Here is a 115343-nt window from a genome sequence, read left to right on the forward strand (position 1 = left end):
CACTATTCGCCAGCAAGGCATTTTAAAATTAAAGGCGGAAGGGCTGTCCGTCTCTGCCCATCGAGGCCTGTGTAAGACCGGTCACGCACCGGCTGCGGCCTAAGACGTGGGAAGCCTCACCCGTGGTTGCGTAGCGACGTAGGGTGGGGAGCAGTCACTTTTCAGGTTCAGAGTGGTGTGGGGCGTGGGAGGCTAGGCGCTCTAGTGCTTTCTTGAGCGCCGGGTTGTCGGTATCTTTAGCGCACTCAGCCAAGGTTTTTCCGGCGTTGCTAGAAAGCGATCTAGTATAGCGTTTGGGGCTCTCCACTGGTCGTACAGGGCGCACTTTTAAAGTAAAAGCGCTGACGCTTTCAAACCCAGGTAACTGGTGGAGCAGGGTAAGTAGATGGCGTTGCTCGTAGCGAAGCCACGTTAGCCAGCTGGCTTGGCCGCTAATCAGCGTTAAGCGCCCATCACGAAACCCGCCTACGAAAATATGCTCACGCATTTCTTCGGGTAGGTGAGCGCGTAAGTGCCGCTGTGCTTGGTCAATTAAGCGAGACTGACGCATTAGTTGCCCAACATCGCCTGACTTAGACAGCAGTTGGGTGATGGGCTGTGCGTGAGATCGCTTAACCTTTATACTCATACGCTTAATTCCCGTGATCTCTTAATCTAAACCGTTGGCAGCCCATAGTGGGCGACCATTAATAGTCTACTCGATCGAGCGCCGATCAGAAGAGCCTAACACGCCCAGGAGCTAGCCCACAGCATGTCGTTAACGCCAGATATCTTAACCGCTTCGCCACGGCGGCAGCGCCGACATGGCCTAGCGCGCTGGTGGTTGGCTGGGCTTCTGGTAAGCTGCTTGTTGCCTGCAAGTTTACACTCGGCAGATGCGTTTCGTGGCAGTGAGCGTAGCGTCAGTATCTGCTTTTGGGTGCCAGCTATTTTACGCGCACAGTCTAGGTGGATTGCCAAAAAGCGTCGCGCGCTGCGCTACTGGGCTAGCACCCTTACTCGCCAGTTAACACGACTACCTGCGCGCACTCGTTTATTACCGGTGGTGAAGCGCCGCCTAGTGGCGGCTAAAGATGTGCTTACCCAGCGCGGCCCTCCTTTTTACTCCTTCCTACGTTAGAACTAATTTATTTGCCTTATATAAAAAGGGCGCCTGGGTGTAGGGCGCTCATGATGATTTGGAACTTTCATGATTAATAATTTGTTACGTAAAGTAGTCGGCTCTAAAAACGATCGCGAAGTAAAGCGCATGCAGAAAAATGTGCTTAATGTGAATAAGTTAGAACCGGAGTTGGAAGGATTAAGCGATGCCGATCTGCAAGGTAAAACAGCGCATCTACGCCAACGGCTAAGCGATGGTGAAACGCTCGACAGCCTGTTGCCCGAGGCCTTTGCGGTAGTGCGTGAAGCGAGTAAGCGAGTAATGGGCATGCGTCATTTTGATGTGCAAATGGTCGGTGGTTTGACACTGCACCGCGGGCGCATTGCGGAAATGAAAACTGGCGAGGGTAAAACGCTGGTAGCGACCCTGGCGGTTTATTTAAACGCGCTACCTGAGAAGGGTGTGCACGTTGTTACCGTGAATGATTACCTGGCGCGCCGGGATGCTGAGTGGATGCGTCCGTTGTATGAGTTTTTGGGCCTCTCCATCGGCGTGATTTTTGCTGGTCAAAGTGGTGAAGAGAAGCGTCATGCCTACCAGTGTGACATCACCTACGGCACCAACAACGAGTTTGGTTTTGATTACCTGCGCGACAACATGGCGTTCGCGCTTGAGGATAAAGTGCAGCGCGGCCTGCATTACGCCATTGTCGACGAGGTTGACTCAATCCTCATTGATGAGGCGCGTACACCGCTGATCATTTCTGGCGCGGTCGATGAAAATACCGACCTTTATGGCATCGTAAACCGTCTTGCCCAGCAGTTGGAAAAAGGCGAGGTGTTAGAAGATGAAGAGGCCACTGTAACCGGCGATTTCCTGCTGGATGAGAAGCAAAAACAGGTTGAACTCACCGAACAGGGCCATAACAAAGTAGAAGCCTTGATGCGTGCAGAGGGGCTACTGGGTGAAGAGGACTCACTCTACGCTGCGCAAAATCTTAATCTTTTACAGCACATGCACTCCGCCCTAAGGGCCCGCCACCTTTATCACTCCGACGTTGATTATATTGTCGCTGAAGACCAAGTCGTTATTGTTGATGAGCATACCGGTCGTACTATGCCGGGTCGCCGCTGGTCTGAGGGGCTTCACCAGGCCGTTGAAGCCAAAGAGGGCGTTACCGTTCAGCGCGAAAGCCAAACGCTTGCATCCACTACCTTCCAGAACTATTTCCGCCTTTATGAAAAATTGGCGGGTATGACGGGTACGGCTGATACAGAAGCCTTTGAATTCCGTCAGATCTATGGCCTAGACGTGATAGTGATTCCGACTAATCGTGTGCTAGCTCGGAAAGATCTGAATGATTTGGTCTTCCTTAGTGCGGAAGAGAAGTACGAAGCCATTATTAAGGATGTTAAAGCCGAAACAGAAGCCGGTCGGCCTGTACTGGTAGGTACCGCTTCAATTGAAACCTCTGAGTTTCTTGCCCGCTTAATGCGCGAGGCGGGGCTGAAATTTAATGTCTTGAACGCCAAGCAGCACCAGAGCGAAGCGGAAATTATTGCCCAGGCAGGGCGTCCAGGGGCGATTACCATTGCCACCAACATGGCCGGGCGCGGTACCGATATTATGCTGGGGGGTAACTGGGAAGCAGAGGCGGCGAAGCTGCAAAACCCCACCCAGGAACAAGTTGACGCATTAAAAGCTGAGTGGCAAAAGCGCCATGATGGCGTCTTACAAGCGGGCGGTTTGCACGTAGTAGGTTCCGAGCGTCACGAATCACGCCGCATTGACAATCAGCTGCGTGGCCGCGCCGGTCGTCAGGGTGACCCTGGCTCCACACGTTTCTTCCTCTCCTTGGAAGATAGCCTGATGCGGCTGTTTGGCTCTGATCGCGTTAAGAGGTTGATGCAGGCGCTGGGCTTAGAACGAGGTGAAGCCATTGAGCATAAAATGGTTTCCAACGCCGTTGAGCGCGCTCAGAAAAAGGTGGAAGGGCGTAACTTCGACATTCGTAAGCAGCTGCTTGAATACGATGATGTGGCCAACGACCAGCGTCGTGTCATATATGATCAGCGTAATGAAGTTCTGGCGTCTGATGATATCTCTGATGCAGTGCTGGGTATTCGTGAAGAGGTCATGGAAGAAGCGATCAGCGATTTTGTGCCGCCGCAAAGTTTGGTGGAGCAGTGGGATCTGCCGGGTTTAGAAGCGTACCTGAAGACAGAGTTTAACCTTGACGCACCTGTGGTGCAGTGGTCAGCAGAAGATGAGCGACTCAGCGAAGAGATTCTCCGTGAACGCCTGCAAGCTATGCACCGCGAAGCTTATGAAGCCAAAGTTGAGGCAGCAGGCGCTGCGTTGATTCGTCGCTTTGAGAAGCAGGTGATGCTGCAGGTGCTGGATACTCGCTGGAAAGAGCATCTTCAGTCGATGGATCACTTGCGCCGCGGTATCCACCTGCGCGGCTACGCTCAGAAGAATCCCAAGCAGGAGTACAAACGTGAATCGTTTGAGCTGTTCCAAAACCTGCTAACCAACATAAAAGCAGACGTCACGCGCATTCTAAGCCATGTACAGGTGCGCCAGCCTGAAGAGGTTGATGCCCTAGAACAGAAGCGCCGTGAAGAGTTAGCCCGTGAAAAAGCGACCGCAGATAGCCGACACGACGAACCCGCTGCGCAAAATAGCGAGAGCGCTCAGGAGCTACCTGGTGCTGACGGCCGCCCGCTGCGTCGGGAAGGGCCCAAAGTGGGTCGCAACGACCCATGTAGCTGTGGTTCAGGCAAAAAATATAAGCAGTGCTGCGGTAAGTTAAGCTAATCGCTCAGCGCTCTTGAGCTAATGTGAAGGAGAAAAGTATGGCGGTGGGAAACGTTCCCTTTCCTGAGCTACCCCCTATAAAGGGGGTACGCCTAGGCACTGCAATGGCGGGTATTAAGAAACCTGATCGCCGTGACACGGTGGTAATTGAGCTGCCTGAGTCCGCCACTGTTGCTGGGGTTTTTACTCGAAATGCATTTTGTGCAGCACCTGTATCGGTGGCTAAAGCACATATAGCGCGCTGTTTAAGTGAAGGTATCGCGCCACGTTACTGGCTAATTAATACTGGTAACGCCAATGCTGGAACGGGTGAAACGGGCTTGCAGGATGCCTATGCAAGCTGCGCCGCTTTAGCATCCCAGCTGGGTGTGGCAGAAAGCCAGGTACTGCCTTTCTCAACAGGGGTGATTGGTGAGCCGCTGCCCATGGAGCGTTTGTTGGCAGGTCTGCCAACTGCTGTCAGTTCACTGGCTAACTCCAGCCTCGCATGGCAGCACGCAGGGGAAGGGATACTAACCACGGACACCCGTGCGAAAGGTGCTACGGTAACGGTGGCCATTGGTCAGCAGCAGGTCACGATTAACGGCATTACCAAAGGTTCCGGCATGATTAAGCCCAATATGGCTACCATGCTGGGCTTTGTGGTTACCGATGCCGCTATAGAGCAAACGCTTCTCGAAACACTGCTGCGCGAAACTGTTGATCGTTCGTTTAACTGTATTACCGTTGATAGCGATACGTCGACCAATGATGCCTGCATGCTAGCGGCGACAGGCAGCGGTGCGCGTATCGAAAGCGATGAGCAGATTGCGGTATTTCGTAACGCGCTACAGCGTGTGATGACTGAGCTTGCCCAGGCAATTATTCGTGATGGGGAAGGGGCGACAAAGCTCATCACACTTCAGGTTAACGATGCTGCGACCCGTCAAGAAGCACTGAACGTGGCGTTTACCGTTGCGCACTCACCATTGGTCAAAACCGCGTTGTATGCCTCGGATGCTAACTGGGGGCGTATTTTGGCCGCAGTAGGCCGGGCTCCCATAGACGCGTTTGATGTTAACCGTGTTGTAATTGACCTTGATGATGTGCGGCTTGTTGAGAGCGGCGGTCGTGCGGCCAGCTACACAGAGGCAGCAGGTAGTGCGGTGATGGCGCAGGATGAAATTACTATCCGGATTAACTTAGGGCGGGGAGCAGAGAGTGCCACTGTATGGACCTCGGATCTTTCTCATGAGTATGTGACCATCAACGCAGATTACCGCAGCTAGCCTCAGTAGTAGGGTGCTAATGCAGTGATAAAGCGCCGTCTTTAATGAGGGCGGCGCGTACAAAGTGGATAAGACGTAATGAGTGTAATGGTAAAACGACGAGTTCATGTCGCGGCGGCTGCAATGATTAGCGCCGATCAAAAGCAAGTGTTAATAGCGCGTCGGCCTTCAAACGTCGATCACGGCGGCCTGTGGGAATTTCCCGGCGGCAAGCTGGCGCCCTATGAAACTGGGCTGGAAGGGCTTAAGCGTGAGTTACATGAAGAGCTAGGCGTTGAAATTGTACGCGCTCGGCCGCTGATTCGTATTCACCACGAGTACCCTGATAAGCATATCCTGCTGGATGTTTGGCAAGTTCAGGAGTTTGCCGGCGAACCCTTTGGGCGCGAAGGTCAGGCGGTGCGCTGGGTACCCATGGAGGAGTTGGCAAACTATCCCTTCCCTGCGGCTAATCTGCCGATTTTACGGGCAGTCATGCTGCCCACTGACTATTTAATTACCGGTGAAGAGGCAGATGAAGAGCGCTTTGAGGCCCTTCTAGAGCGGGCACTACGAGAAGATGGCATACGCCTTGTTCAGCTGCGTGCCAAGGAGCTAGATACAGCCGCTTACCTTGCACGGGCAGAACGTGCCTTAGCGCTTTGCCGTCAGCACGATGCTCGTCTTGTGCTTAATGCGGACCCCGCGCTGCTTGATGAGGTGGACGCCGATGGCATTCACTTGACCAGTGAGCGTTTAATGAATATTGATCGTCGACCGATAGCCGAGAGCAAGTGGCTCTCTGCCTCGACCCACGATCAGGCGCAGCTCTCTAAAGCGGCGGTGCTAGGCTGCGACTTCGTAACCCTTTCGCCGCTGCGCACTACGCCTTCGCACCCTGAAGTGGCGCCCCTCGGCTGGCACGATTTCCAGCAGCTCGTTGAGCGCGCGGGCATGCCGGTGTTTGCGCTGGGCGGCATGACGCGCTTTGATGCTAACCACGCCCGCGCTGTAGGTGCCCAAGGGATTGCCTCGATTCGTGATTTTTGGAAATAAGCTGACCTTTCTAATGGGTTAGCTAAACAAAACGCCTGCTCCAGAGATGGAGCAGGCGTTTTTCTTAGCCTAGGAAAACGCTGTGCTAGTCGCGGTAGCGGCGGGTTAAATCCCCGTAAGCGTCGATCCTGCGGTCGCGCAGGTAGGGCCAAATGCGACGGGTATGCTCGCTGCGTGCCATATTAATCTCGACCACGAGCTGTTGGGTGTCTTCGCCCGCGTGGGCCAGTAGCTCCCCTTGGGGGCCGCATACAAAGCTGCCACCCCAAAACGCAATACCGTCACCAACACCCGATTGATCAGCCTCAAAGCCTACTCGGTTAGCGACCAATACCGGCAAGCCGTTAGCGACGCCATGTGCTCGCTGGATAAGGGTCCAAGCGTCTTTTTGGCGGGCTTTTTCTGCATCGTCATCGTTAGGGTCCCAGCCAATAGCCGTGGGATAGAGCAGCAGGTCTGCACCTGCTAGTGCCATTAAACGAGCGGCTTCCGGGTACCATTGGTCCCAGCACACCAGAACGCCCAACCGGCCAACCGAGGTGTCGATAGGGGTGAAACCCTCTCCCCGGACGTCGTCTACATCACCTGGGGTGAAGTAGAATTTTTCATAAAATGCTGGGTCATCGGGTATATGCATCTTGCGATACTGACCAACGCGCCCCTGGGCGCGATCGTAGACCACTGCTGTATTGTGATATAGCCCAGGTGCGCGACGCTCAAACAGCGAACCCACCAGCACAATATCCAGCTCTTTCGCCAGCGCCGCTAAGCGTTGACCCGTCGGCCCATCAAGCGGCTCGGCCAAGTCAAACAGTGCTGGGTCTTCGTATTGGCAAAAATAGTGGGTAGCGTGAAGCTCTTGTAGCAGCACTAACTGGGCACCTTGCGCAACAGCGTCGCGGATACCCGCTTCGCTTGTGGCAAGGCTGCGTGCTTTATCAGGCCACGCGGGCTGTTGGACGACACCCACGATAAGCGTATGCGTCATAATAGCTCCTTACGATTCAAGGGTGACTGGAGTAAGGGTGCCTTTCGGCAGTTGCATGGTTAAGCAGTGCAGGCTGCCATGCTGACGAATCACGCTTGCGCACTCAATGGGTATCAGCGTGTGGTCAGGGAATGCCTGGGTTAGCGCCTGTAGCGCGACCATATCGGCGGGGTCGCCGTAAGTAGGTACCAAAACGGCCTGATTGATGATTAAAAAGTTAGCGTAGGTCGCCGGTAAACGATGGCCATCATCCGGGTCAAAACATGCTTGCGGCCAGGGTAAAGGGATAAGGTTATAAGGCGCGCCGTTGCGTTGACGAAATGCCTTAAGCTCCTGCTCCATCGCCTTAAGAGCGGCATGGTGGGGATCGCTGGGGTCATCGCAGGTCACGTACGCAATGGTTGAAGGGTTGCAAAAGCGCGCCAGGGTATCAATGTGGCTATCGGTGTCGTCGCCTTCTAGGTGCCCATTGGCCAGCCATAGAACGCGGTCAACGCCAAAGTCCTCGGCCAACATTGTTTCTATATCGCTGCGGGAGTGCGTTGGGTTGCGATTGGGGTTAAGCAGGCAGGCCTCGGTGGTTAGTAGAGTGCCTTCGCCGTCCGTTTCAATACCGCCACCTTCAAGAACCAGCTCCCGAGAGGCGACTGGGCAGGCCCACACGCCCGCATCCGCTAGCCACAGGGTCAACTGATTGTCGTGCTCAGCGGGAAATTTTCCGCCCCAGCCGGTAAAGGTGTAGTCCAACAGCAGCGGCTGATTGTCTTCATCTATGACGGTAATCGGCCCGTGGTCTCGCGCCCATGTATCGTCGGTGGGCGCAACCACCAGTAGCAGCTGATGTTTGCTAATACCATAGGCGGCAAACGTCGCGGCTAGACGCGCGCGTGTTGCCTCATCAGGGAGGCTGATCAGCACGCGCTGGTAGCGTGCTGTGGCAATAACAATACGTTCAAGCGTCGCTTCGATACGCGATAATAAAGGCGCCCAATCACCGTCTGAGCGGGGCCAGGTAAGCTGAAGGCCATCTTGGGGGTGCCATTCCGGCAGCAGGCGATGCGTCTTGGTAGCCAACGTCACAGATGCTCTTAATAGAAGTAAAAAGACTTACCCTTGGGGCAAGAGGAACCGGCGCAATGTAGGGGCTTGCCCAGAAACATGCAAGCCTTACCTTGATATAGGGAACGGCTTTGCTCGATACCGCTCTAAGGCTGCGTTTGCACATGCAGCCCTGCTAAAAAAACCGTACCATGGGCGCTTATTATTAAGGAAGACTGCCATGCTTGATCGTTTGCCTTTTCTGGTGGGGCTGCGCTATGTGCGCGCTAAACGCCGGAACCACTTTATTTCGTTTATCTCCTTAACCTCAATGCTGGGCCTTATGCTCGGTGTGGCAGTACTGATTTTAGTGCTGTCGGTAATGAATGGCTTTGATCATGAGCTGCGAACCCGCATTTTGGGTATGGTGCCCCACACCAAAATTGAGGCGCAGGAAGGGTTGGTGGAGTGGGAGGCACTTGCTGAACAGCTAGTTGAGCGTGAGCGGGTAATCGGCGCGGCCCCTTTTATTGAACAGCAGGGTATGTTCTCCGCTGGCGGGCGTAATCAGGGGGCCATGGTGAACGGCATCCACCCTGATTGGGAAGGGCAAGTGTCTATTATTGGCAAACATATGCGCCAGGGCGAGTTAGCCGACTTAGTGCCTGGGGAGTGGAACGTAGTGCTGGGTTCAATGCTGGCGCGTCGTCTAGGCGTTGGCGTGGGCGACCGGGTCACGCTGTTAGTGCCCGAAGCCTCAATTACGCCGGCGGGTGTGTTTCCGCGCTTAAAGCGCTTTACGGTAAGCGGGATTTTTAGCGTGGGTGCCGATTTAGATGCCAACCTGGCCTACGCCAATATTTATGATATGCAAACGCTGGCGCGGTTGGGTGATGCCGTTGGGGGGCTGCGTCTCGAACTTGACGATCTTTTCCTTGCCGGTAGTGAAACCCAAGCGATTGTGAACGAACTAGGATCCGGGTATCGCGGTACTGACTGGACATTTTCCCATGGCAGCCTTTTCCAGGCGATCCAAATGGAGAAGCGCATGATTGCGCTGCTGCTCACCGTTATTATCGCTGTTGCTGCGTTTAACATTGTATCAACACTGGTCATGGTGGTGACCGACAAGCGCGCTGACATTGCCATTTTGCGCACCATCGGGGCGACGCCGCGTTCGATCATGGGTATTTTCATTGTTCAAGGCTTGGCAATTGGTTTGATTGGTATTGCGGTGGGCGTCGGGGTCGGGATTTTATTGGCTCTAACGATCTCTGACTTGATCGGCTGGTTTGAGGGTGTGCTGGGTATTCAATTCCTGGATGCTGGCGTTTACTTTATTAGCGACCTGCCTTCCCGCTTACACTGGGCAGATGTAAGGGATATCGTAGTGGCTGCTTTCGGGCTTACGTTCCTCTCGACGCTGTACCCTGCCTGGCGGGCGGCGCGTGTTCAGCCTGCGGACGTATTGCGCTATGAATAAGGATGATTTAATGACCTCATCGATACCGCAGCCAGGGGCAATTATGTTGCAGTGCCAAGGCTTGACGCGAGTCTACAGTGAAGGCCCACAAGACCTTACCGTGCTTGACCAGCTTGATTTACAGGTGCGCGCTGGCGAGCGCGTTGCCATTGTGGGTAGTTCGGGCTCAGGTAAGACAACGCTGCTCAATTTGCTCGGCGGCCTTGATCGGCCAAGTGGCGGTAGCGTGGTGATTGCCGGGGAGCCGCTATCAGGTCTTAATGAAGCGGCATTGGGCAAGTTCCGTAACCGCTATATTGGCTTCGTTTACCAGTTCCACCACCTGCTAGCTGAGTTTAGCGCGGTGGAGAACGCTGCGTTGCCGCTGATCATTCGCGGTCAGCCCAAGAAGGTGGCGGAGCAGCGGGCCATGCAGTTGCTGGAGCGGGTGGGCATGAAGGCGAGGGCTGATCATAAACCTGGCGAGCTTTCTGGAGGCGAGCGCCAGCGTGTTGCCATTGCTCGGGCCTTGGTAACCGACCCAAGCCTTGTATTAATGGATGAACCCACCGGCAACTTGGATCAAACCACGGCGAGCACGATTTTAGCGCTGATGGATCAACTGGCTAAAGAGAGCGCCTGCGCCTTTGTGATTGTGACCCACGATGTAGCGCTTGCGGCCCATCAAGACCGCGTTTTGAAGCTTGATGGGGGCCAGTTAGTGGAACAAATTGACGTGACTGCGTAGGCCGTCTCAGCGAGTTTTTACGCTACTCGTCAAACTCTGATTCAATTTGTGCTCTACGCTGCCGCCTCTTCAGGCGGCGGCGTTTCCAGTTATGGGACACATGCCAGCGCCATATCAAGCGAATACCAACGTTAGCGACAACCGCTAGTACCACCGCCGTCATCAATGACCCCACCATTAAGGGCGGCATGATGTCGTGCATTTGCTCGGCAATCCAACGGGTTGAAATGCGTGAAGGGGCCTCTCGCACCGGGGCGCCTAATAGAAAGGTGCCCACGCGGTAGTTAAAATAAAATATCAACGGCATGGTAAGTGGATTGGTAATCCATACCAGACCGACAGAAAGCGCTAAGTTGCAACGACTAAGGCGTGCGCCCAACGCAGCTACCACCATCTGAAACGGGATAGGTAGCATGGCGCAAAATAGCCCTACGCTGAAGGCGTTGGCAACGCTTCGTCGAGTTAAAAGCCATAATCCAGGGTCGGCAATGAGCGGCGCCATAAAACGTAACGAACGCTGGCGTCTTAGCGTGTCTGGTTTAGGCATGTAGCGCTGCAGGAAACGCCGCGGCATGTCATATACTCTTGCGATTGATGCGCCCTATTATCCATATAGCGAAGTGCTTCGGCTATGCCATAGGCGTTAATGATCTAACACCAAGGAGAGGTGATGCGTTTAGGCGTTGCGGTACCCGCTGCATTGGCAACCCTAATCGGCGTACTGTTGGCAGGGTGGAGTGGTGCAGAGGGGCACTTTTTGCCCTGGCTCAGCATTATCTTGGTGAGTCTCCTGTGGCTAACGTTAGGGCGCCCTAAGCTATTGATATGGCTTTTAATTGGCGGCTTTGCATTTGTCAGCGTGCAGCAAGAGTGGGGGCGACGTTTGCCGCCAGGTCTAAGTGGTGAAGACGTTACCCTGCAGGCGCGCATACTAAGCGTTCAGCGCGAAGAAGGCTCGTCACGTATGCGGCTAGCGGTCGAGAAGTGTCGGGCACCCGTGAACCTTCCAAACTGTGATTCACTGCGCCGCGTACGCGTCAGTGCTTACGGCGAGCATGCCTATCAAGCGGGTGAGCGTTGGCAAATGACGCTACGACTACGCCCACCTCGCGGTTTTGCCAATCCCGATACGTTTAATTTTGAACGATGGCTATGGCGGGAAGGTATCCATGCCACGGGGTATGTGCGTCAGGACCCCGCTCCACAACGATTAGCTACCGCGGCCCCTGGGCTGCGCCAAAAAGCGCTTGCTATGCTGGCTAGCCAGCCCCTTGAAGCTCGCACCCAGCGCTGGCTAGCCGCGCTTACCCTAGGCGAGAGCGGCCAATTGACCCAAGATGACTGGGCGCTTCTAAACGCCACGGGTACCACGCATCTGGTGGTTATTTCTGGTTTGCATGTGGGTTTAGTCGCGTCGTTTACGCTGCTGTTAGCACGTTGGGCGGCGCGGTTACTGTCACCGACTAACTGGCGGCTGCGTGCCTGGCCATGGTGGCTGGCGGGGGCTGCGGCAGTGGGGTATGCCACGTTAGCTGGGCTGGCACCGCCAGCAACGCGCGCCATGGTGATGACGCTTTTGGGACTGTGGGTACTTAGCGGTCGGCATTCTCCCGGCGCTTGGCAGGCGTGGTGGCTAGCGCTGGCGCTGATTTTGGTGGTGAACCCGCTGTCGTTCTGGCGTCCTGGGCTTTGGCTTTCCTTTATTGCCGTGGGCTGGCTAATCATCATCTGGCAGGGGAGGCAGCGACCCAGCGGGATAAAAGGGTGGTGCTGGGCTTTACTGCGCTCACAATTATTGTTGGCACCGTTAATGGCCGCAGCAGTGTTGCTGGCCTTTGGGCGTGTGGCGCCTGCTGCCCCGCTCATCAACCTGGTTGCCGTGCCTTGGGTGAGTTCCGTTATGGTGCCCAGTGCGCTGTTAGGGTGGCTGCTTGCTCCGTTGCCGGGTGTTGGACAGTTAATGTGGTGGGGGTTTGAGCAAGCGCTCGCCGTGTTTCATCAGCTGTTAGTCATAGCCGTTCGATATGCGCCGCTGTGGGAGCCTGCGCCTGCACTTGTTTATCCGCTTGCGGGGGCGTTGCTGCTGTTCGCCCTATGCTGGGGCTTGCCGGGCATACCGCGCTGGCTACGCTTTAGCGCGACGTTGCTCACTGGCTTACTACCTTGGGCCCCGCTGGAACAAACGCTGCCCTCAGGGGAGCTTCGCGTGACGGTATATGATGTGGGCCAAGGGCAGTTAATTGAATTGCGTAGCGCCACGCATCGCATGCTTTACGACACAGGCCCACGCTTTCGTAGCGGCTTTATGCCGTTGCAAACGCTCTGGCCAGCAGGGCAGCAGTTTAATCAAGTCATGGTCAGTCATGCCGATATGGATCATGCGGGTGGGGTAAAAAGCCTGCTAGACGATCATCAGGTTAACCAGTGGTTGGCGCCCTCGGGGGAATCGCTGCCGGTTGAGGCGACAGCCTGCGAGCGTGGGCAGCAGTGGCAGTACGACGGCATTGAGTATCGCGTGCTTTGGCCCCCGGCGGGTGAAAATACGCTATCGGCGAATGATCGTTCCTGTGTGCTGGAAGTAAGCGTAGGTGAGCAGCGTTTGCTGATCACCGGGGATGTTGGGCGTGATATCGAAAGGCGCTTCGTGGCTGATCTGACGCCGCCCATCAGTGTATTAGTCGCAGGGCACCATGGTAGTCATACAAGCTCAGGCGTGCAGTTTGTGCGCATGAGTCGCCCCCTCAATGTGATTTTTAGTGCTGGGCGAGATAATGCCTTTAATCACCCTGTGGATGACGTGGTACGCCGGTTTCGTGACCAAGAGAGCTGTATGTGGAGTACCGCTCATGATGGAGCGCTTCGCTTTACGCTGCAGGCTAACCAGCCTGTAGAGGTTATTCCTTGGCGAAAGCTGCACGGAGGTCGTAAGCGGTGTTGATGCGCCTCGCCATAAGGTAGAATTCTGCGCACTGCACACTATTGCCGGGAGCGCGTGTGACTGATTCAGGTTGGATTCTCTATAAACGGTTATTAGGCTACGTTAAACCGCATTGGCGTGCATTTGCGCTGGCGATCGTAGGCTTTGTGATTTATGCCGCTTCAAGTACTGCACTAGCAGAGATGATGAAACGGTTAATCGACGGTATTCAGCACCCTGATGCAGCCTTCAGGCTTTTCTTACCGCTGTTTGTCATTCTGATGTTTGCCTCCCGCGGGTTAGGCACTTTTTTAAGCACTTACTTTATGGCGTATGTGGGGCGCTACGTGATTCATACGTTGCGCTGCAACGTGTTTAACCACTTACTGCACTTGCCTGGACGCTTTTTTGATCACCACTCGAGTGGTCATCTGGTCTCTCGTGTTACCTATCATGTAGAGCAAGTGGCGGGTGCTGCCACCAATGCCGTTACGATTATTCTTCGCGAAGGGTTGTTCGTGGTAGGCCTGATTGGCTATTTGTTTTGGACAAACTGGATGCTGACGCTGCTGTTTTTGGCAGTAACCCCCCTTATTGCCGCAGTCGTCAGCTACGTGAGTAAGCGGTTTAGACGCATTTCTAAGCGCATCCAGCACTCCATGGGCGATGTTACCCACGTGGCGTCTGAGGCGCTCTCAGGCTATCGCGTGGTGCGCACTCACGGCGCCGAGCCTTATGAAAAACAGCGTTTTGAAAGGGTGAGTGAAGAGAACCGCCGTCAGAGTATGAAGGAGGCAATGACCCGCGCGGTGAGCTCGCCCGTTATCTTGATGCTGGTGGCTGTTTCCATGGCGCTGCTGGTGTGGATGGCGATGTCCCCAGCCCTGATGGCTGACATGACACCCGGCGAGTTTGTGGCGTTTATTACCGCTGCGGCGCTGATGATCAAGCCGGTGCGTCAGCTCACCGAAGTTAATAGCGAAATCCAAAAAGGCATTGCCGCCGCCTCTGAGCTATTTGGCTTGCTGGATTTATCCACTGAGCAAGATGAGGGCAAGAAGATTCCTCAGCGGTTAAACGGTGAGGTAGTGATTGATAACATCAGCTTTCGCTACGCGGACGACCAGCCCAATGTGCTCCATGGCATTACTCTTAACATAGCCCCCGGTGAGCTGGTGGCGATAGTGGGGCGCTCTGGCAGCGGGAAGTCAACGCTGGTCAGCTTGCTACCGCGGTTTTATCGTCCAAGCGAAGGGCGAATTTTGATCGATGGCATTGATGCCAATGAATATGCTCTTGGGCCGCTAAGACAGCAGATCGGCCTAGTGTCTCAGCAGGTAACCCTGTTTAACGCCACTATTGCCGATAACATTGCTTACGGCGTTACCAACCCAGACCCTGCTGCCGTAGAAGCCGCTGCGCAAGCAGCCTATGCCAGCGAGTTTATTGAGAAGCTGCCCGAGGGGTACGCTACCGTAGTAGGGGAGAACGGCGTCATGCTTTCAGGTGGGCAGCGCCAGCGCTTAGCGATTGCCCGGGCGATTTTTAAAGACGCGCCTATCCTGATTTTGGACGAAGCCACTTCCGCTTTGGATACCGAGTCAGAGCGTTATATTCAGAAAGCTCTTGAGCGAGTATGTGAAGGCCGCACCACGCTGGTCATCGCCCACCGTCTCTCTACTATCGAGCGTGCTGACCGCATTCTGGTAATGGATCAAGGGCGGATTATTGAACAGGGCTCGCATCAGGCGCTTTTGGAAGCCGGTGGTGCATACTCAGCGCTGCATCAGCTGCAGTTTCAGGAGAGTGAATGAGCCTGGAGCAGCGTTGGCTAAAGGCGGCTTATGGGGCTAGCCCATGGCTGACGCCGCTCTATCCGCTGGGCGGTTTATACCGTTACCTTATGGCGCGTCGTGAAGCGAGCTATCGCGACGGAAAGAAGCCGGTTTGGCATGCGCCGGTACCGGTGATTGTGGTGGGCAACATCACCTTAGGTGGTACAGGAAAATCCCCGTTGGTGTCGTGGCTTGCGCGCTGGCTGGTTAACCGGGGCTGGTCACCGGGTATTGTTACCCGGGGGTATGGGGGCAAGGCGGAGGCTTATCCGCTATTCGTAACCCCTGAGACGGCGCCATCCCAAAGTGGCGATGAGCCACTTATGCTTGCTCAGCAAACGGGCTTACCCGTGGTGGCCGACCCTCTGCGCGCTCGGGGTGGCCAAGCGTTAGTGGAGATGGGGTGCGACATTCTGCTCAGTGACGATGGCCTGCAGCATTTGGCGCTAGGCCGAGATATTGAGCTTGTCGTTGTGGATGGCGCTCGGGGTCTTGGGAATGGACGCTGTCTTCCGGCAGGGCCTCTTCGGGAAGCCCCGAGCCGGTTAGCCCATGTAGATGCAGTGATTGTTAATGGCGCGTTAGTTAAACCGCTGCCGATATCCCCAACCCCTATGCAGTTGGCCCCCCAGCGCTGGCGACGCTTGAGTGACGGTCAGCACCGCGAGCTGGCACCGCTCCCTTTTAGCCTGCCAGTGCATGCCGTCGCGGGAATTGGTCATCCAGAACGATTTTTCAATACCCTGCATAGCTTGGGTGTAGAAGGGGAGATGCATCCGTTAGCGGACCATCAGCAATTTAATTCAGAGGCGCTACAGTTTGGTGATCAGCGCCCTGTGGTGATGACCGCTAAAGATGCGGTGAAATGCAAAGATATAGCGCCACCCGATAGCTGGGTGTTAGAGGTGGAAGCGGTACTTCCGCCATCGTTTGAACACTGGCTGGCAGCGAAGCTGTCAGCGCTTATTGAAAGGGGATGCACCAATGGATAAAGAACTACTGGCAATGCTAGTTTGCCCGTTGTGTAACGGCAAGCTTAAGTATGACCGTGAAGCTCAAGAGCTGTGCTGCTATTACGATGGCCTTGCCTATCCCATTAGCGAGGGGATCCCGGTGATGCTGCCCGAGGAGGCACGGGTGATGGATGCCGATGAAAAACTGCATACGTCTCCAGGTCGAACAGGGGAAGCCTAATGTCAGCCGCTGAACCAGGTTTCATTGCTGTTGTGCCCGCCCGATATGGCTCCACTCGCTTGCCTGGTAAGCCGCTACTGGATATCGCCGGTGAACCCATGGTCGCCCATGTTTGGCGACGCGCCTGCCAAAGCCAGGCTAGCCGCGTGGTAGTTGCTACCGATGATGCGCGTATTCGGGATGCCATGCTGCCTTATGGCGCAGAGGTAGTGATGACCCGGGCTGACCACCCGTCAGGCACAGATCGTCTGGCAGAAGTTGCCGAGCAGTTAGCCCTCGGTGAAGAGGAACTGGTGGTGAATGTTCAGGGCGATGAGCCGCTGATTCCTCCTATGCTAATCAACCAAGTGGCGCAACGTTTAGCTGATGACCCTGAAGCAGCCATCGCGACGCTTGCTGAGTCGATTAGCGATGTAGAAACTCTGTTTAACCCCAATGTTGTGAAAGTGGTTCGCTCGCTAGCTGGGCGGGCACTCTATTTTTCCCGCGCTCCTATTCCGTGGGATCGTGAGCACTTTCAAGCGCAGCCTGCGCTGCTTGCCACCGATGCCTGGCTGCGTCATATCGGGATTTATGCTTACCGTGTGGGGTTCTTATCCGCCTACCGTGAACTTTCTCCCTCTGGCTTGGAGCAGCTTGAACAGTTAGAGCAGCTGCGGGCATTGCAGCATGGCTATGCTATCCAAGTAGCGCTAGCCAGCACGGTGAACCCGCCGGGCGTCGACACCGCTGAAGACCTTGATAGGGTGAGAGCAATATTAGCGCAGCCAAGCGAAGGTGAGTTATGAAGCGTGTACTGTTTGTTTGCTTAGGTAATATTTGCCGTTCACCCACGGCCGAAGGTGTGTTTCAGCACGCGGTGGATGAAGCAGGGCTAAGAGGGCAAATCGACGTTGACTCTTGTGGGGTGGGTGATTGGCATGTCGGTAAAGCACCAGACGAGCGGGCCCAGCTGGCGGCAAAGCGTCGTGGTGTGGATATTAGCCATCTGCGTGGGCGTCAGCTAAGTGCCAGCGATTTCCTAGCGTTCGATTATGTGCTGGCGATGGATCATGCCAACTTACAGGCAATGCGAGCGCTTAAGCCTGCGGAGAGTCGTGCGCATGTGGGGCTGTTTTTAGCTTTTGCGGGCACCCCTGATGCGGAAGTGCCAGACCCTTACTATGGGGGGGATGAGGGCTTCGAAAGCGTTCTTAATATGATCGAAACTGCTTCAGCTGGGCTTATTGCCGAGTTAACGGGTAAACGTTAAGGCATGCTAACTATTCAAGCGCATGTTGATTTGACCGCTGCTAATACGCTGCGTCTGCCGTGTTATGCCGAGCGGTTTGCAGCGCCTCATACGCTATGCGCTTTGCAGGCGGTGCTTCGCCAAGCCGCTTTGCAGCAGTGGCCTGTCACCCTACTGGGCGGCGGCAGTAACGTACTGCTGCCGCCTCAATTGAACGGTATTGTGGTTCGCCCCTCGCTTCATCAATGGTGGCTTGAAACCCAGGGTGATGATGAGGTGGTGGCCTATGTGGGTGCAGGCGTCAACTGGCATTCATTGGTGATGGCGTTAGCGGCGCGGGGGTTGTGGGGAACTGAAAACCTTGCGCTTATTCCCGGACGTTGCGGCGCGGCGCCGGTGCAGAACATTGGGGCTTATGGCGTTGAGCTAAAAGATGTGCTGCAGGGTGTGCAAATTGTCGACGTTGCGTCGGGTAATGTGCGCTGGCTGAGTGCTGCCGAGTGCCAGTTTGGCTACCGCGATAGCCTCTTCAAAAATGCGTTGGCGGGCAGCGTTGTGATTACTCAGCTGGCGCTGCGTCTTTCAAGGCAGCCTAACCCGAAACTGCACTACGGAGACTTGGCATCACGTTTGCATTCGCAGCCCACCCCTTTGGCGATTGCCGAAGCAGTGTGTGCCGTGCGTCAAGCAAAGTTACCTGATCCCGAGGTACTGGCTAACGCGGGTAGTTTTTTTAAAAACCCGCTCGTTAGCCTGTCTCATGCTGAGCAGTTACTTCAACAGAACCCTGCTATGCCACATTTTCCCCAACCAGATGGGCAGATTAAACTGGCAGCGGGGTGGTTAATAGATCAGTGCGGCTTAAAGGGGATGTGTGAGGGGAGCTTTGGTGTGCATGCTCACCAGGCCTTGGTGTTGGTACATCTTGGCGGAGGCGACCGCGTTGGCTTATTGCAGTTTGCCGAGCGAATTGTTAATGAGGTAAGCGCACGTTTTGGCGTAGAGCTTGAACCCGAGCCTAGAACTGTATAGCCAAAACGCCAGCCATAAAAAACCCCGCCGAGGCGGGGTTTTTTATGGCGCTAAGGCTTACTCTTGAGCAGCGTTTTGCGCTTGCTGCTTACGTAGCTCACGCGGGTCGTTGTGCGCGCGACTACGGCGCCGACGGCTTGGCTTCGGTGTTTCTTCCTTAGCGGCCGTTGACGCATCCTCAGTTTCTTTCTGCTCTGCCACGGGCGCCTCTTCAGGCTGCGGGGTGTCGCTTTGCGGTGAAGCCACAGGCGCTGATTTTTCTGGCACTGACGCTTCAGCGGCGGCTGCATTTTCTACCGGCGTAGTCGTTGGAGCGCTGGCTTGAGTTGCTGCAACTTTATCAGCATTCGCCTCGTTGGCCTTCGCCTCATCAGCTACCGGCTCGGCGATAGCTGCCGTTTCGGTCGCGCGCTCTTCTGATCCTGTTTCAGAGGCTTTAACATCCTCAGCCGCTGCTTCATTCTGCTGGGTGTCGGTAGGCTCAGGTTCCTGTGCCGCTTCGGCAGGCTTCGGTTCGCTGTCGGCCACTGGCGCTGTTTTAGGCTGCTCAGGTGCCTCGGCTGGCTGAGACTCTTCTGCTTCTTGAGAAGCCGCAGGCTTGGGTGTCTCCTCAAGCTCAGCTTTGGCCGTATCGCTGGCAGATTCATTGGCGATAGGTTGGCTCTCATCACCTGCTGCAGTCTCTTGTGCAGGCTGCTCTGCCTGCGGCTTACGACGCTGATGCGTTGCTTTGCGGGCCTTTTCGGCTGGCTTCGCAGGCTGCTCTGCTGTTGTCTCTTCGCCGTTTTCGACATCAGACGCTTGAGCGGCTTGGCTGCTTGTTGAGTCAACGGGCGCTGCTGGAGACGTCTCTTGTGTTGCAGAGGCCGTTGGCTGGCTCTCCGTGCTTGGCACGGCTTGGGTTGTGCCCTCTACTGTGGCCACTGCTTTAAGTGCGGCCTCAGCCTGGAGCTTTTGCTGCTCGGCTTCAGACTGCGGGTTGATGGCCTGCTTGCGTGAGCGGTTGCGCGGGTTGTTGCGTGTGCGCTTTGGCGTGCCATCATCCTGCGGGGCAGGTGGCTGCTTGCTCTCTTGCTTTTCCTCGCCGTCGGCAGCGTTGCGTGGTTCATCGCTCTTGGCTTTTTCATCACGCGGCTTGCTATCCCGTGGCTTGCTGTCGCGGGATTTTTGCTCTCTTGCTTGGTCGCGCTGAGTGTCACGACGACTCTCAGGCTGAGCGGACGCTGCCTCATGCGGGGCGTCAGTGCTATTGCCTGAAGGCTCTTTTGCGCTTTGGCGACTGCTCTTATTGCTACTGTCTTGAGGCTTGCTGTCTTCGTTCTGCGGATGACGGCGACGATTACGCGTACGGTTAGGGCCGCTACGCTTGTCGTTAGCATCATCGCCAGCAGGGGTGCTACGGGACTGAGTGTTGCTGCGCTGCTCGCTCTTCCCGGCGCTCTCGCTGCTTTCGCGGGTTTGCCTGGGCTTATTATCGGTGCTGCGGGTGCTTTTGGGCGCGCTCCGCTCAGCCGACTTCCGCGGGGCGGGTGCCTCAGCAGCCGGTTGTTGAGTGCTACTGTCTTCACCACCCAACAGCTTGGCGAAACCACGAATGAAACGGCCAATCACGCTGGGCTGCTCATCGGCGGCGGGGGCTGGCGTGGGTGTCGCTGCTGCCGTTACTTTTGCAGGCGCTTCTTCTGTCTGTAGCGAAACAGGTGCAGGGGCGTTATGCGTGACACTCTTTACGGCTGCTTCAGCACGCTGGGTGGGTGGCGTGAAGCTTGGGTCGGGCTCTTTGCCAACGTCAGTGTCGGTGGAAATTTCAAAGCTGGAAAGCGCCTGGCTGTCGTCTTCATCGAGATGGTCATCGCGGAACCGCTGAACATCGTAATGGGGCGTGTCCATGTCAGGATTCGGTAGTAGCACTACGCGCACACCCTGGCGGGACTCGATATCAGCCAGCACGCTGCGTTTTTCGTTGAGCAGGTAGGTGGCCACTGGTACCGGCAAAATGGCGCGGATCTGTGCGCTGCGCTCTTTCATGGCTTCTTCTTCAATCAGGCGCATGATAGAGAGTGACAGAGAGCGAACGTCGCGTATCGTGCCTTGACCGTTACAGCGCGGGCAAACCACGCCGCTGGTTTCGCCTAAGGAGGGGCGCAACCGCTGGCGCGACATTTCCATTAGGCCAAAGCGCGAAATGCGGCCAATCTGCACCCGTGCTCGGTCCAGTTTCAGCGCGTCGCGCATGCGGTTTTCCACTTCCCGCTGGTTGCGCGCAGGGCCCATGTCGATAAAGTCGATAACGACAAGGCCGCCAATATCCCGCAAACGCAGCTGGCGGGCGATCTCGTCAGCGGCTTCGGAGTTGGTTTGTAAGGCGGTTTCTTCGATATCGCTACCGCGGGTGGCGCGAGCGGAGTTGATATCGATGGAGACCAGCGCTTCAGTGTGGTCGATAACGATAGAACCACCAGAGGGCAGTTTAACTTCCCGCTGGTAGGCGGTTTCTATCTGCGACTCAATCTGGAAGCGTGAAAACAGCGGAACTTCATCTACGTATAGTTTGATTTTCTGCTGATAAGAGGGCATTACCTGACGGATAAAGCCCAGGGCTTCCTCGTGAATTTCAGGGCTATCGATGAGTACTTCACCAATATCTTGGCGAAGATAGTCGCGCATGGCGCGAATAATGACATTGGATTCACGGTAAATCAGGAAAGGCGCTGAGCGTTTGCCCGCTTCAGTGGTGATGGACTCCCAAACCTGCACTAGGTAGTCCAGGTCCCACTGCAGCTCTTCTGAGCTGCGGCCAATGCCAGCGGTGCGCACGATCAGACCCATCTTGTCGGGCACAGTGAGCTGGCCCATGGCGTCTTTTAGCTGGCTGCGGTCATCACCCTCAATGCGGCGAGAAATCCCCCCCGCACGTGGGTTATTAGGCATCAGTACTAAAAAACGACCCGCTAAGCTGATGAACGTTGTCAGAGCGGCGCCTTTGTTGCCGCGCTCCTCTTTGTCCACCTGAACGATGACTTCCTGGCCCTCTTTAAGCACTTCTTTAATGCTGGGGCGGCCAGAGACATCTTTAATAAAGTACTCGCGGGAGATCTCTTTTAACGGCAAAAAGCCGTGGCGCTCGGCGCCAAAATCTACAAACGCGGCTTCAAGGGAGGGTTCGACACGGGTGATTTTGCCACGATATATGTTGGCTTTTTTCTGTTCCCGAGCGCCTGATTCGATATCCAGGTCGTAAAGGCGTTGTCCATCTACCAGCGCAACCCGCAGCTCTTCTGGCTGGGTTGCGTTAATCAGCATCCGTTTCATAGTGTCTCGCATAGCGTTGCGTGCCGACGAGCCGTCTAAGCGTGGCGTAGACGAATCGCTGGGTGCTGCGTGCTTGTGCTCGGCGCATTGCTATGCTGACGCATTAAGCCGGGAAGGCATCATTGCCGACCCGGCTGAAAGGGCGTTGAGTACGTGGCGGAGGCAAGACATGTTTCGGTGGCTGTCACGTCCATCCGGCCCTGCTGACACCGCCAACACCTGGCATTCATCGATTCGCCAACGCCGGCCATCAGCACAGCGTTGATCATTGCGCTCCGAGAAGCCCCCTTTTATGACGTGCAGGGAAGCTACTAGGAGCGTGACGTTTTTAAACAAGCCTGCCATTACGGGCGAGGCTTTAGCGTATCTGACGCAGAAATTACGAGCGGCAGAGTGACTGTTTTCTCAATACGTTATTTCAGTACGTGCTTTTAATACGTTGGGGGGTGGGTAATGCGTACACTAACCTATCACCCCATGCTCTGACCTGCGTGTTAGTCGGGCAGGTGCTTGGCTTAACCGTGGAAGCTAACGTGTAATAAAACGGTTATCTACACGTTATCCACGCTAAACCGATGAGCGTTTTGGAATATAACAGTAAAGACAACTACCAGCAATTGACGCAATGCCCATTGGTCTACGTTAGAATGCCGTTTTTAGCCTGACGTTAGAAAATCATACCAGGAGTGCGCGGCAATGGCCGAAGGGCGCGAAGTACAGTGGGTGGATATCGCCCCGGAGCAGGCGGGTCAGCGAATTGATAATTTTTTGATGACCCGGCTAAAAGGAGCGCCACGTGCGTTGATCTATCGCATCGTACGTAAAGGTGAGGTAAGGGTTAATAAAAAACGCGTTAAAGTCGATTACCGGCTGCAGGCAGGAGATTTGGTGCGCGTACCGCCGCTGCGCCTAGCCCCGCGAGAGGCGGTAAAAGAGGTGAGTGATAATTTGCGCGACCTGCTGATTGGTAGCGTGATTATGGAAGGCCCCGATTGGATGGTGCTTAATAAGCCTTCTGGGTTGGCGGTTCACGGTGGCAGCGGCGTAAAAATTGGCTTAATCGAAGCGCTTAGGCAAGTCCGAGACGATCTTACCTTCTTAGAGCTTGTGCACCGATTAGACCGTGATACGTCCGGCTGTCTGCTGCTGGCGAAATCCCGCGATGCGCTGGTAACCCTGAATGAGTCTTTGAAGAAGCATGCAATGGACAAGCGCTACCTGGCGTTGGTCAATGGCCGGTGGCCAGCGCGGAAAACGTATGTAGGCGCTCGATTAGACCGTTTTGATGCCGGAAACGGCGAGCGTCGGGTGCGAGTTGATCCCAACGGCAAAGTGTCGCGCACCCTGTTCTCAGTCGTCGAGACATTCGAGAAAGCCACCCTTGTTGAAGCTGAACCCGTGACGGGGCGTACGCACCAGATTCGCGTGCATGCCGCCCATGCGGGGCATGCGCTGCTGGGCGACGACAAATATTCGACCCGTGAAAGTGTGCATATGACTCAGCAATTGAAAGTGGATCGGCTGTTTTTACACGCACGTGCTTTAACGTTTCCTGAGCCGGGCAATGGTCGGCCTGTGACGGTGAAGGCGCCCCTGCCAGAAGCGTTGGAAGCAGCGCTGCAGCGGGCTCGGCGATAAGGAACCCGTATGCGTTACGAACTGATTATTTTTGACTGGGATGGCACCCTGATGAATTCGGTGCCTAAAATTGTTGCCTGCATGCAGGCGGCAGCTGTGGATGCGGAGTGGGATGCACTGAGCGTTAGCGCTATTGAGGATATTATTGGCCTGGGGCTACCCGAGGCGATCAATAAGCTTTGCCCGGGAATCGGGCCAGTGCAGGCAGAGCTGCTGCGGCAGCGCTATGCCCACCATTTTGTTCACTCCGATACCACCCCAATGCCGTTTTTTGAAGGCGTGGACGCTCAGATAGCGCGTTTGCGGCAGCGCGAGCAGCAGCGGCTAGCGGTGGCGACAGGAAAAAGTCGTCGCGGTCTTGATCGTGTGTTTGCCGAAACGGGCAGTGGTGGATGGTTTGACGCTAGCCGAACGGCAGATGAAACGCGCTCGAAACCTCATCCGCAAATGCTTAGCGAGTTGTTGGAGGAACTCGCTATTCCTGTTGAGCGTGCGGTGATGGTTGGGGACACCGAATACGACATGGAAATGGCCAGAGCCATTGGTATGGACCGCGTAGCGGTGACCTATGGTGTTCATACGCCGTCTCGCTTAGCGCTAAGTCAGCCTCGCTGGGTGGCGCATAATATTAGTGAGCTTTTTGATTGGCTATACGGCTAACCTCACTCCGGCACAGTTAAGGGCAGTTTATGAGCGATGATCAAAAGCGCGGCAGCGATGGTGAGCAGCCGCAGGCGGTAGAAGAGCAGCCTAACGAGGCGGTAGAAGATCGATGGACCCAAGGCCCTGACGTCTCAAGGTCTGCCAAAGGGAAGGCGGCGTTAGCAGGCGATGCCAGTGATGACGCCGAAACCCTGCGCGAGCGCCAGCGGTTGGCGCAGTTGGAAATGATGGATCGGTGGGTTGGTGGCGTTTTAACCGAGCAGCGCCGAACGCGTCGTTGGAAGCTGTTTTTCCGTTTATTGTTTTTGACCATTGTGCTTGTCTCGTTAACGACTACGGTTTATCGCGTGTGGTGGGGGGAACCCACGGCCTCCACGCCAGCGCAGGCTCATCTGGCGCTGGTAGAAGTGCGTGGAGTCATTGCCAGTGATGCGCCAGCTAACGCAGAGCGTATTATTCGTGGGCTAAACCGTGCCTGGTCGGCTGATAATGCCGCAGCGGTAGTGCTGCATATCGATAGCCCAGGCGGCAGTCCTGTCCAGTCTCAGCGTATTTACGCAGAAATAATGCGGCTACGTGAGCAGGGCGATAAGCCCATCTATGCGCTGATTGAAGATGTGGGTGCCAGCGGCGCCTATTACATTGCCTCTGCCGCTAACGACATTATGGCTTCACCCGCAAGTTTGGTGGGCTCCATCGGTGTTATATATGCGGGTTTTGGTTTCCAGGAGGCAATAGATAAGCTGGGCATTGAGCGGCGGGTAGTCACAGCGGGTGACAATAAAGCGTTTTTGGACCCCTTTCAGCCCCTGGGTGAGGACGTAGAAGTGTTCTGGCAGAGTGTGCTTAACCAAACCCATGAGCAGTTTGTTAATGATGTGCGTGCTGGTCGCGGTGAGCGGTTAACAGATAGCCCTGAGGTGTTTTCAGGGCTGGTTTGGAGTGGTGAGCAGGCGCTGGCGCTGGGGTTGGTGGATGAGCTGGCTAGTCTGGAACAGCTGGCGCGTGCCGAAGTGGGTGGGACTCACTGGGAAGACTACACGCCGCGTCTAGATCCCTTTGAGCGGTTGACGCGTCGCTTCACGCAAGCGGCAGCAGAAGTGCTTGGCGTATCATCATCTAGCTCTCCACTGCGCTTTGAGTCGCCCTAGCCTTTAGGTGTAGTAATGCGCTGTTTTGGGTTTCCCCATTAATCGTCGCCAAGCGGGTTCATGCCCGCCTGGCGAAGCATGCTGCATAGTGCAATGAGCGGCAGTCCGATTAGCGCGTTGGGGTCGCGGCCCTCTAGCTTTTCAAAGAGTGCAATGCCCAGCCCCTCCATGCGGAAGCTGCCAGCGCTATCCAGTGGCTGCTCTAGAGAAACGTAGCGCTCAATTTCTTGTTGGCTGAGTGAGCGGAATACAACGTCAAAAGGCTCAATGTGAACTTGATGACGCTGGTGGCGAGTATCCAGCAACGCCAAGCCGGTTAAAAAAGTCACTCGCTGGCCCGAAAAACGCGCCAAATTAGCGCAGGCGCGCTCACTTGTATGCGGTTTGCCAAGGATGTCCCCTTCAAACAGGGCTATTTGGTCAGAGCCAATAATGCAGTGATTAGGGAATCGATCAGCCACAGCGTTGGCTTTGCTTAAGGCAAGGCGGTGCACGAGCGCCTGGGGTGACTCGCCCGGGTAAGGGGTTTCATCAATGTCTGGCGAATAGCACTGGTAGGGCAGTTGTAGCCGATCTAGCAGCGCTTGGCGGAAGCGTGAGCTAGATGCCAGGACCAAAGGGGCGTTATCCATTTGTGGCACTTTAGACTCCTTGTAAGGCAGTGTGTTGGCTTTCCTGCATGGTAGTGTGAGTGTAACGAAACCCAAACAGCATGCCTATTTGGCCTGATTTGGGAGAGAAACTAGTAAGAAATGTCTTGGCGGCTTTGACACCAGCGGGGCGAGTGCCTATCATTGCGCGCCTATGTTGACCTCACAACTCCCCAGTCGGGTTGAGCCTTATAAGCTCGCAGCCCGCCGCGAAAGACTAGAAGGCCTAGTGGCGCTTGATAAGCTGCCACGTCTTGCTGAAGAAGCAGGAGACCAAACCGGCGACTGTCATGTCGTGCTTGAGTTTGGCGTTGATGCCCAAGGTCGTCGTGAAATTCGTGGCCAATTGCAAGCGACGCTGGCACTGCCCTGTCGCCGCTGCCTAGAGCCGCTTAGCCAAGACGTGTCCAGTGACTTCCTGCTTGGAATGATCACTGACGAAGCCTTGGCTGCCGAGCTGCCTGCCAGTCATGAACCTGTACTGGTGGAAAATGAACAGCTGGACTTGCTGACGGTAGTCGAGGATGAGCTTATCCTCAGCCTGCCACAGGTGGTCTATCACGATGAGGCTGAATGCCACGTCTCGGCGGATCAGCTGGTCAGCAAGACCGAAGGCGCAGCGGAGGAATCCGCTTCAGCCAAGAACCCTTTCGCGGTGCTCAACGCTTTGAAAAACAGCGGCGCCTTGAAAGGCAAAAAGTAAGCACTACTTACCCTACATACCTTGGAGTAAACACCCATGGCAGTTCAACAGAACCGTAAAACTCGTTCCAAGCGCGGCATGCGTCGTAGCCACGATGCGCTGAGCGCACCGACCCTGTCCCAGGACAAAGAAACGGGCACAACTCACCTGCGTCACCACGTTTCTCCAGACGGTTTCTACCGTGGTCGTAAGGTCGTTGAGGTTTAAGCCTTAACGCTTTTATGAGCGGCAAAACAGGGTGGGTGCTGCGTGCGCCTAGCGATTGATGTAATGGGGGGTGACCAAGGCCCCCGTGCCATTGTCGAAGGCTCCGCAAGGGCGGTCATTGAGCGCCTTGATCTAGAGCTAACCCTGTTTGGTCCGCATCAGCAGATTGATGCTGAGCTTTCGCGCTTGCCGCAGCCCCTGGCTGCGGCAACGTCACGTTTGGTGGTAGCGGATGCGCCAGATAGTGTCTCCCCGGAGGCTACTGCGTCATGGGCGCTTCGTCGTGGTCATTCCACAAGTATGGCGCGAATGCTGCAGAGCCTTTCGCAAGGCGATGCATTAGCGGGTGTCAGTGCGGGGAATACCGGCGCTTTAGTGGCGCTTGCAAGACGAGAGCTGGGTATGCTTTCCGGTATTTCCAGACCGGCAATTAGTACCGCTATTCCTGCTCGCAGAGGGCGCCGCTGCTATTTGCTGGATTTGGGAGCGAATGTAGACTCGCCCGCCCATAGGCTGTTCGACTTTGCCATGATGGGGGCGGCGATGGCCCACTGTATGGATGGAATTGATCGGCCCAAAGTCGCGCTGCTTAATGTTGGTGCTGAAGCAACCAAAGGTAGTGCTAACGTGCGAGAAGGCGATCGTTTGCTGCGTGAATGCGCAACCGATCTAGCATTTGACTACCACGGGTATGCCGAGGGCGGTGATATATTTCAGGGCGAGCTTGATGTGGTAGTGTGCGACGGTTTCGTAGGTAATGTGGCTCTGAAAGCGAGTGAAGGTTTGACCCGTATGCTGGTAGAGCGTGTGCAAATGGCGTTTGAATCACGCCTAAGTGGGCGTTTGGCAAGCCTACTGGCCAGGCCTGTACTAAAGCGTTTGAAGCAAGAGCTGGACCCTGTGCGTTATAATGGGGCCAGTTTGCTGGGTTTGCAGAGGATTGTGGTTAAAAGCCACGGGAGTGCTGGTGCAGATGGCTTCTACTATGCTATCCAGCGAGCGCTACAAGAAGTCGAGCATGAACTGCCGGCGCGAATCGAGGGGCGCTGGTCGCGTCACTCACCGTCGCAGGCATGAGATAATAAAACGTTGGTAAACTATTTTGCGAGTTATCGGCGGCAGCAGGATATGCCAAAAACCGTTGAAGACGGCGCCCTTAACTACGCCTATCGCTCGAATAATGAGCAAACGCCTACAAGAGCAAAGGTGAACGACATGTCTCAACCCCTTGCCCTCATTTTTCCCGGGCAAGGCTCTCAGCAGCTAGGAATGCTGCGAGAGCTGGCCGAGCGCTATAGTGTGGTGGGAACGACATTTGAGGAAGCGTCAGATGCTCTGGGCTACGATTTATGGAAAGTCGTACAAGAAGGCCCAGAAGAAGCACTTAACGCCACAGCGTGCACCCAGCCTGCGCTGCTTTCGTCAAGCATCGCTATTTGGCGTGTTTGGCAAGAGTTAGAGGGCCCCCGCCCAAGCGTGATGGCAGGTCACAGTCTGGGCGAATACAGCGCTATGGTATGTGCAGGTGTGATGGGCTTTGCAGAAGGTGTGAAGCTGGTGCGCTTACGTGGCGAGGCCATGCAGCAAGCAGTGCCTGCTGGCGAAGGCGGTATGGCGGCAATCCTGGGGCTTGAAGATAGTGCTGTGGAAGCGGCTTGCGCCAGCGCTGCCCAGGGAGAAGTGGTTTCTGCCGTTAATTTTAACTCTCCCGGTCAGGTGGTGATTGCGGGTGGTAAAAGTGCCGTTGAGCGCGCTATTTTAGCCTGCCAGGAGGCGGGCGCTAAGCGTGCTATGGCGCTGCCGGTGTCGGTTCCTTCCCACTGTGCCTTAATGCGCCCTGCAGCGGAGCGTCTTTCTCAAGCGATGCAGGAGATAGAGCTGCGCGCACCTCGCTACAACGTCATCCAAAATGTGGATGCGCAGGCCCACGCTGATATTGAAACTTTGCGTACCCGCCTTATTGAGCAGCTTTATCAACCGGTGCGTTGGTCATCCTGCGTTGAAGCCATGGTAAAGCAAGGTGCTAACGTATTTATTGAGTGTGGCCCTGGTAAAGTGCTCACCGGGCTAAATAAGCGTATTGTGCGGGGAGCGAAAGGTTTGGCCGTCAACGATCCCGATAGCTTGGATGCTGCGCTGGAGCTTGCGCGTGAAGCGTTGGCTGACGACGCGTGAGACGCGGCAATTTTCCGCTATCCTTGCTTTTTTATATGGTTAAAGGCAGAACGTTATGACGCAAGAACGTAGAGTTGCGCTGGTCACTGGCGCCAGTAGAGGCATTGGGCGAGCGATTGCTCATGAGCTTGGGCGTCAAGGCCGCATAGTGGTGGGCACCGCGACCAGTGAGTCAGGTGCTGAGAAAATAGATGCTGACCTTAAAGAGCACGGCATTGATGGCGCTGGCATGTGCTTGAATGTCACCGATCAGGCAAGCATCGACCACGTGTTGAAAGCAATTAACGAGCAATTTGGTGCGCCAACCATCTTGGTTAATAATGCGGGCATTACGCGCGATAACTTGCTCATGCGTATGAAAGAGGACGAGTGGGACTCCGTAATGGATACCAACCTCAAATCTGTTTATCGCGTTACTAAAGCCTGTCTACGTGGTATGACAAAAGCACGCTTTGGGCGTATCGTGTCGATCAGTTCAGTTGTGGCAACGATGGGCAATTTAGGCCAAGCTAACTATGCTGCTGCAAAAGCAGGTATGGAAGGCTTTAGCCGAGCATTGGCCAGAGAGGTGGCTTCACGGGCAATTACTGTTAATGCCGTAGCGCCTGGTTTTATTGCCACCGATATGACAGAAGCACTGCCTGAGGCGCAGCACGAAATGCTGTTGAAGCAGATTCCTCTAGCGCGCCTAGGCGAGCCTAATGAAATTGCCGCTGCCGTTGGTTTTTTGACAAGTGATGCGGCGGGTTATATTACTGGTGAAACGCTGCACGTTAACGGCGGAATGAATATGCGTTGATGGCCTTGGGCTTGGCGGTTGCGTCGGCCCAAGGGCGTCTATAAACTACCCCGCAGCTTTTGGCTTGCGGTTTCCAAATGGCTAGTTATCTATAACGGCTAGTGTGAACGAATGGAGCACGTTGATGAGTACTATTGAAGAGCGCGTGAAGAAAGTTGTGGCAGAGCGCCTAAACGTTAAAGAAGAAGACATCCAGAATAGCTCTTCTTTCACGGAAGACTTAGGTGCCGACTCCCTCGACACCGTTGAGCTGGTGATGGCTTTGGAAGAGGAATTTGATACTGAAATTCCTGACGAAGAAGCTGAAAAAATCACTACGGTTCAAGAAGCTATCGACTACGTAAACGCCCACCAGTAAGGGCTGAGTCGACGCATTGAACCAGGGCGGCGTGCTAACCGCCCGCACCAAAAAAAGCCGTCCTGGCACAGGGCGGCTTTTTTGCTTTACGGTCACAATGAATATAACGTTCAATCTCCGTTATACTAGTCACCAAATTTCAGCAGTAAATGACCCGGATGGGTCGTGTCACCATGGATGCCTGGAGGTAAGCTGATGGCGCGTAGAAGGGTAGTGGTAACTGGGTTAGGCCTGGTGACCCCAGTGGGTAACAACGTAGATGAGTCGTGGGCGAACATTCTCGCGGGCAAAAGTGGCATAGCGCCGATAGAGCATTTTGACACCAGCAGCTTCAATACGCGTTTTGGTGGTTCGGTAAAGAATTTTGATATTAGCCCTTACCTGAACCCCAAAGACGCCCGCAAGATGGACCTGTTTATCCAATACGGCATGGCCGCCGGTGCTCAGGCGATTCAAGACTCAGGGCTTGAGTGCACTGAAGAGAATGCAGAGCGCATTGGCGTGGCGATTGGTTCGGGCATCGGTGGGCTGCCGATGATTGAGCATAATCACAATGCGCTAATCAAAGGGGGCGCCCGTCGTGTATCGCCGTTTTTCGTGCCCGGCTCTATTATTAATATGATCTCTGGCAACATGGCGATTCAGCACGGCTTCAAAGGCCCTAACATCGCTATTACCACCGCTTGTACTTCCGGCACCCACAACATTGGCTACAGTGCACGTACGATTGCCTATGGTGATGCTGACGTGATGATTTGTGGTGGCGCAGAAATGGCGACCACGCCGCTGGGGTTGGGTGGATTTTCGGCCGCGCGGGCGCTTTCAACGCGCAACGATAGCCCAGAAGCGGCCAGCCGCCCTTGGGATGCTGACCGCGATGGGTTTGTGCTATCAGACGGTGCCGGTGTCCTAGTGCTAGAAGAGTACGAGCACGCCAAGGCGCGGGGGGCGACGATTTATGCGGAGCTATCAGGATTTGGCATGAGTGATGATGCCTTCCACATGACGGCACCCCCTGAAGATGGCCGTGGCGCTGCGCTCTCAATGAGCAATGCTATCAAAGATGCCAAAATAGCGCCTTCTGAAGTGCACTACATCAATGCTCACGGCACGTCGACAGCCGCGGGTGATCTAGCAGAAAGCCGTGCGGTTGAGCGCGTGTTGGGCAGCGCAGCCCAGCAGGTGGCGGTCAGCTCTACCAAGTCGATGATTGGTCACCTCTTGGGTGCTGCTGGTGCGGTGGAAGCCATTTTCAGTATTTTGGCGATACGTGACCAGGTAGCTCCGCCCACAATTAACCTGGATAACCCCCAAGAGGGCTGCAATCTCGATTACGTGCCGCATACCGCCCGTGAAATGCGTATTGATGTAGCACTGTCCAATTCGTTTGGCTTTGGTGGCACCAACGGCTCGCTGCTGTTTACAAAGGTGTAATGAGCGGTGTCTATGCCCCAGGTGCCGTTTGATGACCGTGGGCTAGCGTATGGTGACGGGATATTTGAAACAGTCTTAATGCGCGCCGGTAAGCCAGTGCTTTGGCCTTATCATTACGCGCGCTTGGCACTTGGCTGTACGCGCTTAAATATCCCGTTACCGCCGATCGAACAGCTCCACGCGACTTGGCAAGAAGGTTCTGCTGCTGAGCTTGAAGTGCTTAAGCTAATCCTAACCCGGGGAAGTGGTGGGCGCGGTTACGCACTGCCGGATGTGGCGGCGCCACGGCTGCTCAGTCGGCGAACGCCTTTTGTAGTCAATGCTGAACGTTGGCAGAAAGGGGTTAGCGTACGCATCTGCCAACTACGCCTTGGCTTCCAACCGCTGCTGGCGGGTATTAAGCACCTCAACCGTTTAGAAAATGTACTGGCGCGCCAGGAGTGGCGCGACAGTGCGATAGCAGAAGGTCTGCTGGCTGATGCGGACGAAAATGTGGTGGAAGCCACTAGTATGAACGTCTTTTGGCAACAGGCAGGGGCGCTATTTACTCCATCACTTGAGCGCTGTGGTGTAGCAGGTACTCTGCGTGCCGCGCTATTAGATGAGGGGGTAGTGCGTGAGGCGATACTGCCGTTAAATGCCTTACCTACTGTAGAGCGTTTATGGGTGGCCAACTCTGTTCAAGGGGTATGGCCAGTTAGAGTGCTGCTTAATGAATCGGGCAGTGAGCTGCGCTCTTGGCCGCTGGCTGAGCATGACCGATTACAAGCTTTGGGGCATCGTTTACTTGGCTATTTGCCCTTATCCCGTTAGGTAGAATTTTAAAAAAGAGTCGTTGAGGTGTCATGGTGAAACGGTTATTAGCCGCAGTGGGAATCTTGGTAGTGCTTGGCGCAGCCGCGGCAGCAGGTGGTTACGTCTATTGGCAAAGCCGATTAGAGGCGCCATTAACCCTTGATGAACCTACTCTCTACCAAGTGCCAGCAGGCGCCGGTTTTAATCAGGTGGTGGGGGAGCTAGAGGCACAGGGAATTATTAGTGATGCGTGGGCCTTTCAGCTAATGGCACGAATGGAGCCCGAGCGCGTGCCGCGGCTAAGGGTGGGGGAGTACCAGCTTACGCCGGGCATGAGCGGGTTAGAGATGGTCGCGTTATTAGGTAGCAATAACGTTGTGACCTATCCGCTTACCATTCCCGAAGGCTGGACGTTTCGCCAGATGCGTGGTTTGCTCAGCGTGGCACCTAAGCTAGAGCAGCGCACCGCTGAATTAAGCGATGAAGAGGTGATGTCGCTATTAGGTCGTGAAGGTACCTTTCCCGAAGGCTGGTTTTTCCCTGACACCTACCGCTACCACCTGGGGATGAGCGATGTTGATATTTTGCGTCAGGCGCTTACTCGCATGGAACGTATCCTAGAAGAGGTATGGGAGGGTCGTGATGATGACCTTACGATTGATACGCCTTATGAAGCCCTGATTATGGCCTCATTAATTGAGCGTGAGACCGGCGCGCCCGAAGAGCGTCGTGAAATTGCCGGCGTATTTAAGCGGCGAATGGAGCAAGGAATGCGCCTGCAAACCGACCCCACGATTATTTATGGCATGGGGGAGCGTTATGAGGGACGTATTACTCGTGCGGATATACGCGAGGCCACGCCGTATAACACCTACGTGATCGATGGTATGCCACCCACGCCGATCGCAATGCCTGGGCGTGCCGCGCTAGAAGCCGCGGTTAATCCACTGCCTGGCGAGACGCTCTATTTTGTATCGCGAGGCGATGGTACGCACCATTTCTCCCGCACGCTGCGTGAGCACAATAACGCTGTTAATCGCTATATCCGTAACCGATGATTTTTTGAATACGATTTTATAAGCAGACTATTTTATGGTGTATCTGGCTAGTAAGGGGCTGCAATGACCAAGCGCGGACGCTTCATCACGCTAGAGGGTGGAGAGGGGGTAGGCAAATCTACCAATGTGGCGTTTGTGGAGGCTTGGCTAAAGGCGCGTGGCGTGGACGTGGTGCTCACCCGGGAGCCTGGAGGCACGCCGAGGGCCGAGGCGATTCGTGGGCTGCTGCTTGATCCCACGCAAGAAGAGCCACTTAATAGCGACGCTGAGCTACTGTTAATGTTTGCTGCCCGAGCCCAGCACTTGGCCCAAAAAATTGTGCCTGCGCTTGAGCGCGGTGCTTGGGTGGTTTGCGACCGGTTCACCGATGCCACCTTTGCCTATCAAGGCGGCGGCCGTGGCATTGCCCCTTCTCGCATTGCTCAGTTGGAGCAGTTTGTGCAAAAGGGGCTCTCGCCAGACCTGACACTTTTGCTGGATATGTCTCCTGCCGCTGCAAAAACGCGCTTAGAAGGGCGGCTACGTGACCAACACACCCAGCGTGACCGCTTTGAGCAAGAGCAGGAAAGTTTTTTTGAAGCGGTACAGCAGGCCTACCTAAGCCGAGCAGCGGCAGCGCCAGAAAGGTTTGCGATAATCAATGCCGAGCAGGCCCTTGACGACGTGCAGGCAGCGCTGGCAACAGTGCTGGAAGAGCGGTTAGCGCTATGGCGTTAACGGATGTGCTGCCCTGGCACTATGACACCTGGAAGCAGTTCGTTCGCTTAGCGAATGATGATCGTATGCCCCATGCATTGCTTATCAGTGGTGCACATGGCGTCGGGAAACAGCAGCTAGCGGACGCCTTAGTGGCGAAAACACTCTGCGCAAAGCCGACAGAACAAGCCTGCGGCCAGTGCCATAGCTGTGCCATGCTCGCCTCGGGCTATCATCCTGACTTGCTGCGCATCTCTCCTGAAGAGGGTAAGCGGCAGATTCGGATTGATCCGATACGTGATGTTAATCGCTTTGTGTCACAAACCGCACAGCAGGGCGGTTACCGGGTGATTGTCATATCCCCCGCTGAAGCGATGAACACTGCAGCGGCCAACGCCTTACTTAAAAGTTTGGAAGAGCCGGGTGAAAAAACGCTGTTTATTTTGCTCTCGGACGTACCCTCGCGGACGCTGCCTACTATCCGTTCCCGGTGTCAGCAGTGGCCGTTGGCAAGTGTGCCTTTTGAGGCGTGCCAAGGCTGGTTGACCGAGAAGCTGGGAAGCGACGAAGCGCTCTTTTGGTGGCGAGTATCTGGAGGGTTGCCACTGTTGGCTATAGAGTTGGCAATGCCTGATGAAAGGGCATTGCGCCACCAAATTCACGACTGCTTTGAGCAGTTGGTGCGCGGCGCAGAACCCGTTTCCGAGGCAGCAAGGCTCGATCGCCAAGCGATAGATGCCATCCTATGGTACGGTATTGCATGGCTTGAAGATCTCATTCGATTAGGCCTATCAGGCGAAACCACAGCGCTGCATAACCCTGATTTAGAGCCGCTTTATCGCCAAGCGGTTAAAAACGCCCGTGTACAAGACTGGTTTCGGCTATTGGATTATGCCCGCGAGCAGCGCCGCCTGCTGGCTGTGGGCGCCAACCCTAACCCACAGCTCGTCCTTGAAGCATGGCTGGTGCGTTGGTCGGCGCTGTTGCGCTCATAACTCCATTAGCTGCCAAGCGAGGTTATGATGGCTGCTCAAAAAGCTCTCTCTTTGACATTACCCGATGTGCCGACGCTGCTATCCGCTTATATGCCTTTTCTTGATCGGGGAGGCATTTTTGTGCCCACTAAAACGCCTTATGCCCTTGGCCAAGAAGTATTTTTGTTACTGACGCTGCCTGGGGAGAGCGAGCGGCTTTCGGTCACCGGGAAAGTGATTTGGGTCTCCCCGGAAGGGGTGAGCGGTCGCCGCATTCCTGGGATTGGTGTGCACTTCAGCCAGCAGGATTATTCGGTGCGAGATCGCATTGAAACACTCCTGGCAGGCCAGTTAGATAAAGCTCCTCCGTCGTTTACGCTGTGAATTGACGTAAGCGACACTTATTTATTCAAAAGCGAGACCTGTATGTTTGTTGACTCACACTGCCACCTGGACCGCTTATCTGAGCATACCCATGGCGGCGATATTTCGGCTACCCTAGCGGCGGCCCGGTCTGCCAATGTCAGCCAGTTTCTCGCTATTTCGGTGACCTTAGAAGAGCTGCCTGGTTTAGCAGCGATTGCCAGAGAGCACCCGGATGTGGCTATTTCTGCAGGCTTACACCCTCTGCACACCACGCCCAACGAACCGAGCGTTGACGATATTGTTGAGGCCGCTGAACAGTACGGTGCAGTAGCGATAGGTGAAACTGGGCTTGATTATCACTACCAAGACAGCGTCCCTATTGATATCCAACATGAGCGCTTTAAGCGTCATTTGCTGGCGGCGCGAGAACTGGAGTTGCCGGTTATTGTTCATACTCGCGATGCCAAACAAGAAACGCTCTCTCTATTGCGCGAGTATAGTAACCCCAAGGTGGGCGGTGTATTACACTGCTTCACAGAAGATATCGAGATGGCGCGGGAAGCGGTGCGCTTAGGTTTCTATATTTCGTTATCGGGCATTATTACCTTTCGCAATGCCGCCTCGCTTCGCGAACTGGCGCGACAGTTGCCGCTAGATCGCCTATTGATTGAGACTGATAGCCCCTATTTGGCACCTGTGCCTTATCGTGGAAAGCCCAACGAACCCGCTTGGGTGGTTGAAGTTGCTGCGTGTATTGCAGAGGCTCGGGGTATCAGCGTAGATGAGGTGGCTATGCAAACCACGGCTAACTTCTATCACTTGTTCCGCGCTGCTGCTCCAGATGCTCCAGAGAGTGTTAAGCAGGCGTTAGCGCAATCAGGCCTGTTGGTGTAGGTCGTCATTGTCACGAGGTGTGGACGGATGAATATTGATCGACTGCTACAGCATCAGCCAGGTTCGGCATCCATACCACCCGTTGACGAGTGGCAGCCGGCCCTTTCCGGGGATATCGATATTTTAATTAAGGCCGATGGCACTTGGCAGCACGAAGGACAGCCTTTTGCCCGAACGGCCATACCACGGTTACTGGCCAGCCTATTGCGGCACGATAGCGACGGCTACTGCCTGGTGACTCCTGTGGAGCGATGGCGCTTAAAGGTAGAGGATCTGCCGCTGGTCGCGGTAGAAGCGGATTTCCATGATGATGCCTGGTGGTTTACCACGCAGTTTGATGATGTTGTGCGTTTAGATGACCAGCACCCTATGACGCTGAGTACTACGCCTGAAGGCGAGCAGGTGCCTGAAATTGCTGTGCGCTTTGGGCTTGGCGCTCGCCTGCACCGTAATGTTTATTACCGTTTAATCGAGCAGGCTACGCCCTGTGTTGTTGCAAACGGCGGGACTCAACTACGTCTGTACAGCGCTGGCAACCCTTACCTGCTAGGGGAGCTAGCGCAAGAGATCGATGCCGATGATGTACCCAGCGAGGCGCCGTGAAGTTAACAGCTGAACAGCAAGCGGTAGTGACTCACAGCAAAGGGCACGCAAGGGTAGCCGCGGTGGCTGGGGCAGGCAAAACCACCACAATGGCAGCCCGTGTGCTGCATCTCCTGGCTAACGATGTCTCGCCAAAACGCATCCTAGTGCTGATGTTTAACCGCTCTGCCCGGGATGATTTTCAGCGCCGCTTATCTAGTATGGCCCCGAAAGGGCAGCCATTACCCGACGTGCGAACCTTCCATTCATTAGGGCATCGGCTGACACAGAGCCTATGTCGGTGGGGAGCGTTGGCGCCCCGACGTCTGCTCTCTGCCGAGTGGCAGCTGGAAAGGCTGCTTCGTCAGGCAAGCTTGAACGTACTTAGCGATGCGGTAGAGCGGCGTGATGCGGCCCTTGAGGGGGATCGCTTGGAAGCGCTGGCTCACTTTTGTGGCTTGGTAAAAGCGGAAATGCTGCCCGCCAACGCGTTATATGATCGCCTGAGCTATGAGCCGGATACCGACTATTTTCCAGCGGCGTTTGACGAGGCCGAGCGACTACTGCAAGCCGAAGGGGTGATGACATATGCCGACTTGCTCTATCGACCGCTCCAAACGCTCGAAGCGGATGGTGCTTTACGCCGCCGGGTGGAAGGCTTTCTAGATCATGTCATCATTGATGAGTACCAGGATATCAATACCGCCCAGCAGCGGCTGCTGGCGGTGTTGGCCGGACAAAGCGCGGATGTAATGGCCGTTGGCGACGCTAACCAGTGTATATATGAGTGGCGTGGCGCGCGGCCAGACACCATGTTGGAAAACTTTACCGCCACCTTTGGTGCTGCAACCGATTACCCGCTCTCTACCACCTTCCGGCATGGCCATGCACTAGCGCTAGCCGCTAATCACGCCATCATGCCTAATCTACGCCGTCCTGATCAACTCTGTTTGGCGGACGCTAATAACCCAGAAACGCGGATATCGGTTGGCCAAGGCAGTCGGTTGCTGCTGGACGCACTGATGGACTGGCAGGCCCAGGGGCGGGCGTTAAGCGAGGCTAGCCTGCTAGTGCGTAGCTGGGCGCTTTCGGTGCCCTTTCAACTGGCGTTATTGCAGGCTGGCATCCCATTTCGGCTGCTACGGGAAGACCGCTTTGTGTTTCGGCTGCCGCTGGTGCAAGCGTTGGCGGGTTATTTAAAACTGTCCCGCCGCCCGGAATTGCTGCATGACCCAGCACAGTTGCTGCTGCTTCTTTCACAGCCAACGCCGTTTGTCGCTCGTGAGCGGCTGCAACAGTTAGCGAATCAGTTGGCCACCACCCAGCGCTGGCCTGAGCGCCACGAGCCAGTGCTAGCAGCGCTCAAGCCGCTGCAGCGTCGTACCTTAAAAAAGCGCTGGGGGTTGTTATGCGAGCTTCCAAAACTCAGCGCATGGTCGCCCGCAAAGCTACTAAGCCATGTAGTAGAAACTATCGACGCGGAAAAAACCCTTAAGCGTGCTGCTGCAAGGCGAGATAAAGGCGAGGAGGATGTGCGCTTATTGGATGTGCTCATTGAGCAGGCAGAGAGCGTGCAAAACCCTGATGCATTTATTGAGCTGCTAGAACGCCCGGTAGAAAACCAAGCGAATGGAGTACTGATTAGTACGGTACATGGCGCAAAGGGGCTTGAGTGGCCGCTCGTGGCGGTGGCAGCCGTTAATGAGGAGGACTTTCCTCATTACAGCCGCGACAATCCGCTGAACGATGAGCGATTGGAAGAGGAGCGTCGACTTTTTTACGTGGCCATTACTCGCGCTCAGGAGCAGCTGCTGATGCTTCATGATGGTGGCGTCCACCGGCCAAGCCGTTTTATTGCTGAAAGTGCTTGGCAGGACAGTATGCGGGTAGCTGGCTGTTTGGCAACGGCTCGCCCGCCAGAGGCTGCTGTTCAGGTCGCTTCACCTGGTTTGGTTAAGCGTTATCTGGATCGACTGGACAGAGGGGATATCGAACTGGCGCCCCCGCAGGTGCAGGAGGCGAGTGCTGAGTACCGCGTTAATACGCATTTTTATCCAGGCCAGCGCCTGCTGCATGCTGTGTTTGGAGAGGGAGAGGTGGCTGCGGTCGAAGGAAACCCGTCAGACCCGGTTATTGATGTGCGCTTTGCCCAGGCTGGTCGTCGGCGGTTGATTGCTCGCCGTGCACCGATAGAACTATTAGAAGTAGGCTCAGTGCTAGTTAGATAAAAATTAGGTTAATTAGAGGACTGTTTTATTTAACCTACTTTTATCCGGATGTTTTATACCTCATTAATCATTTGACTTAGGGTAGGCCTGACGATTTAATGCTTTATAATTAATAGATATTTAATAAGAAGGTATTGTGCATGGTTAGGCAAGTTGCTCTGTTTTGCGTTGTTCTCCTCATAGCCTATACCAGCTCCGGAGTTGCTGATGACACTCATCCACGAGTAATATTTAATGGTTTTGGTACTTTAGGCGTGGTTCACTCTGACGAGTCCCATGCTGATTATGTGTCTGATATTTTCGCATCAAAAGGTGCCGGATATAGCGATGACTGGAGCGCACAGGTAGACAGCCGATTAGGGCTTCAGGCTACGCTACACGTAACGCCAAAAATTACCTCTATCGTTCAGGTGGCTAGCGAAAAACGCTATGATGGTTCTTACGCACCGGGTATTGAGTGGGCTAACATTCAATATGATTTAACCCCTAATTTTAATTTACGTGTAGGCCGCATGGTGCAAGGTACGTTCATGGCATCCGAGCATCGTAAAATTAACTATGCCACTCCCTGGGTACGACCGCCGCAAGAGGTGTATCGTTTAATTCCTGTCGCATATTTCGATGGTGTGGATATGCGCTATCAATATGCTGCAGGCGAAACTACCAATGAGCTACGTTTGAGCTATGGTGGGGGCAGCGTTGATTACCCAACTGGCAGTATAGATGCCTCCGATTCATGGGGGATCTCACATCGCACGCAATGGGGAGCCACCACGCTCTTTGCTAGCTACGGTGAGCTAAAAGTAAGCGTTGATGAGCTTTCCCAGTTTTTCGACATTTATCGATCATTTGGCCCCCCAGGAGAGTTAATTGCTAATCGGTATGAGGTTGAGGGAAAGCGGTCCAGTGTGATTAGTCTCGGAGTTGGCTATGATCCTGGCCCATGGTTTGTGATGGGAGAGTGGGCACGTTCTACATCGTCATCTGTGTTGGGTGATAATGAGGGCAGCTATCTTACCGCTGGATACCGTATTGCTAGCTGGACACCCTTTGTAGGTATATCGCGTGCAAGGGTAACTAGTAATACTTCTGAAGAGGGGCTAAATGCAGCGCTTTATCCTTCTCCATTTGCAGAAGGTGCAGTGCTACTCAATGATATTTTGAATGACGTGCTTGCTAGTGGCATGCAGCAACGAGGCGTGACACTGGGAACACGCTGGGACTTACGGCCGGGCATGGCGCTTACTGCTCAATATGACTATATCGATATGCGCTCAGATTCGCCAGGCGGGCTCATTAATCAACAACCGAAGTTTGATCCCGGTGGGCATATTAACCTGTTTAGCCTTGCGCTCGACTTTGTATTTTAAGGAGAGTGGCAATGCTTAAGCGACTTAATATGCTTGGTGCAAGTGTTTTGCTTAGTGTTATTGGGCATGCTGCGACAGCCGATGTTTTACTCGTAACCTCAGTTGAGGCACCTTTTACACGTTTGACCAGTAGTGAATTAACAGATATTTATTTAGGCCGACGCACACAAATCGGTAAAGGATTGGCAGTAATACCCTTGGATCAGTCAGGAAGCTCAATAGAGCGTGAAGTGTTTTACACTCGTTATATTGGGCAAACACCAGCACAGATTAAAGCGCACTGGGCTCGGCTTATTTTTACTGGACGAGGACAGCCTCCTCAAACATTTCGCGATAGCCAAGCAGTTATAGATAGGCTCGTTAGTGATAAAGCTGCGTTGGGTTATATTAATGCTGCTTACTTTGACGACCGGTTAAGAGTGGTACAAGTTGAGTAATCCCTTTTATTCACAAAACCCAAAAGCGGAGAGTGCGGCTCGGGCCCATGCTCATCGTCGGTTGCACCACCTTGCTAGTCCAGTCTGGCTGCTTAGCATGTTGGCATTGTTGCTATTGATCATTATTTGGTCGGGTACCTACTACTTAGTTAAAAAAGAGCAGTCAGCTGTTGAGCGACAAGCAGCGTTATCTGTAGGTGAAATTTTAGATACCTATGAAGCTCGCGTTGTGAGAGCGCTTCGGGAAATTGACACAACACTGAAGCTAGTCCGCTTCACTGCCAATAGTGTTGACAGTGAAGCGGCGCTAGATGTTTTACAGGCTCAAGAGCTTTTACCTCCAGCACTATTATTTACGGTAGGTGTAGTTAATAAGCAGGGGGTTGTTGTTGGAAGCACCAATTCATTATTGATTGAACAGCATTATATGCTGCCAATGCAGTCAGGGCGAGTTGACGACACTTTAGCAGTGGATCGAGTGATAACTGATGATGTGGTGCAGCTGATGTTTACTCGGCCACTAATTTCTGACCATGAAACAGTGTTGGGTTGGATTTTTGTTTCAGTCGAAGCTGACTTTTTTGTTAGTAGCTACGCAACTCGCTCTATGGGGCACCAGGGTATGTTAGCCGTGGTAGGAGAAGACGGCTTAGCACATGTTGCTAGAGCAGGCAGTGAAATTTATTCAGATGACGTTTTAGAGTTAACTCCATGGGTGAAGGGTGAGGGCGATACAGGTCAACCGCTCTTTCTGACAACTTGGAGGGACGAGGAACGCTATACAATGGTAAGAGAACTTTATAGTTTTCCTTTATCTGTCGTTGTCGGCCTTTCTAAAAATGAACAATTGGCGTCTGCACAGGCTATAGCCAAAAAATATTGGCAGCGGGCTAGCTGGGCAAGTGGTTTATTGCTTGCTGTTTTTACATCGCTAGGGCTCTTTAGTTGGAAGCTACAGCGAGAGCGTCAACGTGTAATAGAGGAGCGTATTTTACACGCTGAGCAGGTTGAGCACTTGGCGTTTCATGATGCGTTAACAGAGCTACCTAACCGAGCTTTTTTTAGTTATTTGGTGACACAGGCGGTCAGGCTTGGCGAACGCCATGGGGAGCCTTTTGCGCTGCTCTTTTTGGATCTTGATCGTTTCAAGCTTATCAATGATTCTTTGGGTCATGAGGCGGGTGACCATCTTTTACAGGAAACGGCTAAGCGTCTTACATCAGCGGTTCGTGCCAGTGATGTTGTAGCTCGGTTGGGCGGTGATGAGTTTGTCATTATCATGCATAAGGTTGATAGCCAGGCTTGTGTTAAGCCTGTTGCTGAAAAAATACTCGATTCCATCAGAGAGCCTTTTTCTCTAGCAGGGCACGAGTACCATGTTTCAGTCAGTATTGGAGTATCCTTGTTTCCCGTTGATGGGCTTGATGAGCAAACATTAATAAAAAATGCCGATGTGGCCATGTATAAAGCAAAGCAAGCAGGAAAAAATACCGCCTGCTTTTACACTGAAGAGCTTGGGTTGGAAACAGATGTTCGTTTAATGCTGGAGTCGGGTCTCCAGCGAGCGCTAGACCAAAAAGAACTTAAGTTGATCTATAAGACTAAGCATAACTCAAGTGATGGCGAGGTTATTGGTATTGAAGCGTTGTTGCGCTGGCAACATCCGACACTTGGTTTGCTCGAGCCATCACAATTTATTTCAATGGCTGAAGAGAGTGGTTTGATCGTTTCTATTGGTAGCTGGGCAATAGAACAAGCCTGTAAACAGAGTATGTTATGGCAAGAGCAAGGCGCACCAGCGCTAACAATAGCTGTAGATGTCTATGAACGGCAGTTTTATGATGAGGCTTTTGTGAAGAGCGTGAACGATATTGTAACCACTACGCAAATGATACCGGAATTGCTTGAGCTACAGGTTGCTGAAAGTACAATTTTGAAAGACGTCGAGTACACTGCTAAGGTCTTTGAAGAAATTAAAAAGATAGATGTTAAAATTATTGTAGATGATTTTGGGGTTAAGTATTCAAAGCTATCCAATTTAAAGGTTTTGCCACTTGATGTGTTAAATGTAGATACTGCGTTAGTTGATGGTTTGTCAGGCACTGATAACGATCAGCAGCTATCATTTGCTGTTATCAAGCTTGGTCAGTGCTTAAGTCCAAAAATATTTGCTAAAGAGGTAGGCTTCCAGCGCCAATCGGTGCTTATGCATGATTTGACTGCTCTTCAATTGAATGGTTTTTACAGCAGTGAAGCTTTTGAGAACAGAAAATTTTGAATAGTTCTAAGTGATTCTAAATAGACCGGTGTAAGACTGTATTTAATCAATAGGTGTGCTAAAAATGCCTCCTAGGCATATAATGCACAGGAGGCATAGACGTTGCTTTAAATGTTTCTTTACCTGCTACATATTAGGATAGTTGGGGCCGCCGCCACCTTCGGGTGCCACCCAGGTAATGTTTTGGGCGGGGTCTTTGATGTCGCAGGTTTTACAGTGGACGCAGTTCTGGAAGTTGATCTGGAACTTAGGCGCACCCTGCGCATCCTCAACGACTTCATAAACGCCTGCAGGGCAGTAGCGCTGCGCAGGTTCGGCGTATTCAGGCAAGTTGTCGCGAATGGGCAGCTCGGGGTCTGCTAAGCGCAGATGACAAGGCTGATCCTCTTCGTGATTGGTATTGGATAAAAATACCGAGGTTGGCTTGTCGAAAGAGAGCTTGCCGTCGGGCCTTGGGTAATCGATCTTTTCAAACTTGGCGGCAGGCTTCAGCGCACCGTGGTCGGTGGTGGTGTCATGCACGTTGGGAAGCTTATTGCCCAGCAACTGATTAACAAAGTTGTAGGCGCCGCCTCCAACGGTACCGTATTTATGAATGGCAGGGCCGAAGCTCGCGCTCTCTTTTAGCTCTTCATAGGCCCAGCTGGCTTCCCACTTAGTGGTGAAACTTGTCAGCTCTTGAGCGCCCTCGTCGCCGCCTTTAATAGCTTCAAAAACACTCTCCGCGGCTACCAAGCCCGACTTCATCGCCGTGTGCAGGCCCTTGATCTTGGAGAAGTTGAGCGTGCCTGCATCGCAGCCAATTAGCAGGCCACCTGGAAAAGTCATTTTGGGTAGGCAGTTAAGCCCCCCTTTGGTAATGGCCCGCGCGCCATAAGCTACCCGCTTACCGCCAGACAAGTACTGGCTGATAGTGGGGTGATGTTTTAGACGCTGAAACTCATCAAAGGGAGAGAGCCACGGATTTTGGTAGCTAAGGTCCATAATCAGGCCCACGACGACCTGCTGATTCTCTGCGTGATAGAGGAACCAGCCGCCGTGGGTGTTTTTATCCAGTGGCCAGCCAGACCCGTGTGCCACAAGCCCAGGCTCATGTTGCTCGGCGGGTACATCCCACAGCTCTTTAAGGCCAATACCGTAATGCTGTGGGTCGCGACCAGCATCGAGGGAGTACTCTTGAATTAACCGTTTGCCAAGGTGTCCGCGGGCGCCTTCAGCAAATAGCGTGTATTTTGCGCGCAGCTCCATACCCGGCATATGGCCGTCTTTCGGAGTGCCATCGGCGCTAACGCCCATATCACCTATTAGAATGCCGCGAACAACACCCTCTTCAATAATTACTTCCTGGGCAGCAAAACCAGGGAAAATCTCAACCCCGAGTGCTTCGGCCTGTTCGCCAAGCCAGCGACTCAAGTTCCCCGCGCTAATGACATAACGAGTAAGCTCGCCACCCGTGTTGTGCATGCTTTTTGGCACTAAAGCGTTGGGGATTTTCTGTGCTTTCTCAGCATCTTTAAGCAAGTAAACATCATCCCGGGTGGCGGGGGTGTTTAGCGGTGCACCGCGCTCTTCCCAATCGGGGAACAGCTCAGCTAATGCGCGAGGTTCAAAAACCGCGCCAGATAGAATATGAGCGCCTACTTCTGAGCCTTTCTCCACTACGCAGACCGTAAGCTCTTGCTCAGCCTCGTTAGCCTGTTGCATTAAGCGACATGCGGCAGACAGTCCAGAAGGGCCGGCTCCCACAATCACCACATCAAAGTCCATTACATCGCGTTCAACGTTTTCCACCCGGTTTCTCCTTATTCTCTTAACGGCCAACTTAACGATAAGTTAGCTGTGAGAACTAGCTTATGAAAAGCTGGTCTTAATTTAAAACGGTCGTTTGCTTCTGGTTATGCCCCATGATAGGCATAATACCCCTGTCAGGTCACCCCTACGATGGCAAAAGCAGCATTTCTCGATCGATCCTGGTCAACACCCGGGTTGGCTCATTGCGAATTAAGGTGGATTGATAGCAGCTACGACCAAGGCCGTAGACGATGAGTGTTGTTGCCCATAGGGTGGTTGTGGCAAATTGATGGGGTTTTTCATTTACAGACCTATCAAACGCTTGCATGAATTTTTTAAGCGGTGCTAATCGTCTTGCGCCGCTCCTATTTTTCATCGGTATCTTTTTTCGGTGCCGGGTCAGGTTAACGGCTTCTACGACAAGCCAAGCGAGGAACCTATGAAAGTACTCGTCGCGGTTAAACGCGTCATTGACTATAACGTCAAAATCCGTGTGAAAGCGGACCACTCTGACGTCGATCTTACCAACGTCAAAATGGCCATGAACCCTTTCTGCGAAATTGCTGTAGAAGAAGCGGTGCGCCTGAAAGAGAAGGGTGTTGCTACCGAAGTGGTTGCCGTGACGGTTGGCCCTAAAGCCGCCCAAGAGCAGCTGCGTACCGCGCTAGCGCTGGGCGCAGACCGCGCTATTCATATTGAAACCGACGAGCGGGTAGAGTCACTTGTCGTGGCCAAGCTGCTGGCCAAAGTTGTTGAAGAAGAGCAGCCAGGTTTGGTGGTGCTAGGTAAGCAGGCCATCGATACCGACAATAATCAGACTGGCCAAATGCTTGCTGCATTGACCAATCTGCCCCAAGGCACCTTCGCATCCGACGTCACGGTAGACGGCGACAAAGTTAATGTGACCCGGGAAATCGACGGTGGCCTGCAAACCATCGCGCTAACGCTACCCGCTATCGTCACGACGGACCTGCGCTTGAACGAGCCGCGCTACGCCAAACTGCCAGATATCATGAAGGCTAAGAAAAAGCCGCTGGATGTGAAAACCCCCGCCGATTACGGCGTTGAGGTGGCTTCCAAGGTGTCCCTGGTGAAAGTGGAATCGCCGGCTGAACGTAAAGGCGGTGTCAAAGTTGCCTCGGTAGATGAATTGATCGACAAACTGAAAAACGAAGCCAAAGTGCTTTAATAGGAGCTGATCTCATGAGCATTCTGGTACTTGCCGACCTCCATGAAGGTCAGCTTGCGGGCGCGACAGCCCACGTAGTTGCTGCTGCTAAGGCGATTGGTGGTGACATCGACGTGCTTGTTGCCGGTGAAGGCGTACAAGCCGCTGCTGAAGCGGCCGCGAAGCTTGATGGCGTAAGCAAGGTTCGTCTAGCGGACAACGCGGTATACGCCCATCAGCTTGCCGAACCAATGGGCGCTCTACTGGTTGAGCTGGCAGGCGCTTATACCCACGTGCTGGCTAGCGCCTCTACGACTGGCAAAAACGTACTGCCACGCTTAGCTGCACTAAAAGATGTTAGCCAGCTTTCCGACGTAATTGGTGTTGAGAGCGCTGATACCTTCCTGCGTCCCATTTACGCAGGTAACGCTATCGCCACGGTAAAAAGTGACGACGCGCTCAAGGTAATTACCGTGCGCACTACTGGCTTTGATGCAGTGGGCGCTGGCGGCAGTGCCGCTATCGAGACGGTTGACGTTGTGGTTGAAAACGCTCAGTCCAGCTTCGTAAAAGAAGAGCTGGCGCAGTCTGATCGCCCAGAGCTTGGCGGTGCTAAGGTAGTGGTTTCTGGCGGCCGCGGTATGGGCAACGGCGACAATTTCAAACTGCTCGATGGCATTGCCGACAAGCTGGGGGCTGCCATTGGTGCCTCGCGGGCAGCCGTTGATGCAGGCTTTGTGCCTAACGATATGCAGGTTGGTCAGACCGGCAAAATTGTCGCGCCGGATCTGTATATCGCAGTGGGTATTTCAGGCGCCATTCAACACTTGGCAGGCATGAAAGACTCCAAGGTGATCGTTGCGATCAACAAAGACGAAGAAGCGCCTATTTTCCAGGTTGCGGACTACGGTCTAGTGGGTGATTTGTTTGAGATTCTGCCCGAGCTTGAAAGCAAGCTATAAGCATCTGAATCTCAAGTATATAAAAGCCGGCTTCCTTAGAAGCCGGCTTTTTTAATGGGGTCAGATTCGATAAACTGGCAATAGTTGACTAAAGTACTTGGTCAAAGGCGCTGAACTAATTCACTGCTAGGCTTAGTGAGAAAAAAATGGTCCTAGCGGTTGAAAAGGGTGGGGCATGGCCGCACTTAACTAGTTGGACGCAAACAGGTTGAATGCAAAAAAAGCCACATAAGGAGTAGCTAACATGGCACATACACTTCCAGAACTACCTTACGCCTATGACGCGCTTGAGCCGCACATTGACGCGATGACGATGGAGATTCACCACTCTCGTCACCATAATACTTACGTGACTAGTCTCAATGCTGCGCTTGAAGGCACGGGCTTGGAAGATGTACCCGTCGAAGAGCTGGTAGCTGACCTTGATCGTGTACCGGAAGAGAAGCGTCAAGCCGTCATCAATCACGGTGGTGGCCACGCCAACCACTCTATGTTCTGGCAAATGATGTCCCCCAACGGTGGTGGTAAGCCGCAGGGCGACGTGGCAAAAGCCATTGATGCTGAGCTGGGTGGCCTTGAAGCGTTCCAAGAAGCGTTCAAAAAAGCTGCGCTTGGTCGTTTCGGTAGTGGCTGGGCATGGCTTTCTGTGACCCCCGAGAAAAAACTGGTCGTAGAAAACACACTGAACCAAGATAGCCCGCTGATGCACGGCAACACGCCGCTGTTGGGCTTGGATGTGTGGGAGCACGCCTACTACTTGAAGTATCAAAACAAGCGCCCTGACTACGTCTCTGCGTTCTTTAACGTGGTTAACTGGGAAGACGTTGAGCGTCGTTATCAGGCTGCCAAAGCCTAAGCTCATCCCCAGTAAGACCTAGAAAGAGAGGGCGCTGCCGATAGTGGCGCCGCTCATAAAAGCCGCCCCCTTGTGGGGCGGCTTTTTGGTTTTTAGATGCCAGTCTGGGCATGGCCTGTCAATAACCTGTGGATGAAAAATACCATATATGCTTGAATTGATTTTGTCATGAACTATATATAGTATGCGTGTCTCTTCCAGAGAGGTCGAGCATTAGATATGCTTTACCCGAAAAATACCGCTATGAAAAGGAAAAAATAGCCATGGAAATCCAAATTTATAGCAAGCCCGCTTGTGTTCAGTGCACCGCGACCTACCGCGCGCTGGATAAGCAGGGTATTGAATATACTGTTATCGATATTACCGCTGAAGCCGATGCCCAAAAAGAAGTTGAAGCGTTAGGTTATCGCCAGCTGCCGGTGGTGGTGGTAGGTGAAGAGCACTGGTCTGGTTTCCGCCCTGATCGCATCCAAGCGCTGGCGTAATTTACCGCCATGCAACCCGCTAATGTGGATGTTGAGCGTGCCGGTACGCTGGTGTACTTCTCCACCAAGTCGGAAAACACACACCGTTTTATGCAAAAGCTTGGTTTAAGTGCCCAGCGTCTGCCGCTCAATCGTGAAGAAGCAGCGTTACGCGTAGAACAGCCCTACATATTAGTCACGCCTACCTACGGAGGCGGCGCGGCGAAAGGGGCGGTGCCAGCGCAGGTGATTCGATTTTTAAACGATGAGCAAAACCGACACCTTATTCGCGGTGTTATTGCTGCTGGAAATACTAATTTTGGCGATGCGTATGGTCTGGCTGGGCGCATCATTGCGCAAAAATGCCAAGTGCCGCTGCTGTATCGATTTGAATTGCTTGGCACTGATGATGATGTCGTCAAGGTCCGCAAAGGAGTAGAAGAGTTTTGGAAACGACTAACGTAGCCCCAAAAAATGTTGTTGATGCAAAGCGGCCTGCTGCAGGGACTGGTGAGACGCGAACGCTGGATTACCACGCGCTGAATGCCATGCTCAATCTTTACGGTGCCAACGGCGAGCTACAGCTGGATAAAGACCGCGAAGCTGCGCGCCAGTATTTTTTGCAGCACGTTAACCAAAACACCGTGTTCTTCCACTCTCTGGAAGAGAAGCTCGACTACCTGGTCGAAGAAGGGTACTACGAAGCTGATATGCTGGCTCAGTACGACTTTGGTTTTGTTAAGGCACTGTTTGAACAGGCCTATGCCTACAAATTTCGTTTTCCAAGCTTCCTGGGCGCGTTCAAGTATTACACTAGCTACACGCTGAAAACGTTCGATGGCAAGCGCTACCTAGAGCGCTATGAAGATCGTGTATGCATGGTGGCACTGAGCCTGGCGCGGGGCGAGGAAGCGCTCGCCAAATCGCTGGTTGATGAAGTGATTAGCGGCCGTTTTCAGCCGGCCACGCCGACGTTCCTGAACTGCGGCAAGCAACAGCGCGGCGAACTGGTTTCCTGTTTCCTGCTACGCATTGAAGACAACATGGAGTCGATTGGGCGCTCGATCAACTCAGCGCTCCAGCTCTCCAAGCGCGGCGGCGGCGTTGCCTTCTTGCTGACGAATATCCGCGAGTCTGGCGCTCCCATTAAGCGTATCGAGAATCAGTCCTCGGGCATTATTCCGATTATGAAACTGCTGGAAGATGCTTTCTCTTACGCCAACCAGCTAGGCGCACGGCAGGGTGCCGGTGCGGTTTACCTGAACGCTCACCACCCGGATATTCTGCGTTTTCTAGATACCAAGCGTGAAAACGCTGATGAGAAAATCCGCATTAAAACGCTCTCGCTGGGTGTAACAATTCCAGATATCACGTTTGAGCTGGCCAAGCGCAACGACGACATGTACCTGTTCTCGCCCTACGACGTCGAGCGGGTGTACGGCGTGCCGTTTGGCGATATCAGTGTCACCGAGAAGTACCATGAAATGGTCGCGGATGCGCGCATCCGTAAGCACAAGATCAATGCGCGTGCCTTCTTCCAAACCCTGGCCGAGCTGCAGTTTGAGTCCGGCTACCCGTACATTATGTTTGAAGATACGGTAAACCGCGCCAACCCGATTGCCGGCCGGATCAATATGAGCAACCTCTGCTCTGAGATTCTCCAGGTGAATACGCCTACGGAGTATGACGACGATCTTGGCTATCGTCAGATTGGTCAGGATATCTCCTGCAACCTTGGCTCAATGAACATTGCCAAGGTCATGGATTCAGGCGATATCGGTACCAGCGTAGAAATTGCTATTCGTGGCCTCACCGCTGTTTCTGAGATGAGCAACCTGCGCAGCGTGCCATCCATCGCCGAAGGTAACGCGAAATCTCGAGCTATTGGCCTTGGGCAGATGAACCTGCACGGCTACCTTGCACGGGAACACATTTACTACGGTTCAGAAGAGGGTTTGGACTTTACCAATCTCTACTTCTACTGCGTTGCGTTCCATGCCATTCGTGCCTCTAACCAGTTGGCGATTGAGCACGGCGAAGCCTTTGCTGGGTTTGAAGACTCCACCTACGCAACGGGCACGTTCTTTGATAAGTACACCGATCAAGCATGGTTGCCGCGTACTGAAAAAGTGCGTGGGCTATTCGAGCGTAGTGGTATTGCACTGCCCACCCAAGAGGAGTGGCAAGCGCTTAAAGCCTCGGTGATGGCGCATGGTTTATATAACCGTAACCTCCAAGCGGTGCCGCCAACCGGATCAATTTCTTATATCAATAACTCCACCTCTAGTATTCACCCGGTGGCGGCGCGCATTGAGATCCGTAAAGAGGGCAAGCTGGGGCGCGTTTATTACCCTGCGCCATTCTTGAACGAGGCGAATTTTGATTACTTCCAAGATGCTTATGAGATTGGCCCGGAAAAAATCATCGACACCTATGCAGAAGCTTCCCAGCACGTTGACCAAGGGCTATCGCTAACGCTGTTCTTCCCGGATACCGCTTCCACGCGTGATATTAATAAGGCGCAAATTTACGCATGGCGTAAAGGGATCAAAACGCTTTACTACATCCGTTTACGCCAGAGTGCGCTGGAAGGCACCGAAGTAGAAGGCTGTGTCTCCTGCACACTGTAAGTGCGTAACGATTTTTAAAGAGAGCTATCTGATGACCATTATGCAACGTTTATCCCGGGTCAATGCGATCAACTGGAACCGTCTGCAAGACGATAAAGACCTGGAAGTATGGAACCGCCTGACCAGCAATTTTTGGTTGCCGGAAAAAGTGCCACTTTCCAATGACATTCAGTCCTGGAATACGCTGACGCAGCAGGAAAAGCAGCTAACGATCCGCGTATTTACCGGTCTGACACTGCTCGATACCATTCAGAGCAGCGTGGGCGCACCGGTGCTTATGGAAGACGCTCGCACTCCCCATGAAGAGGCGGTATACACCAATATCGCCTTTATGGAGTCGGTTCACGCGCGTTCCTATAGCTCAATTTTCTCCACGCTGTGTACCACACGCGATGTCGATGACGCCTTCCGTTGGAGCGAAGAGAATCCCACGCTACAGCTGAAGTCTGAGCTGATTCTTAAGCGTTACCGCTCAGACGACCCCTTGATGCGTAAAGTGGCCAGCGTCTTTCTTGAGTCCTTCCTGTTCTACTCAGGTTTCTACCTGCCCATGTACTGGTCGAGCCACGCTAAGCTGACCAACACGGCAGACCTGATTCGCTTGATCATTCGTGATGAAGCAGTACACGGCTACTACGTAGGCTATAAATTCCAGCAAGCGCTTGCCGAAGCAACACCCGAGCGCCAGCAGGAAGTTAAAGACTACGCTTATGAGCTGCTGTTAGAGCTTTACGACAACGAAGTACGCTACACCGAATCGCTGTACGACGAAGTAGGCTTGACAGAGGACGTGAAGAAGTTCCTTCACTATAACGCCAACAAAGCGCTGATGAACCTTGGCTTTGAGCCACTGTTCCCCAGCAGCGTTACCGACGTCGACCCGACCATCATGGCAGCGCTTTCCCCCAACGCCGATGAGAACCACGACTTCTTCTCCGGCTCCGGCTCTTCCTACGTAATCGGCAAAGCCGTCGCCACCGAAGACGACGACTGGGCGTTTTAAGCGTTTACAGCTGCATTCAGTTTGAAAAAGATGGTGAGTAGTGTGCTCGCCATCTTTTCATAACATTTTTTCCCTTTCTCCGCTTTTATCCCCCATCTTTCCGCCAAATCAGACGTTGATGTCACGTTGGCCGTCTCATTCACGCTAGATTAGATAGTCGTGCATTACATCGTATCTTTGAATGCTAATGATAAATATTGTCATTTATCTCATTGATGTTAGGCTATGCACTGCTGAAACGAAACGCAAATCGTTCTTATGTTCAATAATTTCTAGCGCGCCGTGAATGGCCGCGTGTCAATCAGTAACGGAGACGTAACGTGCTGAAAAGGCCTTTCTTTGCCCTGGGTGGGTGCTTGCTTGCCGGAGTGCTGGTCAGTGCTTCGCTACTGGCAAGCGATGAAACAGTAGGGCAGGCCTCCCAAAGTGTTGAGGCCCAGCAAGCCCAGTCGGCTATCCAGCAGCAAATCGACACCGCCGATGAAGAGACCCGCGCGGCCCTGGAAGAGCTTCGCCGTCTTGAGCGTGAAACCCGCCAAATGGACGCTGCCAACTCATCGCTTAGTGGTCGTTTAGCCAGTGAAGCTGAGCGCCAGCAACGCCTGAGTAGGGCGCTGGATACGCTGAGCGACACCCGAGCGGCGCTGCCGTTAATTGAGCAAGATATGACCCAGCAGTTAATCCGCTGGATTGAAACGGATCTGCCTTTTTTGCGCGACGAGCGGCTAGCAAGGGTGCAAACAGCGCAGGCTGGTTCAGGCGCAGAAAGCGTTGAGCGAATTACCGACCTGCTCGAAGCATGGCGCGTAGAGCTTGAGTACGGGCGCACTATTGATACCTGGCGTGGTCGGCTAGCCATTGAGGATATGCCTGCCCGTGAAGTGGAGTACCTGCGCGTGGGCCGTATCGGTTTTTACTACCTCTCCCCGGATGGCCGCGAAGGCGGTGTGTGGGACGTCGAGAGTGGTGCATGGCAAGCGTTAAATGAAAGCGCCCGGCGAGAAGTGCGCAATGGATTACGAATTGCTGATGATCAGCGCACCCCCGGTCTACTGCGTTTACCGCTTTCCATTACCGCTGATGAGCAACAGGGAGGTCAGCAATGAGTGGGTTACCTCAACCTTCGCTGAAGGCGTTTGCCACACTGCTGACGTTAATGCTCAGTCTGTTTTCCGGCAGCGCGCTGGCCCAGCAAAGCACCAGCCTTGATCCGGCAACCATAAGCTCACTGCGAGAAGCGCGCCAAGCGGCGGAAGCTCGCGATGAAGAGCGGCTGCGCTCATTTCTTGACGACCAGCAAGCACTAGAGGCGGCATTGGAAGAAGCGCGCTCGGCGCATCAGGTCGCCGAAGAGCAGCGTGATGCCTTACAAGCCCAGCAAAGCGAGCAGTCGCAGCAGGCAAGCGATCTTTCTGAGCGTCAAGCGGAGCAGGGTGAGGCGATCACCGCGCTGTTAGCCCGCTTGAGCCAGCACAGTAGTGAGGTGCGCAATGCGTTGAGCGATGAAAGCTGGCTCACCCTTGGCGATGCCGCGCTGCCACCGCGTTTAAATGAGGTAGACGTGCTTGAACGTCAGCACCTTGAAGCGGTAGTGGATAGCCTGGCAACACTCACCGCACAAACAGGCCGTGCTGAAAGGCTCTCACTTAATGTGGCAGATACGCGTGGTGTTATCGAGTCCCGGGATGTGGTGCGTCTGGCCGACTTTGCTGCTTTTACCGAGACGGCGCTGCTGCGAAAAGGAGGAAGCGACGATGAGCTTGCTGAAGTTCCCCGTACTCCTCGTGAAATGAGCGCTGTGCTGGCGGCTTACCACCAAGGCGAAAGCCGTGAGTTTACTATCGACCCGACACAAGGGGCTGTGCTGCGCGCGCTTGCCCAGCAGCCTAGCCTTTGGGAGCGCTTCCACCAGGGTGGCTATGTTGGTTACGTCGTTGTCGTGCTAGGGGTGTTTGGTTTGCTGGTGGCGCTGACCCAGTACATCTATCTACTGGTCGCGAGCGCTCGGGTTGCTCGGCAGCGTAAATCGCTCAGCCAGCTGCGTGGGGATAATCCGTTGGGCCGCGTGCTGCAGCGCTTTCAAGAGATGGATAAGCACCAAACGCCAGAAGCGCTGGAAGCGCGGTTGGATGAAGCGGTGCTGGCTGAGCTTCCGCGTATTGAGCGGGGTCAGCCAATCGTCAAGCTACTGGCAGCGATTGCGCCCCTTTTAGGGCTGCTGGGCACCGTGACAGGCATGATCGTCACTTTTCAGGCCATCACCGTTTTTGGCACCGGCGACCCACAGCTAATGGCGGGCGGTATCAGTCAGGCGTTGGTGACCACCGTATTAGGGTTAGTAACCGCCGTGCCGCTGCTGTTTGCGCAAACGGCGCTGGCTAGCCGCAGCCGTTATCTAACGCAAGTGATTGAAGGCGAAGCGAGCGCAACGCTGGCAGATCACCTTGAAGCCCAGTCAGCACCTTATGCCCCGGTGGTGAGCTAAGATGTTTACGCTGCCCCTTTGGCTTGAGCCTGTAGAGCGGCTAGTCGATGCCGGTGGTGCGGTGTTGGTCGTGCTCGCCTTCGTAGCTGTGCTGGTGTTTGGTATGGCGATAGAGCGCTGGTGGTATTACCGGATCACTTGGCGTGTCGCGCGACGCAGGCTAATTCGCCGCTGGGCAGCGCGTAGCGATCATCGTAGCTGGAGCGCACGCACGCTGCGCCACGTATGGGCTACTGCGCTAGTTGCCAAATTACGCCGCCCGCTGCCCTGGTTAAAGTTGTTAGTAGCGCTTTGTCCGCTGCTGGGGCTGCTGGGGACGGTCACTGGCATGATCGCAGTGTTTGATAGCCTTTCGCTGAGCGATACCCACCAGGCCCGAGCCATGGCAGACGGCGTGGCACGGGCCACGCTGCCCACCTTAACGGGGATGGCGATTGCGGTGGTGGGGCTGCTGTTCATTAGTCGTTTAGAGCACGTTATTCGTCGTGAAGATCAGCGTCTGCACGACCGCTTGGCGCGTGCCGTGGAGGAGAGTGATGCGTAGACGCCGTTCTGTAGATGCCACGGCCGATAGCAACGAGGTCAACTTAACCCCGATGCTGGATGTGGTGTTCATCATGTTGATCTTTTTTATTGTGACAACGAGCTTTATTAAAGAGAGCGGTATCGACATTAACCGTCCTGAATCTAGCGCGGCAAGCCCTCGGCCGGATGCGCAGGTGTTGGTAGCGGTAACGCCAGAAGGTGCGGTGTGGTTGGATGGGAAGCCTGTCGATATCCACCGGATTGGCCAGGAAGTGGCTGCCATGTTGACCGACGATGGGTCGGTGGTTATTCAGGCCGACCGTGAGTCCACAACCGGGTTGCTAATTGAAGTGATGGACCGTTTAAAACAGGCTGGTGTTGACCAAGTGGCCGTAGCCGCGAGCCGGAGCGCCCCATGATTCGTCATGTGCTTTCCTTGTCCGGCGGGGTGGCATTGGCTGTTGGACTGTTTTGGCTGCTGGCGTTATTAGTAACGCCGCCGGAGCGTGCGTTAGAAAAGCCGGAAATGACGCTATCCATGAATATGGTGGAAGCACCAGAGGTTGCTCCAGAACAAGAGACACCACCCCCCCAGCCTGCAGATGCAGCGCCTGCGGCCGCGCCGCCTCCTATGGCGATGCCCGAGCCTCCCCCGATGGCGGAAAGCGCTATCACGATGCCGGAGGTTGAGCTGCCCGAAGAGCCTGTGGAGCCGCTAGAACTCGATAGCGAGTTGCCTGAACTTACTGAAGTTACCCCAGAGCCTACGCCGCCAACACCGCAGCCAGAGCCTGCGCCGCAAGCACAGCCAGAACCGTCGCCAATCCCCTCCACCGCGCAGCGTGAGGCGGCGCCCCAGGCCGAGCCTGCACCCTCTAGTGAGCCGGTTAGCGTGGGCCAGGTGGCGCCTACAAACCGCGTTAATCCTACGTATCCTCCTCGCGCGCAGCGCCGGGGAATGGAAGGGTTTGTCGAGGTGGCGTTTGTTATTCGTCGTGATGGCAGCGTTGATAGCAGCACAATCCAAGTTACTAATGCGCAGCCTCGGCGCGTGTTTGAAGATGCCGCGCGTGAGGCGATTGCTCGCTGGCAGTTTGAGCCCAGCCAGCAGCTGCGGCGCGCCACGCAGCGTATTGAGTTTCAGCTGAGGTAGTTAAATGCAGCGTTTAAGTTATATGCAGCGTGTGGTTGGCATAATTCTGTTAAGCCTCTGGGCTTCGTTTGCCCCTGCAAGTGAGCCTTTGCCGAGCGATATCATTCAAGATCTCAATACGCTTCAGCAGCAGCTGACGGATGCTGGCGCGAGTGATGGAGGTTCCGAAGCATTGGACACTCTTATTGCCCGGGCAACGGGACAGGCTGCTCGTTTGCAAGGGGGTAACCGCTCGGACCAATGGGCCAGCGCGCTTTACTCTCAGCTTGCGGCAGGTGCCATGGCACGCCAAGGGCGGCAAGCAGAAGCCGCCGAGCAGTTGGCCAATGCCCGCAAGCGTAGCGGTGTGCCCGCAAGCCAGCTGGCTAGGTGGCAGCGTGAAGAGGCTGGGTTGCGGCGGGCGGCAGGTCAGCTCGGTGAGGCCATTGCGCTGTATGAGCAGTGGTTGGATAGCCATGCGGATGCACACGTGAGCTGGCAATTGGTGTATCTATTGGCCCAAGAGGAGCGCTGGGAACGCGCAGCCGAGTACTTGGCGCCCTTGCTTGAACAGCGCGATAGCTTAAATGAAGCACGGCAGTCATTGGTGCTTGCCGTGCTGCGCAATGCCGGGCAAAACGATGCCGCGCTAGCGTGGCTGCTGGAGGGCCTTGATAGCCAAAGTGCCCCTGAGGCGTGGCGACAGGCGGCTGGGCTTGCGCAGCAGGCAGGCCAGCCAGGGGTTGCCGCAGGTGTATGGGAGATGGCGTGGCAGCTAGGCAAATTCACCCAACCAGAAGAGCGACTGCTGTTAATCCAACTCCATTTGGCAGGGGGCACACCTGCGCGGGCGGCGGAGCATCTCACTGAAGCGTTGCAAAATGAAATGCTGCCTCAGGATGAGCAAACGCTAAGGCTGTTGGCCACTGCCTGGCAACAAGCGAAGCATGTTCAAAACGCCCTAGCGTCATGGAAAGACGTAGCCGAATACACTCGGCAAGCGCGAGATTGGCGACAGGTTGGTCAGCTGGCTTACAGCTGGGGAGAACACGCGTTAGCTGAGGAGGCTTTTATGAACGCAGCGAGCCTGGGCGACTCTTCGACGAAGCAGTGGTAAGCCTATTGTAAATAACCTCTGCCTAGCTGAAAAAGGTTGTGTTATAAGATGAGAGGCAAGCTTAAGTAATGCTAAGGGGCCTGGGTAGGGTCGGGCTTTTACTCTAATCAAAATAAAGAAATGCTATGAATAAAATTATTCGTCGGGGCCATCTCCGTGCATTTGCGATAATAACAACGGGGTTGTTAGCCGCAGGCCACTCTTATGCTCAAGAGCGCAATCTAAGGCTTTCTCCAGGTTTTATGCCAGATCCAATGCAGCGTACGTTTGTATCTGGTGGGGAGCAAGAGGCCAGTCAGATATTTGGCCGTGATATGCGAGAAATAGCATGCTCTGGCAGTATTTCGCAAACGCCTGATCATGTCATGACGCTAACAGATGACTTTGATTTTTTACGGGTGTGGAATCAGTCAGATGCTGATACTACCCTTATTATAGATGGTCCGGGCCGTTTCTTACTTTGTGACGATGATGGTGGTCGCGGCTTAAATGAGTTAATAGAACATCGTGATTGGAGGGCTGGGGACTATCGTATTTATGTCGGTAGTTATGACGGAGGTGCCCATAGTTACGACCTGTTTGTAAGCGAGCTTTCTGGCGGCTCGCAAGGTCACGCTGATACCCATGATAGTCGCCATATTTCGATTGCGCCTGGCTTTACGCCTGACCCATGGCGAGTAAGCTTTGTATCCGGCGGGGCGCAGAGTGCGGCGTCTATTTTTGAAACAGACATGCTCGGTAACCATTGCCGAGGCAATATTGCTAGCACGCCTGATCATGAGATGACACTAAGTGCTTCATTTTCTTATTTGCAGCTTTGGACGCAGGCTGATGGTGACACCACCTTAATTATTGATGGCCCAGGAAAGTTTTTGCTATGCGACGATGACAGCGGTAATGGCTTGAATGAGCATATTGAGCATGCAAATTGGCCAGCCGGTGACTATCGCATTTACGTAGGAAGCTACAGTGATAGTTATTTGAGTTATCAGCTGAGTATTTCAGAACTACGTTCTTATGGCCCAGGCCGCTAGTACTTCTTTCCGCCGGGTAACCGTATAAGCCCGGCGGTAGTTACTGGCGGTCTAATGTTGAGCAAGGTGAAGTGAAAAATCGCTCCAGATCGGCGCATGATCAGAAGGGCGCTCCATGCCGCGTAGCTGATAATCGATACCGGCGCTGGTCACACACTCCGCAAGGGGTTGTGTCACTAAAATATAGTCAATGCGCAGGCCGCGCTTTGGCTCCCGGTCAAAGCCTTTTGAGCGGTAGTCAAACCAGCTAAACCAAGCATCATTCTCTGGGTAGCAAAGCCGGTAGCTATCGCTTAACCCCCAGGCTTTAATACCCTCAAGCCATTCGCGCTCTACGGGCTGAAAGCTGGCTTTGCCTTCACGTAACCAGCGTTTGCGACTAGCTTCGCCAATGCCTATGTCTTGATCTTCAGGGGAAATATTAAAATCACCCATGATGGCAAGGCGCTCGTCAGGGCTGTGTTGATTGTTAAGCAATCGGGACAGCTGCTGATAAAAGCGCTCTTTATGGGGGAATTTGGTAGGGTGAGCAATATTTTCGCCCTGGGGGAAATAGCCGTTCCATACGGTCACCGGCTGGCCATCGTCGGCCAGCAGCCGCACGCCAATCATGCGCCGCTGGGCATCCTCTTCGTCATCGGGAAAGCCATAAAAAACCGCCTCAGGCGTTTGGCGGCATAGTAAGGCAACTCCGTAATGGCCTTTCTGCCCATAATAGAACACGTGATACCCCATGGCTTCTACGTCGGCCAGAGGGAACTCACTGTCCTGCACTTTGGTTTCCTGCAGGCCAATAACATCAGGCTGCTGAGTATCAATCAGCGCTTGAAGCTGATGCAAGCGTGCCCGGATACCATTGATGTTGAACGAGACCAAACGCATTAAGAGTTCTCTCCAGAAGGGTTTTCCGCCTCTTTGTCCGGGTGAATCGAAATGGTCTGCCCCTCTTGCTGGCGGGCCAATTTGCGAACTGCCTGAAGCTTACGCTGCTGCTGCTTTTTTGCTACAAAACGGCGTGAAGAGGTAACTTGGTCTGGGTTCTCGTGGCGCCATTTTTTATAATCTTTACGACGCCCAGTACGGATAGTGACTTTATCCGCCAACGAACGGGTCTTTTTCTTACGCGTCATGTCGCGCTCCTTGGGTTAATTTATGCGTCATTCTAACAGGCTAGCGCACTCCTTCGACAGCAGAGCGCGCTCTTATCGCCAACCCCTGGTACAATGCGCACTTCGTGATGCCTAACATCCACAGCAATGGACAGATACACAGCCTATGAGCGAGTCGGAACAGACCACAGCATCGGCCCAGAACCGCAAGCCTAAACGCCGCCGTCGGAAACCGCGTCGTCGTCAGTCGAACTGGGATCTTCGTCAGTTTCAGGTGCCCGCCGTGGCCGGCAAGTGGCGCTTCCATGACTTTGATCTGCCGCTGCCGTTAATGCGCGCTATTCATGCTCAAGGGTTTGAATACTGCACGCCCATTCAAGCGGAAGCCCTTCGCCAAACGCTGCTGGGCGGCGATATTGTTGGCAAGGCGCAAACCGGAACGGGTAAGACTGCTGCGTTTTTAATTTCAGTAATGGCCTACTTTTTGGAAGAGCCAACACCGGATGGGCAGAAACCAGGTGCGCCCCGCGCGCTGATCATTGCGCCCACCCGTGAATTGGCGCTGCAAATCGAAAAAGATGCCAAAGCCCTAGCTCGGTTTACCCAGCTAAATGTCGCCAGCGTTGTGGGCGGTATGGACTACCAAAAGCAGCGTGAAAGTCTAGGCAGCAAGATCGATATCTTGGTTGCCACGCCTGGCCGCCTGCTAGATTTTCATCAGAAACGCGATATCGATCTTTCAGAAGTGGAAGTGCTGGTGTTGGATGAAGCGGATCGCATGCTTTCCATGGGCTTTATTCCCGATGTGAAACGGATCATTCGCTATACGCCTAAAAAAGAGGAGCGCCAAACCTTCCTCTTCTCGGCGACCTTCACCGACGATATTCTGAGCTTGGCTAGCCAGTGGACGCTCGATCCTGCCCACGTAGAGATTGAAGTGACCGTTGAGAACCAAGCGGACATCGACCAGCGCGTCTACTTGGTGTCTGATGATGATAAAGAGCGCCTGCTGGTGAATTTGCTTGAGCAAGAGAGCTTCGAGCGAGTCATGGTGTTTGGTAATCGCCGTGATCTCGTGCGTAAGCTGGATAGTCTTCTCAAGAAAGCGGGCGTTAGCGTTGCCATGCTGTCGGGAGATGTACCGCAGAACCAGCGTATCAAAACCCTTGAAAGCTTCCGCGAGGGAGAGATTCAAGTGCTGGTGGCCACTGACGTAGCCGGGCGCGGCATTCATATTGAAGACGTCAGCCATGTGATCAACTACACCTTGCCGGAAGACCCGGAAGACTACGTTCATCGTATTGGCCGTACTGGCCGTGCCGGAGCAAAAGGCGTTTCGATTAGCTTTGTAGGTGAAGAGGATGCGTTCTCCTTGCCTGAGATCGAACGCTATATCAATGGCAAGCTTCCCTGCGAGCACCCGCCGGAAGGCATGCTGTAACACGCATGCTGGACAACGGCTTAAAAAGCGATATTCAGCAAGCCTACCGTAGCGTGGTGGAAAAGCTAGAGCTGACACCACGCTACGGGCAGCGGTTAATGATCGCAGAAATTGCCCGTACGCTCGGGGGGATTGAGCAAGATAGCGAAGGTAAGCGCACCAACGACAGCCATGTCTGTGTGCTGGAGGCGGGTACCGGTACCGGGAAAACCCTCGCCTATTTAATTGCCGCGCTGCCCATTGCCAAGGCCCAGGGCAAACGCCTGATCGTCTCCACTGCTACGGTTGCGCTGCAAGAGCAGGTGTTGAACCAGGACCTGCCCTCCCTTGCTAGCCATAGCGGTATTGCATTTCGCTACGCCCTTGCCAAAGGGCGTGGGCGTTATGTGTGTGTGGCGCGCCTTGATCAAGCCCTGGAAGGCAGTGAACCTAACCCCACTCTCTCGCTATTTGAGCAGTCGCTCCAGGCGGAAAGCAGCGACTTTAACGTGATCGCGAGTGATATGGCGGAGTCTTACGGTAAAGGGGACTGGGAAGGGGATCGCGATAATTGGCCGCAATCCATCGACGATGCCCTCTGGCGGCGCTTAACGGTAGATCATCGTCAATGTACCGGCAGGCGTTGTGGGCATTTTGGCGCTTGCGCATTCTTTCGTTCCCGGCGTGAGCTTGAAGATGCCGATGTTATCGTTGCTAACCATGATCTAGTGCTAGCCGACTTGGCGCTCGGTGGTGGTGCTATTTTGCCAGACCCCGCAAACTGTATTTTTGTGTTTGACGAAGGGCATCACCTGCCCGATAAAGCGCTGTCTCATTTTGCCCACCGCTTTGCGGTGCATGGCTGTTTGCGCTGGTTAAAAACCCTCAAAAGCAGTTTGACGGATCTCCACCAGGGGCTGGCAGTGCAGCCAACGGTGGCGCGCTTACTGGCTAGCTTGCCAGAATTAATGCATGGCTTAGAGCCTGCGCTGGGTGATGTGTTCAGCGTTGGGCATCAGCTGGCAGGGCGGCCCAATGGGCTAGGTGATGAAGAGACCCTTCATCAGTTCCGCTTTGAAAACGGCCAGATTCCCGATGCGTTGCGTGAGCAGGCGCAGCAGTTGCTGGTTATGTTTGCAACGCTATCGCGCTGCTTAGAAAGCATCAGCGATATTCTTAGGGAAAGTCTCGATCCAGACAAGCAAACGGGCTTGGATCGAGAGCAGGCTGAAACGTGGTTGCCGTTGGTGGCGCTGCTTCACGGCCGTGCACTCGAGGCCCATGCGCTTTGGCAAGCATTTAGCGAGCAGGACGCTGCCAATGCGCCGCCCAGCGCTCGCTGGCTCTCGCTTAGTCGGGTGGCGGGTGAACCAGAAGTGGAGTTCTCGGCAAGCCCTGTTTCAGCGGCCCATACCTTGGCCAAGCACTTATGGGGGCGGTGCCATGGTGCAGTGGTGACATCAGCAACGCTCACCGCGCTGGGGCGTTTTGAGCGTATTCAGGAGCGTGCTGGGTTAGCTAACCGTTACCGTTATCAAGCGCTGCCTAGCCCGTTTGATTATGCTAATGCGATTCTTCGCGTTCCCAAAGAGGCCACCGACCCAAGCGATCGTGATGCCCACGAGGGCGCGATTGTGCGTTTTGTGGAGCAGCTAGGCGACAAAGAGGCCGTATTGGTGCTGTTCTCTTCACGGGCGCAGCTTCGCGCGGTAGAAAAAGTCCTGTCGGTTGAAACCAAAACGCGGGTGCTGGCCCAGGACGCACTGCCCAAGCGCGAGTTGATTGAGCGCCATCGCGATGCCGTGGACAGACGTGAGGGCAGCATTATTTTTGGCTTGGCAAGTTTCGCGGAAGGTATTGACCTGCCCGGCGACTATCTTACCCATGTGGTGATCACACGGCTGCCGTTTGCGGTGCCTGATGACCCGGTAGGCGCGACATTGGCAGAGTGGATTGAGAGCCAGGGCGGTAACCCGTTTATGCGCATCAGCGTGCCGGATGCGTCTATCAAGCTGGTACAAGCCTGTGGGCGGCTGATTCGAAAAGAGAGTGATCGCGGCACTATCACGCTGCTGGATCGGCGGGTGATTACCCGCCGCTACGGTCAAGCACTTTTAGATGCCTTGCCACCGTTCAAACGAGAAATCATGTAAAAAAGCCCCGCTGGGCAGGCCGCAGCGGGGCGTTACTGTTACTGAAACTGTTATTAAAACTGTAATTAAAAGAGTGGTTAAGCGATGCGCTTAGCAAGCGCTGGCGCCAGTTTCTCGTTCATGCGCGTAAAGGTTTCAACCGTTGTATCCCAATCGATGCAGGCGTCGGTGATAGAAACACCGTATTGAAGATCGCTTAAATCTGCAGGCACTTTTTGATTGCCCCAACCAATATTGGATTCAACCATCAGGCCGATAATAGAGGTGTTACCTTCTAAAATCTGATTGGTCACGTTTTCCAGTACCAGCGGCTGCAGTGCGGCATCTTTGTTTGAGTTCGCGTGGGAGCAGTCGATCATGATGTTGGCGGAAAGGTTAGCTTTTTTAAGCTCTTTTTCGGCCAGTGCCACGCTAACGCTATCGTAATTAGGCTTGCCGTTGCCGCCACGCAGCACGACATGGCCGTAGGCGTTGCCACGGGTGCGGATAATAGCGACTTGGCCCGACTGGTTAATACCCAGGAAATTGTGTGGGTGAGCGACGGACTCTAACGCATTAATCGCAACGTCCAGGCTGCCGTCGGTGCCATTTTTGAAACCTACGGGGCAGGAGAGGCCGGAGGCCATTTCACGGTGGGTTTGCGACTCAGTGGTGCGTGCGCCGACGGCTGACCAGCTGATGCAGTCTTGCAGGTACTGGGGCGAAATGGGGTCGAGCGCTTCAGTTGCTAGTGGTAAGCCCATTTCGGCTAAATCCACCAGCAGCTTGCGCGCAATATGTAAGCCTTCATCAATTTCAAATGAGTCATTTAGATGCGGGTCATTGATTAAGCCTTTCCAGCCAACCGTGGTGCGAGGCTTTTCAAAATAGACGCGCATCACAATGTACAGGCTATCGCTTACTTGGTCGGCCAGCTTGCGTAAACGGCGGGCGTAATCCAGCGCGGCGTCAACATCGTGAATAGAGCATGGCCCTACGACGACAAGTAGACGGGGGTCTTTACCGTCTAAAATATTCTGGATGGTAGTGCGCCCTTCAATTACCGAACGCTCGGCGGTTTCGGTCAGAGGGATGGCGTCTTTTAGTGCTTCGGGGGTGGTAAGAACGTCCTGGGCAAGGACGTTAAGGTTACTAACCTGCTGATCAGACATCGTGCTACCTGTATGCGCGGTGGGCTTAAAGTGGCCTCTACTATGGCGTGTCAGGGGAGTAAAAATCAATTGTTGCGGAACTTGAATATGCCGGAAGGTGTCAGCCTCAGCGTTTGGTGAGCAGAAGCCAACGTTTTCATTGCCAGATGACTAGCGCAAGGTTCCCGCTAACACAGCTAAGCGCTTGATGCGCTGAACAGAACGCGTAACACTAAGCACCATTGAAGATTAATCGCATAAAGAGCAGAGGGCGCAACGTTGCCATCTGATGTCATCATTATTATTAAACAATGCCCAAGGGACGCTATGCTGCTTGCTGTGAATGCCCACGTTAAAGGGCGAAAAACACCCCAGGTTCGATGTATGTCGTACAAGCAGGAGGAGCGTGTGAATGGGCACCCGTGAAACAGACCAACAGCTTGTTGAGCGTGCCCAAAAAGGTGATACCCGCGCTTTTGATCTACTGGTGAAAAAATACCAGCACAAGATTATTGGTTTGATTGGACGTTATGTGCACGATCACTCAGAGGTGCAGGACGTCGCTCAAGAAGCGTTTATTAAAGCGTATCGGGCGCTTGGCAAGTTTCGTGCAGAAAGTGCGTTTTATACGTGGATGTACCGGATAGCGATAAATACAGCGAAAAATCACCTGGTCTCCCGGGGGCGGCGGCCGCCAGGGAGTGACTTGGATATTGTCGATGCCGAAATTGTCGATCAAAGCGGCCGCTTGGCAGATGCCGAGTCCCCTGAGGCGGCCATCTCGCGTGACCAGCTTGAGGCGGCTGTTTATGAAGCTATCGAGAAACTGCCGGAAGATTTGCGCACTGCTATCACGTTACGAGAGTTAGACGGTCTTGCCTACGAGGATATTGCTCAGATAATGCAGTGCCCGGTAGGTACTGTGCGTTCGCGTATTTTTCGCGCGCGTGAAGCGGTTGATGAGCATATTCGTCCGCTGGTCACTACGGCGCGTAACAGTCGCGAGGAGTAACGGTAGAGGCGTAATCGCTCTGGCAGGGCATTGTTTTTGATCAAAATCGCTAGTGCCCAGCCGTTGATAAATGGCGATATTATCTGGCTGTCACATTATCTTACGTTTTTTCTTTTTTTGTGAACTGTCTGGCAAGAGAAGCGTCATAGCCCTGAACAAGAGATTTGAAATAGGGACTTTGGACTAAGATTTTGCAAACAGTTTTGCAGTAGGGTCTTGGCCTATGGAGCGACCGACGTGTTCTGTATTGCTTGCAGAATAACTGCGGTGCTCCTTCTAACACAGTGTGAGGGTGTGAAGTATGAGTCAAAACACACGGGAATCGCTTTCGGCGTTAATGGATGGCGAAAGTGATGAGCTTGAGCTACGCCGAGTGTTGAAGTCGCTGCCTGATGACAGTGATGCGGCAGAGACATGGCGACGTTACCATTTAGCGCGCAGCATGATGCAGCGTGAGCGCGACGTGGACGTGAGTGTTGATCTCTCCGCAGGTATTATGGCGCGATTGCGTGACGAGCCAGCGCCATTGCTAGACGATGAGCAGAAGGGCACCCCAGCCAAAGCCAATGGTGTTTCATTTGCACGTGGAGCCGGTGTTGCCGCAGCTGTATCGTTAATGGTAATTACAGGCGTACAGTTTTTCGGCAGTAATGGCAGCACCTCTGGGCAAGGTACTGGCGACTTAGCAGCGACACCTGCTGTGGGCGCACAAGTACAGCCGGTTAGCCTAACATCCATGCAGCCCGCTACTATGTCTCAATCCGACATGCCAATGTTTGAACCCACACCGTTTCGTATTAACGGTCAGGGTGGGAGCGGGTTAATGAATGTCAGCGAGGCTGGCTTCTCTGCACCCTCCATGCCACAAAATGTGATGTCGCAGCAGGGCACGTCGATTGATATTGATCAAATTCGTTTGCTTCAGTCATACCTAGAGCAGCATGCTCAAGGTGCTGCTAGCGGCAATGCAGATAGCTGGATGCCTTTGATGCGCTCCTCATCTGTTACAGAGCCCCTTGGCCAGCGCTAACCGCTAAGCCGAGATGTGTAACGGATATGAGTAACGTAGGTAAGGGAATAGCTAATAGAGGTATGTCGGCATCTGCTTTTACCAAAAAAGGTATCCCTGTGAAAAAAGTGTTTGCGCTTAGTTTATGTGTGTTAAGTGCAAACTTTTTTTTAGTTCCAGCAGAAGCAAGCAGTCATGATGCGTCAGCTGCTTCTAGCGTTTGTGCTTCAACAGTCTCTCAAGGCACTCCTGAAAGTGTCGAGCAGTGGCTTGTGTACAGCAGGTACGCAAGCCACTGTTATTTATTTCAAGCAAGAGCCGTTTCTATAGATGCGCTGGGAGTGCGCACGCTAGCGCTATCCCACCGGATTCATGAAGGCGTTCGTCAGCAAGTGGTTCAACACCTTGATGGCCCCTCTGTTAGCGTTGAGCGCCGCTCACATGTTGGGCGGCTGGCATGGTTTGATGCCAGTGAGAGTGATTCACCGTCTACGCTTGAAGCCTGGGCCACACATATTGCAGATAACTACGCTATTACGCTTGAAAACGACGCCAGGGTAGCTGGGCGCTCAGCTGTTCAGCTAAACTTTTTGCCCCACGATGACGAGCGCTATCATCATGGGTGGTGGGTGGATCAAGAGACGGGTCTGTTATTAAAATCTGTATTAAGTGATTCTCAGGGCAGAGTACTTGAAACCTTTCAGATGACTCAGCTCCAATCCCCTGAACCCTACAGTGGTTCGATTAGTGGTGACAATGCCTACGCAATGCCTGATCCAGGCTGGCAGGTTACTTGGTTGCCCGAAGGGTTTGTGGCACAACCTATCGAAGGTGGTGCCAGGGAAACTGAGCATCGTTTTTTTAGTGACGGCTTAGCCTCTTTAAGTATATTTGCAGTCCCGGTAACGCAAACAGCGCTTGAACCGGGTATCCACACCCTTGGCGTGTCTACTGTGGCTGTTGAGTTTGCCACGATAGGCGAGCAGCGCTGGCAGTTGATAGGCATTGGCGAACTGCCGCCAGCACTGCTGCTTCGAATTGTACAATCTGTTGAGTTTGAATGAGCGCTCCGGTAACTACCTATGACTGACTCCTGCTCTGAATTGCTGCGCACTGGCACGGTGGTGGGGTATGTGCCGCGCCAAGGTATTACCGTTGATGTATCAGTGAGGGCAAGCTGCGAGCAGTGTGCCAAAGGTCGTGGATGTGGAATGGGGCTGATGGCTCGCCGTCAACAGCAGCAGCTTGTAGTGAAGCCCAGCTGCCCTCCTGAACAGTATGAGCAGCGCTACCCTTTAGGTGCTTCCGTTACGTTTAGCGTACCTAAAAACGACCTGACTGCAGTCGCGCTACTGGTTTATACCTTGCCGCTATTAATTGCATTGATACTGTCAGGCTCAGCTGCCTGGGCGGGAGCTTCAGAGTGGCAGAGTGCCGCTGTTTTTTTTGGGGCATTGATCAGTGGTACTGTTGCCCTTAAATATGGCATGAGCGGGCGTACGGAACGCTTTCGCCCTCGATTGGTCAGTTAATAGTCCTTGTAACTCACAGTGAGTTGCTTCCCCTTCGTATGGTGTTTGCTTGACTAGGAGCTGTTGCATGAAGCGCTTGGTTCTTCCCTCTACCCTGTGGCTATGCTTAGTTGCGCTACTTATGATGGGCCAAACTGCCCATGCGCAAAGCCTTCCAGACTTCACTGAGCTGGTTGAAGATGCAGCTCCTGGTGTTGTGAATATTTCCACTAGCCGAACCATCCAGCGCGGCGGTCCTGCCGGGCATGGGTTTGGTGGACAAGAACTTCCCGAAATATTTCGGCACTTCTTTGGTGACAGCTTTCCCATGCCGCCTGGGGGCAGCCAGGGCAGAAGCCAGGAGCGCCAATCCCTAGGGTCGGGCTTTGTGATTAGTGCAGATGGCTATGTGCTAACGAACGCGCATGTGGTGCAGGATGCCGATGAGATATTGGTACGCTTGAACGACCGTCGTGAGCTGACAGCCGAACTGATTGGCAGCGACAGCCAAACGGATGTCGCGCTGCTCAAAATCGATGCTAACAATCTTCCTGTGCTGAATTTGGGTGATTCAGACGAGCTTAGAGTTGGTGAATGGGTTGCCGCCATTGGCTCACCGTTTGGCTTCGACTACTCGGTCACTGCCGGTATTGTGAGCGCGATTAATCGTACGCTGCCGCGTGACGCGTACGTTCCCTTTATTCAAACTGATGTGGCGATTAACCCTGGTAACTCGGGCGGTCCACTGTTTAACCTCCAGGGCGAAGTAGTCGGGATCAACTCGCAAATATTTACCCGCAGCGGCGGTTTCATGGGGCTCTCTTTTGCTATCCCTATCAACGTTGCTATGGATGTGGCCGACCAACTGCGTGAAGATGGTCAGGTCAGTCGGGGCTGGCTGGGTGTGATGATTCAGCCCGTTTCCAGGGACTTAGCCGAATCTTTTGGCATGGATGAAGCGATTGGCGCGCTGATTGCCGACCTCGACCCTGAAGGCCCTGCGGCCCAAGGTGGCCTTCAGGCTGGCGATGTAGTGGTAGAAGTCAACGGTGAAGAAGTTGATCGTTCCAGCACCTTGCCGCGCTTAATTGGCCGTGTAGCACCAGGGCGGGAAGTAGAGCTTACGCTTATGCGCGATGGCGAGCAGGTGACTGAAACGGTTGAACTCGGCAACTGGCCGGATTCCGAAGCAGCTCAACGGCCGTCCGGCAGTAATGATCAAGTGCGTTTAGGGGTTTCGGTAGCAGAAATTGATGAAGCTACCCGCGAGCGTTTAAATATTAGCGGCGGTGTTGAGGTTCGTCAGGTTGAAGCCAATAGCGTGGCCGCCCAGGCTGGCCTACGCCCGGGCGATGTGTTGGTGAGTATCGATCATCGCAGTGTGTCCTCCGCTGATGAGCTGCTGCGCATCGTTGAAGAACTGCCCAGTGACCGTGCTATTCCGCTACGCCTATACCGCGATGGCCGCTCACTGTTTGTAGCTTTACGCCTAGAGTAACCCCTCTAATATCCTTCCAGTCCGGCGGTTCTCGCCGGACTGCTGTTCCTATCCCGCGCATATCGCTACAATAGCGCTTATCTTTTTGACGAACATTGGCAATTTGGTGGTGCGGGCAAATACTATGGCCTGCGCTCGTTGGCCAAATAGAGCCAATCACCACTTGCGCACCCATAAGGTAGAGCACACTCGATGTCTCAAGACGTTTCCAGCGGAAAGCTTAAGCATATTAGAAATTTCTCCATCATCGCCCATATCGATCATGGTAAGTCGACGCTATCAGATCGTTTGATTCAAACCTGCGAAGGTTTAACCGAGCGTGAACTCAAAGAGCAAGTGCTCGACTCCATGGACATTGAGCGCGAACGTGGGATTACCATTAAAGCTCAGTCGGTCACGCTAGATTACACCGCTGCCGATGGGCAGGTGTATCAGCTTAACTTTATCGATACGCCTGGCCACGTTGATTTTTCTTACGAGGTTTCTCGCTCGCTCTACGCTTGTGAAGGTGCATTGCTGGTGGTGGATGCTGCGCAGGGTGTAGAGGCTCAATCGGTCGCCAACTGCTATACCGCTATTGAGCAGGGACTTGAAGTCCTACCTGTACTAAACAAAATCGATTTACCCCAAGCGGACTGTGACAAGGTTGCCCAGGAGATCGAAGAAATTATCGGTCTTGATGCGACTGATGCCTGCCAAGTATCAGCTAAAAGCGGAATTGGTATCGATGCTCTGCTTGAACGGTTAGTTCGCGATATTCCACCACCGAAAGGCGACCCAAATGCGCCACTGCAAGCGCTGATTATCGACTCCTGGTTTGATAACTATTTGGGGGTTGTTTCGCTGGTTAGGTTATTTGATGGCACGCTGCGTAAAGGTGATAAGATCCGCATCAAATCGACAGGCCGCGACTGGGGTGCCACAGAAGTGGGTATCTTCACTCCTCAACGGAAGCAGACCGACATTTTACGTGCTGGCGAAGTAGGTTTTATTGTCGCCGGTATTAAAGAGATTCACGGGGCGCCGGTGGGTGACACTATTACCCATACCAAAACGCCCGACGTTCCACGCCTGCCAGGTTTCCAAAAAGTTAAGCCCCAGGTTTATGCAGGTATGTTCCCTGTCAGTGCAGATGATTACGAAGACTTTCGTGATGCACTTGAAAAACTCGCGCTTAACGATGCCTCGTTAGAATATGAGCCGGAAAACTCTGATGCTCTTGGCTTTGGCTTTCGCGTGGGCTTTCTTGGCACGCTGCACATGGAGATTATCCAGGAGCGGCTTGAACGTGAATATGATATTGACCTGCTTACCACCGCACCCACGGTTGTTTATGAATTAGCCATGAAAAATGGCGATGTGTGCTACATCTCCAACCCGTCTAAATTGCCTGATATGGCCGACGTGGACGAGATGCGTGAACCTATCGTGCGTGCCAGCATCCTGGTGCCTCAAGAGTACGTGGGTAACGTGATTGCGGAGTGTGAGCAGCGCCGTGGAACGCAGTTGGATATGCAATTCCTGGGTAATCAGATTCAGTTGACCTATGAGTTGCCGATGTCCGAAGTGGTCATGGACTTCTTTGACCGCTTGAAGTCGATTTCCCGTGGTTATGCATCGCTTGAATATAACTTCGAACGTTTTGAAGCAGCTAAGTTGGTTCGTCTGGACGTGTTAATTAACGGCGATAAAGTTGACGCGCTGGCCGTTATTATCCATCGCGACCATGCCCATAACCGTGGCCGTCTGCTAGTGGAGAAGATGAAAGAGCTTATTCCTCGGCAGATGTTCGATGTGGCTATTCAAGCGGCCATCGGCGGACAGGTCGTCGCTCGCTCAACGGTGAAAGCGCTTCGTAAAAACGTGACGGCCAAATGTTATGGCGGCGATGTAAGTCGTAAAAAGAAACTGCTTGAGAAACAGAAAGCCGGTAAGAAGCGAATGAAACAAGTGGGGCGCGTTGAAATTCCCCAGGATGCCTTCCTTGCTGTGCTCAAGGTTAACGACTAGGGAATCTAACCCCCCATGGATTTTTCATTACTACTGGTACTGGCTGTCGCAATTTCGGGCTTCGTCTACTTGCTGGATGTGCTTTGGCTTCGCCCTAAACGACGTCAACGCGTTGCCACTGCTGAAGCGGCAACTACTGATGGGCTGGATGCGCCCACCCGTGAAAAGCTGTTAAAAGAGCCCTGGCCGGTCGATTATTCGCGCTCTTTTTTCCCTGTGCTTTTGGTCGTCCTGGTGGTGCGCAGCTTTATTGTTGAGCCGTTTCAAATCCCCTCGGGATCGATGAAGCCTACCCTTGAGGTAGGTGATTTTATTCTTGTGAATAAATTCGCCTATGGGCTGCGTCTACCCGTAGTGCATAACCGCTTTTTCGAAGTGGATGACCCGGAGAGGGGCGATGTAATGGTATTTCGCTTCCCCGACGAGCCAGCCGTTAACTTCATTAAGCGAGTCGTCGGGCTGCCCGGCGACAGTGTCCGTTATGAGGGTAAGCAGCTATATATTAATGGTGAGCCGGTTGGCAAATCGCTGATTGAAGAGGGGCCTGAACGCTCGCCTCAGCAGCTACTGTTAGAAGAGCGTCTGGGTAGCGTTAGCCACTATATTTATAACAACCCCCGAGACCCTGGTCCGCAAATGCGCGAAGTTGTCGTGCCTGAAGGTCACTACTTCACCATGGGGGACAACCGAGACCACTCCAACGATAGCCGCTACTGGGGCTTTGTGCCGGAAGAGAACATCGTTGGGCGTGCCTTTGCAGTTTGGATGCATTGGGATGGCGGGCTACCCAGTTTCTCCAGCGTGCGTCGTATTGAGTGACGCTGTATATGTTGCAAACCGATTATGTTGCAAGCCGATAGTGTGGTTATCTTAGTTAACGTCAATGACGTAGGAGCACTGTGAGTAATCCCTTAACCGCTTTTTGCCGACGAATCGGCCATACCTTTGGCGACCACTCGCTTTTGGAACTGGCCATGACGCATCGTAGCTACGGTGGTCGTAACAATGAGCGCCTGGAATTTTTAGGTGACTCTATCGTCAACTTTGTGATTGCTGAAGCGCTGTTTCAACGATTTCCCCAGGCCAGAGAAGGGCAGCTGTCACGTTTGCGTGCCCGTCTGGTGAAGGGGCAAACCCTGGCGGAGTTAGCTCGCGAGATGGCCTTTGGCGAGTGCTTGCGGCTTGGCTCTGGCGAAATGAAAAGCGGTGGCCACCGCCGCGAGTCCATTCTAGCGGATGCCGTTGAGGCCGTGATTGGGGCGATCTATCTTGATGCGGGTATGGATACGGTTCGCGAGCGTGTGATGGCTTGGTACGCTGAGCGCCTAGAGAGTATCTCATTGCAAGACACCCAGAAAGATCCTAAAACACGCTTACAAGAGTTCTTGCAGTCGCGCCAAGCGGCGCTGCCGCGCTATGAAGTGGTCTCTGTAAAGGGAGAGGCGCATGCCCAGACCTTTACCGTGGAGTGCTACATTGATTTGTTGAGCGAGCATACCACGGGTAAAGGCCCTAGCCGCCGCCATGCGGAACAGCAGGCAGCTGAAGAAGCCCTTTCCCACCTTGAAAAAAATCCTGGAGATAAATCATGAGCCAAACCTGCGGATTCGTGGCCATCGTTGGTCGGCCTAACGTAGGCAAATCAACCCTCATGAATCGAATTCTAGGGCAAAAGATCTCTATTACCTCGCGGCGGCCGCAAACCACTCGCCACCAGGTAATGGGGATTAAAACGGTTGATGAGACCCAGTTTATTTATGTGGATACGCCGGGCATGCACATCATGTCCAAAGACCGTAATAAAGCCATTAATCGCTTTATGAACCAAGCGGCCACCCAGGCGCTGCGCGATGTCGACTGTGTGGTGTTTATTATCGACCGCACCCGCTGGACCGAGGAAGACCAGGCGGTATTGAAGCGCTTAGAGCACGTGAAGGCGCCGGTCATTTTGGCGGTTAATAAAGTGGATCGTCTCACTGATAAAAGCGATCTACTGCCTTGGCTGGCTGAAGTGGGCGCCCGCCGTGAGTTTGCGGCAGTGGTACCCATTTCCGCCAAGCATGGTACCCAGGTAGACACGCTAGAAGAAGAAGTGGCCAAGCATCTGCCGGAAAGTATTCACTTTTTCCCCGAAGACCAAATCACCGATAAGAGCCTGCGCTTTATGGCAGCCGAGCTGGTGCGTGAAAAAGTGATGCGCCAGTTGGGTGATGAGCTGCCGTACCAGATGACCGTGGAGATTGAAGAGTTCCGCGAGACCGAGCGAGTTACCCACATCAGCGCGCTGATACTCGTTGAGCGCCAGGGGCAAAAAGTGATTCTGATTGGCGAAAACGGTGATCGAATCAAGAGCATTGGCCGCGAAGCGCGTTTGGATATGGAGCGAGCGCTAGGTACCAAGGTAATGCTTAACCTGTGGGTGAAAGTGAAGCGCGGCTGGTCGGATGACGAGCGCGCACTGAAAAGCTTGGGTTACGACCTCGATTGAGTGCTGCAATGTCGGCGGAGCCCGCGTTTTTACTGCACCGCAGGGCTTACCGTGAAACCAGTGCGCTGGTGGATCTTTTAACGCTTAATCACGGGCGTATCCGCGCTGTTGCCCACGGAGGGCAGCGGCCCGGCTCTAAATCTCGCCAGCGTCTGCAGCCGTTTACGCCGCTATTCGTGGCTTGGCGGGGTGAGCAGGAGCTTAAACGGTTAACCCTGATGGAGTCCCGTGGGCAAACAGCGCTGCTAGCAGGCGAAGGGCTGCTTTGCGGCCTCTATGCCAATGAGATTGCGACACGGCTACTCCCCCTGGAGTTAAGCGCCCAAGAAGTCTTTGCCTACTACAGTGCTTTGTTAGAAGCGCTGCCTACGCCCGCCGAGCGTGCCCTTGGTTTGCGTAGGTTTGAGTGGTCGCTGCTTGAGGTTTTAGAGGCGACGCCGCGTTTTTGTTCGCCGGAAGGTCATCCGCTGGACCCACAAACCCGCTACCGCTTTGATGCGTTAAGCCGTGCTTTTCAACCTGCTGAGAAGGGGATTGAAGGTCGCACACTGCGTTATATTGAGCAGGGCGATTGGCAGTCAACAGGGTTAGCCAGCGCTTTAAAAGCGGTAATGCGGGCAGCGCTTGCGCCTCATTTGGGTGCAACTGCACTGCGCTCAAGAGAGCTGATGCTCGATCTAGCCCGCCGTCGACAGCGTTAAACACTCCTTTTTAGGCGCTACTTTTTAAGCACTACTTTTTAGGCACTACTCAGTTAGCGAATATCAGCTGCACATTATTGGAGACATGGTATGCACCCCCCGAGGATTTTATTGGGCGTTAACATTGATCACATTGCGACGCTGCGCCAAGCGCGTGGCACTCGCTACCCAGACCCCGTACAGGCAGCACTTCTCGCCGAAGAGGCAGGGGCTGACGGTATTACGGTGCATCTACGTGAAGACCGGCGCCACATACAGCCCAGGGATGTGCGTTTATTGGCTGAAATGCTCAATACGCGTATGAACTTGGAGATGGCCGTCACCGAAGAGATGCTTCAGCTGGCAGAAGAGATACGCCCCGCGCATGTATGTCTGGTGCCCGAAAAGCGCGAAGAACTCACTACCGAAGGTGGCTTGGACGTAGTCGGCGGGTTTGATCTGATTGCCAACGCCTGTAAGCGCCTTAAGGCGGCTGGCTGCGATGTCTCTCTCTTTATTGACCCCGATGAGGCGCAGATTGATGCCGCCGTTCGCGCCGGTGTACCTACCATTGAACTGCATACAGGTGCCTATGCAGAAGCACAGCCAGGCAGTGAAACGGCTAATGCTGAATATGAGCGCCTAAGTAATGCGGCGATTCACGCGGTGTCTTCAGGCTTAGTGGTAAACGCCGGTCATGGTCTGCACTACCACAACGTTGAAGCTATTTCGGCATTACTCGGTCTTAACGAGTTGAACATTGGTCACGCGATTATTGCTAGAGCACTGTTTGTAGGGCTAAAAGAGGCCGTGCAAGAGATGAAGCGCTTAATCATCGCAGGCCAAGAAGCAGGTTTAATGGCGGCGTTAGATGCCCATGAGCACGAACACGAGCATGACCATCAGCACAGCGGCTGTTGTGGGCATTGATCTATGAGCATGGGTGTTAATCAGTGATTGTGGGTATTGGTTCTGATATTGCGCGGGTAGAACGCTTTGCTCGCGCTATCCAGCGACATGGGCCACGTTTTGCAGCGCGTATTCTAGGGTCTCAAGAGCAATCCGTTTGGCGTCAAAAAGGTGAGCCGGAGGCCTACCTAGCTAAGCGTTTCGCTGCTAAAGAGGCCTTCGTAAAAGCCCTTGGACTTGGTTTGCGCAGCGGTATGCAGTGGAGTGATATCCAAGTCGTCAATGACGCATTAGGTAAGCCAAGCTTCGTACTGACCGGCGAAGCACAGCGCCTGTTTCAAGCCAGCGGCGCGACTACCGCTCATGTAACCCTTAGCGATGAGGCGGACTACGCGGTGGCTTTTGTGATTCTCGAAGCCTAGGGCCTAACCAAGGTATCGCGCTGGGCCTGGAGTCGCTCCATGGCGTTGTATAGCTCATTAAGTAAGCCTTCAGCGTTATTTAAACCGCTGGTGCGCAAGCGCGTCTCTAAGCTTTCCACCAGCAAGGCTAGCTCTGGGGCACCACAGTAGCGGCTGGCGCCGTTTAAGCCGTGCACCCAGTCTAACAGCGTCGTTAAGTCGTGCGCTTCGTAGGCACTGCGCATCTTCTGCTGGCTCTCCGCCAGACTATCGACTAAACGTTTTAACTGCTCTCTAGCTAGATGCTCTTTACCCCCTGCTAAGCGTGTGCCTAGCACTAAGTCAATAACGGGTAGCTTGTCGGGTGCAGGCGGCAACGCCTGGGCAGCACTCGGCTCAATGTGGGTTTTCTGTGCCAGCGGTGCAACGCCTAAAAAGCGTTGCAAGAGTTGCTGAAGCTGCGCTTCGTCCACCGGCTTGATCAGTACATCGTCTAACCCCTCTGTTAGCCACTGTTGTCGCTCGCTGCCAAGCGCATGGGCCGTAACCGCAATAATCGGGCAGCGCGCCCAGCTATTATTGATACGGCGGAGCGCTTTGGTGGTTTGAACGCCATCCATCCCTGGCATGCGAATATCCATGAGTACTAAATCAGCGGTTTCCTGGCGAGCATACTCAAGCGCTTCCTGGCCGCTTGCGGCGAGCGCGATCTTAATATGCTCATTCTCCAGCATGGCTTTTAACAGCTCACGATTAGGGGTGTTGTCATCCACGATAAGAATGTTTAGCAACGATGAAGGCAGCGTGCGTACCGTCGTTGGGGAGTTAATCTGTACTGGTTGGCTGGGTTGTAACAGTTGCTTAATGGTGGTGACCAACTGTGCGCGGGTAAAGGGCTTACACAACATCTCACCGCCGTTTGGCAGCACCCATTGAGGTAAATCCAAACTGGAGGTGTTGGCCAGTATCAACGTCGGGCAAAGCGTTTCGGCAATGACAGATTGCCAGTAGTTTTTGCGATCGCCTGCAAAGTCTTCGGCTTCTAGCCCTAAAATGATTAGCTCTTCATTTCCGGCTTCAATAAATGTCACTGGATTGGCTCCCCATCGCTCTAGCAGGTGTTCAAGCACATGGCGAGTAGCGAGGTGGGGTTCGTGGATTCGTATGGTGGGGTTTGCCAAGGCTATTTCGGGCGGCCGTTCGTCGGCTAAATGCGCCAGCAAAGGAAGCGTAAAAGAGAACGTAGCACCGTGGCCAAGCTCACTGTTGACGCTAATTGTTCCCCCCATGCGCTCAATCAGCTGCCGACAGATGGTTAAGCCCAAGCCGCTGCCACCAAATTGGCGCGAGTGACTAGGCTCAGCCTGCGAAAACGCGCTAAATAACTGCTTTTGCTGCTCATCGCTTAACCCAATGCCTGTATCGCTGACGCTAATATTCAGCACCACATGCCGGCCTTCCAGAGTGTCTAGCATCACCCGAACAATGACTTCTCCTTTTGTGGTGAATTTTAAAGCATTGCTGATAAGGTTGCTGAGCACCTGATGAATACGTAGTGGGTCGCCGCACAGCGGCGTAGGCACATCATCGTAAACCATCGCGACCAGATGGAGCCGTTTCCGCTGGGCTTCCGGAGCGTAGAGACCAACGACTTCATCGACCAGCGCGACAACATCCACCTCAACCTCTTCTAAGGTAAGCCGGTCGGCTTCCAGCTTGGAAAAATCGAGCACATCATTAACCAGCATAAGCAAGTTATCGCACGCCCGGTGAACGTGCTCTAGCCACTCCTGTTGGCGGGCATCCAGCGTTGAACGGCCGAGTAAACGACAAAAGCCGATAATGCCATTGAGCGGCGTGCGAATTTCATGGCTCATGTTGGCTAAAAATTCCGATTTCACCGCGTTGGCGCGCAGGGCGCTGCGGTGAGCAAGGTCGAGCTTGATATTTTGTTCTTCAATGGTCTCCATGGACTCTTGAAGCTCACTGGTAGCCTGCTCGATTTGGTTCTGCATATCCTGCTGCGCCTGCTGTAAGTGCTCAGCTAGGCTATTAATATGCCCGGTGAGCTGTTTAAGCTCGCGGGGATTTGCCTCCGACAAATACAGTCGATAATCCCCTCGAGATAAACGGTAAAGCGCTTGGTTGGCTTCTTCAATGGGGCGGGTGGTATAGCGGCTGATAGCATAGGCGATCAAAAAAAGCAGTAAGCCCAGCAGCATGCCGCCTAAACTGAAACTGGCGATTTTTTTATAGCGCTCTAACGTAAGCGCTCGCGTTTCCATTTCGGCCTCTAACCAGCCAGTGCCCGAGCGGCGTGTGTGATCACTAGAGTGCGCGGTGAGTGGCACCTGCAGTCGCCAGACCTCCTCTTCCTGAGTCACAGATGTGGCATCAGGCGCATGGAGGCGTGGGGGCGGGGGCATAGAGCGGCCAAGCACTAAGAGACGATTACCTTGTTCATCAAACAGCGTAACGGCGCGAAAACCACGGTGCTCTAGGAGCTGTCTGGCAATATCCTCAAGGCGTTGGAGGTCGCCATCGATCATTGCACTGCCCAAGCTCGGGGCAGTCAGTTCGCCAGCGCTAACCAGGCGCTCTTTGAGTACCTTACGGCCAGTCAGGTCGCTCTGTACCACCAGCAAGATGGCCATGAAGGCGTAGACCAGCAGAGGAAAACCCAGTAGGGCAAACAGCAGGCGCGTGTTCAAAGACATGTAAGAAGCTCGTTGATTCAATGAGGTTGCCTGTCCACTCACAGGCAGCACCGATATAATGCAGCATAACGGTTACGATAAGGAACGTAAGATGAATTATCCCACGTTAGAAGATGTGGTTGGCAATACGCCCCTTGTGCGCTTAAAGCGAATTACCGCTGGCCGCAACAATACGTTGCTAGCCAAGCTGGAAGGCAATAACCCGGCGGGTTCTGTTAAAGACCGCCCGGCACTTTCGATGCTCAGTGAAGCCGAAGCGCGTGGAGAAATTACGCCAGGCGATACGTTAATCGAAGCAACATCGGGTAATACGGGGATAGCTCTTGCCATGGCGGCAGCCATAAAAGGCTACAACATGGTGTTGGTGATGCCTGAAAATGCCTCGGCTGAGCGTAAGCAGGCCATGGCGGCTTATGGCGCTAAGCTGATTTCTGCCAGTAAAGAAGGCGGTATGGAAGAGGCGCGGGATATTGCCGATGCGATGATAGCCAGAGGCGAGGGCAAGCCACTAAACCAGTTTGCCAATCCAGATAACCCACTGGCGCATTACCGCACAACCGGCCCCGAGGTTTGGCAGCAAACCGGCGGCGAGGTGACGCACTTTGTTAGTTCGATGGGCACCACTGGCACCATTATGGGGGTTTCCCGCTATCTTAAAGAGCAGAAAGAAGCGATTCAAATCGTTGGGCTTCAGCCCGCTGACGGCGCCAGCATTCCTGGCATTCGCCGCTGGCCACAAGAGTATTTGCCCGCGATTTTTGAAGCGCCCCGCGTCGACGTCACGCTAGACATCGGCCAGCAAGAAGCCGAAGCGCACATGCGCCGTTTAGCCCGTGAAGAGGGCATTCTAGCCGGTGTGTCATCTGGCGGTTGCTTGGCGGGTGCGCTGCGCATTGCGGAACAAACGGAAAATGCCGTTATTGTGTTTATTGTGTGCGACCGTGGTGATCGTTATCTCTCAACAGGCCTGTTTGCCCCGGAGGTATAGATGGCAATGTTGGGAAAACGGCGGCCCCCCCGCCCCGCCTCAGGGCACTCGGGCTTGGCGCGTACGCCTAGCGGTAAAGCACTGCAACCGAGCGATGCCGTAAAAAGTGATGCCTCCGCACCGCTGGTCATTGAGCGTTTAGCCCATGACGGGCGTGGTGTCGCCCATAACGCAGCGGGTAAAACCGTATTTGTTAGCCAGGCGCTGCCCGGTGAGCAAGTAGTAGTAGGGGTGCACGTGACGCGCAAACGTTTTGATGAAGCGCATATCAAAACGCAGCTCACTACCTCTGCGCAACGTGTGGTGCCGCCGTGCCCCCATTTTGGTCAGTGCGGTGGCTGCGATCTGCAGCATTTAGATATCAACGCCCAGCGTGCCCATAAGCGCGAAGTAGTCACCGAATTAATGGCCCGACAGGGCATTACGCTTGAGTCCATCGCCGCGATTAACGGTAGCCATGAAAGCTATCGGCGGCGAGCGCGGCTGGGCGTTAAAGTCGACGGGAGCGGCAGCGTGCTGCTTGGCTTTCGTGCGCCCCATAGCCACCGCTTGGTGGATATTCAGCAGTGTTATGTGCTGGTGCCGCAGTTGCAGGCGCTAATAGGGCCTTTACGGCAGCTGCTAGCCACGTTAGAAGCGCCGCGCCAAGTGGGCCATATTGAGCTTGTCGCCACGGAAGATGTCACGTTAATACTGGTTCGCCAGTTAAAGGAGCACGCTCAAGATAACGCCCGCTGGCAATGTTTTGCTGATCAGCAGCAGGTAAGTTTAGGTGCGTGGTTAGGGCGCGAAGGCCCATCACTGCACTGGTATGGTGCAGCACCGCAATTGACAGATACGCTAACGCCCACTGCATCAGAGAGCGACTTGAGCAATACCCAGGCAAACTCTGCTCTAAACTTACAGTTTGCGCCCGGTGATTTCCTTCAGGTCAACGCGGAGGTCAATCAAAAAATGGTGGCCCAGGTGGCTGAATGGCTCTCTCCAGTCCAGGGGCAGCGGGTCGCTGATCTATTTGCGGGAATAGGCAACTTTAGCCTTCCTTTAGCAGCGGCAGGGGCCAAGGTGCACGCCGTGGAGGGTAATCCCGCGATGGTTGAGCGCATCGCCGCCAATGCTCGTCTAAATCAGCTTGCCGTTTCTGTGCAACAGGCAGATTTAAGCGACGCAAAAACGGTACACGCCTTATTAAGTGAGCAGCCAATAGAAGCGCTGGTGCTTGATCCGCCGCGTAGTGGGGCAGAAGCGATTTGCCAAGCCTTAGGCCGACATAAAGTACCCAAAGTGGCTTACATTTCCTGCGACCCGGCAACCTTAGCCCGGGATGCGGCACACCTTGTGCATGCAGGTTACCGCGTCAAGCAAGTAGCGGTAGCAGATATGTTCCTGCACACTGCTCATATGGAAACGCTGATGCTGTTTGAATACGGGGGCTAGTTTGCCCATTGCATCAAGCCTCGGTGGCGGCCCGGCGAACGCCGTCACCCTGAAAGGATGATATTGCCATGGTGAAAGTGCGTGAAGACCAACCGCTCACTCAAAGCGGAAAAGTGGATATACAACAATGGTTAACGCGCCTTCAAGAGGATGTGCGCCTACGTGAACCCGAGAGGCTGCTGCAAGCCTGCGAACTGGCCGAACAGTTAGAGCGCGAGGCACCTAATACTCACCGCGTGTGGCTCTCGGCAGGCTCTAGTTTTCGTATGGGGCTTGAGATGGCCGACATACTGGCTGAGCTTAAGCTTGACCAGACAACCCTTGAGGCCGCCGTACTCTACCGTGCGGTGCGTGAAGGGCTACTCAGTATAGACGCAGTGACCAAGCGTTTTGGCAGTGAAGTCGCCCAGCTCATCGACGGTGTTTTACAAATGGCGGCTATTAGCTATCCATTGACACCCAACCATGCCATGGGCCAGCACAATCAGCAGGAAAACCTGCGCAAAATGCTGGTTAACATGGTGGGTGATGTGCGCGTCGCGCTGATTAAAATTGCTGAACGCACCTGCGCGCTGCGCCAAGTCAAAGATGCGCCCCGGGAAAAATGCCTTCAAGTTGCCCGTGAAGTGGCGGACATCTATGCGCCGCTTGCCCACCGTTTGGGGATTGGCCAAATTAAATGGGAGCTTGAAGACCTCTCGTTTCGCTACCTGCATGAAGACGATTACAAAGCGATTGCGAAGCTATTGGCCGAAAAACGTCTGGATCGTGACCGTTATATCCATGACGTCGTGGAAACCCTCAAAAGCTTGATGGAAGCCCAGAACATACTGCGTTACGACGTTAGCGGTCGAGCGAAGCACATCTACTCCATTTGGCGCAAAATGAAGCGCAAGCGGATCGACTTTTCCCAGGTACACGACGTACGTGCAGTGCGAATCTTGGTACCAGAAGTGACCGACTGCTATACCGTACTGGGAATCGTTCACTCATGCTGGCATCACGTGCCCAACGAGTTTGATGACTATATCGCCAACCCTAAGAAAAACGGCTATCAGTCACTGCATACCGCTGTCATGGGGCCAGATAATAAGGTAATCGAGATTCAAATTCGCACCTTTGCCATGCACGATGAGGCAGAGCTAGGCGTCTGTGCCCACTGGCGCTATAAAGGCCACGATACCAATGCCAAAAGCCGCAGCTACGAAGAGAAAATCGCCTGGCTGCGTCAAGTATTGGAGTGGCAAGACGAAGTGGGCGGTTTTGGTGATCTTCGCGAAGGACTCTCAAGCGATGTTGCGCCCGATCGCAACTATGTATTTACCCCGGATGGTCACGTCATCGACCTACCGCGTATTGCCACGCCTATCGATTTCGCCTATCGGGTGCACACTGAAATTGGCCATCGCTGCCGAGGTGCCAAGGTCAATGGGCGTATTGTACCGCTGACCTATAAGCTAAAAACCGGCCAGCAGATTGAAATTTTGACGGCTACCAAGGGTGGCCCAAGCCGCGACTGGCTCAACCCAAACCTGGGCTATGTGCGCACTTCCCGAGCGCGGGCCAAAATACAAGCGTGGTTTAAATATCAGGCCCGGGATCAAAACCTTGAGGAAGGGCGCGCTCTGTTCGAGCGGGAAATGCGCCGTTTGGATGTGGAAGGGCTAGACCTTATCCAGCTGGCCAAAGCCGTTAACTACCAAAACGCTGATGATATGTATGCAGCGCTGGGGGCGGGCGATCTACGTATTGGCCAAGTGCTTCACCAAGCTCAGCAGCTATTTGGTGAAACCGACGACCAAGAACAGCTCCAACGGCTACTGGCTAAGCCACGCCGCCAGCCCAGTAAAGCCACTCAAAGTGATATTACGGTGCTAGGGGTGGGCAACCTGAAAACCAGTATGGCGAACTGCTGTAGCCCGGTACCCGGTGAACCTATTGTCGGCTTTATTACCCAGGGTCGAGGGGTGACGGTGCACCGTCAGGAGTGTGCCAATATTCTTCAATTGCGCATGGATGAGCCTCAGCGCATTATCGAAGTTGAGTGGGGCGAGCGCGCCCATACCCGCTATCCGGTGACCATTGAAATTCAAGCCTGGGATCGTTCAGGTCTGCTACGGGATGTCACGGGGCTTCTGGGCAATGAAAAGGTGAACGTGCTTGCGGTGAATACCCTGACCGATACGGATGAGGGTATTGCCCGGCTGCGTATTACCCTGGAAGTAGATGGTCTTGAATCCCTAGGCCGGCTCTTCTCACGGCTTCAGCAGCTGCCTAACGTGACCGAGGTGCGCCGATTGCGTAACGCCGATCCAGAGAAAAGTACCCGTAAGGGAGGGGCCTAATGCGTTACCGCTTAGATGACCTGTTAACGCTGATGCAAGTGTTGCGCGATACCCAACAGGGCTGCCCGTGGGATATTAAGCAGAACTGGGACAGCATTGTGCCCCATACCCTAGAAGAGGCCTACGAGGTTGCCGATGCCATTGAACGCCGTGCCTATGATGAGTTGCCCGGCGAGCTAGGCGACCTGCTCTTTCAAGTGGTGTATTACGCTCAGTTTGGCGCAGAAGAGCAGCGTTTTGACTTTCACGACATCGTCGATACGCTGACCGCGAAAATGCTGCGACGCCACCCGCACGTGTTTCCCGACGGCACCCTGGCATCTCGGCGTCCGCCGGGGGTGAATGCAGAGGATGTACAAACCCAGCAGGTAAACTCACGCTGGGAAGCGCTGAAAGCGGGTGAACGCGCTGAGCGTGCCCAGCAATCTGTTTCGGTACTCGACGATGTGCCGCGTACACTGCCTGCGCTGAGCCGTGCGTCAAAACTTTCCAAACGCGCTGCCCGGGTCGGTTTTGACTGGCCGGATGCCCGCGGAGTACTGGATAAAATTCGTGAAGAACTGGCGGAAGTGGAAGAGGCGCTTGCCGCCGATGATCTCCCGCATGCTCAAGAAGAAGTGGGCGACTTACTATTTGCCGTTACTAATTTAGCGCGCACTCTGGGAGCCGATCCTGAACAGTGCCTGCGCGCCACCAACAGTAAATTCGAACGCCGCTTTCGCTACGTTGAACGCGCGCTTGCCGAAGACGACTGCCCGATCAGTGAGGCATCGCTTGACGAGATGGAAGCCCACTGGCAAGCCGCAAAAGGCCAAGAACAACAGTTAACCTCTTAAACTATCAACGCGTCCCCGCAAGGAGGCCATGCCAATGAGTCACGACCTACACGAATCGCTACGCGATAACGTACGTATTTTAGGCGATAGCCTAGGACGTACCATTGCCGACGATTTAGGCCAGGCATTTGTCGATAAAATCGAAACCATCCGAGCCCATGCTAAGCGGGGTCGCCAAAGCGATTCATTGCAGCAACGACAGCTGATTGAGTACTTGCGTCAGCTCCCAGAGCGGGATCTGTTGCCGGTGACCCGCGCGTTCAACCAGTTTCTAAACCTGGCCAATATTGCCGAGCAGCACTACCGGGCGCGCTTTCGCCGGGTGGAAGACTACAAGCCCGGCTCTCAGCCGGTGCTGGGTGAGCTGTTAAATCGTGCCCAGAAGGCTGGTAATTCCCCGCGCAAGTTGGTTGAGACCCTCGCTAATATGCGCGTGGAACTGGTACTAACAGCACACCCAACAGAAGTTATTCGCCGCACGTTAATTCAAAAATACGACGCCATTGATGAGTGCTTAACCGCGATTGAAAGCTCTGAAGACTACCCAGAGCGGGGTGCGCGCGCCCAAGGTCGCCTGGAAGAGCTCATTAGTCAGGCTTGGCACACCGATGAGATCCGTCATGAGAGGCCAACCCCCGTGGATGAAGCCAAATGGGGCTTTGCGGTGATTGAAAACTCCCTGTGGCAAGCGGTACCGGATTTCCACCGCGACCTAGACAGTCTGCTGTTGGAAACGGCCGGGGAGCGCCTTCCGTTGGACGCTGCGCCAATACGCTACGCTTCCTGGATGGGCGGCGACCGTGATGGTAATCCAAACGTGACGGCGAAGGTCACCCGTGAAGTATTGCTGCTAGGCCGCTGGATGGCCGCCGATCTCTACCTGCGTGACCTTGAACAGTTGAAAACCGAACTCTCTATGTGGAAGGCCAATAGTGCCCTGAAAGCAGAAGCAGGTGACGTGGCTGAACCCTATCGGGAGGTGTTAAAACGCCTGCTGACGAGAATGGAAGCAACGCGGGACTGGGCCAAGGCGGAGTTAGATGATCGCAATTATGAGGGCGGGCCAATTATTGAAACCCGCGACCAGCTCTATTCGCCGCTGTTAGCCTGCTACCGCTCGCTGTGTGATGTTGGCCTGGATACCATCGCCAACGGCGCCTTGCTGGATACCCTGCGCCGCGTAGCGGTATTTGGTGTCACCCTCACCAAGCTCGACCTGCGCCAAGAAGCGAGCCGCCATGCGCAGGTTATTGAAGAGCTGACCAGTGCGCTGGGTCTTGGTCACTACCGTGAATGGGATGAAACCAAACGCCAAGAGTTTTTGCTTGGCGAACTCGCCTCGCGGCGTCCGTTGATTCCGCGCCGCTGGGAGTGCTCTGCTGAGTCCCGTGAGGTGCTCGATACGTTTAAGGTAATTGCGCAAGAGCAGTCAGAGGCGCTGGGTACTTACATTATCTCTATGGCAGCAGAGCCTTCTGACGTGCTCACCGTTGCGCTGCTGATGAAAGAGGTCGGGGGGCAAGTAACACTTCCCATTGCACCGCTGTTTGAAACGCTTAACGATTTGAATCATGCGGGTGACGTGATTGACCAGCTGCTGGCGATACCGGGCTACCGCGCGCTGATTGATGACCGCCAAGAAGTCATGATCGGTTACTCCGATTCGTCGAAAGATGCGGGACAGCTTGCTGCCGCTTGGGCACAGTACCGCGCCCAGGAAGCGCTGGTGAATGTGTGCGAAAAGCATAGCGTAGACTTAACCCTATTCCACGGTCGCGGTGGCACCGTTGGCCGCGGCGGCGGTCCGGCCCACGCGGCGATACTTTCCCAGCCCCCCGGCTCGGTGAACGGTAGCCTGCGAGTGACCGAACAGGGCGAGATGATTCGCTTTAAGTTCGGTCAGCCGGATATTGCCCTGCGGTCCATGGAAATTTATGCCTGTGCGGTGCTAGAAGCCACGTTACTGCCGCCACGTACGCCTGAGCCCCATTGGCGGGAGGAGATGGATCAGTTGGCTAAGGTCGCCCACGCCGCTTATGTGGGCGTGGTGCGTGAAGATCCTGATTTCGTTCCATACTTCCGTGCGGTAACTCCGGAAGGAGCGTTGGGCAGGCTACCGTTGGGCTCACGGCCCACCAAGCGCCGCCAAGATGGTGGTGTGGAAACCCTGCGAGCGATACCGTGGATTTTCGCCTGGACGCAGATTCGCTTAATGCTGCCCGCGTGGCTGGGTAGCGGTGAAGCGTTTTCGCGGCGGCTAGAGCAGCCCGGCGGTCGTGAAGTGTTGCAAGAAATGCGCAATGAATGGCCGTTCTTTGGCACCTATCTAGACATGCTTGAGATGCTATTGGCCAAGGCTGATGTAGCGATTGCCGCTTACTACGAGCATCGGCTGGTGGATGAGCCGTCGCTAAAAGCCCTGGGTAAAAGGCTGCGTGAGCGTTTTGAGCGGCTGGAAGAGGCTGTGCTCGATATCCTCCAGCAGGAGAAATTGCTGGAAAATACGCCGCTCATTCGCCAGGCAATTGATGTGCGTAATCCTTACATCGACCCGCTTCACGGCTTACAAGCGGAGCTTTTGCAGCGTAACCGCGATGCCGATGGCGCCATTAGTGCAGACCTATCCCGCGCGCTAATGGTGACCATGGCGGGCATTGCGGCCGGCTTACGCAACACAGGTTAAATTCGTCATCCTGTCCACTAGCGCCGCTACCCTTGGGTGGCGGCGCTTTTTTAATCGACTACCGTTGGTTGGCGCTTTATGTCGTTACGAAAATCTACTCGAATTAATAAATACATCAGCGAAAGCGGCCTCTGCTCCCGCCGTGAGGCTGACCGCTATGTGGAACAAGGCAATGTCTGGATTAATGGCCGCCGTGCGACCACCGGCGACCAAGTAGTGGCGGGTGACCGGGTAAAAGTTAACGGTCAGGACATTGAGCCTCAGGAGGAGGAAGATTTAGTCCTTATCGCGCTTAACAAGCCGGTGGGTATTGTCAGCACCACGGAGTCGGCGGAAAAAGACAACATCGTTGAGTTCGTAAAACACGGCACGCGTATCTTTCCCATTGGGCGCCTGGATAAAGACTCCCAAGGGCTTATTTTCCTCACCAATAATGGCGACTTGGTGAATAAAATTCTGCGCGCTAATAACAACCATGAAAAAGAGTACGTGGTCACGGTCAACAAGCCGATTACCGATGAGTTTATTGCCGGTATGCAGGGTGGCGTGCCGATCTTAGGGCAGGTGACCAAAAAGTGTAAGGTCGCTAAAGAGTCGACGTTTGTATTCACTATTACGCTGGTACAAGGGCTAAACCGCCAGATCCGCCGCATGTGTGAGTATTTCGGCTACGACGTTACCCAGCTGGTTCGCACACGCATCATGAATGTCTCGCTAAAAGGCTTGGCGCTGGGCGACTGGCGGGATTTAACGCCGAAAGAGATCGATACCATCATTAGGCTTACCGAGACCTCTGATCCTGTACCGGAGAAGAAAAAGCCAGTCAGCAGGCCCAACTATAGCGCTCGTTCAGACGCTGGAAAGGGAAACCAACCGGCAGCTAAAAAGGCCCAGAAGGGGGCTAAGCCAAGCGGGAAAGTTCGTAAAGATCCAAAAGGTAAAGCCGCAGGCCCAGCAAAAGCCCACGCGAAGGCTAAACCTGCCAGTGGTAAGCCCGGTATAAAAGGGAAAGCTGGCGCTAAAACGGTGGGTAAGGGGCGAGCCGGAAGAGGCAAGCCTACAACGGGTGGCAAGCCATCGTCGCGCCGTAAGTAGCGTCCGCTACATGTTATGCGCTTTTCTCGAAAACGTGATTGAGCACTTCTATTTTGATTCTTGTAGCTGTTTTTTATGTTGTTGTCAGCGTTATTGCTTATACCGTTTACGCCGTTGATAAAAAAGCGGCCATTAAAAAGCGCCAGCGGGTGAGCGAGAAATCGCTGCATCTGCTGGCGCTGGCAGGCGGCTGGCCGGGCGCTTGGTTTGCCCAACAGCGCCTGCGCCATAAAACCCAAAAGACAAGCTTTCGACTTATGTTTTGGATGACCGTAGCGCTGAATGTAGGAGGTCTGTGGGTATTAATGCCTTTTATACTTGGCCATTAGGTGTGAAAAGAAAGTTGGCTATTAGCTCTTTTCCGCCTTCGGTGGCAAACGACTCCGGGTGAAATTGTATGCCGTGTATTGGATAGTCCCTATGTTTCACGCCCATTAGCTCAAACTCACCAACTGCCTGCCAACTGGCACGCTGCTCAAACTTATCAGCCGTTAGTTCGCCCACGGTGGCGGTGACTTCCAGGCACTCGGGCAGGGAGGCCGCATCAGCAATCAGTGAGTGGTAGCGCATCACCTCAAGCTGGTCGGGTACGCCGTTAAATACCGAGCGGTTGTTGTGGTTAATGGGGCTGATTTTGCCGTGCATGGGCAGTGGGGCGTTAATCACCTTGCCGCCAAACACATGGACGATGCCCTGCATGCCCAGGCATACGCCTAACAAGGGCGTGGTTTTGCCGAGTTTCTCGATCACTTCAGCACAAACCCCAAAGTAGCGCGGGTCATCCGGGGAGCCTGGGCCGGGGGAGATGATGATGCGGTTGGGAGCCATTTCCTCAATGGCGCTGAAATCGATCTGATTATTACGTTTGACGATGATTTCAAAGTGAGGAAGCTCGCCGCGATTCTTCTCTGTAGTGAGAATTTCACCGATAAACTGGTAGAGGTTATAGGTGAAGGAGTCGTAGTTATCGATAATTAGCACCTTCATGCTTGGCTCTCCATATCCGCGCTCATAAAAGGGGCAAGGGCTTTGCGAGTGCCGGCAAATTTGCGGCGAATCTCTTCGTATTCATCGTCGGCGTTACTATCAAATACGTTCCCGCCGCAGGTTTGCACGTAAGCGCGTTCACCGTTCACAAACACCGTGCGAATGGGAATAGCAAAGGTGCAGTCGCCGTTAAACGAGAACTGGCCCACCGCGCCGCCGTAAGGGCCACGACCGTCATTTTCCAGGTCGTCGATGATTTTCATAGCCTCGATTTTTGGCGCACCGGTTAGTGTGCCCGCCGGGAAGTTGCTGGCAAGAGCCGTAAACATATCTTCACCTTCGGCGATAATCCCTACAATTTCGCTGGAAATATGCTGCACATGGCTGAAGCGCTTAATGTCCATCAGGCTGCGCACTTTTACCGTGCCGAACTGGGCGACGCGGCCGATATCGTTGCGGTGCAGATCCACAATCATATTATGCTCAGCGATCTCTTTCGGGTCGTTAAGCAGCGCTCGGGCAAGCTGGGTATCCTCTTGAGGCGTTTGGCCGCGCAGGGTGGTGCCCGCAAGAGGAAAGGTTTCCATTTCCCCCTGGCGCAGCCGGAACAGCAGCTCAGGGCTTGCGCCAATCAGCTTCTGTTCGCCAAATTTAACGTAGTACATCTGTGGTGAGGGATTAATCGTGCGCAGTTGGTCGTAGAGCGCGAGGGTGTCGCCTTCAATACGGAAGCGCTTTTTAAAGCCCACTTCGCACTGGAATACTTTGCCGTCGATAATATCCTGCTTTACCTTGGCAACCGCCTCGGCGTGTTCGGCTTTGCTCATGGTGTCGCCCAACGCAGTAATGTGCAGCGGGCCTGCCGGTTCGTCGTCGGCGTCGATCAGCGTTTGCAGAAACGCGTAGCGGCTATTGTCGTAGTAGAAGTAGGTGACCTCGCCGGTCATTTTGTCGAGAATCAGACCATCTTTATACAGCCCAAAGCGAAAGGTATCGAAGTCGTCACTGGCTTTCAGAGTGAGTGAGGGTTCGAAGTACTGCATGGCGTCGTAGCCAAGATAACCGCTTAGCCCGCCCGCATATTTACGAGAAATAATATTTTGTGGGATCAGGCTGCGCAGCAGTTCATAAGGGTTGTCACTTGGGTAGCGGTTGGCGTTGCCGTCGCGGTCTTCAATGGTCAGCGTGTTGCCGTTGGCGTACAGAATGTATTCGGGGTCGAAGCCTATAATGGAGTGACGCGCTATGTGGCTATCTTCGCCCAGCGACTCCAGCATGTAGCAGTTATCAAACTGTCGTTCAATTTTTTGAAACAGGGCAAAGAAATCGCAGTCCGCCGCCAGCGTCACATAGTGAGGCTTGCGCGGTAGCGTAAACGGCTGCGGGCCTTGAGTAGAGTGCGTGTTAGCAGTGCTCATAAGTCATCATTCCGTGAAGAGGGTAGCGTCGTTAAAGCGCGTGACCCGCGTGAAACCGTAGCAATACCCACGCCGAGAGTTTCGGCAATTTTGCGGTGGGGCACGCCTTCGCGCAGCAGCTTAAAAATCTGCAGACGTTTACTGATTTCTTGGTACTCCGCGGGTGTCAACAGGCTGGCAAGCGCTTCGTGCATTGCCTTAGGCGAGTCAATGGCGAGCAAATGACGAACCAGCTCTGCTTGGAAATTATCATTTAAAGAAACGTTTGCAGGCACTGTTTATCACCGAGCCGTTATTTAATGTACTAGCGTACTAGTACATTAACAGCGTGAGATAAAAGGTCAATGCCTAATCGATGTCAGCGCTATGTTTTTGACGTTAGCGGGTTACAGAAGATGCTGAAAAGAGGGCTTTCTGGAAAAAGCGTGCTGACCAACACGGTTAGCAGATTTCTACACGCTAAAACGGCAGATGCAGCGAAGCGCTCATCATATTGAGATGGCTGAGGGTGGGGGCGTCGATACGTTCGTACTCAAGCCGACTCACTAACCGGTTAATTGTCATCGTCGCACCGAACCCTTGCAGTAGGGCAGTGCCACCGCTGTCGGCTAGGGGTTGGTCGGTTTCACCCCGCCACTCGGTAAAGCCGGATTTAGCATATACGCTGAAAGACCCCATGCGAACGCCGGCAACAACAGCACCGCCTAGACTAAGGGTGTCCATTATCAGTGGGGAAACGCTGTTAGAGATGGGGACTTCTTCACTTTCCCGGTAGGCAATCTCAGCGCCAATATCCAAACGGGGCAGGTGTGATGGGCTAAACCCAGCGGTGAGGCGAAAACCCGTGGTGTAGGTATCCAAACTGTTTAAGTCGCTACCTTCCAGTACCACACCATTGGCGAGTGTGATGAGTTCGCTTTCAGTGGCGGCATAGGCCATAACGGGAGTGCCGTCATTGGCAGCGCAGTTCATAAAAGGGAGCATGGTGCCAAAAGCGCTAAAGAGCAGGGTGCTTGCCAGGCGATTCATTGGCGTTCCTCTGTCCTTTTACATGGAAGTCATCCTAACCAGCCTAGCAACGGGCGCTAATTTCCACCACGTTAATTGCGTTATTAGCCAAATTTTCTAGCAGATTTTTTCCCATTTTCAAAAAGCGCTCGCCAAATATCCACTGAGGAGAGAGCACGGCCGTGTGTGGCGTTTGCTCTTTTTGTCGCTGCCGCTGTCGCCATTCAAGCGCGGTTCTGCTCCAATCTTCGCAATGTGATAGCTGAAAACCGTTCGTCTCAAGTAGCTTGGTTAGCTCGGCTATGGTGAGTAGGTGCGAATGTTCTGGCGTTGCCGCCCACGGCACGGGGTAGCGGAGGTCGGCAATGTTTTCGCCACTGACCACCTCGTGCATTACGAGCTTTCCGCCGGGACGAAGAACGCGGCGGCACTGCGCAAGCACGTGGGCAGGGGCAGGCATGTTCATTAAGCTGTGTTGAAACAGGACGGCATCGAATGTGTGTTCTGAAAAGGGCAATGCGCATGCATCTCCGGTCACACAGCGAAGGGGCGGGTTGGCCGAATGAAGCGATAAATCAGTCAGCGCCTGGTTAAGTACGTTAAAGCGGTAGGTGATATCCAGCCCGGTGATATGAAACCCAAGCGCTGCCCCTTGACGCATTAACCCGCCTACGCCTGAACCAATATCCAGCACGTGTTTATGCGTTTGTGGGTCAAGCAGGCTAAGCAGTTTTTTTGACGCGGCGATACCGCCAATATGCAGCTGATCTAACGGGGCGAGCTGGTGCAGGGTAGGGCCATCGGGGTAGTGAGTGCGAATTTGAGTGAGAATATCGCCATCGCGCAGCCCTTGGTGGTAGTGCTCGGTTAGCGGCTGGTGAGTGGCCATGTCAGTGTCTCGTTATAGAGGAAGTTATATGAATAAAGTGAAACGCCGACCGGGGGCCGGCGTTCATTAAAACGATGTTTGAAAAACAAGGCTTGATGGAATTATGTTTGATCCTCAAGCCCAAGCTCTTGGATAGAAATTTCGCGCATTTTGAATTTCTGGATTTTACCCGTTACTGTCATGGGGAATTCATCGACAAACTTAAAGTAACGCGGAATTTTAAAGTGGGTGATTTTGCCTTTGCAGTAGTTACGCAGCTCTTCACCGGTGACGTCACCTGAGCTGCTGTTGAGCTTCACCCAGGCGATTAACTCTTCGCCATATTTCTTATCCGGCACGCCGGTAACCTGTACTTCAGAGATTGCCGGGTGAGCGTATAGAAACTCCTCAATTTCTTTGGGGTAAACGTTCTCGCCACCGCGAATCACCATATCTTTAATACGGCCGACGATTTGGATATAGCCCTCTTCGTCCATGGTGGCTAAATCACCCGTGTGCATCCAGCCCGCTTCGTCAATGGCCTCGGCAGTGGCTTTTTCGTTTTTCCAGTACTTGAGCATGACGCTGTAGCCACGGGTACACAGTTCGCCAATTTCACCGCGGGGCAAAATACCGCCGTTGCCGGGGTCGACAATTTTGCTTTCCAGATGGGGCTGAGTGCGGCCTACGGTGGAAACGCGCTTGTCGATGCTGTCGTTGGCGCCTGTTTGGGTAGATACAGGGCTTGTTTCGGTCATGCCGTAGGCGATCTGCACACCTTTCATGTTCATCTTGTCGATGACCTGCTTCATGATTTCAGCAGGGCAGATAGAACCCGCCATGATGCCGGTGCGTAGCGATGAAAAATCGGTGCTGGCAAAGTCCGGGTGCTCCAGCTCGGCGATAAACATGGTCGGTACGCCGTACAGCGCGGTAGCTTTTTGCTCGTGTACCGCCTTTAGCACCTTGCCAGGGTCGAAACCCTCATCCGGGTAAATCATCGCCGCGCCGTGGGTCATACAGCCCAGGTTACCCATCACCATGCCGAAGCAGTGGTAGAGCGGTACCGGGATGACCAAACGGTCTTCGCTGGTAAAGCCCATGCTTTCCGCCACAAAAAAACCGTTGTTCAGGATGTTGTGGTGGGAAAGTGTGGCGCCTTTCGGGAAGCCGGTAGTGCCCGAGGTGTACTGGATATTGATCGGGTCATCGAACTGCAGCGTGGCTTGTAAATCGTTGACGTCGGTTTGGCTGACCTTGCTGGCTTCATTAATGAAGTCGGCCCAGCGCCACATGCCGCTGTGCTTTTCGCTGCTTAAGTTAATCACGCACTCAAGCTCTGGCAGCGTTTTTGACTGAAGCTGGCCTTCCGCGCTGCTGTTGAGCTCAGGTGCTAACTCATAAAGCATGGCGGTGTAGTCGGAAGACTTGAAGCTATGGGCAGTGACTAGAAAACGAGCGCCCGACTGGTTCAGCGCGTACTCCAGCTCATGGGTGCGGTAGGAAGGGTTGATGTTGACCAGAATAGCGCCAAGTTTGGCGGTGGCGAACTGGGTCAGCGTCCACTCGCTGCAGTTGGGCGCCCAAATGGCAACGCGGTCACCTTTTTTAACGCCAATCGCCAGCAGGGCGCGGGCGCAGCGGTTTACCTCTTCCTGAAGCTGACGATAGCTCCAGTGGATGTTCTGATGCAGCGCAATCAGCGCGTCGTTATCCGGGTACTGTTCAGCAATTTGGTCAAACTTATCGCCAATGGTCATGCCCAGCAGCGGTTTATCGGCGGTGCTGCTGGTGTAACTGGGTAGGGTAAGAGCAGGTGATGCCATAATGTGTCTCTCCGATGTCTTTTTTTTATCTAAGCGGGACGTCAGGCGGTTCTTATTTATTATTGGACGGTTATTGGCGGCTAATGCCTTTTGCGAGAGCGACCTTTGCGCTTGGCTTGCGGCCTAACTCGTTGGTAATCCAGTAGCCCGTGTCGATCACCGCCTGAAGGTCGATGCCGGTGTTAATGCCCAGGCCTTCAAGTAAATAGAGTACGTCTTCGGTGGCCACATTGCCGGATGCGCCTTTAGCGTAAGGGCAGCCGCCAAGGCCAGCGGTCGCTGCGTCAATTACGCTGACTCCTTCTTCCAGTACGGCATATAAGTTAGCCAGGGCCATGCCATAGGTGTCGTGGAAGTGGGCGGCCAAGTGCTCAATAGGCACTTGCTGGCGGGTGGCTTCAATCATTCGCTTAGCCGCAAGCGGCGTGCCCACGCCGATGGTATCGCCCAGGGAGATTTCATAGCAGCCCATCTCATAAAGCGCCTTGGCCACCTCGGCCACTTTTTCGGGCGAGATGTCGCCTTCATAGGGGCAGCCCAGCACGCAGGAGACATAGCCGCGTACTCGAACGCCTGCCTCATTGGCCCGTGCGAGCACGGGTTCAAAGCGCTCAAGGGACTGCGCAATCGAGCAGTTGATGTTCTTTTGCGAGAACGCTTCTGAAGCGGCGCCAAACACCGCGATTTCCTCAACGCCCGCTGCCAGTGCGCCTTCCAAGCCTTTTAGGTTAGGCGTGAGTGCTGAGTAAACCACGCCGGGTTGGCGAGCAATGCCGTTCATAACGTCGGTGGCATCGCCCATTTGCGGCACCCACTTAGGCGAGACGAAGCTAGCCGCTTCAATATGGGTGAGGCCAGCGTTGGCTAGCCGTTCGATCAGTTCGATCTTGGTAGCGGTGGGCACCAGGGTGCCCGGTTCATTTTGAAGGCCATCGCGAGGGGCCATTTCAAACAGCTTAATTGACGTTGGCAGTGCCATAGTTCTGTTCCTATTCGCTGGGGGCGAAGTCGAGCAATACATCGCCCTGGCTTACGGTATCGCCGGCCTGGAAATGGAAAGACTCGACGCTGCCATCGGCAGGCGCGGTCATGGTGTGCTCCATTTTCATGGCTTCCATGACCATCAGCGGCATGCCTTTCTCAACTGCTGTGCCGGGTTCAACCAGCAGTGCTACCACGGTGCCATTCATGGGGGCGGTCAGGGTTGATTCCGCCTCATGGTGGCCGTGGTCGATGGCGTCAATGCGGCGCCAGAACAGGCGCGTTTCGCCGCTTGGTTCTGCCATCACCACAACATGCCCATCGCGGCGCGCTTGAAGGCGGCGACGGTGGCCGTTTAGCGTGACGGCAACGGCATCGCCCGTCAGCGATTGGAGGCTAGCGGTGAGCGTTTCATCACCAATGGTGAGGTTCCAAAGCGATTCGCCGCTCTCGCGCTTACCTTCCACAATCACCACCGCTTCGTCGCTGTCAGCCGCCTGAGCACTTGCCGGGTCACACAGCGCAATGCGGATGGTATGCGGGGCATTCAAACGGAAGCCGTCATGACGATCCCAGGGGGAATCACTTTCACACTCCTGCGCCAGCTGGTTTAAACCGATCAACGCAGCGCTGGCGTAGGCTTCAGTAGAGTAGCTGCGCGGGGCAAATAGCGTGGCTTCGTTGCGCTCGATAAAGCGCGTGTCCAGCTCGACATTTTTAAAGCCAGGGTGATTCGCAAGGCGCTGCAGGAATGCGCGGTTAGTCACCACGCCCTGTACATCCAGTGCGGCTAAGGCACGGTTCAGCGTGGCAAGCGCGGCGTCACGGTCAGCACCGTGAACAATCAGCTTGGCCAGCATGGGGTCGTAGTGCATGGAAACTTCGTCGCCGCTCTCTACGCCGCTGTCTAAACGCACCTGATCGCTGTCTAACCCTGCGCCCTCTAAATCCAGTGCAAAGCGAGTGAGCAGGCCGGTGGCGGGCAGGAAGTCCTGCTCTGGGTCTTCGGCGTAAATCCGCGCTTCAAAGCTGTGGCCGGTGATGGTTAGCTCGTCTTGGGTGCAGGGGAGTGGCTCGCCCATCGCCACGCGCAGCTGCCATTCAACCAAGTCTTGGCCGGTGATCATTTCAGTAACGGGGTGCTCAACCTGCAGGCGGGTGTTCATCTCCATGAAGTAGAACGAGCCGTCAATGTCTAACAGAAACTCGACGGTTCCCGCGCCCACGTAACCAATCTCTTTGGCGGCGCGAACGGCGGCATCGCCCATGGCCTGGCGCAGCTCCAACGTCATGCCGGGGGCCGGAGCTTCCTCAATGACTTTTTGGTGGCGGCGCTGAACGCTGCAGTCCCGCTCGAAGAGGTAAACGCCGTTACCATGGCGATCGCAGAACACCTGAACTTCCACATGGCGTGGCTGCACCAGATACTTCTCAATGAGCATGCGGTCGTCACCGAAGGCAGCCTTAGACTCTCGGCGGCAGCCATCAAGTGCTGCTTTGAACCCTTCGCCGCTCTCTACAACGCGCATGCCTTTACCACCACCACCGGCGCTGGCTTTGAGCATCACGGGGTAGCCGATTTTGTCGGCCTCTAAACGCAGCAGGTCATCGTCCTGATCATCGCCATGGTAACCCGGCACCAACGGTACGCCAGCGTTAGCCATGCGTGCTTTGGCGGCAGATTTGTCGCCCATGGCGGCAATCGCCGAGGCCGGCGGGCCAACAAAGGTAATGCCTGCCTGTTCAAGCGCTTTTACGAAGCCACCGTTTTCAGATAGAAAGCCGTAGCCGGGGTGAATAGCGCCTGTGCCGGTTCGCTTGGCGGCTTCAATGACCGCATCGACATTCAAATAGCTTTCGCGGGCGGCGGCGGGGCCTAAGCGCACGGCTTCATCGGCTTCGCGCACATGGCTAGCAGAGGCATCGGCATCTGAATAGACAGCGACGGTTTTAAGCCCCATGCGGCGGGCGGTGCGCATTACCCGGCAGGCAATTTCGCCGCGGTTGGCTACCAGCAGGGTATCGAATTTATGTGTTTCAGCGTTGTTTTCAAGCGTCATGAGCGTGGCTCCGCAGCGTTGTTCTGTTCTTGAAGGCTGGACGGTTGCGTCCAGGCGGGGCGGCGCTTTTCAAAAAAGCTGGATAAGCCCTCTTGGCCCTCGTGGCTCACCCGTAATTTAGCAATCACTTGGCAGGTGTGCTCCCGGGTGGTATCGCTGTCGGGCGCTTGGGCGACCCTTGCCAGTAGTGCTTTGGTGGCGCGTTGTGCTTGAGGCGAGCCGGCGAGAAGCGTATCCAGCATGGCGTCTACCTCGCCGTCCAATGCTTCGTGCTCTACAACCTTATGGGCTAAGCCGAGTGCCAGCGCCGTTGGCGCATCCATGACTTCTGCGGTTAAGGCGTAGCGGCGCATTTGGCGCTCGCCCAGCGCACGCTGAACGTAAGGGCTGATGACCGCAGGAGAGAGGCCAATTTTGACTTCTGAGAGGCAGAACTTAGCCTTATCAGAGGCGATCACCACATCGCAGCAGGCAGCTAACCCTACCGCGCCGCCAAACGCCGCGCCTTGAACCCGGCAAAGCGTGGGGCAGGGCAGGGTATCCAAGCCGTGCATTAACGCTGACAGCTTGCGGGAGTCAGCGAGATTATCTTCCAGGTCGTAATCGACCATGCGCTTCATCCAGTTCAGGTCAGCGCCTGCGGAGAAGCTTTTTCCCTCAGAGCCAAGTACCACTGCCCGAACATCGCCCGCATTGGCCAGTTGATGCAGTTCTTCAAGGTGCGCGTTTAGCTCGGCGATTAGGCTGTCGTCGAAGGCGTTATGCACCTCTGGGCGGTTCAGGGTCAGGCGCGCGATGCCGTTTTCAATCAGTAGCGTTGAGTAAGCCATGGTGTTCGCCCCTTACATCCGGAACACGCCGAAGCGTGTCTCTTCGACTTCGGCATTCATCGCGGCGGCTAAAGAAAGCCCCAGCACATCGCGGGTTTGCAGCGGGTCGATGACGCCGTCATCCCACAAGCGGGCGCTGGCGTAGTAGGGGTGGCCCTGGTGCTCGTACTGATCGCGGGTGGGCTGTTTGAACGCCTCTTCTTCTTCTTTCGTCCACTCGCGCCCTTCGCGTTCGTGCTGTTCGCGCTTCACCTGGGAAAGCACGCCTGCCGCCTGCTCGCCACCCATTACGGAGATACGCGCATTGGGCCACATAAACAGCAGGTTGGGATCATAAGCCCGGCCGCACATGCCGTAGTTGCCCGCGCCGAAGCTGCCGCCAATCAGCACCGTGAATTTGGGTACTTTGGCGCAGGCGACCGCCGTTACCAGCTTGGCGCCGTGCTTGGCGATGCCTTCATGCTCGTATTTAGAGCCGACCATAAAGCCGGTAATGTTTTGCAGGAACACCAGCGGGATCTTGCGCTGAGCGCATAGTTCAATAAAGTGCGCACCTTTTACAGCGCTCTCGGAGAACAGCACGCCGTTGTTGGCCACAATGCCCACCGGATAGCCGTGGATATGCGCAAAGCCGGTAACTAAGGTGTCGCCGTAGTAGCGTTTGAACTCGTCAAAGTCAGAGTCATCGACAACACGGCCAATCACTTCGCGCACGTCATAAGGTTTTTTAAGGTCGGTACCCACAATGCCGTAAAGCTCTGCTGGGTCGAGCTTAGGTGGTTTAGGCGCTTGCATGGCCAGCTTGCCGCGTTTTTGCCAGTTCAGGCGCGACACACAGGCGCGGGCTAGCTGCAGCGCGTGGGCGTCGTTTTCGGCGTAGTGGTCCGCAACACCGCTTATTTTGGCGTGAACATCTGCACCACCTAAGTCTTCAGCGCTGATACTTTCGCCAGTAGCTGCTTTTACCAAGGGCGGGCCGCCTAGGAAAATCGTGCCCTGCTCTTTAACGATGATGGATTCATCCGCCATGGCGGGCACATAGGCGCCACCCGCGGTACAGGAACCCATCACCACGGCGATTTGTGGAATACCTTCAGCGGACATGGTGGCTTGGTTATAGAAGATGCGCCCGAAGTGGTCACGGTCGGGGAACACTTCGTCCTGGCGGGGCAGGAAAGCACCGCCAGAATCGACTAAGTAGATGCACGGCAGGCGGTGCTTGCGGGCAATTTCCTGGGCGCGCAGGTGTTTTTTCACCGTCAGCGGAAAATACGTGCCGCCTTTTACCGTGGCATCGTTAGCCACAATCACGCACTCAACGCCAGATACCCGGCCAATGCCCGTCACTACGCCTGCTGCGGGTACGTCGCTATCGTAAACATGATGGGCTGCCAGTGCGGAAAACTCTAAAAAGGGCGAGCCTTCGTCAATTAAGTGGTCGATGCGATCACGCACGAATAGTTTGCCGCGGCTTTCGTGGCGCTCACGAGCTTTAGGGCCACCGCCTTGGGCGACGGCGGCGGTTAACTCGCGTAGCTTGGAAACTTCCGCCAGCATTGAGGCCGCGTTGGTTTGAAAGACATCGCTGCGGGGATTGATCTGTGTAGAGAGTGTGCTCATGGCGCGGCCCTTACTTTGTTTCGGTGAAGAGTTCGCGGCCAATCAGCATCCGGCGAATTTCGCTGGTGCCCGCGCCAATTTCATACAGCTTCGCGTCGCGCAGCAGACGTCCGGTGGGATACTCATTGATATAACCGTTACCACCGAGTAGTTGAATAGAATCCAGGGCGACTTGGGTGGCTTTTTCGGCACAGTATAGAATCACCCCAGCGGCGTCTTTGCGCGACGTTTGGCCGCGATCGCAAGCACCTGCGACGGCGTATAAGTAGGCGCGGCACGCATTCAGCGTGGTGTACATATCGGCTACTTTGCCTTGTACCAGTTGGAATTCACCGATGGATTGGTTGAACTGCTTACGCTCATGGATATAGGGCATCACCACGTCCATGGCGGCTTGCATAATACCGATGGGGCCAGCGGCCAGAACGGCGCGTTCATAGTCCAGGCCGCTCATCAATACACGCACGCCTTTACCCACGTCGCCCAGCACGTTTTCGGCCGGTACTTTGCAATCTTGGAACACTAGCTCGCAGGTGTTAGAGCCGCGCATACCCAGCTTGTCGAGTTTTTGAGCGGTGGAGAAACCTTCCATGCCTTTTTCGATAATAAACGCGGTAATGCCTTTAGAGCCTGCGTCCGGGTCGGTTTTGGCGTACACCACCAGCACATCAGCGTCAGGGCCGTTGGTGATCCACATCTTATTGCCGTTAAGGATGTAGTGATCGCCATCTTGTTTTGCGCGCAGCTGCATGGACACCACATCAGAACCCGCACCGGGCTCAGACATTGCCAGTGCACCCACGTGGTCGCCGCTGATCAGCTTGGGCAGGTACTTCTCTTTTTGTGCAGCGGTGGCGTTAATCTTAAGTTGGTTTACGCACAGGTTAGAGTGCGCACCGTAGGAGAGCGCGACTGAAGCGCTCGCCCGGGAGATCTCTTCCATGGCAATGCAGTGAGCAAGGTAGCCCATGCCGCTACCGCCATCCTCTTCAGACACGGTAATGCCTAATAGGCCCATATCGCCGAACTTCTTCCAGAGGTCGTTAGGGAATTCGTTGGTGCGATCAATTTCAGCAGCGCGGGGGGCGATCTCGCTAGCGGCAAAGGCATTGACCTGCTCGCGCAGCATGTTCAGTTCGTCGTCCAGGCCAAAATTAAGTTCTGAATAGTGTGAAAACATGGTCAATTACCTTGTCGTTGTTAAGGGATGCTTTTCGTTAAGTTCTTCAAGTGCTTGTCGACAGCGGATTTCGGCGCTTTCGAGCTCTAGCTGCACCATGGTGATGTCTTTCATTTGTTGTTCGAGAGCGGCGCGCCGCTCACCAATCTTGCTCAACATTAGGTGCAGCTGCTTTTCGCTGCCGCTACGGGTCTCATCCCATAGCTCAAAAAGTTCTCGAATTTCAGCGAGAGAAAACCCCAGCCGCTTGCCGCGTAGCGTTAGCTTTAGGCGTACACGATCTTTACTGCTGTAAATGCGCGTTTGACCCCGGCGGGCGGGGTGTAACAGCTCTTGATCTTCATAAAAGCGAATGCTGCGCGTGGTTACGTCAAACTCACTGGCAAGCTCGCTAATCGAGTATGTTTTGCTCATGATCGTTATTCTCGTCGATAGGGGGATGCCCCTATGGAACACTGACCATGAGGCTAAAACAAGTTTACGTTAACGTAAAGCTGGTATTGCTAAACGTCGATTACCGTTGAATCTGCATAAGTATCTGAAAAATTTATATATAAAGCGTTTAAAGCAGATTAAATTGAGTCTGCGTAGACCAAAGTTGTAATTGTAATACCCTGCAAGTGATTGCTAGTTTGCACCTACACCTTACGTTCAGGTAAGGGTGCGTCGCCGGCTAACGATTTTCCGCTCCAGAGTAAACTGGCTGGTGCAAAGTCAGCACAAGAACAACAAGAGGCTTACCACTTCATGCGTGCAGACGATGTAATTAATGGGCCAGTACTCGAAACGCGAGGACTGACCAAAGAGTTCCGCGGCTTTACCGCCGTTGATGACGTGAACCTTCAGGTTCAGGAAGGGCACATTCACGCCCTAATCGGGCCTAACGGTGCAGGTAAAACCACGGTATTCAATCTGCTTACCAAGTTTTTACCGCCTACCCGTGGTGAGATTCTCTATCGCGGGAAACCCATCACCAGTAAAAAATCCAACGAGATAGCCCAGCTTGGGTTAGTTCGTTCATTTCAAATCTCGGCGGTGTTCGCTCACATGACGGCGTTGGAAAACGTTCGTGTGGCGCTGCAGCGTCAGCTTGGTACCTCCTTCCATTTTTGGAAGTCGGAGACGTCGCTTAATCATCTTAACGACCGAGCCATGGAGCTACTCGATGAAGTAGGTCTAAGAGAGTACGCCGACACCCTAACGGTAGAAATGCCTTACGGTCGCAAACGTGCCTTGGAAGTTGCCACTACGCTGGCGCTTGACCCCACTATGATGTTGCTGGATGAACCTACCCAGGGCATGGGCGCTGAAGATGTTGACCGCATCGTGGCGCTGATTAAACGCGTCTCACAAGGACGCACGGTACTGATGGTTGAGCACAACTTAAGCGTGGTAAGCCGGCTATGTGACCGCATTACCGTGTTGGCGCGTGGCGCCGTGTTGGCGGAAGGTGACTATGAAGAGGTTTCCCGTAACCCGCTGGTGCGAGAAGCCTATATGGGTAGCGAAGCCGCTGAAGAGGAGGCTGCCGTATGAACACCGCCGAAGCGTATGAGACCAACGCTGCTACCGAGTCGCAAACCCTAGAAATGTTGCGGGTTAGTGATCTGCACGCCTTTTATGGCGAGTCGCATATCCTGCACGGCGTTAACTTTGATGTTAAACGCGGTGAGCTAGTGACCCTGCTAGGGCGCAATGGTGCGGGGCGTAGCACTACGCTTAAATCGATTATGAGTATGGTGGGTCGGCGTACCGGCTCTATCGTCATTAACGGTAACGAAACGCTGCGCATGAAGCCGCACCATATTCCTCGGCTGGGTATTGGTTACTGCCCGGAAGAGCGGGGGATTTTTGCGAGTTTGGATGTGCACGAAAACTTATTGCTGCCACCTACCGTGCGCTCAGGCGGCATGAGTTTAGATGAAATCTACGGCATGTTTCCCAACCTTTATGAGCGGCGCAGAAGCCAGGGGACAAGGCTTTCCGGTGGTGAGCAGCAGATGTTAGCCATGGCGCGTATTTTGCGCACCGGGGCAAGGTTATTGCTGCTTGATGAGATTACCGAAGGGTTAGCGCCGGTTATCGTGCAGAAATTAGCTGAGGTACTCATTCAGCTGAAAGAGCGCGGCATGACTATCGTGCTGGTCGAGCAGAACTTCCGCTTTGCGGCCCCCTTGGCAGACCGCCACTTCGTAATGGATCACGGCCAGATTGTTGAAGAGATCACCGCCGCACAGCTGCCTTCACGCCGTGATCACCTCAACACGATGCTGGGGGTGTAGCAAAGACCGGGGTTGGGGGTAATACCCACCAAGATTAATAACGTAGTAGCAAAACCTAGTACCAAAAACGCTGAACACTAAAGCACTTAAAAACGTCGTAACACAAAAACAAAGGCCTTAAGGGCCAGGAGACGAACATGACCTTCATTAAAAAAACACTCGCTACTAGCATCGCTGTTGCCGCTGCTTCCACCATGGCTATTTCAACCGCCCAGGCTAACATGAGCGATGGCGAAGTTCGCATTGGTTACTTGGCCGATATGTCCGGTACCTACCGCGACCTCGCGGGCCCAGGCGGCCAGCGAGCGTTGGAAATGGCCGTTGCGGATTTTGGTGGCAGCGTGAATGGTGCGCCCATCGTTGTCTTTAGTGCCGATGACCGCAACAGCGCAGACGTAGGGGCTAACACCGTACGTGAGTGGATTGACCAGCGTAACGTCGACATGGTGGCAGGCATGGTGGCGTCTTCGGTCACTATCGCGGTTACCCGCGTGCTAGAAGAGAACAACGGCCTGGGCATTATTTCAGGCTCTGCGGCGTCCAGTATCACCAACGAGCACTGCACGCCAAACCACATTCACTGGGTATATGACACGTATCCGCTGGCCAACGGCACGGCACAGGCCGTTGTAGAGCAGGGCGGCGACACCTGGTTCATGCTGACCGCGGACTACGCCTTCGGCCACGCGCTGGAAGGTGACGTAACGCGCGTCGTAGAAGAGAGTGGTGGTGAAGTAGTGGGCGGCGTTCGCCATCCGTTCCCCACCAGCGATTTCTCCTCTTACATTCTCCAGGCGCAAGGCTCTGGTGCCAAAATTGTGGGTCTGGCTAACGCGGGTGCGGATACCGTCAACGCGATTACCACAGCCAGCCAGTTTGGCCTTGTTCAAAGCGGTCAGCAGTTAGCGGGTCTGCTTATCTTCCTGAACGACGTTCACGCCCTAGGGTTAGAGGCTACCCAAGGCCTGCTGCTGACCACTGGCTGGTACTGGGACATGGATGAAGAGGCCCGCGAATGGTCTGAGCGTTACTACGAAGAGATGGGCCGGATGCCGACAATGGTGCAGGCAGGTATCTACTCCAGCACCATGCATTACCTAAAAGCGGTAGAAGCGGCAGGTACTGATGATCCTGAAGTTGTACGTGCGCAAATGGCTGAGATGCCCGTTGATGACTTCTTTGCCCGCAACGGCAGAATTCGTGAAGATGGCCGCATGGTTCACGATATGTACTTGGCCCAGGTGAAAACCCCCGAAGAGTCCACTGGTGAGTGGGACCTTTACGAAATCCTTAGCACTATTCCCGCCGAAGAAGCCTACCGTCCGCTTTCTGAGAGTCAGTGCAAGCTGGTTCAAAACTAAAACGGGCCTAGAAACGTTTGAAAGCATAGGGCCTATGGCAGCGGTTCAGGCTAGCCATTAAAAGCCTTGAAGCGTTATTACATAAGCAATATCCACGGGTGGCAGCAGGTGCTGCTACCCGCTTGGCGGCGAGGAGAGTCATACCATGACGATGATATTCGGCGTGCCACTGGCCGTGTTCATGGGCCAGCTAACGCTTGGGCTTGTGAACGGTGCCTTTTACGCACTGCTTAGTTTGGGCCTGGCGGTCATCTTCGGCCTACTGAAGATCGTCAACTTTGCCCATGGGGCGCAATACATGCTGGGGGCCTTCGCCGCGCTGTTAGGCTTTCGCTACTTAGGCATTAACTACTGGCTAGCACTGTTCTTAGTGCCGCTGGTGGTAGGTGGTTTTGGCATGCTGATGGAGCGCTTCTTGCTGCGTCGTATTGCCCATTTGGATCACCTTTACGGGCTACTGCTAACGTTCGGGTTAGCGCTGATTTTTGAAGGCACGCTGGTCAACTTCTTCGGGGTTTCCGGCGCGCGTTATGCCACCCCAGAGGTGCTTCAAGGGGGGCTCAATCTAGGCTTTATGTTCCTGCCTACTTATCGCGCCTGGGTGCTGGTAGCGGCATTGGCAATGTGTCTATTCACCTGGTTCATGATTGAGCGCACTCGCTTAGGCGCCTACCTGCGGGCGGGTACAGAAAACTCCCAGCTTATGCAGGCGTTTGGGGTTAACGTTCCGCTGTTAATTACCCTTACCTATGGGTTTGGTGTTGCACTGGCTGCGTTTGCGGGTGTTCTGGCAGCTCCGCTATATCCGGTTTCACCCACTATGGGCTCAAGCCTATTGATTGTGGTGTTTGCCGTGGTGGTTATCGGGGGCATGGGTTCAATCCTGGGTGCGATTCTTACCGGCCTAGGCATGGGAGTTATCGAAGGCTTAACCAAAGTGTATTACCCGGAAGCCTCCAATACTGTGATCTTCCTGGTGATGATATTAGTGCTCATGTTACGCCCCGCTGGGCTGTTCGGTAAGGAGGCTTAACCATGGCAGATTCTCAAGCAATCAAAGCACCCTCTGCGGTGCTGGAACGCCAAAAACGTGCCAATATGCGCCGCAATCTCTTCTATATAGCGCTTGTGGCACTGGGGCTGGTGGCGCCTTTCTTGGCGTACCCAGTGTTCTTAATGAAGGTTCTCTGCTTTGCGCTATTTGCCAGCGCCTTTAACTTGCTGCTGGGCTATGCGGGACTGCTCTCGTTTGGGCATGCCGCGTTTCTCGCGACAGGCGGCTATATAACCGGCTACTTACTGGCAAGTTACCCAGGCTTAACGCCTGAGCTGGGCATTATTGGTGGCACCCTGATGGCTACGGTGTTAGGGCTGCTATTTGGCCTGCTGGCAATCCGTCGCCAGGGTATCTACTTCGCCATGGTAACGCTGGCGCTAGCGCAGCTTGTTTACTTCATGTTTGTACAGGCGCCCTTTACCGGTGGTGAAGATGGCTTACACGGCGTGCCACGGGGTGAGCTGTTTGGTTTCATCAGCCTGCGCAGCAACTTGGCGATGTACTACTTCGTGTTTGCGATCTTCTTATTCGGTTTTGCGCTTATCCAGCGCACCGTGCATTCGCCCTTTGGGCAGGTGCTGAAGGCGATTCGTGAAAACGAACCCCGTGCGGTCTCGCTAGGCTACAACGTTGATGCCTACAAACTGTTGGCCTTTGTACTTTCTGCTGCCATCGCTGGGTTAGCGGGCTCCACCAAAACCGTAGTATTCCAGCTGGCTTCGTTAACCGATGCCCACTGGCACATGTCCGGTGAAGTTATTCTGATGACGCTACTGGGCGGTGTGGGTACGTTGTTAGGCCCACTGATGGGCGCGGGCATTGTGGTTAGCCTGCAGCATGTGCTGGCGCAGTCGCCACTAGGCAACTGGGTAAACGTAATATTAGGGATTATTTTTGTGGTCTGCGTGCTTAGCTTCCGCAGCGGTATTGTGGGTGAGCTTGGCAAGATGTATCGCAAAAACTTTAAGTAATGGGTTGAACCGGGTCTGTCCGTTGGGTGCCTATTGGCACCCTTTTTTTGCCCTTAAAATACGTCTACTCCAAAGGTAGTGGGGCTAAGCGGTTGCGTAGGTTAAGCTAAGTATATAAGTTAACGTAAACGTCAACATTGCCAATAACGACAAATAGCAAAGCCTGTGCCGTCCAACGCCGAATAACACGTTGCCCAGCCATGCTTGTACGGAGGAACGCTATGAATTTTGAGCTAAGCGAAGACCAAGTTGCCTTTTCCGATATGGCGCGGGCATTTGCCCAAAACGAGTTAGAACCCCATGCAGCAGAGTGGGACGCCGAATCCTTCTTTCCAGTGGATGTCATTCGTAAAGCGGGCGAGTTGGGCTTTTGTTCGCTGTACGCGCCGGAAAACGTTGGCGGGCTGGGGCTTTCCCGGCTGGATGCCAGCATTATTTTTGAACAACTTTCCATGGGCTGCACCTCTACAACGGCCTACCTCACCATTCATAATATGGTGACCTGGATGCTGGCGGACTTCGGCACGCCGGAAGCGGTGGAGCAGTGGGGTGAAAAGCTTGCGACGGGTGAGCTACTGGGCTCGTATTGCTTAACCGAACCCAATTCAGGCTCCGATGCCGCATCGCTTAAAACCACCGCTAAGCGCGACGGCGACGACTATGTGCTGAATGGCAGCAAAATGTTTATTTCCGGCGCGGGCAGCACCGATTTTCTGGTGGTGATGGCGCGTACCGGTGGCGAAGGCCCCGGCGGTGTTTCCGCGTTTGCGGTGGATGCCAAAGCCAGCGGCATTAGCTATGGCCGTAAAGAGGAAAAAATGGGCTGGAACAGCCAGCCCACCCGCATGATCACCTTTGAAGACGTGCGCGTGCCTGCTAACCACTTGCTGGGCAACGAAGGCGACGGCTTCAAAATTGCCATGAAAGGGCTAGATGGCGGGCGCATCAACATCGCTACGTGCTCTATCGGCACCGCCCAGCAGGCGATTAATAAAGCCCGGGAATACATGCTGGAGCGCAAGCAGTTTGGTAAGCGTCTAGCGGATTTCCAGGCGTTGCAGTTCCGCTTGGCAGATATGGTGACGGAGCTTGTAGCAGCCCGCCAGCTAGTACGTATGGCGGCCGCTAAGCTGGATTTAGGCCACCCGGATGCGACGGCGTATTGTGCTATGGCCAAGCGCTTTGCGACCGACGTAGGCTTTAAGGTATGCGACGAGGCACTCCAGCTTTACGGCGGTAACGGCTATATCAAGGAGTACCCCATGGAGCGCTACGTGCGCGATACCCGTGTGCACCGCATTTTGGAAGGCACCAACGAAATCATGCGGCTGATTATTTCTCGCCGCGTGCTGGCAAGCGGTGCCGCCGAGCTATAGTTAGCCACAAGGGCAGCCAGTCACAAGGACAATCATAAGGGCAATCACAAGGACAACGGAATGAGTTGCGTACTGTTTGCTGAACACGCCACCCAAGATGGCCATATCATTGGTGAGATCACCCTCAACGCTGAACGCTCTCTTAATGCGCTAACGCTTGAGATGATCGAAGAGATCCTGCCACGGCTGCAAGCCTGGCAGGCTGATGAGCGCATTGTAGCGGTACTGCTGGATAGCGCCGGTGAGAAAGCGTTTTGCGCCGGTGGCGATGTGGTCAACCTCTATAAAGCCATAACCGGCGACGGCGACCCGGATTTTCCTCAGCGCTTTTTTGATACGGAATACCGCCTCGACTACCTGCTACACACCTACCCAAAACCGGTGATTTGCTGGGGTAACGGCATCGTCATGGGGGGTGGTATGGGGCTGCTAAGCGGCAGCAGCCACCGTGTGGTCACCGAAACCTCCCGCCTTGCTATGCCAGAAGTCACCATTGGCCTCTACCCGGATGTGGGGGCAAGCTGGTTCTTAAACCGCCTGCCCAACGGCACCGGGCGCTTTTTAGCCATGACCGGCAGCCAAATCAATGCGCCGGATGCGGTGCACCTGGGTTTGGCCGACCGTGCCATTGCCAGCCAGCATCGCGAGGTGTTGGCCGAACAGCTGCTAGCAGCTACCTGGGGTGAAGGTAGCCAGACCGACGCCCACGGCGTCGTAAACAGCATTTTGCGCGAGCTAGAGCAGGCCTCCCAAGGTGTCTTTGCCGAGCTTGACACCCCGGTTTACAAATCCACCGCGCTAATCCGCGAGTTAATGGATCACGACACCATTGAGCAAGTCGTCGCGGCGATTTTGGCGGTAAACACTGACGACAAATGGTTCAGCAAGGCCCAGAAAACCTTGGCTCACGGCAGCTCCGTCTCCATCAAGCTGATTGATACGCAGTTAAAGCGCGCCAAGCACATGTCGCTTGCAGAAGTGTTTCAGTCGGAGTTGGCGCTCTCCGTGCAGTGCTGCCGCCACCGTGAGTTCCCAGAAGGAGTGCGTGCCCTGTTGGTAGATAAAGATGGCCAGCCAGCCTGGACGTACCCGGATGTCGCCTCCGTAGAGTCATCGTTTATCGATGGGCTGCTAGCGTCACCTTGGGAGGAGAGCCCCCTCGCGGATCTTCGCTAACGCATTTTCGACCACTCTCTAATAAGGACAACAATGATGACCACCGTCGCGTTTATCGGTTTAGGCAACATGGGCGGCCCTATGGCGGCCAACTTAGCAAAATCGGGCTTTCAAGTGCGCGCCTTTGACCTTTCTGAACAGGCCCTGGAAACCGCCAAGTCTCACGGTTGCGACGTGGCGGCATCTGCCAAGGACGCCGCCACCGATGCAGACTTTATTATTTCCATGCTTCCCGCAGGTAAGCACGTACGCGGGCTGTATGTAGATGGCGATACGCCACTGTTTGATGTGATCAAACAGAGCGCCTTAGTGATCGACTGTTCCACCATCGACGCTGATACCGCCCGTAGCGTGGCCGCTGCGGGGGCTGAAAAAGGCATTGGCTTTGTGGATGCGCCGGTGTCCGGTGGGGTAGGCGGCGCCCAGGCAGGTACCCTGACGTTTATTGTCGGCGGCTCTGATGCCCAGTTTGAGCAGGCCAAGCCCGTGCTAGACGTGATGGGTAAAAATATCTTCCACGCGGGCGACCACGGTGCGGGGCAGGTAGCTAAGGTGTGCAACAACATGCTGCTATCTATCTTGATGGCAGGCACCTGTGAAGCGATCAACATGGGCGTGAAAAATGGACTGGACCCAGCGGTGCTTTCCGAGATTATGAAGCAAAGCTCAGGCGGTAACTGGGCGCTGAACGTTTATAACCCTTACCCCGGTGTAATGGAAAACGCTCCGGCCTCTAAGGGCTACCAGGGTGGCTTCCAGGTTGACCTGATGATTAAAGACCTGGGCCTTGCGATGGATGTTAGCCAGCAGAGCGCCTCGCCCGTTCCCATGGGGTCTGCTGCCCGCTCGCTGTTTACTCTGCACAAAGCAGGCGGTAACGGAAACCTGGATTTCTCAAGCCTGCTAACGTTTTATCAGGATAAAAACAGCGCCTAAGTGGTGTAGCGCGTGATTAAGCGTAAGCAAGAGGGCGGCCTATGCCGCCCCTTGTTATAGGGGGCAAGGGTGGGCAAACTCAATCTCTTTATTATGCTCAAAAAGGGACTTCTATGATTACGCTTTGGGGCCGCAACAACTCTACCAATGTTAAAAAAGTCCTTTGGGTATTAGAAACCCTGGCGCTGCCTTACGAGCAAATTCTGGCAGGGCGGGAGCATGGGGTTAATAACACGGCCGAATACCTGGCGATGAACCCCAACGGGCTGGTGCCGCTGTTAAAAGACGACGCCACCCACACCGTGCTCTGGGAGTCCAACGCCATTATTCGCTACCTAGCCGCCCAGTATGGCCAAGGGTCGCTGTGGATTGACGAACCCGCCAAGCGTGCCCAAATGGAAAAGTGGATGGACTGGTCAACCAGTGCGCTCACGCCGCCACACCGTGCACTCTTGTTGGGCTATGTAAGAACTCCCGCAGAGCAGCGCGACATCGACAGCTTAGAACCCATCATCGCCACCTGCGAAAAGCTATTTGTTCAACTGGACAACGCCCTTGCCGATCAGCCCTGGTTCTCTGGTGACGCGTTTGGTCTTGGCGATATAGCCCTGGCCCCGTTCGTTTATAACCTGCGCAATAGCGGCATAACGTGGCAACCCCGCCCGCACCTAGGGCGCTGGTCTAAGCAGCTTGCTGAGCTACCCGCCTACCGCAAAGTCGTGATGATTCCTGTCTCTTAAATAGGGCGCTTGAAGCCAAACCGATAGCTAAAAGCGTGCTTCCAGGGCCGCTAGCTCTGCATCAAGCGCTTGCAGTACCTCATGCGCCAGCCCATGGCGTTGGGCGCTTTCAATCAACGGCCCAAAAATCGCCCCGCGCTCGGTGGGGCGTTTGGCTTCAACATCCTGAAGCATCGATGCCTTGTTGTGCGCGGTGTTCTCCACTACCTGCCACACCAATGCCAACCAGGCTTCCTTACCTTGCCTGCCCGTAGGCGGTTGAATGCCTTCAGCCTGCAAAATCGACGCGACTTCCGTTACTACCGCTGCCACGCGGCCTGCATAGGCTGTTTCCCGCAACTCGCCGTTACGCACGCCATGCAGCGCCACCAGCGGGTTAATCGCTGCATTCACCGCTAGCTTTTGCCACAGGCGTTGGCGAATATCGCCTACCGGTGTAGCGGTAAAGCCTGCCTCACCTAACGTCTGCGCGAGTGTTGCTGACAGCGCACCGCGTTGGTTATTCAGGTCGCCAATAAATGTTGGCCCACGCCCCGCGTGCACCACGCCCTCATCCCCCGTTAGGTAAGCGCCTTGGGTAGTCGTGGCACACAGCACTGGCCCCGGCCACGCCTGGGTAATACGCGGCTGCGCTAAAAAACCGTTTTGCCACAGCACCAGAGGCGTAGCAGGGGGGATAACGCGTGAAAGGCTTTCAAGCGCCGCCTCAGCCGCCATGGCTTTGGTGGTGATATGTACAAAACCGGGCGGTTCATGTGTGTTAGAAGCTAACTGATCAACCGTGAACACATTGAGACGCTGCGAGTGTTGCTCGCCTTCAGGCGTGGTAAGCACTTGCTGCTCAGGCAGTGCTCGGCGGCTAATCAAAGCAACCTCGGTAAGCGGTGCAAGCGAATGGGCTAGCAGGCGGCCAATAGCGCCGGGGCCAAGTATCCAGTGGGTAGTCATTGTTGGGTCTTTAATCAGCAGCGAGAGTGCTGCCTAGCTTACCGTGTTCGTCACAAGGAAATGAAGGCGAGGGTAACAATGCCCAGAGGGGCGGCTAATAGATAGTGACGGCACTAAGCATAATCTGCTAGCGTTAAGGCTAAGCATATTTTGTTAAGGTTAATGAGTTTTCAGTGCACAAGGTAGGGCAGGTACGCATGGCAAACGTAGAGGCAACGAAGTGCTATGCAGTATGAATAGGGATTGTCAGCCAGGAATGCGCGGTTTTCTGGCAAGCCCAATGGGAAACGTGCTCAATCTTGCGGAATTTTTTTATAAAAATGCTTTAAAACAATATGTTGAGAGAGTTGTGCGTATGTTTATACGCAATTCGTAGAGATAACGAAGAATGATAACGCGCATGCGCATTTTTCCAGCTAGCTTTAGAATGAGAATTGATATTTTCCCCTTTATATCAATATATTGGGATGATTTGGCTGGATTGAGGTTTCCAGGGAAACGCGCATGCGCATTAATAAACTGTTAGCGAGCGCCCCGCGGAAAGTTTCCAATTATGGGAGTCAACCTTGAGCGATAGGAAAGGCGGAAAACAATCCCAACTTACTGGCGAGCGAGCTGAAACCAAAGTTCGGGATGCCCTACTGGATGCTGAACTCTTTTGTTCAAAGTATGAGCATGACCGTGGCGAGGATTTACTAGTCGAGCTTGAGGGCTACATTGGACAATCAGATGTTGGTAGCGGACCGAGAATTGGCTTACTTCAGATCAAAGGTCATGAGGCCGAGTCTGCACTTGCCTTTGGAGAAAGTGTTGCGAAGAGGCGGCTTGAGCTGAATCATTTACGACGATGGGCTGCCATACCTCTCCCAGTCTTTGTTGTGGCGGTTGAGCTTGTCGGGAATACGCCGGTGTTCTTTGCAAACTCAGTTGACAAGTTGGTTGGGGAGGTCGCACCAGACGGGCTTGCCGCACTTGAGCAGAAAAAAGTAACAATATCGCTCCCACGGATAGATGAGTTACCTTCATTTCTGAGAAGCGAAATCGCCGAGTTCTATTCGCTTCATGCCTTTCAGCTTTCAGACGTTTCTGAGAATGTAATTGCCAGAAACCATTATGAGATCATTTCCACAAAAAAACCTTTTGTCCTTCCTCAGGCAAATGTGTGGCAGAAGCACATCCGAGTGTTGTGGAAAGGTCCGTGGCGCCCAGCGCATTTCTGGGCAACTCTGAACCATATTGCAGATCAGCTCCAAGAAAAAGATGGGGGGAGGAGAGTCCCTCTGTTGGCAACTGTACATGTATATCGGAGCCTAAAGGACGATCGAGATAACAATGCTATTGCTCATGCATCTTGGCTTGAAGACAAGCATCCAGCTGCGGATCAACTTAGAGAGCGCATCAATTGGCCCAGGGCAGCGCATTGGGCTCGGTTTCAATTTCATGGTAAGTCGGCTCTTGAAGAGCGTCCTGAGTCAGTGAGTATGGAGGAAGACGACGATACATTCATTGCCAAAGCGGAGGAGATTTTTGAGCAGCTTGATTCCATCTGCTTAGACATAATGAATTCATTGACAACTGATTTAAGGTTGCCTGAGCAAAAGCTAGAACGTCTGGAAAGGTTGCTCCATAAGCTTGACGATACTGTTATTCAAGAGCTTGGTCGTCCATCGCCGCAGTTTACCGTGCTCGAAAGGATGATTGATCAATACAGTTTTGTTTTATCAGGGGTTTTTGCTTGGCTAAAAGGAAAAGAAGACGTGCCTGAGGTTAGGAGAAAGCGGTGGCTTGGCCAGGACTTGGAGATGGCGCAGGGCTATTATCGGGCCTACCATCCGATGGCGAAATTGTTACTGGACCGATAGGGGATCTGAATGCTTTACGCTAACAAGTGCAGGCACGGCGACGCCCTTTCCATTGCGCCTTCGGCTCCATTCCAAGGGCGCGCGTGCTGCAAGCGTTAAACGATCAAGAGCAATGGAGGGCTGGATGCATAAAGGCAGTTGTCTTTGCGGGCGCGTCCGCTACGAGTACAGCGGTGGCATTGATGAGGTGTCCATGTGCCACTGCAAACAGTGCCAGAAGGCGCAGGGCAGCGCTTTTGTGGCCGTTGCGCCCATCCTGTCAGAAGGGTTCCATATTACCGAAGGCGCTTGCTATTTAAAGGAGTATCGCGCCAGCCCCAATAAGTCGCGGGTGTTTTGCGCAGAGTGTGGCAGTCCACTGTGCAGCGCGAGAGATGATCGTCCTGAGGTGAAACGATTACGGCTTGGCACGCTTGGATACCCCCGTGCTGCCAAGTAAGCGTTACCACGCATGGGTATCCTCGAAAGCGGATTGGTTTGAGCTGGCAGATGACCTGCCAGCATTCACTGAGCTGCCAACGTCATAGTAAAAGCGCATGCATCTGCACTACAACCGTGCCGCCTGAGAGACCATGGTTGATCGTTAAGTGCCGCAACGGCCAGATTAAGCAGCATTTTCTCTTTAAACACTACAGCGGGGCTGTGAGTAGCCCCGCTGATGCCATGGCTGAAATAACTACCTACGAGGGTTCGACCTTGGCTTGGTCGCGGGCAAGCTCTTCTTGTTTGGTTAGCTTGCGATAAAGTACCGCTACTGCGGTGGAGTTCAGAACGATAAACAGCGAGTACATGACGGGTATCAGTAGAATTAACTGCTGTGTTTCGCCGCTAAAGGTCATGATCACGATTAACGCGGCCAGCGGGCCGTTCTGAATCCCCGTTTCAAGAGACACCGTGCGGGCTTTTTGTGGGTTGAGCTTAAGCACGCGGGAGAACAGGTAACCGAACAGGAAGCCCACTAAACCCAGTAGAATCACCGCCGCATATACCTGCCAGCTGGTTTCCATCAGCAAGCGCCAGTTGCGCGGCGCCCACGTCACCACCAGAAACACAATCACGATGGCACCCAGTACGCCGCCTACCAGCTCGATCACGGCGCCAATATTGGCATTTTTGCGCCGTATCCACATGCCTAGCAGCGTCGGAATCAGCAGCACAAACAGCAGGCGGGCAATCTGGTCGGGGGGAATACGGAAGGCGTCATCAATCCCTTGGGTGTAAAACGCCATCCACAGCGGTACCAAGATAAAGCCCGCCAGCGTAGAGCAGATGGTCATCATGATGCTGAGGCTGAGCAAGCTTCGCGAGAAGTAGGCAAAGATGTTGGAGGTGGTGCCGCCAGGCATACAGCCCATCAGCACTAGCCCAACTGTCTGTTCAACCGAGAGGTTGAGAAGGCGCGCCAGGGCAAAGGCAATAAACGGCATCAGCAAATATTGCGATGAGAAGCCAACCCCAATGGCCTGGGGGTGGCGCATGGAGAGCTTGAAGTCCTTAAAGGTGAGTGATGCCCCCATGCCGAACATAATGATAACCATCATGATCGACAGTAAACTCTCTTCCAGTGAACTCAACATAGTTTTGTACTCAACATAGTGCTGTAACTCCGTGAGCGGCCGCTGTTGTTATGCGGTTATTATTGTTACGCGATTATTGTTGTTTAGCCGCTGCGCGGCTGGCCTTAACAGTGGCGCGAACTTCTTTGCGCAGCACCTTCCCAACAGGTGTTTTCGGTAGCTCATCCCAGAACACGACTTTTTTGGGCACTTTGTAGGCAGCTAGCTCTGTTTTGCAGTGCCGGATGATGTCCTTGGCACTCA

Annotated in this window: 106 protein-coding genes (1 of these 106 running past the window's edge); 80 read left to right on the plus strand and 26 right to left on the minus strand. The window is 54.2% G+C overall.

What is annotated here, in order from left to right; translation table 11 throughout:
• Positions 1–154: 154 nt before the first annotated feature.
• Positions 155–628 carry a DUF721 domain-containing protein gene (locus MOY_RS09930; RefSeq protein ID WP_009099259.1) on the minus strand — a complete coding sequence of 158 codons (474 nt, stop codon included), beginning with the start codon at positions 626–628 and terminating at the stop codon, positions 155–157.
• Between the two features lie 123 nt (positions 629–751).
• On the opposite strand from MOY_RS09930, the gene MOY_RS09935 reads away from it, so the two are divergent.
• From MOY_RS09935 to MOY_RS09950, 4 genes are all read left to right on the plus strand, one after another.
• Positions 752–1120: a hypothetical protein gene (locus tag MOY_RS09935; RefSeq protein WP_009099260.1), complete on the plus strand. Its 369-nt coding sequence runs from the start codon at positions 752–754 to the stop codon at positions 1118–1120.
• A 69-nt stretch (positions 1121–1189) separates the two neighbouring features.
• The gene (gene secA / locus MOY_RS09940) at positions 1190–3922 is read left to right on the plus strand and encodes a preprotein translocase subunit SecA (protein WP_009099261.1); all 2733 of its coding nucleotides are present in this window, start codon (positions 1190–1192) and stop codon (positions 3920–3922) included.
• A gap of 38 nt (positions 3923–3960) precedes the next feature.
• A complete protein-coding gene (argJ, locus tag MOY_RS09945) occupies positions 3961–5190 on the plus strand; it encodes a bifunctional glutamate N-acetyltransferase/amino-acid acetyltransferase ArgJ (protein ID WP_009099262.1) in 1230 nt (409 codons plus the stop codon).
• A gap of 87 nt (positions 5191–5277) precedes the next feature.
• A complete protein-coding gene (locus tag MOY_RS09950; RefSeq protein WP_035540562.1) occupies positions 5278–6225 on the plus strand; it encodes a Nudix family hydrolase in 948 nt (315 codons plus the stop codon).
• Between the two features lie 85 nt (positions 6226–6310).
• Here MOY_RS09950 and MOY_RS09955 read toward each other — a convergent pair whose 3' ends face one another.
• Both MOY_RS09955 and MOY_RS09960 read right to left on the minus strand, forming a co-directional pair.
• Positions 6311–7213, minus strand: a complete 903-nt coding sequence (locus tag MOY_RS09955) for a carbon-nitrogen hydrolase (protein WP_009099264.1) — start codon at positions 7211–7213, stop codon at positions 6311–6313.
• A 9-nt stretch (positions 7214–7222) separates the two neighbouring features.
• The gene (locus tag MOY_RS09960; protein WP_009099265.1) at positions 7223–8293 is read right to left on the minus strand and encodes an agmatine deiminase family protein; all 1071 of its coding nucleotides are present in this window, start codon (positions 8291–8293) and stop codon (positions 7223–7225) included.
• A 199-nt stretch (positions 8294–8492) separates the two neighbouring features.
• Here MOY_RS09960 and MOY_RS09965 point away from each other — a divergent pair, with 199 nt between their 5' ends.
• Both MOY_RS09965 and MOY_RS09970 read left to right on the plus strand, forming a co-directional pair.
• Positions 8493–9734, plus strand: coding sequence for a lipoprotein-releasing ABC transporter permease subunit (locus MOY_RS09965; protein WP_009099266.1), 1242 nt, complete (start codon positions 8493–8495; stop codon positions 9732–9734).
• Between the two features lie 10 nt (positions 9735–9744).
• On the plus strand, positions 9745–10461 hold the full coding sequence (locus MOY_RS09970) for an ABC transporter ATP-binding protein (protein WP_009099267.1): 717 nt from the start codon (positions 9745–9747) through the stop codon (positions 10459–10461).
• Positions 10462–10483: 22 nt separating this feature from the next.
• Here the strand turns inward: MOY_RS09970 and MOY_RS09975 are convergent, their stop codons facing one another.
• The gene (locus MOY_RS09975) at positions 10484–11035 is read right to left on the minus strand and encodes a DUF2062 domain-containing protein (RefSeq protein ID WP_009099270.1); all 552 of its coding nucleotides are present in this window, start codon (positions 11033–11035) and stop codon (positions 10484–10486) included.
• Positions 11036–11131: 96 nt separating this feature from the next.
• Between MOY_RS09975 and MOY_RS09980 the strand changes: the two genes are divergently transcribed.
• Genes MOY_RS09980 through murB form a run of 7 tightly spaced genes read left to right on the plus strand, consistent with a single transcriptional unit; the run spans position 11132 to position 18670 of the window.
• Positions 11132–13399, plus strand: a complete 2268-nt coding sequence (locus MOY_RS09980) for a DNA internalization-related competence protein ComEC/Rec2 (protein ID WP_009099272.1) — start codon at positions 11132–11134, stop codon at positions 13397–13399.
• Between the two features lie 56 nt (positions 13400–13455).
• The gene (gene msbA / locus MOY_RS09985; RefSeq protein WP_009099274.1) at positions 13456–15192 is read left to right on the plus strand and encodes a lipid A export permease/ATP-binding protein MsbA; all 1737 of its coding nucleotides are present in this window, start codon (positions 13456–13458) and stop codon (positions 15190–15192) included.
• A complete protein-coding gene (lpxK, locus tag MOY_RS09990; RefSeq protein ID WP_009099275.1) occupies positions 15189–16205 on the plus strand; it encodes a tetraacyldisaccharide 4'-kinase in 1017 nt (338 codons plus the stop codon). The genes msbA and lpxK overlap by 4 nt, the downstream gene beginning before the upstream one ends.
• Positions 16198–16407, plus strand: coding sequence for a Trm112 family protein (locus tag MOY_RS09995; protein WP_009099276.1), 210 nt, complete (start codon positions 16198–16200; stop codon positions 16405–16407). The genes lpxK and MOY_RS09995 overlap by 8 nt, the downstream gene beginning before the upstream one ends.
• On the plus strand, positions 16407–17195 hold the full coding sequence (gene kdsB / locus MOY_RS10000; RefSeq protein WP_009099278.1) for a 3-deoxy-manno-octulosonate cytidylyltransferase: 789 nt from the start codon (positions 16407–16409) through the stop codon (positions 17193–17195). Before MOY_RS09995 ends, kdsB begins: the two co-directional genes overlap by 1 nt.
• On the plus strand, positions 17192–17659 hold the full coding sequence (locus MOY_RS10005) for a low molecular weight protein-tyrosine-phosphatase (protein WP_009099280.1): 468 nt from the start codon (positions 17192–17194) through the stop codon (positions 17657–17659). Before kdsB ends, MOY_RS10005 begins: the two co-directional genes overlap by 4 nt.
• A 3-nt stretch (positions 17660–17662) precedes the next feature.
• A complete protein-coding gene (murB, locus tag MOY_RS10010; RefSeq protein ID WP_009099283.1) occupies positions 17663–18670 on the plus strand; it encodes a UDP-N-acetylmuramate dehydrogenase in 1008 nt (335 codons plus the stop codon).
• 57 nt (positions 18671–18727) lie between these two features.
• On the opposite strand, the gene rne is transcribed toward murB, so the two are convergent.
• Positions 18728–21982, minus strand: coding sequence for a ribonuclease E (rne, locus tag MOY_RS10015; RefSeq protein WP_009099285.1), 3255 nt, complete (start codon positions 21980–21982; stop codon positions 18728–18730).
• Between the two features lie 696 nt (positions 21983–22678).
• On the opposite strand from rne, the gene MOY_RS10020 reads away from it, so the two are divergent.
• From MOY_RS10020 to sppA, 3 genes are read left to right on the plus strand one after another with little or no spacing between them, the layout of a single operon-like run.
• Positions 22679–23620 carry an RluA family pseudouridine synthase gene (locus MOY_RS10020; RefSeq protein ID WP_009099287.1) on the plus strand — a complete coding sequence of 314 codons (942 nt, stop codon included), beginning with the start codon at positions 22679–22681 and terminating at the stop codon, positions 23618–23620.
• Positions 23621–23629: 9 nt separating this feature from the next.
• Entirely contained in the window at positions 23630–24280 is a 651-nt protein-coding gene (locus MOY_RS10025; RefSeq protein WP_009099290.1) for an HAD family hydrolase, read from the plus strand.
• A gap of 29 nt (positions 24281–24309) precedes the next feature.
• Positions 24310–25434 carry a signal peptide peptidase SppA gene (sppA, locus tag MOY_RS10030; RefSeq protein WP_009099293.1) on the plus strand — a complete coding sequence of 375 codons (1125 nt, stop codon included), beginning with the start codon at positions 24310–24312 and terminating at the stop codon, positions 25432–25434.
• Between the two features lie 38 nt (positions 25435–25472).
• On the opposite strand, the gene MOY_RS10035 is transcribed toward sppA, so the two are convergent.
• Positions 25473–26066, minus strand: coding sequence for a Maf family protein (locus tag MOY_RS10035; protein WP_009099295.1), 594 nt, complete (start codon positions 26064–26066; stop codon positions 25473–25475).
• A 172-nt stretch (positions 26067–26238) separates the two neighbouring features.
• Between MOY_RS10035 and MOY_RS10040 the strand changes: the two genes are divergently transcribed.
• From MOY_RS10040 to MOY_RS10125, 18 genes are all read left to right on the plus strand, one after another.
• Positions 26239–26787 (plus strand): YceD family protein, encoded by a 549-nt coding sequence (locus tag MOY_RS10040; RefSeq protein ID WP_009099297.1) that lies wholly within the window; start codon positions 26239–26241, stop codon positions 26785–26787.
• Between the two features lie 36 nt (positions 26788–26823).
• A complete protein-coding gene (gene rpmF, locus MOY_RS10045) occupies positions 26824–26994 on the plus strand; it encodes a 50S ribosomal protein L32 (RefSeq protein ID WP_009099300.1) in 171 nt (56 codons plus the stop codon).
• 42 nt (positions 26995–27036) lie between these two features.
• Positions 27037–28071 (plus strand): phosphate acyltransferase PlsX, encoded by a 1035-nt coding sequence (gene plsX, locus MOY_RS10050; RefSeq protein ID WP_009099302.1) that lies wholly within the window; start codon positions 27037–27039, stop codon positions 28069–28071.
• A 138-nt stretch (positions 28072–28209) separates the two neighbouring features.
• Positions 28210–29169, plus strand: coding sequence for an ACP S-malonyltransferase (fabD, locus tag MOY_RS10055; protein ID WP_035540564.1), 960 nt, complete (start codon positions 28210–28212; stop codon positions 29167–29169).
• Between the two features lie 55 nt (positions 29170–29224).
• Positions 29225–29968 carry a 3-oxoacyl-ACP reductase FabG gene (gene fabG / locus MOY_RS10060; RefSeq protein WP_009099308.1) on the plus strand — a complete coding sequence of 248 codons (744 nt, stop codon included), beginning with the start codon at positions 29225–29227 and terminating at the stop codon, positions 29966–29968.
• 124 nt (positions 29969–30092) lie between these two features.
• Positions 30093–30326 (plus strand): acyl carrier protein, encoded by a 234-nt coding sequence (acpP, locus tag MOY_RS10065; RefSeq protein ID WP_008956801.1) that lies wholly within the window; start codon positions 30093–30095, stop codon positions 30324–30326.
• A gap of 195 nt (positions 30327–30521) precedes the next feature.
• A complete protein-coding gene (gene fabF, locus MOY_RS10070) occupies positions 30522–31760 on the plus strand; it encodes a beta-ketoacyl-ACP synthase II (RefSeq protein WP_009099310.1) in 1239 nt (412 codons plus the stop codon).
• A 12-nt stretch (positions 31761–31772) separates the two neighbouring features.
• Positions 31773–32573, plus strand: a complete 801-nt coding sequence (gene pabC, locus MOY_RS10075; RefSeq protein ID WP_009099312.1) for an aminodeoxychorismate lyase — start codon at positions 31773–31775, stop codon at positions 32571–32573.
• A gap of 32 nt (positions 32574–32605) precedes the next feature.
• Positions 32606–33613: an endolytic transglycosylase MltG gene (gene mltG / locus MOY_RS10080; protein ID WP_009099314.1), complete on the plus strand. Its 1008-nt coding sequence runs from the start codon at positions 32606–32608 to the stop codon at positions 33611–33613.
• A gap of 63 nt (positions 33614–33676) precedes the next feature.
• A complete protein-coding gene (gene tmk, locus MOY_RS10085) occupies positions 33677–34330 on the plus strand; it encodes a dTMP kinase (RefSeq protein ID WP_009099315.1) in 654 nt (217 codons plus the stop codon).
• Positions 34321–35304 (plus strand): DNA polymerase III subunit delta', encoded by a 984-nt coding sequence (locus MOY_RS10090; RefSeq protein ID WP_009099317.1) that lies wholly within the window; start codon positions 34321–34323, stop codon positions 35302–35304. The genes tmk and MOY_RS10090 overlap by 10 nt, the downstream gene beginning before the upstream one ends.
• A gap of 27 nt (positions 35305–35331) precedes the next feature.
• Positions 35332–35667 (plus strand): PilZ domain-containing protein, encoded by a 336-nt coding sequence (locus tag MOY_RS10095; RefSeq protein ID WP_009099319.1) that lies wholly within the window; start codon positions 35332–35334, stop codon positions 35665–35667.
• A gap of 42 nt (positions 35668–35709) precedes the next feature.
• Entirely contained in the window at positions 35710–36543 is an 834-nt protein-coding gene (locus tag MOY_RS10100; RefSeq protein ID WP_009099321.1) for a TatD family hydrolase, read from the plus strand.
• A gap of 27 nt (positions 36544–36570) precedes the next feature.
• Positions 36571–37146, plus strand: coding sequence for a DUF1285 domain-containing protein (locus MOY_RS10105; protein WP_009099323.1), 576 nt, complete (start codon positions 36571–36573; stop codon positions 37144–37146).
• Complete coding sequence (locus tag MOY_RS10110) at positions 37143–39353, plus strand: ATP-dependent helicase (protein ID WP_009099325.1); 2211 nt, start codon at positions 37143–37145, stop codon at positions 39351–39353. Before MOY_RS10105 ends, MOY_RS10110 begins: the two co-directional genes overlap by 4 nt.
• 254 nt (positions 39354–39607) lie before the next feature.
• Complete coding sequence (locus tag MOY_RS10115) at positions 39608–40723, plus strand: porin (RefSeq protein WP_235803688.1); 1116 nt, start codon at positions 39608–39610, stop codon at positions 40721–40723.
• 11 nt (positions 40724–40734) lie between these two features.
• Positions 40735–41160, plus strand: coding sequence for a hypothetical protein (locus MOY_RS10120; RefSeq protein ID WP_009099329.1), 426 nt, complete (start codon positions 40735–40737; stop codon positions 41158–41160).
• A gap of 97 nt (positions 41161–41257) precedes the next feature.
• A complete protein-coding gene (locus MOY_RS10125) occupies positions 41258–43438 on the plus strand; it encodes a putative bifunctional diguanylate cyclase/phosphodiesterase (protein ID WP_009099332.1) in 2181 nt (726 codons plus the stop codon).
• Between the two features lie 126 nt (positions 43439–43564).
• On the opposite strand, the gene MOY_RS10130 is transcribed toward MOY_RS10125, so the two are convergent.
• Positions 43565–45229, minus strand: a complete 1665-nt coding sequence (locus tag MOY_RS10130; protein ID WP_009099334.1) for an electron transfer flavoprotein-ubiquinone oxidoreductase — start codon at positions 45227–45229, stop codon at positions 43565–43567.
• A 439-nt stretch (positions 45230–45668) separates the two neighbouring features.
• On the opposite strand from MOY_RS10130, the gene MOY_RS10135 reads away from it, so the two are divergent.
• From MOY_RS10135 to MOY_RS16690, 14 genes are all read left to right on the plus strand, one after another.
• Positions 45669–46418 carry an electron transfer flavoprotein subunit beta/FixA family protein gene (locus MOY_RS10135; protein ID WP_009099336.1) on the plus strand — a complete coding sequence of 250 codons (750 nt, stop codon included), beginning with the start codon at positions 45669–45671 and terminating at the stop codon, positions 46416–46418.
• Positions 46419–46432: 14 nt separating this feature from the next.
• On the plus strand, positions 46433–47359 hold the full coding sequence (locus tag MOY_RS10140; RefSeq protein ID WP_009099339.1) for an electron transfer flavoprotein subunit alpha/FixB family protein: 927 nt from the start codon (positions 46433–46435) through the stop codon (positions 47357–47359).
• A 244-nt stretch (positions 47360–47603) separates the two neighbouring features.
• Positions 47604–48215, plus strand: coding sequence for a superoxide dismutase (locus MOY_RS10145; protein WP_009099340.1), 612 nt, complete (start codon positions 47604–47606; stop codon positions 48213–48215).
• Between the two features lie 263 nt (positions 48216–48478).
• Positions 48479–48700: a glutaredoxin-like protein NrdH gene (nrdH, locus tag MOY_RS10150; protein ID WP_009099342.1), complete on the plus strand. Its 222-nt coding sequence runs from the start codon at positions 48479–48481 to the stop codon at positions 48698–48700.
• Positions 48701–48709: 9 nt separating this feature from the next.
• Positions 48710–49144 (plus strand): class Ib ribonucleoside-diphosphate reductase assembly flavoprotein NrdI, encoded by a 435-nt coding sequence (gene nrdI, locus MOY_RS10155; protein WP_009099344.1) that lies wholly within the window; start codon positions 48710–48712, stop codon positions 49142–49144.
• A complete protein-coding gene (gene nrdE, locus MOY_RS10160) occupies positions 49126–51309 on the plus strand; it encodes a class 1b ribonucleoside-diphosphate reductase subunit alpha (RefSeq protein ID WP_082429681.1) in 2184 nt (727 codons plus the stop codon). The genes nrdI and nrdE overlap by 19 nt, the downstream gene beginning before the upstream one ends.
• 31 nt (positions 51310–51340) lie before the next feature.
• Positions 51341–52312 carry a class 1b ribonucleoside-diphosphate reductase subunit beta gene (gene nrdF / locus MOY_RS10165; protein ID WP_009099349.1) on the plus strand — a complete coding sequence of 324 codons (972 nt, stop codon included), beginning with the start codon at positions 51341–51343 and terminating at the stop codon, positions 52310–52312.
• A 320-nt stretch (positions 52313–52632) separates the two neighbouring features.
• Positions 52633–53418, plus strand: a complete 786-nt coding sequence (locus MOY_RS10170; protein ID WP_009099351.1) for a DUF3450 family protein — start codon at positions 52633–52635, stop codon at positions 53416–53418.
• Complete coding sequence (locus tag MOY_RS10175) at positions 53415–54797, plus strand: MotA/TolQ/ExbB proton channel family protein (RefSeq protein WP_009099352.1); 1383 nt, start codon at positions 53415–53417, stop codon at positions 54795–54797. Before MOY_RS10170 ends, MOY_RS10175 begins: the two co-directional genes overlap by 4 nt.
• 1 nt (position 54798) lies before the next feature.
• Positions 54799–55341 carry a MotA/TolQ/ExbB proton channel family protein gene (locus tag MOY_RS10180; protein WP_009099354.1) on the plus strand — a complete coding sequence of 181 codons (543 nt, stop codon included), beginning with the start codon at positions 54799–54801 and terminating at the stop codon, positions 55339–55341.
• On the plus strand, positions 55334–55741 hold the full coding sequence (locus MOY_RS10185) for an ExbD/TolR family protein (protein ID WP_009099357.1): 408 nt from the start codon (positions 55334–55336) through the stop codon (positions 55739–55741). The genes MOY_RS10180 and MOY_RS10185 overlap by 8 nt, the downstream gene beginning before the upstream one ends.
• Positions 55738–56475 carry an energy transducer TonB gene (locus MOY_RS10190; protein ID WP_009099359.1) on the plus strand — a complete coding sequence of 246 codons (738 nt, stop codon included), beginning with the start codon at positions 55738–55740 and terminating at the stop codon, positions 56473–56475. The genes MOY_RS10185 and MOY_RS10190 overlap by 4 nt, the downstream gene beginning before the upstream one ends.
• Positions 56476–56479: 4 nt before the next feature.
• The gene (locus MOY_RS10195; protein ID WP_009099362.1) at positions 56480–57571 is read left to right on the plus strand and encodes a hypothetical protein; all 1092 of its coding nucleotides are present in this window, start codon (positions 56480–56482) and stop codon (positions 57569–57571) included.
• 125 nt (positions 57572–57696) lie between these two features.
• Positions 57697–58605 carry a hypothetical protein gene (locus MOY_RS16690; protein WP_009099365.1) on the plus strand — a complete coding sequence of 303 codons (909 nt, stop codon included), beginning with the start codon at positions 57697–57699 and terminating at the stop codon, positions 58603–58605.
• 51 nt (positions 58606–58656) lie between these two features.
• On the opposite strand, the gene xthA is transcribed toward MOY_RS16690, so the two are convergent.
• Positions 58657–59487, minus strand: coding sequence for an exodeoxyribonuclease III (gene xthA / locus MOY_RS10205; protein ID WP_009099367.1), 831 nt, complete (start codon positions 59485–59487; stop codon positions 58657–58659).
• The gene (locus tag MOY_RS10210; protein WP_009099368.1) at positions 59487–59735 is read right to left on the minus strand and encodes a hypothetical protein; all 249 of its coding nucleotides are present in this window, start codon (positions 59733–59735) and stop codon (positions 59487–59489) included. Before MOY_RS10210 ends, xthA begins: the two co-directional genes overlap by 1 nt.
• A 145-nt stretch (positions 59736–59880) precedes the next feature.
• Here MOY_RS10210 and rhlB point away from each other — a divergent pair, with 145 nt between their 5' ends.
• Both rhlB and dinG read left to right on the plus strand, forming a co-directional pair.
• A complete protein-coding gene (rhlB, locus tag MOY_RS10215) occupies positions 59881–61155 on the plus strand; it encodes an ATP-dependent RNA helicase RhlB (RefSeq protein ID WP_009099369.1) in 1275 nt (424 codons plus the stop codon).
• A 5-nt stretch (positions 61156–61160) separates the two neighbouring features.
• Positions 61161–63287, plus strand: coding sequence for an ATP-dependent DNA helicase DinG (dinG, locus tag MOY_RS10220; RefSeq protein ID WP_009099371.1), 2127 nt, complete (start codon positions 61161–61163; stop codon positions 63285–63287).
• Between the two features lie 77 nt (positions 63288–63364).
• Here dinG and MOY_RS10225 read toward each other — a convergent pair whose 3' ends face one another.
• A complete protein-coding gene (locus tag MOY_RS10225) occupies positions 63365–64438 on the minus strand; it encodes a 3-deoxy-7-phosphoheptulonate synthase (RefSeq protein WP_009099373.1) in 1074 nt (357 codons plus the stop codon).
• A 391-nt stretch (positions 64439–64829) separates the two neighbouring features.
• On the opposite strand from MOY_RS10225, the gene rpoE reads away from it, so the two are divergent.
• The 12 genes from rpoE (at position 64830) to acpS (ending at position 75956) form a co-directional block, all read left to right on the plus strand.
• Positions 64830–65429, plus strand: coding sequence for an RNA polymerase sigma factor RpoE (gene rpoE, locus MOY_RS10230; protein WP_009099375.1), 600 nt, complete (start codon positions 64830–64832; stop codon positions 65427–65429).
• A 301-nt stretch (positions 65430–65730) separates the two neighbouring features.
• On the plus strand, positions 65731–66459 hold the full coding sequence (locus tag MOY_RS10235; RefSeq protein ID WP_009099376.1) for a sigma-E factor negative regulatory protein: 729 nt from the start codon (positions 65731–65733) through the stop codon (positions 66457–66459).
• 62 nt (positions 66460–66521) lie between these two features.
• On the plus strand, positions 66522–67502 hold the full coding sequence (locus MOY_RS10240) for a MucB/RseB C-terminal domain-containing protein (RefSeq protein WP_009099378.1): 981 nt from the start codon (positions 66522–66524) through the stop codon (positions 67500–67502).
• Between the two features lie 18 nt (positions 67503–67520).
• On the plus strand, positions 67521–67970 hold the full coding sequence (locus MOY_RS10245; RefSeq protein ID WP_009099380.1) for a SoxR reducing system RseC family protein: 450 nt from the start codon (positions 67521–67523) through the stop codon (positions 67968–67970).
• 67 nt (positions 67971–68037) lie between these two features.
• Positions 68038–69447 (plus strand): DegQ family serine endoprotease, encoded by a 1410-nt coding sequence (locus MOY_RS10250; RefSeq protein ID WP_009099382.1) that lies wholly within the window; start codon positions 68038–68040, stop codon positions 69445–69447.
• 192 nt (positions 69448–69639) lie between these two features.
• Positions 69640–71457 (plus strand): translation elongation factor 4, encoded by a 1818-nt coding sequence (gene lepA, locus MOY_RS10255; RefSeq protein WP_009099385.1) that lies wholly within the window; start codon positions 69640–69642, stop codon positions 71455–71457.
• A gap of 15 nt (positions 71458–71472) precedes the next feature.
• Complete coding sequence (gene lepB, locus MOY_RS10260; RefSeq protein ID WP_009099388.1) at positions 71473–72276, plus strand: signal peptidase I; 804 nt, start codon at positions 71473–71475, stop codon at positions 72274–72276.
• An 80-nt stretch (positions 72277–72356) separates the two neighbouring features.
• On the plus strand, positions 72357–73049 hold the full coding sequence (rnc, locus tag MOY_RS10265) for a ribonuclease III (RefSeq protein ID WP_009099391.1): 693 nt from the start codon (positions 72357–72359) through the stop codon (positions 73047–73049).
• Positions 73046–73945, plus strand: a complete 900-nt coding sequence (gene era, locus MOY_RS10270) for a GTPase Era (RefSeq protein ID WP_009099393.1) — start codon at positions 73046–73048, stop codon at positions 73943–73945. Before rnc ends, era begins: the two co-directional genes overlap by 4 nt.
• Before the next feature lie 8 nt (positions 73946–73953).
• Positions 73954–74646 carry a DNA repair protein RecO gene (recO, locus tag MOY_RS10275; RefSeq protein ID WP_009099395.1) on the plus strand — a complete coding sequence of 231 codons (693 nt, stop codon included), beginning with the start codon at positions 73954–73956 and terminating at the stop codon, positions 74644–74646.
• A 90-nt stretch (positions 74647–74736) separates the two neighbouring features.
• The gene (gene pdxJ, locus MOY_RS10280) at positions 74737–75555 is read left to right on the plus strand and encodes a pyridoxine 5'-phosphate synthase (RefSeq protein WP_009099397.1); all 819 of its coding nucleotides are present in this window, start codon (positions 74737–74739) and stop codon (positions 75553–75555) included.
• Positions 75556–75578: 23 nt separating this feature from the next.
• Positions 75579–75956: a holo-ACP synthase gene (gene acpS / locus MOY_RS10285; RefSeq protein ID WP_009099399.1), complete on the plus strand. Its 378-nt coding sequence runs from the start codon at positions 75579–75581 to the stop codon at positions 75954–75956.
• Here acpS and MOY_RS10290 read toward each other — a convergent pair.
• On the minus strand, positions 75953–78652 hold the full coding sequence (locus tag MOY_RS10290) for an ATP-binding protein (RefSeq protein WP_009099401.1): 2700 nt from the start codon (positions 78650–78652) through the stop codon (positions 75953–75955). The two genes, acpS and MOY_RS10290, sit on opposite strands and share 4 nt — an antisense overlap.
• Positions 78653–78743: 91 nt before the next feature.
• Here MOY_RS10290 and cysM point away from each other — a divergent pair, with 91 nt between their 5' ends.
• The 7 genes from cysM (at position 78744) to MOY_RS10325 (ending at position 88365) form a co-directional block, all read left to right on the plus strand.
• The gene (gene cysM, locus MOY_RS10295; protein WP_009099403.1) at positions 78744–79640 is read left to right on the plus strand and encodes a cysteine synthase CysM; all 897 of its coding nucleotides are present in this window, start codon (positions 78744–78746) and stop codon (positions 79638–79640) included.
• Complete coding sequence (gene rlmD / locus MOY_RS10300) at positions 79641–81077, plus strand: 23S rRNA (uracil(1939)-C(5))-methyltransferase RlmD (protein ID WP_009099405.1); 1437 nt, start codon at positions 79641–79643, stop codon at positions 81075–81077.
• Between the two features lie 68 nt (positions 81078–81145).
• Positions 81146–83422 carry a GTP diphosphokinase gene (gene relA, locus MOY_RS10305; protein WP_009099407.1) on the plus strand — a complete coding sequence of 759 codons (2277 nt, stop codon included), beginning with the start codon at positions 81146–81148 and terminating at the stop codon, positions 83420–83422.
• Positions 83422–84258, plus strand: a complete 837-nt coding sequence (mazG, locus tag MOY_RS10310) for a nucleoside triphosphate pyrophosphohydrolase (protein ID WP_009099409.1) — start codon at positions 83422–83424, stop codon at positions 84256–84258. The genes relA and mazG overlap by 1 nt, the downstream gene beginning before the upstream one ends.
• A 34-nt stretch (positions 84259–84292) precedes the next feature.
• On the plus strand, positions 84293–86941 hold the full coding sequence (gene ppc, locus MOY_RS10315; protein ID WP_009099411.1) for a phosphoenolpyruvate carboxylase: 2649 nt from the start codon (positions 84293–84295) through the stop codon (positions 86939–86941).
• Between the two features lie 78 nt (positions 86942–87019).
• Complete coding sequence (gene rluF, locus MOY_RS10320) at positions 87020–88036, plus strand: 23S rRNA pseudouridine(2604) synthase RluF (protein WP_009099413.1); 1017 nt, start codon at positions 87020–87022, stop codon at positions 88034–88036.
• 38 nt (positions 88037–88074) lie between these two features.
• A complete protein-coding gene (locus tag MOY_RS10325; protein WP_009099415.1) occupies positions 88075–88365 on the plus strand; it encodes a DUF1294 domain-containing protein in 291 nt (96 codons plus the stop codon).
• On the opposite strand, the gene MOY_RS10330 is transcribed toward MOY_RS10325, so the two are convergent.
• The 12 genes from MOY_RS10330 to MOY_RS10385 form a co-directional block, all read right to left on the minus strand.
• On the minus strand, positions 88349–89023 hold the full coding sequence (locus MOY_RS10330) for an anthranilate synthase component II (protein ID WP_009099417.1): 675 nt from the start codon (positions 89021–89023) through the stop codon (positions 88349–88351). The two genes, MOY_RS10325 and MOY_RS10330, sit on opposite strands and share 17 nt — an antisense overlap.
• A complete protein-coding gene (locus tag MOY_RS10335) occupies positions 89020–90441 on the minus strand; it encodes an anthranilate synthase component I family protein (protein ID WP_009099419.1) in 1422 nt (473 codons plus the stop codon). Before MOY_RS10335 ends, MOY_RS10330 begins: the two co-directional genes overlap by 4 nt.
• On the minus strand, positions 90438–90716 hold the full coding sequence (locus MOY_RS10340) for a Trp family transcriptional regulator (RefSeq protein WP_009099421.1): 279 nt from the start codon (positions 90714–90716) through the stop codon (positions 90438–90440). The genes MOY_RS10335 and MOY_RS10340 overlap by 4 nt, the downstream gene beginning before the upstream one ends.
• 184 nt (positions 90717–90900) lie before the next feature.
• Positions 90901–91470 (minus strand): hypothetical protein, encoded by a 570-nt coding sequence (locus MOY_RS10345; RefSeq protein WP_009099423.1) that lies wholly within the window; start codon positions 91468–91470, stop codon positions 90901–90903.
• Between the two features lie 43 nt (positions 91471–91513).
• Positions 91514–92338, minus strand: a complete 825-nt coding sequence (locus MOY_RS10350) for a class I SAM-dependent methyltransferase (protein ID WP_009099426.1) — start codon at positions 92336–92338, stop codon at positions 91514–91516.
• Between the two features lie 101 nt (positions 92339–92439).
• Positions 92440–94143, minus strand: a complete 1704-nt coding sequence (locus tag MOY_RS10355) for an AMP-binding protein (RefSeq protein WP_009099429.1) — start codon at positions 94141–94143, stop codon at positions 92440–92442.
• A 70-nt stretch (positions 94144–94213) separates the two neighbouring features.
• The gene (locus MOY_RS10360) at positions 94214–95122 is read right to left on the minus strand and encodes a hydroxymethylglutaryl-CoA lyase (protein WP_009099431.1); all 909 of its coding nucleotides are present in this window, start codon (positions 95120–95122) and stop codon (positions 94214–94216) included.
• 10 nt (positions 95123–95132) lie between these two features.
• Entirely contained in the window at positions 95133–97184 is a 2052-nt protein-coding gene (locus tag MOY_RS10365) for an acetyl/propionyl/methylcrotonyl-CoA carboxylase subunit alpha (protein ID WP_009099433.1), read from the minus strand.
• Positions 97181–98014, minus strand: a complete 834-nt coding sequence (locus MOY_RS10370; protein ID WP_009099436.1) for an enoyl-CoA hydratase/isomerase family protein — start codon at positions 98012–98014, stop codon at positions 97181–97183. The genes MOY_RS10365 and MOY_RS10370 overlap by 4 nt, the downstream gene beginning before the upstream one ends.
• 12 nt (positions 98015–98026) lie before the next feature.
• Positions 98027–99634 (minus strand): carboxyl transferase domain-containing protein, encoded by a 1608-nt coding sequence (locus tag MOY_RS10375; protein WP_009099440.1) that lies wholly within the window; start codon positions 99632–99634, stop codon positions 98027–98029.
• A gap of 10 nt (positions 99635–99644) precedes the next feature.
• On the minus strand, positions 99645–100814 hold the full coding sequence (locus MOY_RS10380; RefSeq protein WP_009099442.1) for an isovaleryl-CoA dehydrogenase: 1170 nt from the start codon (positions 100812–100814) through the stop codon (positions 99645–99647).
• A 6-nt stretch (positions 100815–100820) separates the two neighbouring features.
• Positions 100821–101228 carry a MerR family transcriptional regulator gene (locus tag MOY_RS10385; protein WP_009099444.1) on the minus strand — a complete coding sequence of 136 codons (408 nt, stop codon included), beginning with the start codon at positions 101226–101228 and terminating at the stop codon, positions 100821–100823.
• A gap of 333 nt (positions 101229–101561) precedes the next feature.
• Between MOY_RS10385 and MOY_RS10390 the strand changes: the two genes are divergently transcribed.
• The 9 genes from MOY_RS10390 to MOY_RS10430 all read left to right on the plus strand — a co-directional run bounded on the left by MOY_RS10390 (position 101562) and on the right by MOY_RS10430 (position 110713).
• The gene (locus MOY_RS10390) at positions 101562–102350 is read left to right on the plus strand and encodes an ABC transporter ATP-binding protein (RefSeq protein WP_009099445.1); all 789 of its coding nucleotides are present in this window, start codon (positions 101562–101564) and stop codon (positions 102348–102350) included.
• Complete coding sequence (locus MOY_RS10395; RefSeq protein WP_009099447.1) at positions 102347–103096, plus strand: ABC transporter ATP-binding protein; 750 nt, start codon at positions 102347–102349, stop codon at positions 103094–103096. The genes MOY_RS10390 and MOY_RS10395 overlap by 4 nt, the downstream gene beginning before the upstream one ends.
• Before the next feature lie 137 nt (positions 103097–103233).
• Positions 103234–104457 carry an ABC transporter substrate-binding protein gene (locus MOY_RS10400; RefSeq protein WP_009099449.1) on the plus strand — a complete coding sequence of 408 codons (1224 nt, stop codon included), beginning with the start codon at positions 103234–103236 and terminating at the stop codon, positions 104455–104457.
• 145 nt (positions 104458–104602) lie between these two features.
• Complete coding sequence (locus tag MOY_RS10405) at positions 104603–105490, plus strand: branched-chain amino acid ABC transporter permease (protein ID WP_009099451.1); 888 nt, start codon at positions 104603–104605, stop codon at positions 105488–105490.
• Positions 105491–105492: 2 nt separating this feature from the next.
• Complete coding sequence (locus MOY_RS10410; RefSeq protein WP_009099453.1) at positions 105493–106485, plus strand: branched-chain amino acid ABC transporter permease; 993 nt, start codon at positions 105493–105495, stop codon at positions 106483–106485.
• A gap of 221 nt (positions 106486–106706) precedes the next feature.
• The gene (locus MOY_RS10415; RefSeq protein WP_009099455.1) at positions 106707–107861 is read left to right on the plus strand and encodes an acyl-CoA dehydrogenase family protein; all 1155 of its coding nucleotides are present in this window, start codon (positions 106707–106709) and stop codon (positions 107859–107861) included.
• Positions 107862–107921: 60 nt separating this feature from the next.
• Positions 107922–109037 carry an enoyl-CoA hydratase/isomerase family protein gene (locus MOY_RS10420; RefSeq protein ID WP_009099456.1) on the plus strand — a complete coding sequence of 372 codons (1116 nt, stop codon included), beginning with the start codon at positions 107922–107924 and terminating at the stop codon, positions 109035–109037.
• A 36-nt stretch (positions 109038–109073) separates the two neighbouring features.
• Positions 109074–109973 (plus strand): 3-hydroxyisobutyrate dehydrogenase, encoded by a 900-nt coding sequence (gene mmsB / locus MOY_RS10425; RefSeq protein ID WP_009099457.1) that lies wholly within the window; start codon positions 109074–109076, stop codon positions 109971–109973.
• Between the two features lie 113 nt (positions 109974–110086).
• Complete coding sequence (locus tag MOY_RS10430; protein WP_009099458.1) at positions 110087–110713, plus strand: glutathione S-transferase family protein; 627 nt, start codon at positions 110087–110089, stop codon at positions 110711–110713.
• A 27-nt stretch (positions 110714–110740) separates the two neighbouring features.
• Here the strand turns inward: MOY_RS10430 and MOY_RS10435 are convergent, their stop codons facing one another.
• The gene (locus MOY_RS10435; RefSeq protein WP_009099459.1) at positions 110741–111661 is read right to left on the minus strand and encodes a ketopantoate reductase family protein; all 921 of its coding nucleotides are present in this window, start codon (positions 111659–111661) and stop codon (positions 110741–110743) included.
• A 566-nt stretch (positions 111662–112227) separates the two neighbouring features.
• Between MOY_RS10435 and MOY_RS10440 the strand changes: the two genes are divergently transcribed.
• Both MOY_RS10440 and MOY_RS10445 read left to right on the plus strand, forming a co-directional pair.
• Positions 112228–113523 (plus strand): DUF4365 domain-containing protein, encoded by a 1296-nt coding sequence (locus MOY_RS10440; protein ID WP_009099460.1) that lies wholly within the window; start codon positions 112228–112230, stop codon positions 113521–113523.
• Between the two features lie 124 nt (positions 113524–113647).
• Positions 113648–113962: a GFA family protein gene (locus MOY_RS10445; RefSeq protein ID WP_009099461.1), complete on the plus strand. Its 315-nt coding sequence runs from the start codon at positions 113648–113650 to the stop codon at positions 113960–113962.
• Between the two features lie 241 nt (positions 113963–114203).
• On the opposite strand, the gene MOY_RS10450 is transcribed toward MOY_RS10445, so the two are convergent.
• Together MOY_RS10450 and MOY_RS10455 are read right to left on the minus strand one after the other, a co-directional pair.
• Positions 114204–115100: a bile acid:sodium symporter family protein gene (locus tag MOY_RS10450; protein WP_009099462.1), complete on the minus strand. Its 897-nt coding sequence runs from the start codon at positions 115098–115100 to the stop codon at positions 114204–114206.
• Positions 115101–115173: 73 nt separating this feature from the next.
• Positions 115174–115343, minus strand: the 3' portion of a protein-coding gene (locus MOY_RS10455; protein WP_009099463.1) for an AMP-binding protein. The gene runs 1585 nt beyond the window's last position; the window shows 170 of its 1755 coding nt (coding positions 1586–1755); its start codon lies beyond the right edge, outside the window; it ends in the stop codon at positions 115174–115176.

Source organism: Halomonas sp. GFAJ-1 (assembly GCF_000236625.2).
Classification (GTDB): Bacteria; Pseudomonadota; Gammaproteobacteria; order Pseudomonadales; family Halomonadaceae; genus Vreelandella.

Excerpts from the sequence above, each read along its gene's own strand:
- MOY_RS09930 (WP_009099259.1), bottom strand. The coding sequence starts at position 628 with ATGAGTATAAAGGTTAAGCGATCTCACGCACAGCCCATCACCCAACTG.
- MOY_RS09935 (WP_009099260.1), top strand. The coding sequence starts at position 752 with ATGTCGTTAACGCCAGATATCTTAACCGCTTCGCCACGGCGGCAGCGC.
- secA (WP_009099261.1), top strand. The coding sequence starts at position 1,190 with ATGATTAATAATTTGTTACGTAAAGTAGTCGGCTCTAAAAACGATCGC.
- argJ (WP_009099262.1), top strand. The coding sequence starts at position 3,961 with ATGGCGGTGGGAAACGTTCCCTTTCCTGAGCTACCCCCTATAAAGGGG.
- MOY_RS09950 (WP_035540562.1), top strand. The coding sequence starts at position 5,278 with ATGGTAAAACGACGAGTTCATGTCGCGGCGGCTGCAATGATTAGCGCC.
- MOY_RS09955 (WP_009099264.1), bottom strand. The coding sequence starts at position 7,213 with ATGACGCATACGCTTATCGTGGGTGTCGTCCAACAGCCCGCGTGGCCT.
- MOY_RS09965 (WP_009099266.1), top strand. The coding sequence starts at position 8,493 with ATGCTTGATCGTTTGCCTTTTCTGGTGGGGCTGCGCTATGTGCGCGCT.
- MOY_RS09970 (WP_009099267.1), top strand. The coding sequence starts at position 9,745 with ATGACCTCATCGATACCGCAGCCAGGGGCAATTATGTTGCAGTGCCAA.
- MOY_RS09975 (WP_009099270.1), bottom strand. The coding sequence starts at position 11,035 with ATGCCGCGGCGTTTCCTGCAGCGCTACATGCCTAAACCAGACACGCTA.
- MOY_RS09980 (WP_009099272.1), top strand. The coding sequence starts at position 11,132 with ATGCGTTTAGGCGTTGCGGTACCCGCTGCATTGGCAACCCTAATCGGC.
- lpxK (WP_009099275.1), top strand. The coding sequence starts at position 15,189 with ATGAGCCTGGAGCAGCGTTGGCTAAAGGCGGCTTATGGGGCTAGCCCA.
- MOY_RS09995 (WP_009099276.1), top strand. The coding sequence starts at position 16,198 with ATGGATAAAGAACTACTGGCAATGCTAGTTTGCCCGTTGTGTAACGGC.
- kdsB (WP_009099278.1), top strand. The coding sequence starts at position 16,407 with ATGTCAGCCGCTGAACCAGGTTTCATTGCTGTTGTGCCCGCCCGATAT.
- MOY_RS10005 (WP_009099280.1), top strand. The coding sequence starts at position 17,192 with ATGAAGCGTGTACTGTTTGTTTGCTTAGGTAATATTTGCCGTTCACCC.
- murB (WP_009099283.1), top strand. The coding sequence starts at position 17,663 with ATGCTAACTATTCAAGCGCATGTTGATTTGACCGCTGCTAATACGCTG.
- rne (WP_009099285.1), bottom strand. The coding sequence starts at position 21,982 with ATGAAACGGATGCTGATTAACGCAACCCAGCCAGAAGAGCTGCGGGTT.
- MOY_RS10020 (WP_009099287.1), top strand. The coding sequence starts at position 22,679 with ATGGCCGAAGGGCGCGAAGTACAGTGGGTGGATATCGCCCCGGAGCAG.
- MOY_RS10025 (WP_009099290.1), top strand. The coding sequence starts at position 23,630 with ATGCGTTACGAACTGATTATTTTTGACTGGGATGGCACCCTGATGAAT.
- sppA (WP_009099293.1), top strand. The coding sequence starts at position 24,310 with ATGAGCGATGATCAAAAGCGCGGCAGCGATGGTGAGCAGCCGCAGGCG.
- MOY_RS10035 (WP_009099295.1), bottom strand. The coding sequence starts at position 26,066 with ATGGATAACGCCCCTTTGGTCCTGGCATCTAGCTCACGCTTCCGCCAA.
- MOY_RS10040 (WP_009099297.1), top strand. The coding sequence starts at position 26,239 with ATGTTGACCTCACAACTCCCCAGTCGGGTTGAGCCTTATAAGCTCGCA.
- rpmF (WP_009099300.1), top strand. The coding sequence starts at position 26,824 with ATGGCAGTTCAACAGAACCGTAAAACTCGTTCCAAGCGCGGCATGCGT.
- fabD (WP_035540564.1), top strand. The coding sequence starts at position 28,210 with ATGTCTCAACCCCTTGCCCTCATTTTTCCCGGGCAAGGCTCTCAGCAG.
- fabG (WP_009099308.1), top strand. The coding sequence starts at position 29,225 with ATGACGCAAGAACGTAGAGTTGCGCTGGTCACTGGCGCCAGTAGAGGC.
- acpP (WP_008956801.1), top strand. The coding sequence starts at position 30,093 with ATGAGTACTATTGAAGAGCGCGTGAAGAAAGTTGTGGCAGAGCGCCTA.
- fabF (WP_009099310.1), top strand. The coding sequence starts at position 30,522 with ATGGCGCGTAGAAGGGTAGTGGTAACTGGGTTAGGCCTGGTGACCCCA.
- pabC (WP_009099312.1), top strand. The coding sequence starts at position 31,773 with ATGCCCCAGGTGCCGTTTGATGACCGTGGGCTAGCGTATGGTGACGGG.
- mltG (WP_009099314.1), top strand. The coding sequence starts at position 32,606 with ATGGTGAAACGGTTATTAGCCGCAGTGGGAATCTTGGTAGTGCTTGGC.
- tmk (WP_009099315.1), top strand. The coding sequence starts at position 33,677 with ATGACCAAGCGCGGACGCTTCATCACGCTAGAGGGTGGAGAGGGGGTA.
- MOY_RS10090 (WP_009099317.1), top strand. The coding sequence starts at position 34,321 with ATGGCGTTAACGGATGTGCTGCCCTGGCACTATGACACCTGGAAGCAG.
- MOY_RS10095 (WP_009099319.1), top strand. The coding sequence starts at position 35,332 with ATGGCTGCTCAAAAAGCTCTCTCTTTGACATTACCCGATGTGCCGACG.
- MOY_RS10100 (WP_009099321.1), top strand. The coding sequence starts at position 35,710 with ATGTTTGTTGACTCACACTGCCACCTGGACCGCTTATCTGAGCATACC.
- MOY_RS10105 (WP_009099323.1), top strand. The coding sequence starts at position 36,571 with ATGAATATTGATCGACTGCTACAGCATCAGCCAGGTTCGGCATCCATA.
- MOY_RS10120 (WP_009099329.1), top strand. The coding sequence starts at position 40,735 with ATGCTTAAGCGACTTAATATGCTTGGTGCAAGTGTTTTGCTTAGTGTT.
- MOY_RS10125 (WP_009099332.1), top strand. The coding sequence starts at position 41,258 with ATGTTGGCATTGTTGCTATTGATCATTATTTGGTCGGGTACCTACTAC.
- MOY_RS10135 (WP_009099336.1), top strand. The coding sequence starts at position 45,669 with ATGAAAGTACTCGTCGCGGTTAAACGCGTCATTGACTATAACGTCAAA.
- MOY_RS10140 (WP_009099339.1), top strand. The coding sequence starts at position 46,433 with ATGAGCATTCTGGTACTTGCCGACCTCCATGAAGGTCAGCTTGCGGGC.
- MOY_RS10145 (WP_009099340.1), top strand. The coding sequence starts at position 47,604 with ATGGCACATACACTTCCAGAACTACCTTACGCCTATGACGCGCTTGAG.
- nrdH (WP_009099342.1), top strand. The coding sequence starts at position 48,479 with ATGGAAATCCAAATTTATAGCAAGCCCGCTTGTGTTCAGTGCACCGCG.
- nrdI (WP_009099344.1), top strand. The coding sequence starts at position 48,710 with ATGCAACCCGCTAATGTGGATGTTGAGCGTGCCGGTACGCTGGTGTAC.
- nrdF (WP_009099349.1), top strand. The coding sequence starts at position 51,341 with ATGACCATTATGCAACGTTTATCCCGGGTCAATGCGATCAACTGGAAC.
- MOY_RS10175 (WP_009099352.1), top strand. The coding sequence starts at position 53,415 with ATGAGTGGGTTACCTCAACCTTCGCTGAAGGCGTTTGCCACACTGCTG.
- MOY_RS10180 (WP_009099354.1), top strand. The coding sequence starts at position 54,799 with ATGTTTACGCTGCCCCTTTGGCTTGAGCCTGTAGAGCGGCTAGTCGAT.
- MOY_RS10185 (WP_009099357.1), top strand. The coding sequence starts at position 55,334 with ATGCGTAGACGCCGTTCTGTAGATGCCACGGCCGATAGCAACGAGGTC.
- MOY_RS10190 (WP_009099359.1), top strand. The coding sequence starts at position 55,738 with ATGATTCGTCATGTGCTTTCCTTGTCCGGCGGGGTGGCATTGGCTGTT.
- MOY_RS10195 (WP_009099362.1), top strand. The coding sequence starts at position 56,480 with ATGCAGCGTTTAAGTTATATGCAGCGTGTGGTTGGCATAATTCTGTTA.
- MOY_RS16690 (WP_009099365.1), top strand. The coding sequence starts at position 57,697 with ATGAATAAAATTATTCGTCGGGGCCATCTCCGTGCATTTGCGATAATA.
- xthA (WP_009099367.1), bottom strand. The coding sequence starts at position 59,487 with ATGCGTTTGGTCTCGTTCAACATCAATGGTATCCGGGCACGCTTGCAT.
- MOY_RS10210 (WP_009099368.1), bottom strand. The coding sequence starts at position 59,735 with ATGACGCGTAAGAAAAAGACCCGTTCGTTGGCGGATAAAGTCACTATC.
- rhlB (WP_009099369.1), top strand. The coding sequence starts at position 59,881 with ATGAGCGAGTCGGAACAGACCACAGCATCGGCCCAGAACCGCAAGCCT.
- dinG (WP_009099371.1), top strand. The coding sequence starts at position 61,161 with ATGCTGGACAACGGCTTAAAAAGCGATATTCAGCAAGCCTACCGTAGC.
- MOY_RS10225 (WP_009099373.1), bottom strand. The coding sequence starts at position 64,438 with ATGTCTGATCAGCAGGTTAGTAACCTTAACGTCCTTGCCCAGGACGTT.
- rpoE (WP_009099375.1), top strand. The coding sequence starts at position 64,830 with ATGGGCACCCGTGAAACAGACCAACAGCTTGTTGAGCGTGCCCAAAAA.
- MOY_RS10235 (WP_009099376.1), top strand. The coding sequence starts at position 65,731 with ATGAGTCAAAACACACGGGAATCGCTTTCGGCGTTAATGGATGGCGAA.
- MOY_RS10240 (WP_009099378.1), top strand. The coding sequence starts at position 66,522 with ATGTCGGCATCTGCTTTTACCAAAAAAGGTATCCCTGTGAAAAAAGTG.
- MOY_RS10245 (WP_009099380.1), top strand. The coding sequence starts at position 67,521 with ATGACTGACTCCTGCTCTGAATTGCTGCGCACTGGCACGGTGGTGGGG.
- MOY_RS10250 (WP_009099382.1), top strand. The coding sequence starts at position 68,038 with ATGAAGCGCTTGGTTCTTCCCTCTACCCTGTGGCTATGCTTAGTTGCG.
- lepA (WP_009099385.1), top strand. The coding sequence starts at position 69,640 with ATGTCTCAAGACGTTTCCAGCGGAAAGCTTAAGCATATTAGAAATTTC.
- lepB (WP_009099388.1), top strand. The coding sequence starts at position 71,473 with ATGGATTTTTCATTACTACTGGTACTGGCTGTCGCAATTTCGGGCTTC.
- era (WP_009099393.1), top strand. The coding sequence starts at position 73,046 with ATGAGCCAAACCTGCGGATTCGTGGCCATCGTTGGTCGGCCTAACGTA.
- recO (WP_009099395.1), top strand. The coding sequence starts at position 73,954 with ATGTCGGCGGAGCCCGCGTTTTTACTGCACCGCAGGGCTTACCGTGAA.
- pdxJ (WP_009099397.1), top strand. The coding sequence starts at position 74,737 with ATGCACCCCCCGAGGATTTTATTGGGCGTTAACATTGATCACATTGCG.
- MOY_RS10290 (WP_009099401.1), bottom strand. The coding sequence starts at position 78,652 with ATGTCTTTGAACACGCGCCTGCTGTTTGCCCTACTGGGTTTTCCTCTG.
- cysM (WP_009099403.1), top strand. The coding sequence starts at position 78,744 with ATGAATTATCCCACGTTAGAAGATGTGGTTGGCAATACGCCCCTTGTG.
- rlmD (WP_009099405.1), top strand. The coding sequence starts at position 79,641 with ATGGCAATGTTGGGAAAACGGCGGCCCCCCCGCCCCGCCTCAGGGCAC.
- relA (WP_009099407.1), top strand. The coding sequence starts at position 81,146 with ATGGTGAAAGTGCGTGAAGACCAACCGCTCACTCAAAGCGGAAAAGTG.
- mazG (WP_009099409.1), top strand. The coding sequence starts at position 83,422 with ATGCGTTACCGCTTAGATGACCTGTTAACGCTGATGCAAGTGTTGCGC.
- ppc (WP_009099411.1), top strand. The coding sequence starts at position 84,293 with ATGAGTCACGACCTACACGAATCGCTACGCGATAACGTACGTATTTTA.
- rluF (WP_009099413.1), top strand. The coding sequence starts at position 87,020 with ATGTCGTTACGAAAATCTACTCGAATTAATAAATACATCAGCGAAAGC.
- MOY_RS10330 (WP_009099417.1), bottom strand. The coding sequence starts at position 89,023 with ATGAAGGTGCTAATTATCGATAACTACGACTCCTTCACCTATAACCTC.
- MOY_RS10335 (WP_009099419.1), bottom strand. The coding sequence starts at position 90,441 with ATGAGCACTGCTAACACGCACTCTACTCAAGGCCCGCAGCCGTTTACG.
- MOY_RS10345 (WP_009099423.1), bottom strand. The coding sequence starts at position 91,470 with ATGAATCGCCTGGCAAGCACCCTGCTCTTTAGCGCTTTTGGCACCATG.
- MOY_RS10350 (WP_009099426.1), bottom strand. The coding sequence starts at position 92,338 with ATGGCCACTCACCAGCCGCTAACCGAGCACTACCACCAAGGGCTGCGC.
- MOY_RS10355 (WP_009099429.1), bottom strand. The coding sequence starts at position 94,143 with ATGGCATCACCTGCTCTTACCCTACCCAGTTACACCAGCAGCACCGCC.
- MOY_RS10360 (WP_009099431.1), bottom strand. The coding sequence starts at position 95,122 with ATGGCACTGCCAACGTCAATTAAGCTGTTTGAAATGGCCCCTCGCGAT.
- MOY_RS10365 (WP_009099433.1), bottom strand. The coding sequence starts at position 97,184 with ATGACGCTTGAAAACAACGCTGAAACACATAAATTCGATACCCTGCTG.
- MOY_RS10370 (WP_009099436.1), bottom strand. The coding sequence starts at position 98,014 with ATGGCTTACTCAACGCTACTGATTGAAAACGGCATCGCGCGCCTGACC.
- MOY_RS10375 (WP_009099440.1), bottom strand. The coding sequence starts at position 99,634 with ATGAGCACACTCTCTACACAGATCAATCCCCGCAGCGATGTCTTTCAA.
- MOY_RS10380 (WP_009099442.1), bottom strand. The coding sequence starts at position 100,814 with ATGTTTTCACACTATTCAGAACTTAATTTTGGCCTGGACGACGAACTG.
- MOY_RS10385 (WP_009099444.1), bottom strand. The coding sequence starts at position 101,228 with ATGAGCAAAACATACTCGATTAGCGAGCTTGCCAGTGAGTTTGACGTA.
- MOY_RS10390 (WP_009099445.1), top strand. The coding sequence starts at position 101,562 with ATGCGTGCAGACGATGTAATTAATGGGCCAGTACTCGAAACGCGAGGA.
- MOY_RS10395 (WP_009099447.1), top strand. The coding sequence starts at position 102,347 with ATGAACACCGCCGAAGCGTATGAGACCAACGCTGCTACCGAGTCGCAA.
- MOY_RS10400 (WP_009099449.1), top strand. The coding sequence starts at position 103,234 with ATGACCTTCATTAAAAAAACACTCGCTACTAGCATCGCTGTTGCCGCT.
- MOY_RS10405 (WP_009099451.1), top strand. The coding sequence starts at position 104,603 with ATGACGATGATATTCGGCGTGCCACTGGCCGTGTTCATGGGCCAGCTA.
- MOY_RS10410 (WP_009099453.1), top strand. The coding sequence starts at position 105,493 with ATGGCAGATTCTCAAGCAATCAAAGCACCCTCTGCGGTGCTGGAACGC.
- MOY_RS10415 (WP_009099455.1), top strand. The coding sequence starts at position 106,707 with ATGAATTTTGAGCTAAGCGAAGACCAAGTTGCCTTTTCCGATATGGCG.
- MOY_RS10420 (WP_009099456.1), top strand. The coding sequence starts at position 107,922 with ATGAGTTGCGTACTGTTTGCTGAACACGCCACCCAAGATGGCCATATC.
- mmsB (WP_009099457.1), top strand. The coding sequence starts at position 109,074 with ATGACCACCGTCGCGTTTATCGGTTTAGGCAACATGGGCGGCCCTATG.
- MOY_RS10430 (WP_009099458.1), top strand. The coding sequence starts at position 110,087 with ATGATTACGCTTTGGGGCCGCAACAACTCTACCAATGTTAAAAAAGTC.
- MOY_RS10435 (WP_009099459.1), bottom strand. The coding sequence starts at position 111,661 with ATGACTACCCACTGGATACTTGGCCCCGGCGCTATTGGCCGCCTGCTA.
- MOY_RS10445 (WP_009099461.1), top strand. The coding sequence starts at position 113,648 with ATGCATAAAGGCAGTTGTCTTTGCGGGCGCGTCCGCTACGAGTACAGC.
- MOY_RS10450 (WP_009099462.1), bottom strand. The coding sequence starts at position 115,100 with ATGTTGAGTTCACTGGAAGAGAGTTTACTGTCGATCATGATGGTTATC.